A 111,340-nucleotide genomic window follows, 5' to 3' on the forward strand; every position below is an offset into this window, starting at 1 on the left:
TCACGGGGGGGGCGCCCGGCCCGGGCGCGCCCCCCGGCGCGCCCCCCCCCCCCCCCCCCACCCCCCCGCCGCCCCCCCCCCGGCCGCCCGGGCGCCCCCCCCCCCCCCCCCCGGCCCCCCGGCGCTTTCGTATGCGCCCGCAACGGCATGACGAAGGGGCCCGCAGCACACGAGGTGCTGCGGGCCCCTTTCGGCTGCCTTGGGGGCGCGGGGCGGACTTAGGCGTCCGCGTCGCGGCGCAGGCGCGGCTTCAGGTCCTTGAAGCGCGCGAGCAGACCGTTGACGAAGGTCGGCGACTCGTCCGTGGAGAACTCCTTGGCGAGGGTCACGGCCTCGTCGATCGCGACGGCGTCCGGCGTGCCGTCCTCCCAGATCAGCTCGTACGCGGCGAGGCGCACGATGTTCCGGTCGGCGGCGGGCATCCGGTCGAGGTCCCAGTCCACCGCGTAGGTGGCGATGAGCTCGTCGATCCGGGCCACGTGCTGGGCGTAGCCCTCGACCAGCTGCATGGTGAACTCGTTCACCGGCGGCTGGCGGTCGTCGTTCCGGTGCAGCCGGACCTGGTCCGCGAGGACCTCCTGCACCGAGGCACCGCGCTGGTCGGCCTCGAACAGAATCTGGAAGGCCCGCCTACGGGCCTTGCTCCGGGCGGCCACGGTTAGTCGTTCACCCGGCCGAGGTAGCTGCTGTCGCGGGTGTCGACCTTGACCTTCTCACCGGTGGTGACGAAGAGCGGGACCTGGATCTCGTGGCCGGTCTCCAGCGTGGCGGGCTTGGTGCCACCGGTGGAGCGGTCGCCCTGGACGCCCGGGTCGGTGTGCTGGATCGTCAGCACGACGGCGGCCGGGAGCTCGACGTAGAGCACCTCGCCCTCGTGGCGCGCGACGGAGGCGGTGAAGCCCTCGATGAGGAAGTTGGCGGCGTCGCCGACGGCCTTCTTGTCGACGTGCAGCTGGTCGTAGGTCTCCATGTCCATGAAGACGAAGTACTCGCCGTCCATGTAGGAGAACTGCATGTCACGGCGGTCGATGGTGGCGGTGTCGACCTTCACGCCCGCGTTGAAGGTCTTGTCGACGACCTTGCCGGACAGCACGTTCTTGAGCTTGGTGCGCACGAAGGCCGGGCCCTTGCCGGGCTTGACGTGCTGGAACTCGACGACGGACCAGAGCTGGCCGCCTTCGAGCTTGAGCACCATGCCGTTCTTGAGGTCGTTCGTGGAAGCCACGGTTGCGGAATCTCCTGGACTGACGTGACCGAGAAGGCAGGGCGCGCCTAGAGCGCGAGCAGCTCCTTGGTCGTGATGGTGAGTAGCTCGGGTCCGCCGTCCGCCTCCTGGCGTACGACGAGCGTGTCATCGATCCGGACCCCGCCCCGGCCCGGGAGGTGGACCCCCGGTTCGACGGTGACCGGCACGCAAGCGTCCAGTTTACCCATGGCCGCGGGGGCGAGCTGCGGGTCCTCGTCGATTTCCAGGCCCACACCGTGCCCGGTGAGGGCCGCGGTGGCGTCTCCGTGGCCCGCCGCGGCGAGGATCTGCCGGGCCGCGCGGTCCACGTCGCGGTAGTCGGCGCCGGGCACGAGCGCCTCCCGGCCGGCCCTCTGAGCGGCGAAGACGAGTTCGTACAGATCGATCTGCCAGTCGGCCGGGGTGGTGCCGATGACGAAGGTGCGGCCGATCTCGCAGCGGTAGCCGCGGTACATGGCGCCGAGGCAGACGGAGAGGAAGTCGCCCTCCTCCACGCGCCGGTCGGTGGGCTTGTGCCCGGGTCGGCCGGAGTGCGGCCCCGTCGCCACGGAGGTGGGGAAGGCGGCGCCGTCGGCGCCGTGGTCCACCAGGCGGCGCTCCAGCTCCAGGGCGAGGTGCCGCTCGGTCCGGCCGACCAGGATGGACTCCAGGAGCTCGCCGAGGGCCTGGTCGGCGATCTCGGCGGCGATCCGCAGACAGGCGATCTCGTCCTCGTCCTTGACGATCCGCAGCTGTTCGACGGCCGTGGAGAGGTCGGCGAGACGCAGGCCGGGCGCGACGGAGCCCATGGCCCGGTGCCGGGCGACGGTCAGGTGGTGTTCCTCGACGGACAGGGCGTCGGCGCCGGCCTTGCGGGCGAAGTCGACGGCCGCGACCGCCGGATCGCCGCCGTCGACGGGCAGCACCAGCTGGCGCAGCAGCTCGTCGACGTGCCCGTCGGCCGGATCGGCGCCCGGGGCGGTCGGACAGAGCAGCACGTCCTCGTCGGGGCCGAGCAGCAGCACGGCGCCGGCGGGCGAACCACCCGTGAGATAGCGGACGTTGGCGGGCCGGGAGACCAGGGCCGCCGGGCTGCCCGTGGCCGCGCACCGGTCGCGCAGTCGTACCCGACGCTCCGCATACACCTCTGACATGTTCCGAGCCTACGAGCGCCGGAGCGCCGCGGCCTGTTGTGCGCCGCCGACCGGCGGACGCCGCGGCCCGATCCGTCCCTCGGCCCGCCGGGCCGGCCCTAGCCGAGAGGCTGGCCGGATATCGCCCGGGCGAGGACGTCGTCCAGCACCCGGGCGGTGGTCTCCACGTCGTACGAGGAGTTGTCGATGATCGGGAGCCCGGAGCCGTACCAGCCGGCCATCCGGCCGTGGATCGCGGCGACCTCCTCGTCGGCCAGGCGGCGGTTGCCGCTGCGCTCGGCGTTGCGCTCCAGGACGATGTCGAGGCCGGGCAGCAGCACGACCGGCAGCAGGCCGGGGCCCACGTGGCGCTTCCAGCCGCCGAGGCCGACGACCGGCCAGTCCGGGAAGACCGCGTCGTCGAGGATGCAGGAGATGCCGTTGGCGAGGAAGTTGCGGGCGGCGAAGCCGCAGGTGCGGCGGGCGAGACGGTACTGCGCCTCGGAGTGCTCGTTCCAGCCCGACTGGGGGTCGGCGAAGCCGGAGCACACCCATTCGCGCACGTCGTCGAGGCTGATGTGGGCGGTGGGCACCGGCCGGCGGGTGGCCCAGTGCCGGGCGACGGTGGTCTTGCCGGCGCCGGCCGGGCCGATGAGCAGCACGGCGATGGTCGCGGCGCCGGTGCCGACGACCGGCGGCGGCAGCACGACGTGCCCGGTGGCCGGACCGCCGCTCCAGCCGGCCGCGGGCCCGTGCGGTGCGGCGACCGGGGCCGTGCCCGGCGGCGGGTACGGGAGGTGAGCGGGCGGCGGGGGCACCGGCGGATGAGGGCCGTGCGCCGGTACGCCGGGGACGTGCGGCCGGGAGCCGGGCGGCGGGCCCGCCGGGTGACCCACCGGTACCTGCGGCGGCAGCGGCGCCCCTGTCCCGTGCTGCATCCGGTGCCACTCCGTCTCGTCCGCCGTCAGTTCCGTTGCCGGAACGTTACCGCCCCCGGCTTCCGCAAGGGAAACGGCCGGGGGCGGAGGGAGGTGCCCGGATCGGGCGGAGTGGCCGGTCAGGCGTCCAGTTCCTCCACGAGCGCGCGCAGCGCGAGGCGGTAGGAGCCGATGCCGAAGCCGGCGATCGTTCCCGTGGCCACGGCGGCGACGACCGAGGTGTGGCGGAACTCCTCACGCGTGTACGGGTTCGAGATGTGCACCTCGATCAGCGGCGCGGTGCGCTGGGCGGCCGCGTCGCGCATCCCGTACGAGTAGTGGGTGAAGGCGCCCGGGTTGAGGACGACCGGGATCGAGCCGTCGGCGGCCTCGTGCAGCCAGCGGATCATCTCGCCCTCGTCGTTGGTCTCGCGCACCTCGACGTCGAGACCCAGCTGCTCGCCGAGGCTCCGGCAGGACTCGACGAGCCCCTTGTAGGAGGTCGCGCCGTAGATGTCGGGCTCGCGGGAGCCGAGCCGGCCCAGGTTGGGGCCGTTCAGGACGAGGACGCGGCTCGGCTCGCTCACGCCGACACCTCTCCGTACGCCGCGACGAGGACGGCCGGGTCGGGGCCCTCCAGGACGACCGGCTTGCCGAGGCCGTCGAGGACGATGAAGCGCAGCAGGTCGCCGCGGGACTTCTTGTCGACCTTCATGGTCTCCAGGAGCTTGGCCCACTGGTCACCGCGGTAGGTGAGCGGCAGCCCGACGGACTCCAGGACGGCGCGGTGCCGGTCGGCGGTGGCGTCGTCGAGGCGGCCGGCGAGGCGGCCGAGCTCGGCGGCGAAGACCATGCCGACGGAGACGGCGGCGCCGTGCCGCCACTTGTAGCGCTCGTTCTTCTCGATGGCGTGCGCGAGGGTGTGCCCGTAGTTGAGGATCTCGCGGCGGCCGGCCTCCTTGAGGTCGCCGGAGACGACCTCGGCCTTGACCTTGATCGAGCGCACGATCAGCTCGGCGGTGTGCGGGCCGGCCGGGGTGCGGGCGGCCGCCGGGTCGGCCTCGATCAGGTCCAGGATGACCGGGTCGGCGATGAAGCCGGCCTTGATGATCTCGGCGAGGCCGGAGACGTAGTCGTGGACCGGCAGCGAGTCGAGCGCGGCCAGGTCGCACAGCACGCCGGCCGGCGGGTGGAAGGCGCCGACGAGGTTCTTGCCCTCGGCGGTGTTGATGCCGGTCTTGCCGCCGACGGCCGCGTCGACCATGCCGAGCACGGTGGTCGGCACGGCGATCCAGCGCACGCCCCGCAGCCAGGTCGCGGCGACGAAGCCGGCCAGGTCGGTGGTGGCGCCGCCGCCGACGCCGACGATGACGTCGCTGCGGGTGAAGCCGGTCTGGCCGAGCGCCTTCCAGCAGTAGGCGGCGACCTCGGCGGTCTTGGCCTCCTCGGCGTTGGGCACCTGGATGGCGACGGCCTCGTAGCCCTGGTCCGCGAGGTCGGCGCGCAGCGCCTCACCGGTCTCGGCGAGCGCCTCGGGGTGGATCACCGCGACGCGCTTGGCGCCGGCGCCGATGAGCCCGCCGAGGTCGCCGAGCAGCTGCCGGCCGACCAGCACCTCGTACGGATCGGTGCCCGCCGAGCCGCCGACCTGGATACGGGTCACTTCCTGGTCCGTCATACGTCCTTCAACTCCAGTGCGTCGAGGACCGCCTGGGCGACCTCTTCGGGGGTGCGCTCGTCCGTGGCGACGACCACGCTCGCGACTTCTTCGTACAAATGGCGGCGCGCGTCCATCAGCTCGCGCCACTGACGGCGCGGGTTGACGGCGAGCAGCGGCCGGGCGGCGCCGAGCCCGACGCGGTGGACGGCCGCCTCGACGTCCATCGAGAGGTACGCGACCGGCAGCGGGGCGAGCAGGGCGCGGGTGCCGGCGTCGAGCACGGCGCCGCCGCCGAGCGCGAGGATGCCCTCGTGCTCGGCGACGGCGGTGCGGACGGCTGCCCGCTCCAGGGCGCGGAAGTGGTCCTCGCCGTCCTCGACGAAGATGTCCGCGATCTCGCGCCCCTCGGCGGCGACGATGTCCGCGTCGGTGTCCCGGTAGCCGGCGCCGAGCCGCTCGGCGAGCAGCGCGCCCACCGTGGACTTGCCGGAGCCCATGGGGCCGACGAGGACGACGAGGGGGCCGGTCACCGGATCTGCAGGTTGTCGAGGTACGACTGGACGTTGCGGCGGGTCTCGGGGACGCTGTCGCCGCCGAACTTCTCCACGACGGCGTCCGCGAGGACGAGCGCGACCATGGCCTCGGCGACGATGCCGGCGGCCGGGACGGCGCACACGTCGGAGCGCTGGTGGTGGGCGGCGGCGGCCTCACCGGTGGCCACGTCGACGGTGGCCAGCGCGCGCGGGACGGTCGCGATGGGCTTCATCGCGGCGCGCACGCGCAGCAGCTCACCCGTGGTCAGACCGCCCTCGGTGCCGCCGGCGCGGCCGGAGGCGCGCTTGATGCCGTCGGGGCCCATGACGATCTCGTCGTGCGCCTGCGAACCGGGCACGCGCGCGAGGTCGAAGCCGTCGCCGACCTCGACGCCCTTGATGGCCTGGATGCCCATCAGCGCGGCGGCGAGCCGCGCGTCGAGCCGACGGTCCCAGTGGACGTGCGAACCGAGGCCGACGGGCACGCCGTACGCGAGGACCTCGACGACGCCGCCGAGGGTGTCGCCGTCCTTGTGGGCCTGGTCGATCTCGGCGACCATCGCCTTCGACGCGTCGGCGTCGAGGCAGCGCACCGGGTCGGCGTCGAGCTTCTCGACGTCGGCCGGGGTCGGGTAGACGCCGTACGGGGCCTTGGCCTGCGCCAGCTCCACGACGTGCGAGACGATCTCGATGCCGGCCGCCTCCTTGAGGAAGGAGCGGGCCACGGCACCGAGCGCGACGCGGGCGGCGGTCTCCCGGGCGCTGGCGCGCTCCAGGATCGGCCGGGCCTCGTCGAAGCCGTACTTCTGCATGCCGGCCAGATCGGCGTGGCCGGGACGCGGGCGGGTCAGGGGCGCGTTGCGGCCCGTCTCCTTCAGCTCCGCGGGGTCGACCGGGTCGGCCGACATGACCTTCTCCCACTTGGGCCACTCGGTGTTGCCGACCATGACCGCGATCGGCGAGCCGAGCGAGAGGCCGTGCCGGACACCGCCGAGGAAGGTCACCTCGTCCTGCTCGAACTTCATGCGGGCGCCGCGCCCGTAGCCCAGCCGGCGCCGTGCCAGATGATCCGCCACCAGCTCCGTGGTGACCGGGACACCCGCCGGAAGTCCCTCAAGAGTCGCGACCAGCGCGGGGCCGTGCGACTCCCCCGCCGTCAGCCAACGCAACCTGCTCAACGATGCTCCTCATGCTCGCGCCTGGCACTGCGGCGCGACCCGGGTGCGCGGCCCCGGTCCGCCGTCCCCGATCCTCCCACGTCCGCGCCGCTGATCGATCGCCGGTCCACAGGTCGGAACACGCGTCTCACGAGTCAAGTGAGGTTTCCGCCACCTCGTGCGCCCCCTTGGTCGCGGTTCCCCGCCGCTTCCGCCACCAGCGGCGGCAGTGGGTCACCACCTCGTAGACGAACAAGGCACCTCCGAGGACGAGCAACGGATACCGGATCCAGTCCGGCACCGCGCTGTACGCGGTCCTCACCAGCCGCGCCAGCAGGCGCACCAGGTCGAAACCGGCTTCCCACCTGGACGCGAGCAGCACGTCACCACCCCCCGTCTCCTCACCCGTCCGCCCGTGCGGCGGTCAGCGCTCGGCGAGCGCCTTCTCCCCCGCGGCCCGCATCGCGGCCAGCGGCCCCGGTACGCGGCCGGTCATCTGCTCGACCTGGAGCACGGCCTGGTGGACGAGCAGGTCGAGCCCGCCGACAACCTTGCCGCCGCGCGCCGACCAGGCGGCCGCGATCCGGGTCGGCCACGGGTCGTACAGCACGTCGAAGAGGGTGCCGGGCGCGTCGGGGACGGCCGCGGCCAGCGCGTCCGTGGTGCCGGCGGGCGTGGTGGCGACGACCAGCGGCGCGGCGAACGCCTCGGCCGCGTCCGCCCAGGCGGCGGTGCGCACGTCGACACCGAGCCGCTCGCCCCAGCCGCGCATCTCGTCGGCGCGCGCCTCGCTCCGTACGTACGCGGTGACCGGCCCCGCGCAGATCCGCGCGAGCGCGGCGAGCGCCGAGGACGCGGTGGCGCCCGCCCCGAGGACCGCCGCCGAGTCGACCTTCTCGACACCCCGCTCGCGCAGGGCCGCGACCATGCCGGGGATGTCGGTGTTGTCGCCGATCCGGCGGCCGTCCTGCGCGAACACGACCGTGTTGACGGCCTCGACGGAGGCCGCCGTGTCGGTGACCTCGTCGAGGAGCGGGATGATCGCCCGCTTGAGCGGCATCGTGAGCGAGAGCCCCGCCCACGACGCGTCGAGCTCCCGCACGAAGCCGGGGAGCGCGGCCTCGTCGACCTCGAACCGGTCGTACGACCAGTCGTCGAGGCCGAGCTCCCGGTAGGCGGCCCGGTGCAGGACCGGGGAGAGCGAGTGGGCGATGGGCGAGCCGAGCACGGCCGCCCGCCGACTGGTGGTCATCTCAGCTTCCCGCGTTGAACTTCTCGACGAGCCTGTCGTGCTCGGCGAGGGTCTTGGCGAACTCTGTCTTGTTCATGCCGTCGGTGGCGACGAAGTACATCCAGCCGTCCTTCGTCGGGTTCATCGCGGCCACCAGGGCTTCCTTGCCCGGGTTGTCGATCGGCCCGGGCGTGAGGCCCTTCTGCCGGTACGTGTTGTACGGGTCGGGGTTGTTCAGGATCTCCTTGCGGGTGATCTTGATCTTGCTCTGACCCATCAGATAGTTGTACGTCGAGTCGAACTGCAGGAGCTGGTAGGTCTCCTTGTTCTCCGGGCTGAGGCGGTTGTAGACGACCTCGGCCATCTTGGTGAAGTCGTCGTGGGTCTTGCCCTCGGCCTGGACGAGGCTGGCGACGGTCAGGAGCTCCCACGGGCTCTTCAGCCCGAAGTCCTTGGCCTTCGCCTCCAGGTCGAGCTCGGTGTACTCGGCGTTCGAGCGGGCGACCATCTTGCGGAGCACGTCCTGCGGCTTGGCACCCTTCGCGACCGGGTAGCTCGAGGGGAAGAGGAAGCCCTCCAGCGGGTCCTTCACGTTCTCGTGGTTCTTGGCCCAGTCGGGCAGACCGAGGCTGTTCGCCTGCTTGACCGCGATGTCCTTGGTCGTGCCCGGCTTGAGGTCGAGCCGCTTGTCGATCTGCTCGTACACCCAGGCGTTGCGTTTGCCTTCGGGAATGACGAAGTTCGACTTGCTCGCCGGGCTCAGCATCAGCGCGACCGCGCTCTCCGCCGACATCCCCTTCCGCAGGGTGTAGACGCCCTCCTGGATGGTCAGGCCCTTGGGGTTCTTCTGCTGAGCGGACACGAAGGCGTCGACGCTCTTGACGACACCCTCCTTCTTGAGGATGTTGCCGATCTCGTAGCCGCCGGCGGCGTTCGGGATCTCGACCTGGACGTCGCCGCTGCCCTCGCCGACGAAGTCCGGCGCCGCGCCGAACTTGCCCTGGTAGAACTTGTAGCCGACGTAACCGAGTCCGCCCACGCCGCCCAGGATGACGGCGGCGACCACGAGGCAGGCCATGCCGTTCTTGGCCTTGCGGCCCTTCTCGCCCTTCCCGCCGCCCTTGCCGGACTTCCCGGATGTGCCGCTGCGCCGTCCGCGGCGGCCGCCCGGGGCCTCCTCGGGGACGTAGCCGTCGTCGTCCTCGTCGTCGTGGCCGTCGTCGCCGGTGAAGAAGGGGTGGTTCTCCTCCGGCTCGGGCTCCTGCTCGGACGGTTCCGGCTCCGCCTGCCAGTCGTTCACCGGCTGTGGCGGCACCTGGCGCCGGCCGGGGGGCTGGGGCGGGGGGTACGCCTCGGGGGTGCCGTAGAGGTCGGGCTGCTGGCCGCCGTAGGGGTCGGCGGGCGGGGCGTTGTACGGCATGGCGGCCTGACCGGTCTCCCAGTTGCCGCCGTCGTACTGCTGTGCGGGATACCCGGCCGTGTCGTAACCGCCCGGGTTCCCGTGTCCGTACTGCTCCGGGTACTGCTGTCCGCCGTACTGCTGTTCGCCGTACTGCTGTGCGCCGTAGCCCTGCGCCTGCTGCTGGTACGTGCCGTCGGAATAGGGCTGCTGCGGCTGCTGGGGCTGGTGAGCCTGCTGCGGCTGCTGCTGCGCGTAGGGATCCTGGTGGCCGTACGGGTCCTGGTGGCCGTACTGCGCCTGCTGCGGGTACTGCTGCTGCTGGCCCTCCCACCCCTGGTCCCCGTACAAGGGGTCCGTGGGGTGCCACGGTTCGGAGCCGGGGCTCCGGCCATACTCAGTCATCGATCCCCAAACAGCCGCGAGGCTTCCGGACGTTCCGCCTCTACGTAGTGCGGCAGCTGTTCGAACACCGCCGCATCGCGCGGAACGTTACCGTATCGCGATCAGATGACCACTTCGACGCCCTCACCGGGCGGATTACCTGATACCCGTTCGGACTCAAGAGCGTTCTGAAGGATGATCACAGCGGCGGCCTGGTCGATGACGGACCGTCCCTTCTTCGACTTCACGCCCGAGGCCCGCAGCCCCTGGGTCGCCGTCACCGTGGTCATCCGCTCGTCCACCAGCCGGACCGGTACCGGGGCGATGCCCTTGGCCATCTCACGGGCGAAGGCACGGACCTTCGTCGCGGCCGGACCCTCCCGCCCGCTGAGCGAGCGGGGCAGGCCCACGACGACCTCGATCGGCTCGTACTCCTCGACGATCTGACGCAGCCGCCGGTGGGCGGCCGGGACGTCACGCCCCGGCACGGTCTCCACCGGCGTGGCGAGCACCCCGTCGGGGTCGCACGAGGCGACCCCGATCCGGGCGTCCCCGACGTCAACCGCGATACGGCGGCCTCGGCGCATCGTCACGCGATCTCCAGCACCTGACGCTCGACGGCCTCGATGGCGGCGCCGACGGCCTCGGGGTTCTGGCCGCCGCCCTGGGCGACGTCCGGCTTGCCGCCACCGCCGCCGCCGAGGGTCTTGGCGGCCGTGCGGACCAGCTCGCCGGCCTTGAAGCCGCGCTCACGGGCGGCCTCGTTGGTGGCGATGACCGTCAGCGGCTTGCCGTTGGCCGTGGTGAACAGGGCCACGACGGCCGGGCGGTCCGAGGCGATGCGGCCGCGCACGTCGAGGACGAGCTTGCGCAGGTCGTCGGCGCCGGTGCCGTCCGGCACCTGACCGGTGACGAGGGCCACGCCCCGCACGTCCCGGGCGGAGTCGACCAGACCGGCGGCGGCCTGCAGGACCTTCTCCGCGCGGAACTTCTCGATCTCCTTCTCGGCGTCCTTCAGCTTGCCGAGCATGGCGGAGATCTTCTCCGGCAGCTCCTCCGAGCGTCCCTTGACCAGCTCCTGGAGCTGGGCGACGACCGTGTGCTCACGGGCCAGGAAGTTGTACGCGTCGACGCCGACCAGGGCCTCGATGCGGCGCACGCCCGAGCCGATCGACGACTCGCCGAGCAGCTTCACCAGGCCCAGCTGGGCGGTGTTGTGGACGTGCGTGCCGCCGCACAGCTCCTTGGAGAAGTCGCCGATGGTGACGACGCGGACCTGCTCGCCGTACTTCTCGCCGAACTCGGCGATGGCGCCCTGGCGCTTGGCCTCGTCGATCGGCATGACCTCGGCGTGCACGTCGAGCTCGCGCGAGAGCACCTCGTTGATCTTCTGCTCGACATCGGTGAGGACGGTGCCGGGGACGGCGTTCGGCGAGCCGAAGTCGAAGCGGAAGCGGCCCGGGGAGTTCTCCGAACCGGCCTGGGCGGCGGTCGGGCCGAGGGCGTCGCGCAGCGCCTGGTGGGTCAGGTGGGTGGCGCTGTGGGCGCGGGCGATGGCCCGGCGGCGGCGCACGTCGATGGCGGCGTAGGCGGTGGCGCCCACGGTGACCTCGCCGACCTGGACCGAACCCTTGTGCACGGAGACGCCGGGGACCGGCTGCTGCACGTCGCGGATCTCGATGACGGCGCCGGAGTGCAGCTTGATGCGGCCGTGGTCGGCGAGCTGGCCGCCGCCCTCGGCGTAGAACGGGGTGCGGTCGAGGACGACCTCGACGTCGTCGCCCTCGGAGGCGGCCGGCGACGGGACACCGTTGACGAGCAGGCCGACGACGGTGGTCTCGCCCTCGGTGTTGGTGTAGCCGGTGAACTGGGTGGCGCCGGCGGTGTCGGCGATCTCGCGGTACGAGGTGACGTCGGCGTGGCCGGTCTTCTTGGCCAGGGCGTCGGCCTTGGCGCGCTCCCGCTGCTCCTTCATCAGGCGGCGGAAGCCGTCCTCGTCCACGGAGAGGCCCTGCTCGGCGGCCATCTCCAGGGTGAGGTCGATCGGGAAGCCCCAGGTGTCGTGGAGCAGGAACGCCTTGTCGCCGGCGAGGACCGTGCCGCCGGCGGCCTTGGTCTCGGTGACGGCGGTGTCGAGGATGTTCGTGCCGCCCTTGAGGGCCTTCAGGAACGCGGCCTCCTCGGCGAGGGCGACGGTCTCGATGCGCTTGCGGTCGGTCTCCAGCTCCGGGTACTGCTCGCCCATCGTCTTGATGACGGTGTCGACGAGCTCGCCGACGACCGGGCCGGTGGCGCCGAGCATGCGCATGTTGCGGACGGCGCGGCGCATGATGCGGCGCAGCACGTAGCCGCGGCCCTCGTTGCCGGGGGTGACGCCGTCGCCGATGAGCATGACGGAGGTGCGCATGTGGTCGGCGACCACGCGCAGCGAGACGTCGGAGTCGTGGGCCTTGCCGTAGGCGACGCCGGTGAGCTCGGTGGCCTTGTCGATGACGACCTTGAGGGTGTCCGTCTCGTACATGTTCTGCACGCCCTGGAGGATCATCGCCAGGCGCTCGAGACCGAGGCCGGTGTCGATGTTCTTGGACGGCAGGTCGCCGAGGATCTCGAAGTCCTCCTTGCCGATGCCCCGGCCCCGCTCGTACTGCATGAAGACGAGGTTCCAGATCTCGACGTACCGCTCGTCGTTGACGGCCGGGCCGCCCTCGACGCCGAACTCGGGGCCGCGGTCGTAGTTGATCTCGGAGCAGGGGCCGCAGGGGCCGGGGACGCCCATGGACCAGAAGTTGTCCTTCTTGCCGAGGCGCTGGATGCGCTCGGCGGGCACGCCGACGACGTCGCGCCAGATGGCCTCGGCCTCGTCGTCGTCCTGGTAGACGGTGATCCAGAGCTTCTCCGGCTCCAGCCCGTAGCCGCCGTGCTCCACCTTCGTGGTCAGCAGCTCCCAGGCGAGCTTGATGGCGCCTTCCTTGAAGTAGTCGCCGAAGGAGAAGTTGCCGCACATCTGGAAGAACGTGCCGTGGCGGGTGGTCTTGCCGACCTCTTCGATGTCGGGCGTGCGCACGCACTTCTGCACGCTGGAGGCGCGCGTGAAGGGCGGCTTGACCTCACCCAGGAAGTAGGGCTTGAAGGGCACCATGCCGGCCGGGACGAGCAGCAGAGTCGGGTCGTCCGCGATGAGCGACGCCGAAGGGACGACGGTGTGCCCGCGCTCCTCGAAGAAGCTCAGCCAGCGGCGGCGGATTTCAGCCGACTCCATCAGTGGTCCTCATTCCGGTTGTACGAGAGCGTGTATACGCCGGTCGTGTCTGTCGTGTCTGCGGTGGTGGTACGGGCGCCGAGCGCGGCGCGGCGGCGCTGGGCCGGGAGCGCGCGGTCGTGCTCCGGGTCCACGGGCGCGTCCAGGCCGAGTGCCTCGCCGAGCTCGGCCTCGCGCCGCTCCATGTTCGCCCGCACGTCGAGGGCGAAGTCCACGGCGCGGTCCTTGAGCCGGTGGCCGGCCTCGACGGCCTTGTCGGCGGCCTTGACGGCGAGGTTCTCCGGGGTCAGCTGCTTGAGCTTCCGGTTGACCTTGGTGGTGGCCCACACGCCGGCTGCGGCGCCCGCGGTGAACCAGAACGTACGGCGGAACATGCTGCTCAGCCCTTCTGCTTCCGGCGCCTCGCGGACGGCACGGCGCGGCCGACGATCACCGTACGCCGCTCGGTCGCGGCCGGCGCGTCCTGCCGGCCGCGGCCCAGCGCGCGGCGCACGCCGTAACCGAAGGCGGCGACCTTGACGAGCGGGCCGCCGAAGGTGGAGGCGACGGTGGAGGACAGCGCGGAGGCGTTGGCGGTGACTTCCTGGACGTCCGAGGCGATGGCGTCGACCCGGTCGAGCTGGGTCTGTGCCGCGCGCACGGCCGTGGAGGCGTCGGCGAGCAGCGGAACGGCCTGGTCGGTCACGTCCGCGACGAGCTTGGTGGTCGCCTTGAGCGTCTGCGCCAGCCTCACCAGCACCACGGCGAGGAAGGAGACGAGGATCGCCCAGAACACGGCCACCAGGATCCCGGCAACCTCACCACCGGTCACTGTGCACCGCTCTCTGCTGTCGTCGGGCCCTCGACGGTCGTCGGAACCCTGTTGATAAACGTCCTCCGACCCTATCGCGCCGAAGGGTTCCCGCCGTACCGCATTAGCGCTCGTGGGGCGGGAGTTGCGCGGGCCCGATTGTACGGAGCGCGCGCGGATGAGTACGCTCCGTGTCCCATGCGACGGAGCAATCTCCCGGCGGAGCTGAACCGGTTCGTGGGCCGGGCCGCCGAACAGGACGAACTGGCCCTGCTCCTCGGCGAGTTCCGGCTGGTCACGGTCGTCGGGGTGGGCGGGGTCGGCAAGACCCGGCTCGCGCTGCGCTCCGCGGCGGCACTGCAGAAACGCTTTGCCGACGGGGTCCGGCTCGCCGAGCTGGCCTCGCTGCGCGACCCGGACCTGGTGGCGCACGCCCTGGTCGAGGCGCTCGGCCTGACCGACCACACCGTGCGCGGGCCGCGCGAGGTGCTGGTGGAGCACCTGGCCGAGCGGCGGCTGCTGCTCGTGGTCGACGGCTTCGAGCACCTGGTGGAGGAGTGCGCCGGACTGCTGCGGGAGCTGCTGCGCGGCTGCCCGGGGCTCACCGTCCTCGCGGCGGGCCGCCGCCCGCTGCGGGTGGACGGCGAGGCGGTGCTCACGCTGCCGCCGATGACCGACGCGGACGCGGTGGAGCTGCTGGCGGGCCGGGCGGCGGAGGCGGGTGCGCGGCCGGCCGGGAGCGAGGCGGGGGTCCTGCGGGAGCTGTGCCGGCGGCTCGACGGGATTCCGCTGGCGCTCGAACTGGCGGCGGCCCGGCTGCCGCTGCTCACCGCGGAGCAGCTGCTGCGCCGGCTCGACGACCGCTTCCGGCTGCTCGACGGCGGGCGGCGCGGTGCGCTCGCCCGGCACCAGACGCTGCGGACGGCGATCGGCTGGAGCCACGAGCTGTGCACGCCGGAGGAGCGGCTGCTGTGGGCGCGGCTCTCGGTGTTCGCGGGGCCCTTCGACCTGGAGGCGGTGGAGTACGTGTGCGGGGGCGCCGAGCTGCCCGCGGACCGGGTGCTCGACGTGCTCGGCGAACTGCTGGCGCAGTCGCTGGTCGCCCGGGAGGACACGGCGGCGGGCCCGCGCTACCGGATGCTCGGCACGGTCGCCGCGTACGGGGCGGAATGGCTCTCCGCGCTCGGCGACACGGCGCGGATGCGGCGCCGGCACCGGGACTGGTACATGGGGCTCGCGACCTGGTGCGAGCTGGAGTGGTTCAGCCCGCGGCAGGCGGAGGTGGCGGCGGCGACGGACGTGGCGCTGCCCAATCTGCGGGCGGCGCTCGAACTGTGCCTGGAGGTGCCGGAGGACGCCTCGCTCGCCCAGCACCTGGCGGGCACGCTGTGGTTCTACTGGGCGGGCTGCGGCCGGCTCTCGGAGGGCCGGCACTGGCTGGACCGCTCGCTCGGGGTGGCGGCGGAGCACGAGGACGCCCGGCTGAAGGCGCTGTGGGTGCTCGGTTACGTGGCGATCCTGCAGGGCGACGACACGGCGGCGGTGGCGGCGCTGCACGAGTGCGCGGAGCGGGCGCGGGCCGCGGACAACGCGATGGCGGGTGCGTACGCGACGCACCGGATGGGCTGTCTGGCGCTGCTCTCGGACGACCTGCCGCGGGCCGAGGAGCTGATCGGCCGGGCCCTCGACGCGTACCGGGAGATGGGCGAGCTCAACAGCAACGTGCTCATGGGCCAGGTCGAGCTGGCGCTCGCGCGCGCCTTCCAGGGCGACCTGGAGGGGGCGGTGGCGCTGTGCGCGGAGGTGCGGGAGATCTGCGAGGAGCGCGGCGAGCGGTGGACCCGGGCGTACGCGCTCTACGTCCTGGCGTACGCGGCGCTGGCCGGCGGCGACCACACGGCGGCACGCGGGCTGCTCACCGAGTGCGTCACGATCAACCACGCCTTCCACGACCTGGTGGGCCTGGTCCTCGCGCTCGAACTGCTGGCCCTGGTGACGCTGTCGGAGGGCGATCCGGCGGAGGCGGCGGTGCTGCAGGGCGCGGCGGTGCCGGTGTGGGACGCGGTGGGGCTGCCGCTGTTCGGCTCGGCGCACTTCAACGGGCCGCGGCTGCTGTGCGAGCGGCGGGCGAGCGAGGCGCTCGGCGGCGAGGGGTACGCGGCCTGGTACGGCGAGGGGCGGGCGCTGTCGCTCGACGCGGCGGTGGACCGGGCGCTCGCCGCGCCGTGGGCCCCGGGCGCGCCCGGGGCCGCCGGGGCGGGGGCGCAGCCGCGCCCGTTCCGTACCGGCCGGGCACCGGTCCCGGACACGCGGAAGCCCGCCGGCTCCCCCACCACGACGGGTGGGGAAGCGGCGGGCTGAACACCGCGGGGGTGGTACTACTGCCGTGCCGGGATCAGCGGGCGTAGTACTCGACGACCAGCTGCTCGTCGCAGATGACCGGGATTTCCTTGCGGTTCGGGTCGCGGTCGAGGCGGAAGGCCAGGGCCTTCAGGTTGACCTGCAGGTAGCGCGGGGTCTCGCCCTCGGCGGCGAAGCCACCCTCGCGAGCGACCTGGAAGAGGGTCTTGGCGCGGGACTTCTCGCGGACCATCACGACGTCGTCGGGACGGACGCGGAAGGACGGCTTGTCGACCTTGCCACCGTTGACCTGGATGTGGCCGTGGACGACCATCTGGCGGGCCTGGTAGATGGTGCGGGCGATGCCCGAACGCAGGACCAGGGCGTCGAGACGGAGCTCGAGCTCGACGACCAGCGCCTCGCCCGTCTTGCCCTCGGCCTTCTTGGCGCGGTCGTAGGCGCGGGCCATCTGGCGCTCGCTGATGTCGTACTGGGCGCGCAGACGCTGCTTCTCGAGCAGACGGACCTTGTAGTCCGAGTTCTGCTTGCGGCCACGGCCGTGCTCGCCCGGCGGGTAGGGGCGGGCCTCGAAGTACTTGACGGCCTTCGGGGTCAGCGCGATGCCGAGGGCACGCGACTTCTTGACCTTGGGACGGGACTGGTTCGGCATGAACCAACCTCTCTACTGTTTCGAATACGGCTTCACCAGGGTTAGGGAGGTCGCAATCCGCAGCCGGGAAACCCGCCGGGTCCACGAGGGACCTGCCGGGCAGCCGCTCCCTGGTCTGGGCACATACGTGCAGCACGCGAACGACCCACCGCCCGCTCCGGGGATCCCGGTGGTGGTGGGTTGCACGCGACACCTTCGAAGGTGCGCGACGCTCCTGGAGACCTGACCCGAAGGCCGGGGCTCCGGCTGCCTGTCCCGTTCTGGTGATGCCGGCCGAAGCCGGACACGGGACGCAGCACTTCCGACGAGTGTACCGGGTCCGCGGGACGGCCCGTACCCGAGGCGGCCCGGCGTCCCCACCGGCGCCTAGCTCCCCTCGCCCCTGAGGCGCTCGCGGACCTTCTCCACCACGTCCGCGTAGCGCGCCTCCGCGCCGTAGCGGGTCGGCTCGTAGTAGCGGCGGCCGTGGACGGTGTCCGGGGCGTACTGCTGGGGGGCGATGGCGCCCGGGACGTCGTGCGGGTACACGTAGCCCTGGGCGTGGCCGAGCTTGGCGGCGCCCTTGTAGTGGCCGTCGCGCAGATGCGGCGGCACCGGGCCGGCGAGGCCGGCCTGGACGTCCGCCCGCGCGGCGAAGATCGCGGTCGTCGCCGCGTTGGACTTCGGGGCGAGAGCGAGGGCGATGGTGGCGTGGCTGAGGGTCAGCGCCGCCTCGGGGAAGCCGATCATGGCGACGGCCTGGGCGGCGGCCACGGCGAGCGGCAGCGCGTTCGGGTCGGCGAGGCCGATGTCCTCGCTCGCGGAGATCATCAGGCGCCGGGCGATGAACCGCGGGTCCTCCCCCGCCTCGATCATCCGGGCCAGGTAGTGCAGCGCCGCGTCCACGTCCGAGCCGCGGATCGACTTGATGAGGGCGCTCGCCACGTCGTAGTGCTGGTCGCCGTCCCGGTCGTACTTCACGGCCGCCCGGTCGACGGTCTCCTCGACCGTCTCCAGGGTGATCGCGGGCTCGCCCTTGGCGATCGCCGCGCCCGCCGCCGCCTCCAGGGCGGTCAGGGCGCGCCGGGCGTCGCCGCCGGCGATGCGCAGCAGATGGGACTCGGCGTCCTCGTCGAGGGTCACCGCACCGCCGAGCCCGCGCTCCTCGTCGAGCGCCCGGCGCAGCAGTCCGCGCAGGTCGTCGTCGGTGAGCGGCTCCAGGGTGAGCAGCAGCGAGCGGGAGAGCAGCGGGGAGATCACCGAGAAGTACGGGTTCTCCGTGGTCGCGGCGATGAGCGTGACCCAGCGGTTCTCCACGGCCGGCAGCAGCGAGTCCTGCTGGGCCTTGGAGAAGCGGTGGATCTCGTCGAGGAAGAGGACGGTCTCCTTGGCGTATCCGCCGACGGCGCGCCGGGCCCCGTCGATGACGGCGCGGACCTCCTTGACGCCCGCGGTGATGGCGGACAGCTCGACGAAGCGCTTGTTGGTGGCCTTGGAGACCACGTACGCGAGGGTCGTCTTGCCGATGCCGGGCGGCCCCCAGAGGATCACCGAGGAGGCGCCGGCCGGGCCCCCGGTGCCGTCACCGACGAGCCGGCGCAGCGGCGAGCCCGGCTTGAGCAGATGGCTCTGGCCCACCACCTCGTCGAGGGTGCGCGGGCGCATCCGGACGGCCAGCGGGCTGCTGGCCGGGTCCTTCTCCTGGCGTTCTTCCGCGGCGGCGGTGAAAAGGTCGGGCTCCACGGTCATGAAGCCTATGCGAGAGCACTGACAGTCCGGTCCGGGACCGGTGCCGGCTCAGCTGGTCCAGAAGTCCCACCAGCGGGTCAGGATCAGCATGCCGATGATGCCGATGTGCAGCACCGGCAGGACCCAGGTGAACTCGTCGAAGAAGGTGCGCAGGCCCTGCGGGGCGCGGATGACGCCCCGGCGGACGTTGTGCGAGGTGGTGTACCAGAACATGACGATGGTGCCGACCCAGGCCAGGCAGCACCACAGGCACAGGGCGTTGATCTCGTACAGCGACTGCTGCATCAGCCAGGTGCAGAAGCCGACGCCGAAGAGCATGCCGGCGTTGAGGCCGAGCCAGTACCAGCGGCGGTAGCGGGCGCCGGCGAGCAGGCCGACGCCGATGGCGATCACCACGGCGTACGTGACGAGGCCGAGCATCGGGTTAGGGAAGCCGAAGACCGACGCCTGCGCGCTCTTCATCACGCTGCCGCAGGAGACGACCGGGTTCAGGCTGCACCCGGGCGTGAAGTTCGGGTTCTCCAGGAGCTTGAACTTGTCGAGCGTGATCACCCAGGCGGCCAGCAGCCCGGCGGCGGCGGTGATCACCAGGAGCCAGGCGAAGCCGCGGCCGGCCCCGATCGTGCGGGAGTCCTCCGGCCCCGTGCCGTGCCCGGCGGTCTCGTTCGCGGCCGCTGCTTTGGTCATGTCGGTCTACTCGCTCTTCTCGCTGCGGGGCACAGGCACGATCATTCTGCCGCACACGGTCGCACGGGCGGCGTGAGCGGTGGGTAAGGGCGGGATCTCGACGGCGGGCGCGGCCGCGTGCGAGCGTCCGGCGCCCTGTGTGATCTTCGTACGGGAAGGGCCCCCGGCACGCTGCCGGGGGCCCTTCTCGTCAAGCCGTACGGGACGGGGTCAGGCGAGCTTCGCCTTGACCGCGTCCACCAGCCCGTCCAGCGCGACCGGCTGCTGCTCGCCGGACTCCATGTCCTTGAGCTGGACCACGCCCTCGGCGAGGTCGCGCTCGCCGGCGACCACGGTGAGGCGGGCGCCGGAGCGGTTGGCGTCCTTCATCGAGCCCTTGAGGCCCTTGCCGCCGAAGGAGAAGTCGGCGGCGATGCCGGCCCGGCGCAGCTCGGTGATCTTGCCGAACAGCACCCGGCGGGCCTCCTCGCCGATCGCCACGGCGAAGACGCTGGTGGCCGGCGGGATGTCGAGCTCGACGCCCTCCGCCTCCAGGGCCAGGACCGTGCGGTCCACGCCGAGCGCCCAGCCGACGGAGGGCAGCGCGGGGCCGCCGATCATCTCGGACAGGCCGTCGTAGCGGCCGCCGCCGCCGACCGCGGACTGCGAGCCGAGACCGTCGTGGACGAACTCGAAGGTGGTCCGCGTGTAGTAGTCCAGGCCGCGCACCAGCTTCGGGTCGTCCTCGAAGACCACGCCCGCCGCGGTGATCAGCGCGCGCACCTCCTCGTGGTACGCCTTGCACGCGTCGCACAGGTAGTCGCGCAGCAGCGGCGCGTCGACCAGCTGCTTCTGCACGTCGGCGCGCTTGTCGTCGAGCACCCGCAGCGGGTTGATCTCGGCGCGGCGCAGGGTCTCCTCGTCCAGGTCGAGGCCGCGCAGGAAGGTCTGCAGGGCCTCGCGGTAGACGGGGCGGCACTCCTTGTCGCCGAGCGAGTTCAGCAGGATGCGGAAGTCGCGCAGGCCGAGCGAGCGGTAGGCCTGGTCGGCCAGGATGATCAGCTCGGCGTCGAGCGCCGGGTCCTCGGCGCCGATGGCCTCGGCACCGACCTGCGAGAAGTGGCGGTAGCGGCCCTTCTGCGGGCGCTCGTAGCGGTAGTACGAGCCGGAGTACCAGAGCTTGACCGGGAGGTTGCCCTGCTTGTGCAGGCTGGCCTCCAGGGCCGCGCGCAGCACGGAGGCGGTGCCCTCGGGACGCAGGGCGAGCTTGTCGCCGCCCTTGGTCTCGAAGGCGTACATCTCCTTGGTGACGATGTCGGTGGACTCGCCGACACCGCGGGCGAACAGGTTGACGTCCTCGAAGCCGGGCGTCTCGACGTAGCCGTAGCCGGAGGTGCGCAGCGGCGCGGCGATCGCGTCACGGACCGCCAGGTACTTCGCGGAGAACGGCGGGATCAGGTCGTACGTGCCCTTGGGGGCCTTGAAGGTGCTCACGGAAGTCTCTCGTCACATTCCTCGTCGGGGAGCCTGGAAATCGCTTCCGCTCCCTTGCCGGTCCGCCGCCACCTGCCGCAGATACGGGTTGGTGGCGCGTTCCTGGCCGATGGTCGTCTGGGGACCGTGCCCCGACAGGACCACGGTCGAGTTGTCGAGCGGCAGGCACACGCGGGCCAGCGATCCGAGCATCTCGTCCATGTCACCGCCGGGCAGGTCGGTGCGTCCGATGGAGCCGGCGAACAGCAGGTCGCCGGAGAAGAACACGGAGGGGATCTCCGAGGTCTCCGGGGTCCTGAAGGTCACCGACCCCTTGGTATGACCAGGGGCGTGCGCGACGGAGAAATCGAGGCCCGCGAGCTTCAGTGCGGCGCCGTCGGTGAGCTCGCGCACGTCGTCCGGCTCGCCCACGGTCAGCTCGCCCATGAGGGGCATCCCGATGGAGCGGCCGATGCCCTTCTCCGGGTCGCTCATCATGTACCGGTCCGCGGGGTGGATCCACGCGGGTACGTCATGGGCGCCGCAGACGGGCACGACGGAGGCGACGTGGTCGATGTGGCCGTGGGTGAGGACCACCGCGACGGGCTTGAGCCGATGCTTCTTCAGCGTCTCCTCGACTCCCTGGGCGGCCTGGTGGCCCGGGTCGATGATGACGCACTCCTCGCCTGCGGCGGGGGCGACCACGTAGCAGTTGGTGCCCCAGGCCCCGGCGGGGAACCCGGCAATCAGCACGATCGTCCTTCTGTGTCGTCCGGCAGATGGCCGCGGCGGTGCGGAAAGCACCGGAATGCAGCAGATCAGAGCCTACCGGCGGTGTCTGTTCCACAGCCAACCCGTATACGGTACGGGCACATCCGACCGGGACTGAACAGACGGTCGACATCGACGAACGCGACAAGGAGCGGACCCGGTGGTCAGCAGCGATCAGCGGCGGCGGCAGCTCGCCAGGGAGAAGTACGTGCGGCAGCAGCAGCGCCGCGAGGACGCACGGCGCAAGGCGCGCCGGAACACGATCATCGCCTCCTCGCTCGCGGTGGTGCTCGCGGCGGGCGGCGCCGTGTGGGCCTCGATCGGGCTGTCGGGCGGCGACTCCGCCACGGACAACGCGGCGTCGGAGGCCTCGCAGACGCCCAGCGCGGCGCCGACCACGCCCGCGCAGCCCGAGCCCGCGATGGCGATCGACAAGAAGGCCTCGTACACGATGGCCCTCAAGACGAACGTCGGCGACATCACGGTCACGATGGACGCGGCCAAGGCCCCGCGCACCGTGAACTCCTTCAAGCACCTCGCCGACAAGAAGTACTTCGACGGCACCAAGTGCCACCGCCTCACCACCTCGGGCATCTACGTGCTCCAGTGCGGCGACCCGAAGGGCGACGGCACCGGCGGCCCGGGCTACTCCATCCCGGACGAGAACCTGAACGGCCTCGGCAAGGCCGGCGCCGACGGCACGGTCACCTTCCCGAAGGGCACCGTGGCGATGGCGAACGCCGGCCCGGGCACCGGCGGCAGCCAGTTCTTCCTCGTCTACAAGGACACCAAGCTGCCCCCGAACTACACCCCGTTCGGCACCTTCGACGCGGCCGGCGTCAAGGTCGTCGAGGACGTGGCCAAGGCCGGCGTGCAGGGCGGCTCGGGCGACGGCGCACCGCAGAAGGCCGTCACGATCGAGAAGGCGACCGTCGCCAAGAAGTGAGCAGGGGGCGACACGGAGGCGGCCCGGCCGGCGCACCCGCGTGTGACCGTTGAATTTCGGTCGCGCTGAGTGCGGACAGCCGGGCCGCCGTTCGCCTAGATTGGCGTTGTGCAGCGCAGGCCGCCGGCCGTGCTGTGGAGGGCGGGCGAGGCCCGCCGGGAAACCGTGGACGATGCCAGGGGCGGGAACCCCGCGCCGGCATCATGTTGAGGAGGCGCTGTGAGCAGCGACCCGTGGGGCCGCGTCGACGAGACGGGCACCGTGTACGTGCGTACGGCCGAGGGCGAGCAGGTCGTCGGATCGTGGCAGGCCGGCACCCCCGAGGAGGCGCTGGCCTACTTCGAGCGCAAGTACGAGGGCCTGGTGGTCGAGATCGGCCTCCTCGAGAAGCGGGTGAAGACCACCGACCTCTCGGCCAAGGACGCGATGGCGGCCATCGACCACATCCGCCACCAGGTGGACGAGCACCACGTGGTCGGCGACCTGGCCGCGCTGAAGGTCCGGCTGGACAAGCTGGTCGAGACGGTGGAGTCGCGCCGCGAGGAGCGCAAGGTCCAGAAGGCGAAGCAGGCCGACGAGGCCCGTTCCGCCAAGGAGGCCCTGGTCACCGAGGCCGAGGAGCTGGCGCAGAGCGAGCAGTGGCGGGCCGCCGGCGAGCGGCTGCGGGCGCTCGTGGACACCTGGAAGGGCCTGCCGCGGCTCGACCGGAAGTCCGACGACGAGCTGTGGCACCGCTTCTCGCACGCCCGCTCGGCCTTCTCCAAGCGCCGCAAGGCCCACTTCGCCGCGCTGGACGCGCAGCGCGAGGACGCCCGCAAGACCAAGGAGCGGCTGGTCGCCGAGGCCGAGGCGCTGCAGAACTCGAACGACTGGGGCACGACGGCCGCCCGCTACCGCGAGCTGATGGCGGAGTGGAAGGCGGCGGGCCGGGCCCAGCGCGAGCACGAGGACGACCTGTGGAACCGCTTCCGCGGCGCCCAGGACGTGTTCTTCGCGGCCCGTGGCGAGGTGTTCGCCGAGCGCGACGCCGAGCAGACCGAGAACCTCAAGCTGAAGGAGGAGCTCGCGGTCGAGGCGGAGAAGCTGGTGCCGGTGACGGACCTGAAGGCGGCCCGCGCCGCGTTCCGTGCCCTCAACGAGCGCTGGGAGGCCATCGGTCACGTCCCGCGCGACGCCCGTCCCCGCGTCGAGGGCCGGATGCACACCGTGGAGCGCGCGATCCAGGAGGCCGAGGAGTCCGAGTGGCGCCGCACCAACCCGGAGGCGCGGGCCCGTGCCGCGGGTCTGACGGGTCAGCTCCAGGACGCGGTCGACAAGCTGCGCAAGCAGATCGACGCGGCCCGCGCGACGGGCAACGACGCCAAGGCCGACAAGCTCGCCAAGGAGCTGGAGGGCCGGCAGGCGCTGCTCGACCAGGCCCTGAAGGGTCTGCAGGAGTTCGGCGGCTGACGCGCCGGCCGTAGCGGTACGAGAAGGGCCCCCGGCGACTCCCGCCGGGGGCCCTTCCTCGTATCCGTCGTTACGGCCTGCGGGCGCTGGTGACGCGGTACACGTCGTACACGCCCTCCACGCCCCGCACGGCCTTCAGGACGTGCCCCAGGTGCTTGGGGTCGCCCATCTCGAAGGTGAAGCGGGAGGTGGCCACCCGGTCGCGGGAGGTCTGCACCGCCGCGGACAGGATGTTGACGTGCTGGTCCGACAGGACGCGGGTGACGTCCGACAGGAGCCGGGAGCGGTCCAGGGCCTCGACCTGGATGGCGACCAGGAAGACCGAGGACTGGGTGGGCGCCCACTCGACGTCCAGGATCCGCTCGGGCTCCCGGGACAGGGACTCGACGTTGACGCAATCGCTGCGGTGGACGGAGACGCCGCTGCCTCGGGTGACGAAGCCGATGATCGGGTCGCCGGGCACCGGGGTGCAGCAGCGGGCCAGCTTCACCCACACGTCGTCGACGCCCTTGACGACCACGCCCGGGTCGGAGCCGGCGCGGCGCTTGGAGCGGCCGCGGGCCGGCGGGTGGGTCTCGGCGATGTCCTCGGTGGCGGCCTCCTCGCCGCCGAGGGCCTGGACCAGCTTCTGCACGATGGACTGGGCCGTGACATGGCCCTCGCCGATCGCCGCGTACAGCGAGGAGATGTCGCTGTAGCGCATCTCGTGGGCGAGGGTGACCAGCGAGTCGCCGGTGAGGATGCGCTGGATCGGCAGGCCCTGCTTGCGCATGGCCCGGGCGATGGCGTCCTTGCCCTGCTCGATGGCCTCGTCGCGGCGCTCCTTGGAGAACCAGGCGCGGATCTTGTTGCGGGCGCGCGGCGACTTGACGAAGCCCAGCCAGTCCCGGGAGGGCCCGGCGCCGGCCGCCTTGGAGGTGAAGACCTCGACGAGGTCGCCGTTGTCGAGGGTCGACTCCAGCGGCACCAGCCGGCCGTTGACCCGGGCTCCTATGGTGCGGTGGCCGACCTCGGTGTGGACCGCGTACGAGAAGTCGACCGGGGTGGCGCCGGCGGGCAGCGCGATGACATCGCCCTTGGGGGTGAAGACGAAGACCTCGTTGCGGGACAGGTCGAAGCGCAGGGACTCCAGGAACTCGCCCGGGTCCTCGGTCTCCTTCTGCCAGTCGAGCAGCTGGCGCAGCCACGCCATGTCGTTGAGGTGGTCGTCCTTGCCGGCCTTCTTCGGCACGTCGGTGCGCACCTTGGAGGCGCCCGCGACGGCCTCCTGCTTGTACTTCCAGTGCGCGGCGATGCCGTACTCGGCGCGGCGGTGCATGTCGAAGGTGCGGATCTGCAGCTCGACCGGCTTGCCGTTGGGTCCGATGACCGTCGTGTGCAGCGACTGGTACATGTTGAACTTCGGCATCGCGATGTAGTCCTTGAACCGGCCGGGGACCGGGTTCCATCGCGCGTGGACGGTGCCGAGGGCCGCGTAGCAGTCGCGGACGGTGTCCACGAGCACGCGGATGCCGACCAGGTCGTAGATCTCCGCGAAGTCACGGCCGCGGACGATCATCTTCTGGTAGACGCTGTAGTAGTGCTTGGGGCGGCCGGTGACGGTGGCCTTGATGCGGGCGGCCCGCAGGTCGGCCTGGACCTCGTCGGTCACTATGGCCAGGTACTCGTCGCGCTTGGGGGCGCGCTCGGCGACGAGCCGGACGATCTCGTCGTACATCTTGGGGTAGAGGATCGCGAAGGCGAGGTCCTCCAGCTCCCACTTGATGGTGTTCATGCCCAGCCGGTGTGCCAGCGGGGCGTAGATCTCCAGGGTCTCGCGGGCCTTCTTCTCCTGCTTCTCCCGCTTGAGGTAGCGCATGGTGCGCATGTTGTGCAGGCGGTCGGCGAGCTTGATGACGAGGACCCGGGGGTCCTTGGCCATGGCGACGACCATCTTGCGGACGGTCTCGGCCTGGGCGGCCTCGCCGAACCTGACCTTGTCGAGCTTGGTGACGCCGTCGACGAGCAGCGTGACCTGGTCGCCGAAGTCACGGCGCAGGTCCTCCAGGCCGTACTCGGTGTCCTCGACCGTGTCGTGCAGCAATCCGGCCATCAGGGTCGCCGGGTCCATGCCGAGCTCGGCGAGGATGGTGGTGACGGCGAGCGGGTGCGTGATGTACGGGTCGCCGCTCTTGCGCTTCTGGCCGCGGTGCCAGCGCTCGGCGACCTGGTAGGCGCGCTCGATCTGGCGCAGGGTCGCCGTCTCGATCTTCGGGTCGTTGGAGCGGACGATCCGCAGCAGCGGTTCGAGGACCGGGTTGTACGGGGAGGAGCGCTGGACGCCCAGCCGGGCGAGGCGCGCGCGGACGCGGCTGGAGGAGCCGCCCGAGCGGGCCGGCGGCGCCGGCGCGGGCCGGGCGGCCGGAGCCGGAGCGGGCGCCGAGGGCCGGGGCCTGGTGGTCTCCGCCGGCGGGTTCTGGGGCGCGGCGCCTCCCGGCGCGGCCTGGCCGGCCTGCTTGTCGGGCTGCGCGGCGGAGAGTGGCTGGGCCTCGTCTGGCAAGAGCGCTCCTTGGGGCTACCCCCGGACGGAGTCTGGGGGAATGTCCGGGTCCCCCGGTCAGGCCCGGAAAGCCCATCGTATCGAGCTGACGGTGTCGCTGCTCACGCGGCTGAGGGTTGAGACGCCCGCCGTCAAGACCATGGTGCTCCGTACGGGCCCGCCTGCGGGGCTTGTCCGGAAAACGACGGGGGTGGTGCGGGGAATTCCCGGGCCGGTACGCGAAACCGCCCCGGCGCGAGGCTCTGGGCCTCGGCCGGGGCGGTTTCCCGTACCGGTGTGACGCTGACGCGTCAGACGGTGATCAGCGCGGTGAGCGGGGCTCCGGAGAGCGCGGGCTCCAGGCGGGCGCGGCCCGGCAGGAAGCCGAGCTCCATGAGGACCGCGACGCCCGCGACCTCGGCGCCGGCGCGGCGGATGAGCTCGATGGACGCCTCGGCGGTGCCGCCGGTGGCGAGGACGTCGTCGATGACCATGACGCGGTCGCCCGCGGCCAGGTCCTCGGCGTGCACCTCGATCTCGGCGGTGCCGTACTCCAGCTCGTACGCCTGCCGCAGGGTGGCCCCGGGCAGCTTCCCGGCCTTGCGGACCGGGATGAAGCCGAGTCCGGCGCGGACGGCGACCGGCGCGGCCAGGATGAAGCCGCGGGCCTCCAGGCCGACGATCTTCGTGGCGCCGGCCTTCTCGCAGAGCTCCGCGAGCGCGTCGGTGAGCGCCGTGAACGCCTCCGGGTCCGCGAGCAGCGGGGTGATGTCCTTGAACAGCACCCCGGGCTTCGGGTAGTCGGGGACGTCCCGGATGCGGCTGAGCAGCAGTTCGGTGGTCATCCGCGACGCTCCGAGGAGCGGCCGCGGCGTGCCCGCTGGCCGACGACGGCCGGCTCGGCGTCGCCGAACTCCTCGCCTTCGGCGGCCTCGCCCTTGGCGGCAGCGGCGGCCCGCTTGGCCAGGACGCGCTTCTTCAGCGCCTTGATGGCCGGCTCGCGCTCCTTGAGGTCGGCGACCAGCGGCGTGGCGATGAAGATCGAGGAGTACGCGCCGGCGGCGAGACCCACGAACAGCGACAGCGAGATGTCGTTGAGCATGCCGGCGCCGAGCACGCCGCCACCGATGAAGAGCAGACCGGCGACGGGCAGCAGGGCGACGACCGTGGTGTTGATCGAGCGGACCAGGGTGCCGTTGATCGAGCGGTTGGCGACGTCGCTGTAGGTCCAGCGGGTCTGCTTGGTGATGCCCTTCGTCTGCTCCTTGAGGGAGTCGAAGACGACGACCGTGTCGTAGAGCGAGTAACCGAGGATCGTCAGCAGACCGATGACCGTACCGACCGTGACCTCGAAACCGACCAGCGAGTAGATGCCGACGGTGATGGTGAGGTCGTGGATGAGCGCGACGAGCGCCGCGACGGCCATGCGCCACTCGAAGGCGATGGCGAGGTAGATCACCACGAGGATCATGAAGACCGCGAGGCCCGTCCATGCCTTGGTGGCGATCTGGTCACCCCAGCTCGGGCCGACGATCTCGGCCGCGATCTTCGTCTGGGGGACGTTGAGGTCCTTGGCGAGCTCGCCGCGGACCTGGTCGGACTTGTCCGTGTCGAGGCCGCCGACCTGGATGCGCAGCGAACCGTTGCCGAGCTTCTGGACGAGGGCCTCGTGGCCGGAGGCGTCCTTGGCGTACTCGGTCGCCTGGGAGACCGAGACGTCCGTCTTCGGGGTGGTGAAGACGGCGCCGCCCTGGAACTCGATGCCCATGTTCAGGCCGCGCACCGAGAGCGCGAGGATCGCCGTGATGGTGATCAGGATCGACAGGCCGTACCAGATCTTGCGGTTGCCGATGAAGTCGTAGCCGACCTCGCCTCGGTGGAGCCGGGCGCCGAGATCTCCGAGCTTCGACATCTCACGCCTCCTTCGTGTCGACAGGGCCAGCGGCGGGGGCGGACGTGCGGCGGGAGCGGCGCAGCGGCGGCTTGGCACCGAGACGCCTCGGGTCCAGACCGGACCACTTGTGGCCGTTGCCGAAGAACTTCGTACGGGCCAGCAGCGTCATGACCGGCTTGGTGAAGAGGAACACCACGACGATGTCGAGCAGCGTCGTCAGGCCGAGCGTGAACGCGAAGCCCTTGACCTTGCCGACGGTGACGATGAAGAGCACCGCGGCGGCGAGGAACGACACGAAGTCGGAGACCAGGATGGTGCGGCGGGCCCGCGGCCAGGCGCGCTCGACGGCCGGACGCAGGGTGCGGCCCTCGCGCAGCTCGTCACGGATGCGTTCGAAGTACACGATGAACGAGTCCGCGGTGATGCCGATGGCCACGATGGCACCACAGACGGCCGGCAGGTTCAGCGCGAAGCCGATGGCCGGGCCGAGCAGGGCCATGATCACGTAGGTGAGCAGGGCCGAGACGGCGAGGCTGAGGATGGCAATCAGCGACAGGCCGCGGTAGTAGACCACCAGGTAGATGATGACCAGGCCGAGGCCGATGGCGCCGGCGATCAGACCCGCCTGGAGCTGGTCGCTGCCGAGGGCGGCGGTGACGGTGTCGACGCTCTGGGTCTGGAAGGAGAGCGGCAGGGCACCGTAGGACAGGATGTTGCCGAGGTCCTGGGCCGACTGCTGGTTGAAGCTGCCGGAGATCTCGGCACTCGCGGAGAGCGTCTGGCGCACGGACGGGGCCGAGACGACCTCGCCGTCGAGGACGATCGCGAACTGGTTCTGCGGCTCGGTCTGCGTCGACAGCTTGCTGGTGATCGTCTGGAACTTCTTCGAACCGGAGTCCGTGAAGTCCATGGTCACGATCCACATGCCACGGCGCTGGTCGAAGACGCCCTTGGCGTCGTCGACGTCCTTGCCCTCGACCTCGGCCGGGCCGAGCAGGTACTTCTCCCACTGGCCGATCGAGTTCTTGCCACAGGCGACGGCCGGGTCGGCCGGCTTGACGCCCTGGCCGGCGGCGGAGCGCTGCTTGGGGTCGAGGCAGTTCAGCGCCGCGAACTTCTGCTGCAGGGCGGCGGTGGCGGCGTCGGCCGTCGGCTTCGGCTTCGGAGTGCCGGTCGCCTTCGGCGACGAGGAGGAGCTCGCGGTGGCCGTCGGGGTCGGGGCCTTCAGGGCCTCGGTGACGGCGCGGCCCTGGGTGGAGGCGGTGGCCGTCGGGGTGGCGGACTTCCCGCCCTTGCCGTCCTTGCCCTGGTCCGCGGTGGGCGCGGAGGCGGTGGGCTTGGGCGAGCCGGACTTGGTGCCGCTCGGGGTGGCGCTCGGGTTCGGCTGCGGCTGCTCGGCGGCCGCGACCGCGAGGACCGGCCGGAAGTACAGCTGAGCGGTGGTGCCGACCTGGTCGCGGGCCTGCTGCTCGTTCGTCCCCTTGGGGATGTTGACGATGATGTTCTCGCGGCCCTGCGTCTGGACCTCGGCCTCCGAGACACCCAGACCGTTGACACGGCGCTCGATGATGCCGACCGCCGTGTTCATGTTGGTCTCGTTGACGGCGGACTCCTGTCCGGGCTCCGCCTTCGCCTTGAGCGTGATCGACGTGCCGCCGGCGAGGTCGATGCCCAGGCGCGGGGTGGTGTGCCCCGACCAGAACATGCCGCCGGTGAGCGCGACCATGGCGATCAGAATGAGTGCCAGGGCGCGGCCCGGCCGGCTCTGGCCCCCCGCCGGCCTTCGGCCCTTCTTCGGTGCTGCCACCTTGTCGTTTCTCCCTGTCCAAACCGCCCCCACCGGTTGGGCGGGAGACGGCCACGAAGTGTGTGTGGGGACCTGCCCCCGCAGACGTGAGACCGTCGCGGGAGCCGCGCGCGCCGGGTCGGCGACGCACGGCTCCCGCGCGCGACTACTTGGCCTCGGTCTCGCCGTCCGCCTTGCCGTCCTTGTCGCCCTCGCCGGCGTCGGCCTTCTTGGTGAGGTCGGTCTTGACCTCGGCCGAGGTGTCCTCGGCGGCCGCGTCGGCGGTCTCGGTCAGCGACGAGGCGTCGTCCGGGACGACGGTCTCCGGGTCGTCACCGTGGACGATCCGGTTGTACTCGGAGTCCTCCAGGACGGCGCCGATGGCGTTCTTCGCGTAGACCGCGTGGACGCCGGGCGCGACCTCGAGGAGGACCGTCTCGTCGCCGATCTCCTTGACGGTGGCGTACATCCCCCCGATCGTGCGTACGCCGGTTCCGGGCTGCATCTGGTTGCGCATCTCCGCCGCCTGCGACTGCTTCTTCTTGGCAGAGCGGGTCATGAGGAACATGGCCCCGATGAGCACGATGAACGGGAGGAGCATGCCGATGTTATTCACGGGACGGAATTTCCTTCGCAAGGCCGGGGAAGACTCCGCGGCCTGATTCGGGGGTGGATGCGCCGACCATAAGGGCGGCATCGGCGGAGTCTAGGCGAGTCCGCATCGATGGAACAACGCCCAGCATCGCAGGTCCGTTCCCGAACGGGCGAGTCTCCGCGCCGTCACGCCCCGAAGAGACCCTGTTGTCCCGTTCCCGCCCCGCTGCCCGCCGCGCCCGGGCCCGCGGCCTGCGGCGGAACCATTCCGAGGTGGGTCCATGCGGCCGGAGTGGCGACCCGGCCACGGGGCGTACGGGCCAGGAGTCCCTCCCGTACGAGGAAGGGTTCGGCGACCTCCTCGACGGTCTCGCGCTCCTCCCCCACGGCGACCGCGAGGGTGGACAGGCCGACCGGTCCGCCGCCGAAGAGCCCGAGCAGCGCCTGCAGCACCGCGCGGTCGAGCCGGTCGAGGCCGCGGCTGTCGACCTCGTACACCCCGAGGGCGGCGCCGGCGATCTCGCGGTTGATCACGCCGTCGGCCCTGACCTGCGCGTAGTCGCGGACGCGGCGGAGCAGCCGGTTGGCGATGCGCGGGGTGCCGCGGGAGCGGCCGGCGATCTCGGCGGCGCCGGCGGTGTCGATCTCGACGTCGAGCAGCCCGGCGGAGCGGCGCACCACCCGCTCCAGCTCGTGCGGCTCGTAGAACTCCATGTGCGCGGTGAAGCCGAAGCGGTCGCGCAGTGGCGGCGGCAGCAGGCCGGCCCGGGTGGTGGCGCCGACCAGGGTGAAGGGCGGCAGCTCCAGCGGGATGGCGGTGGCGCCGGGGCCCTTGCCGACGATGACGTCGACGCGGAAGTCCTCCATCGCCATGTAGAGCATCTCCTCGGCGGGCCGGGACATCCGGTGGATCTCGTCGAGGAAGAGGATCTCGCCCTCCTGGAGGGAGGAGAGGATCGCGGCGAGGTCGCCGGCGTGCTGGATGGCGGGGCCGCTGGTGATCCTGATCGGCGCGTTCATCTCCGCCGCGATGATCATCGACAGGGTGGTCTTGCCGAGGCCGGGGGCACCGGAGAGCAGCACGTGGTCGGCGGTGGCGCCGCGCTGGCGGGCGGCCTTGAGGACGAGGTCGAGCTGCTGGCGGACCTTCTCCTGGCCGACGAACTCGCTGAGGTCCTTGGGCCGCAGCGCGGCCTCGACGGCCTGGTCGTCGCCCTCGGCGGAGGCGCCGACGAGGCGCGCGTCCGGCTCGGCGGTGTCCGTCTCGTCGTCCCAGTTCACGGTGTCTGCCTTCTCGGTGGTGGTGCGGTGGGGTGGGGGGTGCGGGGCGGTGGGGTGCGGGCGGTAGGGAGCGCCTGCGGCGGGCCGTTCCCCACCCCGCCCCTTCCCGGAACCGGGGCTCCGTCCCGGACCCCGAACGGCCTGCGGCCGTGTCCTCGAACGCCGGACGGGCTGAGAACCAGCCCCGTCAGCGCGCGCGGTTCAGGGTCTGCAGCGCGGCCCGCAGCAGCTGCGGCACCGGGGCGGAGCCGCCCGCGGCGATCGCGGCCTCGGCCTGCGGGGTGACGGCCACGACCGCCTCCTCCGCCTCCCGGCTCGCGTAGCCGAGGCCGACGAGGGCGGCGGAGAGCTGCTCGGTCCAGGGCGCGGGGCCGGTGGCGGCGGCGCGCTGGGCGCCGACGAGGCCGCTGCTGCCGAGCGGGGCCCCGAGCTTGTCCTTGAGTTCGAGGAGGAGCTTCTGGGCGCCCTTCTTGCCGATGCCGGGGACGGCGGTCAGCGCCTTCTCGTCGCCGGTGGAGACGGCGAGGCGCAGCGCGTCGGGGCTGTGCACGCCGAGCATGGCCTGGGCGAGCCGGGGGCCGACGCCGCTGGCGGTCTGGAGCAGCTCGAAGACCTGGCGCTCGTCGTCGTCGGCGAAGCCGTACAGGGTGAGCGAGTCCTCGCGGACGACCAGGGAGGTGGCCAGGCGGGCGTGCTCGCCGACGCGGAGGCCCGCGATGGTGTTCGGGGTGCACTGGACGGCCATGCCGACGCCGCCGACCTCGACGACGGCGGTCGTGGGGGCGAGGGCGGCCACCGGGCCGCTGACGAAGGCGATCATGACGGGCGGCCTTTCGAGGCGTGCAGGGCGACGGCCTGCTGGAGGCGGTTCTGGGCGGGGGCGCGCCAGATGTGGCAGATGGCGAGGGCGAGGGCGTCGGCGGCGTCGGCGGGCTTGGGCGGCGCGGAGAGCCGGAGCAGCCGGGTGACCATGGCGCCGACCTGCGCCTTGTCGGCGCGTCCGCTGCCGGTGACGGCGGCCTTGACCTCGCTGGGGGTGTGCAGGGCGACGGGCAGTCCGCGGCGGCTGGCGCAGAGCATGGCGACGGCGCTGGCCTGGGCCGTGCCCATCACCGTGCTCACGTTGTGCTGGCTGAACACCCGCTCCACGGCGACGAGTTCGGGCTGGAAGCGGTCGAGCCACTCCTCTATGCCGCGCTCGATGCCGACGAGCCGCATGCCGATGTCGGCGTCGGCGGGCGTGCGGACGACTCCGACGCCGAGCATGGTCAGCGGGCGTCCCGCGACGCCCTCGACCACGCCCACACCGCATCGGGTGAGTCCGGGGTCCACCCCGAGTACGCGCACGCCGCCCCTCCCTGGTCGCACCGCTCGCACGGTTCGCAAGTCTGTTTGTGCAGGCTATCGGCTGCCACTGACAACGCGGCACAAAGCAGCGGGCCGACGGGGTGTGTCCCCGTCGGCCCGCTGCTGAGATGGAACGCGATCGGCCCGCGATCAGGCGTCGACCTTCTCCATGACCTCGTCGCTGACGTCGAAGTTGGCGAAGACGTTCTGCACGTCGTCGCTGTCCTCGAGGGCGTCGATGAGCTTGAACATCTTGCGCGCGCCCTCCTCGTCGAGCTCGACCTGCATGGTCGGGACGAAGCTGGACTCGGCCGAGTCGTAGTCGATGCCGGCCTCCTGGAGCGCGGTGCGCACCGCGACCAGGTCGGTGGCCTCGCTGATGACCTCGAAGCTCTCGCCGAGGTCGTTGACCTCCTCGGCGCCCGCGTCGAGCACGACCTCCAGGACGTCGTCCTCGGTCTGCTCGCCCTTGGGCAGCACGACGACGCCCTTGCGGTTGAACAGGTACGAGACGGAGCCCGGGTCGGCCATCGAGCCGCCGTTGCGGGTCATGGCGACGCGCACGTCGGAGGCGGCGCGGTTGCGGTTGTCGGTGAGGCACTCGATGAGCACCGCGACACCGTTCGGGCCGTAACCCTCGTACATGATCGTCGCGTAGTCGACGCCGCCGGCCTCGAGGCCGCCGCCGCGCTTCACGGCCGAGTCGATGTTCTTGTTGGGGACCGACGACTTCTTCGCCTTCTGGATGGCGTCGAAGAGCGTCGGGTTGCCCTCGGGGTCGGCGCCGCCGGTGCGGGCCGCGACCTCGATGTTCTTGATCAGCTTCGCGAAGAGCTTGCCGCGCTTGGCGTCGATCACGGCCTTCTTGTGCTTCGTCGTAGCCCATTTAGAGTGGCCGGACATCTGCCTGTCTCCTTCGCGTAACCAATTTCTGAACGAACCCCAGAGATCCTACCGGGAACGGATCAGCTCTCGGCGCGCACCATCTCCACGAAGAGCTCGTGGATCCGGTGGTCGCCGGTCAGCTCGGGGTGGAACGAGGTGGCGAGGGCCTTGCCCTGGCGCACGGCCACGATGTGGCCGCCGTGCTCGGCGAGCACCTCGACCTCGGCGCCCACGGACTCGACCCACGGCGCACGGATGAAGACGCCCTCGACGGGGGTGTCGATGCCCGTGACGGTGACGCCCGCCTCGAAGGACTCGTTCTGCCGCCCGAAGGCGTTGCGGCGGACGATCATGTCGATGCCGCCGAAGGTCTCCTGGCCCGAGCGCGGGTCGAGGATCTTGTCGGCGAGCATGATCAGGCCCGCGCAGGTGCCGTAGACCGGGAGTCCCGCGGCGATCCGCTCGCGCAGCGGCTCCATCAGGCCGAACAGCACGGCCAGCTTGGAGATGGTGGTGGACTCGCCACCCGGGATGACCAGGCCGTCGACCTCGGCGAGCTCCTCGGGGCGCCGGACCGGCCTGGCCACGGCGTCAGCCGCGGCCAGGGCGATCAGGTGCTCCCGTACGTCGCCCTGCAGGGCCAGAACCCCGATGACGGGGCTGTCGGGAGTGTGGTTCATCGGTGATTACCAGCCGCGCTTGGCGTAGCGCTCGGCCTCGGGCAGGGTGTCGCAGTTGATGCCGACCATGGCCTCGCCCAGGTTGCGGGAGGCGTCCGCGATGACCTTCGGGTCGTCGAAGAAGGTGGTGGCCTTCACGATGGCGGCGGCGCGCTTGGCCGGGTCGCCCGACTTGAAGATGCCGGAGCCGACGAAGACGCCCTCGGCGCCGAGCTGGCGCATGAGCGCGGCGTCGGCCGGGGTGGCGACGCCACCGGCGGAGAACAGCACGACCGGCAGCTTGCCGAGCTCGGCGACCTCCTTGACGAGCTCGTACGGGGCGCGCAGCTCCTTGGCGGCGGCGTACAGCTCGTTGTTGTCGAGGGCGCGCAGCTGGCCGATCTCGTTCTTGATCTGGCGCAGGTGGCGGACGGCCTCGACGACGTTGCCGGTGCCGGCCTCGCCCTTGGAGCGGATCATGGCCGCGCCCTCGGCGATGCGGCGCAGGGCCTCGCCCAGGTTGGTGGCGCCACAGACGAAGGGGGTGGTGAAGGCCCACTTGTCGGAGTGGTTGATCTCGTCGGCCGGGGTGAGGACCTCGGACTCGTCGATGTAGTCGACGCCGAGGGACTGCAGGACCTGGGCCTCGACGAAGTGGCCGATGCGGGACTTGGCCATGACCGGGATGGAGACGGCCTCGATGATCTCTTCGATCATGTTCGGGTCGGACATGCGGGCCACGCCGCCGTCCTTGCGGATGTCGGCCGGGACCCGCTCCAGGGCCATGACGGCCACGGCGCCCGCGTCCTCGGCGATCTTCGCCTGCTCGGCGTTGACGACGTCCATGATCACGCCGCCCTTGAGCTGCTCGGCCATGCCGCGCTTGACGCGGGCGGTGCCCGTCTCGGGGGACTGGGCGTTGATGGAAGGCGTGGTGGACACGGGGTACCTCACTCGTGACAACGGGGTTGACGACTAGAGCGAGGAAACAGGCCACGCCCGGTCCACATCAAGGGCCAATGCACACCCGGTGGCTCGTTTTGACTGGTTACGAAGGCCGAGCGCGGTCAGGCGGGACGATCCGCAAGGGCGACGGGCGGTTCGTCGTCCATTTCGAAGGCCATGGGGAACGGGGCGTGGCCGGCCAGCCGGAACCAGCGGACCTTGCGGTGGCGGCGCAGCGCCCGCGCGGCGCGCACGGCGTCGTTGTGGAACCGCCGCGCCATCGGCACCCGGCGCACGGCCGCCGCGAGCTCCCCCGCCGCGTCCTCGCCGCCCGGCGCCTGCCGCACCAGGCCGACCTGCTCGGGCTCCCCGAACACCGCCCGCAGCGCCTGGCTGAGCTCGCTCTCGGCGACCTCCCGATGGTCCTCCTCGGCCTGCCGGGCCGCGTGCGCGGCCTCGTACAGCACGATCGAGGCGGCCGGATCGAGGATCCCCGACGTGGCCAGCTCCTGGGTGACCGAGGCGCGCCGCAGCAACTGCGCGTCGAGCGCGGCGCGCGCGGCGTCGATACGGGTGTGCAGCCGGTCGAGCCGTCCGGCGGTCCAGCTCAGGTAGACGCCGACGACGATCAGCGCGACGACGGTCCAGATCAGGGTTTCGGTCACGGGCGCACAGGCTACCGGGGCGCCGGCAGCACACCTTCCCAAAGCCCCCGGTCATGGGCGAACAGGACACGCACCGGCCGCCCGGCCGCGAGCTCGCCGAGCCGCGCGAGCCAGGGCCGGTACGGCGTCCCGAACTCGGCGGCGACGTCGTACGCCTGACCCGCGAGGAGGGTCAGGTCCGTGCCGTGGTCGAGGAGGAGCGACTGGTGGCCGTCGGTGTGCCCGGGCGTGGGCACCACCCGTACGCCGGGCGCGATCTCGTACTCGCCGTCGATCTCCTCGTAACGGACCCCGGGGAGCAGGGAGTCGATGGTGTGGCCGCCGGCACGGGCGGTGGCGAGTTCGGTGCGCTGGACGAGGACGGGGGTGTCCGCGAGGCGCTGGTTGCCGCCGATGTGGTCGAAGTGCAGATGGCTGTTGACGACGACGTCCACGTCCCCGGGCCCGAAGGGCAGCGGCCGCCGCACGGGCCGGTAGTGCGCGTCGGTCTCGGGCGAGCCCTCGCCCATGCCGGTGTCGAAGAGCACGGTGCCGCGCGGGTGGCGCACCAGGTAGGCGAGCGCGGGCTCGTCGCGGTCGTGGGGACCGCCCCACTCGGCGGCGGGACGGGTGAAGTGGCCGAGGTCGATCGTCTCCACGAAGATCATCGACCCAGGCTGCCACGACAGCGCGGCCCCTGTCCGGGCGATCGGCACGCCGGGGGGCCGGGCCTAGAGGCCCAGCCGCGCCCGCAGCCCCCCGCCCGCACGCTCGTCCGTCGCCACCGAGGCCGCGCCGTCCGTCACCGTCTCGTACACGGCGAGGATGTCCGCGCCGACCGTCGACCAGTCGAAGCGCCGTACGTGCGCCGAGCCGCGCTCGGCGAGTCCGGCGCGGCGGGCCTTGTCACCGAGGAGGCGGATCGCGCGGTCGGCGAGGTCGTCGGCGTCCTCGTTGGCGAAGAGTTCGCCGGCCGCGCCCTGGTCGAGGACCTGGGCGAAGGCGTCCAGGTCGGCGGCGAGCACCGGCGCACCCGCCGACAGGGCCTCGACGAGGATGATGCCGAAGCTCTCTCCGCCGGTGTTCGGCGCGACGTACACGTCGACGCTGCGCAGCAGACGGGCCTTGTCCTCGTCGCTGACCATGCCGAGGAACTCGACGCGCGAGCGCATCTCGGCGGGCAGGGAGGCCACGGCCTCCTCCTCGTCGCCGCGCCCGGCCACGAGCAGCCGGGCGTCGGGGCGCTCCGTGAGGATCCTCGGCAGGGCCTTCATCAGCACCGGCAGGCCCTTGCGCGGCTCGTCGATGCGGCCGATGAAGCCGAGGGTGCCTCCCTGCCACTCCTTCCTCGGCTCGGCGCGGGCGAAGAAGTCGACGTCGACGCCGTTGGGGATGACGACGGCGTCGCCGCCGAGGTGCTCGACCAGGGTCCGGCGGGCGTACTCGCTGACGGCGATCCGGGCGCTGATCTTCTCCAGCGCCGGCTGGAGGATCGGGTACGCGGCGATCATCGCGCGCGAACGCGGGTTGGAGGTGTGGAAGGTGGCCACGATCGGGCCCTGCGCCGCCCAGCAGGTGAGCAGCCCGAGCGACGGGGAGGTCGGCTCGTGGATGTGGACGACGTCGAAGGTGCCGTCGTGCAGCCAGCGCCGGACCCGCGCGGCGGACAGGAAGCCGAAGTTGAGGCGGGCCACGGAGCCGTTGTACGGCACGGGCACGGCGCGGCCGGCGGAGACGACGTACGGCGGCAGCGGCGTGTCGTCGTCGGCGGGCGCGAGGACGGAGACCTCGTGGCCGAGCCGGATCAGGTGCTCGGCGAGGTCGCGGATGTGGAACTGGACGCCGCCCGGCACGTCCCAGGAGTACGGGCAGACGATGCCGATCCTCAAGAGCGGTTCGCCTCCAGGTCCGCGAGCCACAGCCGCTGGAGCATGTGCCAGTCCTCCGGGTGGTCCGCGATGCCCCCGGCGAAGACGTCGGCGAGGGCCTGCGTCATGACGGCGGTCTTCTCCGTCCGGGTGCCCGACTCGGGCACCTCGATCGGCGCGTGCACCTGGCCCCGCATGACGTCGGTGTCGTCGTACCAGAGCGTGACGGGCAGCAGCAGCGCCCCGGTCTGCTGGGCGAGTATCGCGGGGCCGGCGGGCATCCGCGCCTTCTCCCCGAAGAAGTCGACCTCGACGCCGGAGGCGGACAGGTCGCGGTCGGCGACCAGGCAGACGAGTCCGCCGGCGCGCAGCCGGCGCGCCAGGGTGCCGAAGGCGGAGCCGCCGGTGTGCGGCAGGACCTCCATGCCGAGGGACTCGCGGTAGGCGACGAACCGGTCGTACAGCGTCTCGGGCTTGAGCCGCTCGGCGACGGTGGTGAAGGGGGTGCCGAGCGCCCGGGTCACCCACACGCCGGCGAGGTCCCAGTTGCCCATGTGCGGCAGGGCGAGTATCACTCCCCGGTCGGACGCGAGACCGTCGGTCAGGTAGTGGACGTCCTTCGGGTCGAAGCTGTTGGCCGCCCGCTCCTTGCTCCAGGTCGGCAGCCGGAAGGACTCCATCCAGTAGCGCATGTACGAGCGCATGCCGGCCTTCGACAGCTCCTGGAGCCGCGCCGGCGTCGGGTCCTGCACGACGCGCGCGAGGTTCGCCTCCAGGCGCAGCACGCTCTTGCCGCGCCGCTTCCACACGGTGTCGGCGATCCGCCGGCCGAGGCCCTTGGCCACCGGCTCGGGCAGCTTCTTCACGGTGGCCCAGCCGAGCCCGTAGAGGCCGTCCGCCAGCTTCTCCCGCATGCCGTCGCTCACGACGCCGCCTCGCTCCCCCGGGCGGCGGCGTCCGCCTCCGCCGCTTCCCTGCGTACCGTCACGACCCGCTGTCCGAGGGTCACCGCCGAGCCGACCGCCACGATCCACAGGGCGATGGGCAGCAGCACCTGGATGCCGGGCACGCCGAACGTGTGGAGGCCCGCCAGACCGGCCGCGACCAGCGAGATCACCAGGCGTTCGGCCCGCTCGACCAGGCCGTTGACGGCGACCGGCAGGCCGATCGACTCACCGCGCGCCTTGGTGTACGACACCACCTGACCGGCGGCCAGGCAGAAGATCGACACGGCGCACAGGATGTTGTCGTCGCCCTTGCCCGCGTACCAGAGCGCGAAGCCACCGAAGATCGCCCCGTCGGCGACCCGGTCGAGCGTCGAGTCGAGGAAGGCGCCCCAGCGGCTGGAGATGCCCGCCTGCCGCGCCATGTTGCCGTCCACGAGGTCCGAGAAGACGAACAGCGTGATGACGATCGTGCCCCAGAAGAACTCTCCGCGCGGGAAGAAGACCAGTGCGCCGGCCACCACACCGGCAGTGCCGATGAGCGTGACGGTGTCGGGGCTCACGCCCCGGCGGAGCAGAAACGCGGCGAACGGTGTGAGGACACGCGTAAAAAACGCACGCGCGTACTTGTTCAGCATGGCCTTCCCGAGGTTCGGCGGCCGCGCGGTCCCGATGACCACCGGCTCACCCATCGTAGCCACGCGGGCCCCGGCCGCAGCGGCGGCACCCGGGCACGGCACGGGAGAACGGTACGGAGCCGTCGCGCGTACGACGTATGGACGCACCGTGACGTCGGTGCAAAGCTCGAAGGACGACCGCGGGCGTCCGAAGGAGCCGCACGCGACACGCGCCCCCACCGGGCCGTCCTCGCGCTCCCCCGCGCCCGCGCCGCCACCTCACCGTGCGAGCAGTCGGGAGGAACATCATGGGCGACAAGGCGAACCCCCACTCCGGAGCCGCCGGCAGGGCTCCAACGGCCGACCGGCCCTCGGCCGTACGGAACGTGGTGCTGGTCGGCCACAGCGGATCGGGCAAGACGACCCTCGTCGAGGCCCTGGCGCAGACCGCGGGCGCGGTCAACCGGGCCGGGCGCGTCGAGGACGGCGGCACGGTCTCGGACTACGACGAGATCGAGCACCGCCAGCAGCGTTCCGTACAGCTCTCGCTCGTCCCCGTCGAATGGGACGGCTGCAAGATCAACCTTCTGGACACCCCCGGATACGCCGACTTCGTCGGAGAGCTGAGGGCCGGTCTGCGCGCGGCGGACGCGGCCCTCTTCGTCGTTTCGGCCGCCCAGGAGCCCGACGCGCTCGTGGGCTCGACCCGAGCCGTGTGGGAGGAGTGCGCGGCCGTCGGCATGCCCCGGGCGATCGTCGTCACCCATCTGGACACGGCCCGCACCGACTACACCCAGCTCACGGAGATCCTCGCCTCGCTCTTCGGCGGCGACGACCCCGACGCCGTGCTCCCGCTCTACCTGCCCGTGCGCGGCGCCGAGGCCGCCGACGGGCACGCCCCGGCCACCGGCCTGGTGGGGCTGCTCACCGAGCGGATCCTCGACTACTCGACGGGGGCACGGCGCGAGGACCCGCCCGACGAGGCGCAGCGGCCGCTGATCGCGGAGTCCCGGGCCCGGCTCATCGAGGGGATCATCGCCGAGAGCGAGGACGAGACCCTGATGGACCGCTACCTCGGCGGCGAGACCATCGACCTCAAGACGCTCGTCGACGACCTGGAGAAGGCGGTCGCGCGCGGCACCTTCCATCCCGTGCTCGCCGCCGCCCCGGCGGGCGACGGCGGAAAGCAGGGCCTGGGCACGGTCGAGCTCCTGGAGCTGATCACGCGCGGCTTCCCGACCCCGCTGGAGCGCGAGGCGCCGGCCGTCACCACCCCCGAGGGCGCGGCCCGCCCCGCGGTGGTGTGCGACCCGGACGGGCCGCTGGTCGCCGAGGTCGTGAAGACCTCCTCCGACCCGTACGTGGGCCGGATCTCGCTGGTCCGGGTCTTCTCCGGCACCCTGCGGCCCGACGAGACCGTGCACGTGTCCGGCCACGGGCTCACCGACCGCGGGCACGAGGACCACGATGTCGACGAAAGGGTCGGCGCGCTGACCTCGCCGTTCGGCAAACAGCAGCGCGCCCTCGCCCACGCGGTCGCCGGCGACCTCGCCTGCGTGGCCAAACTGGGCCGGGCCGAGACCGGCGACACGCTCTCCGCCAAGGACGCGCCGCTCCTGATGGAGCCGTGGTCGATGCCGGAGCCGCTGCTGCCGCTGGCGATCGAGGCGCACAGCAAGGCCGACGAGGACCGGCTCTCGCAGGGCCTCGCCCGGCTCGTGGCCGAGGACCCGACGATGCGGCTCGAACAGAACCAGGACACCCACCAGGTGGTGCTGTGGTGCCTGGGCGAGGCGCACGCCGACGTGGCCCTGGAGCGGCTGCGCGGCCGGTACGGCGTGCAGGTCGACACCGTGCCGCACAAGGTGTCGCTGCGCGAGACCTTCGGCGCCGCCTCCGCCGGCCGCGGCCGGCACGTCAAGCAGTCCGGCGGGCACGGCCAGTTCGCGATCTGCGAGATCGACGTCGAACCGCTGCCGCCGGGCAGCGGCATCGAGTTCGTCGACAAGGTCGTCGGCGGCGCCGTCCCGCGCCAGTTCATCCCCTCCGTCGAGAAGGGCATCCGCGCCCAGGCGGCCCGCGGGGTCGCCGCCGGCCATCCGCTGGTCGACATCCGGGTCACCCTGCGCGACGGCAAGGCGCACTCGGTGGACTCCTCGGACGCGGCCTTCCAGACGGCCGGCGCCCTCGCCCTGCGCGAAGCCGCCGCCGACGCGCCCATCCACCTCCTGGAGCCGGTCGCCGAGGTGACCGTCCTGGTTCCGGACGACTACGTCGGCCCGGTGATGAGCGATCTGTCCGGGCGGCGCGGCCGGGTCGTCGGCACCGAGCAGGCCGGCCCCGGCCGGACCATGGTGCGCGCCGAGGTCCCGGAGATCGAGATCGGGCGGTACGCGATCGACCTGCGCTCGGTGTCGCACGGCACGGGAAGCTTCGACCGCGCGTACGCCCGGCACGAACCGATGCCCGCCCACCTCGCCGACAAGATCCGCACCCGGGCGGAGAACGGCGCCTGACCAGTACCGGAGCGGCACCGGACCGGCGCCGGAGCGGCGCCTGACCGACAGCCGGCCGGCACACGATTGGCGCACGATCCGCTGACGAGGAGTGATTCCTGACGCACCGGCAGCCCGTGCCGCCCGCCCAACTCCCCTCCGGCGGGCGGCATTCGGCCATTCGGCCGTCCCGGCGCACTCCCGTGACGCATCCGGTGTCGCCCGGTTACGCTGTGGTGCCCAGCTCAGAAGGTGTGCGGGGCCCGGCGGTTGGGAACAGCCCGCACAGGAACCGTGGCGATGGGGGCGGCAGTGACGATCGGCAGTTTCGGACCCGGGGCACAGATCCCCCTGCAGGGCTCGGACGCACAGACGGCGGCGACCCATGCCCTCGCCTCCGCCGCGTACCGCGACAGCCCCGTCGAGACGATCCTGGACGCCAACAACGAGTGGCACAAGTCGACGGTCAAGGAAGGCAAATGGGCCAAGCTCTTCCGGCCCGACCTCGGTGAGGCCTTCTCCCGCGCGGTCCAGGTCCGGATGCTCGGCGGCGCCCGCAAGCCGCTCATCCAGTCCTTCGGCGCCGACCCGCAGCCGGTCGTCGAGCACTGCCTCGCGGCCACCGGCATCCGCAAGCGGCGCGACACCAAACTGACCCTGGTCACCCTCGTCTTCGGCGTGCTGTTCCTGCCCGGGCTGCTGCTCTGGCTCGGCGTCATCCAGCTCCGCCGCGTCGCCGCCGGCTCCGAGAACAAGCGCACCAGCACCGTCGGCACCGTGCTGCTCGCCGCCGCCGGCCTCTTCGCGGTGCTCGTACTGCTCAAGCTGCCGTGGGACGGGCTGCTGCCCAACTACCTGCGCGCGATGATCGTGGCGCCGGTCGTCGGCTGGTTCCTGGCCCGCCGCATCTGCGAGACCACCGCCGTCGACCTGCGCGACCGCTGGACCGGCCTGCTCAGCGGCGGCGGCATCGGCGCCGCCATCCCCGAGGCCGTGCCGAAGGACCCCACCGAGAAGACCGCCGAGGAACTCCGCGTCAACCTGGAGAAGCTGACCGCCGAGCAGCAGTCCAACGTCGTCTTCTACGCCGGCCCCAAGGGAATACTGGGCATGGGCACCCGCTGGGGCAGCTGGACCCTCGCCGAGGAGCTGATCCCGCAGAACGGCAAGGAGATCCACGACTTCCGCGCCTGGGACGTCGTCCGCCAGATCCACACCGAGCTCACCCTGCTCGAACGCGGCTCGCTCAAGACCGGCTTCCCCAAGCCCACGGTCAAGCACTGGATCGTCTCCCCCGTCGGCGAGGGCGCCGACGAGGTCGCCCGCCCCGAGGGCGAGAACATCGTCCACTACCAGGTGAAGCCGCACGAGATACAGCGCATCTGCAACGACCAGCAGTTCGGCGCCGGCAACCGCCACTACCTCGGCGTCCAGTTCACGCTGTGGGACGGCCAGCTCGTCCTCACCATGATGGTGACGGTCACCTCGCTCCACCACACCCTGCGCGTCGAGGTCACCGGCCACGCCCTCGGCCCGGTGCACGGCCTGTTCACGACGAAGCCGAAGGCGAAGACGAAGGAGGTCTCCAAGACCGTCCGGTTCTGGGAGACCCGCGAGATCAAGCTGCCGCTGACCGACACCGACGACGTCGTCCGCCAGGCCGTGCGCGCCCCGCTGACCTGGTTCCCGCCGGTCCTGGACTTCCTCGGCGGCAAGCTCGTCCTGCCCGAGCCCTTCGGCCTGCGCCACGCCTGGGCCGGCCAGCCCTGGCGGCACCGCTTCATGGCCGACGACGCGATCCGCGCCGCCACTCCGGTGCTGCGGGCGGTCCACGCGGCGACGATCAAGGTGCTCGACGACCACAACGTCGACACGGAACGCTTCAACACGCGCTCGCTGTTGCTGAGCGGCGGGATCCAGGATCCGGGCCCGAAGAAGGCGGACCTCTACGACGCGTAGGGCGTCGGACGGGATCCCGTGTCCGGGATGTTGGATCCACTATCCCGGATCCGAAATCCACCATCCCGGATCGGAAATCTCGGATCCAACATCCTGGATCCAACATCCCGGATCCGGGATCAGAAATGCGAAATCCCGGATCCGAAATCTCGGATCCGGGATACGGCAGTACGGATCAGATACCGGCCGGCCAGGCGTCGGCCAGCATCTTCCGGGTGTCCGCGAGCAGCTGCGGCAGCACCTTCGTGTGCCCGACCACCGGCATGAAGTTCGTGTCCCCGCCCCAGCGCGGCACCACGTGCTGGTGCAGATGCGCGGCGATCCCGGCGCCCGCCACCGAACCCTGGTTCATGCCGATGTTGAACCCGTGCGCCCCCGACGCGGCCCGCAGCGCGACCATCGCCCGCTTCGTGAACTCCGCCAGCTCCGAGGTCTCGTCCGCGTCCAGATCGGTGTAGTCCGCGACGTGCCGGTACGGCACCACCATCAGGTGCCCGCCGTTGTACGGGTACAGGTTGAGCACCGCGTAGACGCTCGTGCCCCGCGCGATCACCAGACCGTCCTCGTCCGACTTCGACGGGATCGTGCAGAAGGGACAGCCGTCCTCGGCCCCCGGCCCGGTCGGCTTGTTCTCGCCCTGGATGTACGCCATCCGGTGAGGCGTCCACAGGCGCTGGAACGCGTCCTGCGTCCCCACTCCGATCTGCTGTTCCGGCTCAGTCGTCATGCTGTGCAGCATATTGCGTCGCCCGTTCGGAACGTGTCGCCGGGGCGGAAGATCCGTGCACGGGCCATGCTGATCCGATGAGCGACAGTCCGCCGAAACCGCCCCGCCAGGAACGCTGGGACCGACGGATGGAGACCCCGCTGGCGGTGGCCTCCCTGGTCTACCTCGGCGGGTACGCGATCCATGTGCTCGCCCACGACCTGCCCGACGCCTGGCGGGACCTCTGCCTGGCACTGATCTTCGCCGCCTGGGCGGTCTTCGTCGTCGACTACGCCGTACGCCTCCGGCTCAGCGGCCTCACTGCCTGGCGCTTCGTGCGCCGGCACTTCCTCGACACCGTCGTCCTCGTGCTGCCGCTGCTGCGCCCGCTGCAGGTGGTACGCGTCTACGACCGGATGCAGCGCCGCCACGACAAGCCCCGGCTCACCCTCTACGCCCGCGTCATGGCGTACGCGGGCCTCTCCACCGCCCTGATCGGCTTCGCCGGCGCGCTCGCCGTCTACCAGGCCGAGTACGGCGCACCCGGCGCGACGATCCGTACCTTCGGCGACTCGGTGTGGTGGGCCTGCTCGACCCTGGCGACCGTGGGCTACGGCGACGTGACCCCGGTGACCCCCTGGGGCCGCGTGGTCGCCGTGGGTCTGATGGCCTGCGGGCTCGCGCTGCTCGGCGCGGTGACGGGTTCGTTCTCGTCGTGGCTGATCCAGGTCTTCACCCGGGAGGACGAGCGCGGGGACGGGAAGAGGCCCCCGGGGGATTTCCCGGGGGCCTCTTGACCCCGCCGAAGCAGGGAGCACAACTACTGTCCCCGATTCTGCATCTCATGCATGGGGCCATCCCCGCTCACGCGGGGAGCAGGTCACACCTGGACGCGCTTCTCCACCACGTCAACGAGCTTGGCCAGCGCCTGGTCACGCGGAACCCCGTTCTCCTGCGAACCGTCGCGGTAGCGGAAGGAGACCGTGCCCGCGTTCATGTCATCGTCGCCGACGATGATCATGAACGGGACCTTCTGCTTCTGCCAGTTCCTGATCTTCTTCTGCATGCGGTCCGACGAGGCGTCCACCTCGACCCGCAGACCCTTCTTCTTCGCCTCGGCGGCGAACTCCTGCAGGTACTCGATGTGCGCGTCGCCGATCGGGATGCCGACCGCCTGCACCGGGGCCAGCCACGGCGGCATGGCGCCCGCGTAGTGCTCCAGGAGCACCGCGAAGAACCTCTCGATGCTGCCGAAGAGCGCGCGGTGGATCATGACCGGCCGCTGGCGCGAGCCGTCCGCCGCCGTGTACTCCAGGTCGAAGCGCTCCGGCAGGTTGAAGTCCAGCTGGATGGTGCTCATCTGCCAGGTACGGCCGATGGCGTCCTTCGCCTGGACCGAGATCTTCGGGCCGTAGAACGCGGCGCCGCCCGGGTCGGGGGTCAGCGGGAGGCCCTGCTTCTCGGCCACCTGCCGCAGCGTCTCGGTGGCCTCCTCCCACACCTCGTCCGAGCCGACGAACTTCTTCGGGTCCTTGGTCGACAGCTCCAGGTAGAAGTCGGTCAGACCGTAGTCGCGGAGCAGGTTCAGAACGAAGGTGAGCGTCTTGTCGAGCTCCTCCGACATCTGCTCGCGGGTGCAGTAGATGTGCGCGTCGTCCTGGGTGAAGCCACGGGCACGGGTCAGGCCGTGCACGACACCGGACTTCTCGTACCGGTACACGGTGCCGAACTCGAACAGGCGCAGCGGCAGCTCACGGTAGGAGCGCCCGCGCGCGTCGAAGATCAGGTTGTGCATCGGGCAGTTCATGGGCTTGAGGTAGTAGTCCGTACCACCGTCGAGCTGCATGGGCGGGTACATGCCCTCCGCGTACCAGTCCAGGTGGCCGCTCTTCTCGAAGAGGGCGCCCTTGGTCGCGTGCGGCGAGTAGACGAACTCATAGCCCTCCTCCTCGTGCCGCTTGCGGCTGTAGTCCTCCATGACCCGGCGGATGATGCCACCGCGCGGGTGGAAGACCGCGAGGCCCGAACCGATCTCGTCCGGGATGGAGAAGAGGTCGAGCTCGTTGCCCAGCTTGCGGTGGTCACGCTTCTCGGCCTCGGCGAGGAAGTCGAGGTGGGCCTTCAGCTCGTCCTTCGACGGCCAGGCGGTGCCGTAGATGCGCTGGAGCTGCTTGTTCTTCTCGTCGCCGCGCCAGTACGCCGAGGCGTTGCGCATCAGCTTGAACGCCGGGATGTTCCGGGTGGTGGGCAGGTGCGGGCCGCGGCAGAGGTCGCGCCAGCACAGCTCGCCGGTCTTCGCGTCCAGGTTGTCGTAGATGGTCAGCTCGCCGCCGCCCACCTCGACGTTCGCACCGTCGTCGGTCGACGCGGCGCCCTTGATGCCGATGAGCTCCAGCTTGTACGGCTCGTCGGCGAGCTCCTCGCGGGCCGCCTCGTCCGTGACGACGCGGCGGGCGAACTTCTGCCCGCGCTTCTGGATCTCCTGCATCCGCTTCTCGATGGCCTTGAGATCCTCGGGCGTGAACGGCTTCGCCACGTCGAAGTCGTAGTAGAAGCCGTCCCGGACCGGCGGGCCGATGCCCAGCTTGGCCTCGGGGAAGATCTCCTGCACGGCCTGGGCCATGACGTGCGCGGTCGAGTGGCGCAGGATGTTGAGGCCGTCCTCGGAGGAGATCTCGACGCCCTCGACGGCATCGCCCTCGGCGAGCTCGTACGACAGGTCCTTCAGCTCGCCCGCGACACGGGCGGCGATGACGGTGCGGTCGTCGGCGAACAGGGCGCCGGCCGTGGTGCCCGCGCTCACCGTCCTCTCCTCGGGCCCGGAGGCGGACTGGACGGTCACACGGACTTCAGACACGGGTGCTCCATACATAGGGGCGCAGGCAGACACGAGGTGCCGGCGCCGGCGGTGCGCGGCAGAGACGAGGTGCCGCACGGTTGTCGATCCTACCCGTGCGTCACCTCCGGCCCCGGTGTCCCGGTGATCACTCCTCGCCCGGCCCGCACGCCTCCTCGAAGAAGTCCCCGTCCCCGGCCGTCCCGTGGATCGACTTCATCAGCCGGTCCCGTTCGGCCTCGTCCACCTGCACCGGTACGACTCCGCTCGCGTCGGTCAGGCGCCGGAAGCCGCCGCGGCTCTCCAGCCGGCCGACGACCCGGATCGGCAGGCCGACGAGGTGCGCGTGGCCGGCGGTGCGGTAGCCCTCCTCGTCGAGGGTGACGCGGACGTGGCCGACCTCCGCGCCGGCGAGGACCCGGAGCCGTACGGTGCCCTCGCCGCGCGGGCCGGAGCGGCGCATGCGGACGACGGTGCCGGTGATGCGTACGGGTACGGAGGGTTCGCCGGCCCGGTAGCGGGTGCCGGCCTCGCGCAGGGCGGGCAGGTCGCCGGGCGAGAACTCGACGGGCTCGGGGCGGGCGGCGCAGCCCTCGGGGGTGCCGGCCGCCGGGGACCATTCCAGGGTGATGCTGGCGCCCTCCGTGCCGCGCACGAGCGCGACGAGCGCGTCGGTGAGTTCGCGGCTGACGCCGGCCTCGACGGCGGTGTCGAACGCCTCCATGCCGCCGGTGGCGCGCCGGTAGTCGACGGCTTCGCGGGCCGCGTACAGAGCGTGGTAGAGCCGCACGGTGACGGCGCGGCCGGGGTCGACGGGCAGGAAGGCGGTCAGCCCGCGGCCGCCGGGGGCGGCGCCGACGACGACGGACTCCAGGGACGCCTGGGCCTGCCGCCGGTGCCGGGCGCCGTGGTAGCCGGCCCGGCCGCGGACGGCGAGCGCGCCGGCGAGCAGCACGCCCCGGGCGGCGGACCTCAGCTGTTCCTGTACGGGCCAGGGCACCGGCCCGGCCGGGCCCGGCGGCACGTCGCGCCACCAGCGGATCTCGTCGCTGGGCACGGTGAGGCCGGTGAGGACCTCGCGGGCGGAGGGCGCGGCGCTGCGGGCGAGGGCGGTGAGGGCCTCGCCGATCAGGTCCTCGCAGTCGGGGAAGGCGCGGCTGTCCGGGACGAGGAGGCTGGTGCCGCGGCTGCCGGCCTCGGGACCCGGCGGGCTCCAGCGGCTGTAGCGGCCGGCGGCCCCGCCGCGGCGCCGCCAGCCGTGCCGGGCGAGCAGCGCGCCGAGGACGCGGGGGTCGACCCGGCCGGGGTCGGGGGTGTCGCCCGCGTCGGCCCAGGGTCCGAGGGGCGCGGCGGGGACGCCGGTCCAGTGGCCGGGGAGTTCGCCGGGCGCGGGGTGCGGGCGAAAGGGCGGCGACACGGGCGGTACGGGGTGGGTGGGCGGGAGCAGGGGGCCGGGGCCGTGACCGGCACCGTTCTCGGGTTCGTCGATCGGCCGGTGCATCAGGGTCTCCCTCCCACGCCGACCCGCGCCATGATCTCGCAGAGCGCCCGGTCGTCGAAGATCCGCGTCGTCGGGATCCGCACGGTGGTCCGGCGGCGTCCCGTGACCGGGTGGCCGGCCAGGTTGATCCAGTAGCAGCAGTGGCGCAGGTCGAGCCCGTCGTGGCCGGCCCGCAGCCACTCCTCCCGGTCCCGCGGGACGAGCATCACGACCAGGATCTTGTGGACGGCCACGGGGCTGCGGGCGAGCTTCACCAGGTGCTCGTTGTCGAGCGTGAACGAGAACGCGGTGGGGGCTCCGGGGCCTGTCGTGCGCGGCGGTATCTGGTAGGTGCACTTGAGCTGCACCTTGATCGTCACTTCGTCGTCGACGGTGTGTCCCGGAGCGCTGTGGCTCACGTGCCAGTCGATGCCGTTGTCGGGGAACGGCTGCGCGAGCGAGCAGCCGGCCGCCGCCGCGACCGCGTGGAGGTATCCGACCTGGAGGGTCTCCATGCAGGCGGTGGTGGCGAGCGAGCCGCGCAGCGGTGCTGCCCGCTGGGGCGGCAGCCCTCCCGACTCGGGCTGGGCGAGCGCCATGTCGATTCCCTTCCCCGTCACCTCTGTTGTGACCTGTCCGCGTACGGCGCAAACAGCCCGGGTATCAACGATTCGGGCAGGGGGATGGCCATCTGCCGCGCACGTGCGAGGAGTTCGGGGATGACGACGCACTGGTACGAGGGGCCCCTGGCCGCCTTCGACACGGAGACCACAGGAGTGGACGTCGAGCAGGACCGCATCGTGTCCGCCGCCCTCGTCGTCCAGGACGCGGCGGGCATGCGCCCGCGGGTGACGCGCTGGCTGGTGAACCCGGGCATACCGGTGCCGCCGGAGGCCACGGCCGTACACGGCCTGACGGACGATCACCTCCAGCGCAACGGGCGGTGGCCGTCGCCGGTGGTGGAGGAGCTGGCCCGGGCGATAGCCGAACAGAGCGCGGCGGGCCGCCCGTTGGTGGTGATGAACGCGCCGTTCGACCTGACGATCCTCGACCGCGAGCTGCGCCGCCATCGGGCGTCGTCGCTGGGCCGCTACATGGAGCACGTGCCGCTGTGCGTGCTCGACCCGCGGGTCCTGGACAAGCACCTGGACCGGTACCGCAAGGGCCGGCGGACGCTGACGGACCTGTGCGAGCACTACGAGGTCGTGCTCGACGGCGCGCATGACGCCGCGGCGGACGCGCGGGCCGCGATGGACGTCGTACGGGCGGTGGGGCGGCGGTTCGCCTCGCGGCTGGAGCGGCTGACACCGAGTGAGCTGCACACGCTGCAGTCGGTGTGGCACGCGGCACAGGCGCGGGGCCTGCAGGCGTGGTTCGCGCGGCAGGGCACGCCGGAGACGGTGGATCCGGCGTGGCCGCTGCGTCCGGAGCTGCGGACGGCGGCGTGAGCCGGGCGTTCGAGGCGAGTACCGGAGGCGGGGTGCGGGAAGCGCGCGCGGGAAGCGGGGCCGGAAACGAAGGAGGCCGGTCCGTCTTTCGACGGACCGGCCTGCCTTACCCGGTGGGCGATACTGGGATCGAACCAGTGACCCCTTCGGTGTGAACGAAGTGCTCTCCCGCTGAGCTAATCGCCCGGGCAACGGGTGAAACCATACAGGCCCGCCGGGGTTTCGTTCAAACCGGCCGGACCGGCGCGGACCGGGACGGGTCCTGGCGGCGCAGCCGGGCGGCGAGTCCGCGGCGGCCGCCGCGCATCATCAGGGCGTGGTTGGCGCGGAACAGCGGCCGCCCGGGTACGGCGAAGGCGCGCATGAGCGGGTTCCTGACCTCGACCTCCTGCTCGTAGAGGGCGCGGGTGCCGGTGCCGCCGGGCAGTGCGGTGAGCGTCCAGCGGGCCCAGCCCTCCAGGTCGCCGCCGAGCCGGATCTCCAGGACGCGGGCGTCCGGGTCGCGGCGCCGGGCCTCGGCGGTGACGTGGAGGTCGTACGGGAGCAGCGAGCGGAAGCGGGCGGTGCCGGTGCGTTCGTCGTGCGGGACGACCTCGCGGACCTGGGGCCACCAGCTCGGGTACTCCTCGGCGCGTTCCAGGACGGCGTAGACGGCGTCGGGCGGGACGGCGAGCCGCCAGACGGTGCGGAATCGGTAGTGGCACCAGTCCATGGAGCCAGTGTGGGCTACTCAGGGCCGGATCTGAGTATCCGCGCGCATTCCCCGGGGCTGTGTCCGGGGCCACACTCCGGCTATGGATTCCTCCCTGCCTCCCGCGGAAGAGCTGGTGCTCGTCGACCGCGAACTGGCCCGACTCGACGCCCGCCGGGCCCAGTTGCTGCTGCGCCGCGACTGGCTGCTGCGGGTGCTCGCCCCACGGGTGCCGGCGGCCGGCCCGGCGACGGCGCCGTGGCCCGCACCCGTACCGACCCGTCCGGAGGCGACGCCGCGCAGCACGCAGAACGTGCTGCTCACCCTCGGCGGGGTGCTGCTCACGGTCGCCGCGCTGGTGTTCACGCTGGTGAGCTGGGGAACGATGGGCATCGGCGGCCGGTCGGCGGTGCTCGCGGTCGTGACCTCGGCCGCGCTTGCCGCGCCGGCGCTGCTGCTGCGCCGGGGGCTCGCGTCGACGGCGGAGGCGGTGGCGGCGCTCGGTCTGGTCCTGACGGTCCTCGACGCGTACGCGCTGCACCGGGTGGCGCTGCCGGACACGGACGCGCTCGCGTACACGGCGGTGGCCTCGGCGGTCCTGGCGGGTGCCTGGGCGGGGTACGGCGCGGCGCTGTCCGGGCTGCGGATGCCGGTCCCGGCCGGGGTGGTCGCGGCCCAACTGCCGCTGCCGCTCGGGGTGCTGGCCGCCGGTGGCGGTGTGGTGCCGGTGGCGTGGGCGGCGCTCGCGACGGCGGTGCTCGACCTGGTGGTGGTCCTCTTCACGGCGCCGCTCGCGCCGCGGGTGACGGCCGGTGCGGGCGCGGCGGGTCTGGGCGGCTGGGCGCTGCTGACCGGCCTGGCCCTCTCCCTCTCGTCCCCGGTGCGGGGCGCCCTGCTGCTGCTCGTGTGTGCCGGGGTGCTGCTGTACCTGGCCACGCGCCACGCCCCGGCGGCCGTCGCCGCGGCCACGGGGGCGGGCCTGTCGGGGATCGCGGCCGTGGGCGGTCTGCTGCGCGCGGTGGTGCCGGTCGCGTGGGCGGTGCCGGCGTACGCGCTGGTCGCGGTGGTCCTCGCCGGGGCGGCGTGGCGGCTGCTCGCGGGTGTGCCGGCGCTGCGCACGGGGCTCGCGCTGGCGGGCGGCGGGGCGCTGGGCCTCACGGTCGTGTGGGCGCTGCCGCCGTCCCTCGTGGGTGTGCTCGGTCCGCTGGGCCGGACGTCACCGGTGTGGTCGGGGACGCACACGGACAGCGGGCGGATGCTGTCCGGCTTCCCGGCGGCGGCTCCGCTGGTGCTGCTGCTCGCGGTGGGCGCCCTCGCGGTGGTGCCGCGCGTCTGGGCCCGCTGCGGCGCCGTCGCGCTGGGCTGGGCGCTGCTCGTCGCCCTGCCGGTGTCGCTGGAGCTGCCGTACGCGGCGGGGCTCGCGTTCCAGCTCCTGGCGGCGGCGACGGGCCTGGCGGTCTCGGTGCGCCCGGCGGTCCTGGCGCGCGGCCTGGTCCGGCCCGAGGCACCCGGGACGTCCAGGGCGGTGCCGCCGGGCGCGGTCGCGGCGGCCGTCCCGGCGGAGCCGGCGTCGGTCCTGGCGTGGCTCGCCTTCGGATGCGGGCTGGCGTCGGCGCTGTCGGCGGTGGCGCTGGGGCTCGACGCGCGGGCGGCGACGTTCGCGGTGCTCGGGGTGCTCGCGGTCCTGTGCGGCGGGGTCGCGGGGTACGGGGCCGGGGTGCGGCGCCTGGTCGGGGCGTCGGCAGCGGTGCTCGCGGTGGCCGGGCTCGTCGGTGCGGGCGCGGCGGCCGGGCGGCTGGGAGTGGCGGTGAGCGGGCTGGTGCTGCTCGCCGTGCCCGCGGGGACGGCGGCGGCCGGGGCGTGGCTGCGGCGGCATCCGGTGGCCGTGGTGGTGGAGGCGACGGGCGCCGGGGTGGCGCTGTGCGGTCTGGGGCTCGGCGTCGCCGCGGGGCGGCCGGCGCTGCTCGCGCTCGGGCTCGGCCTGGCCGGGGTGATCGCGTCGGCGACGGCGCTGCGGCCCGAGCGGCGCACGGTGGCCGCGGCGACGGCGGCGGTGCTGTTCGTCCTGGCCGCGTGGGTGCGGCTCGCGGTGTGGGGCGTGACGGCCCCGGAGGCGTACGCGCTGCCGGTGACCGTCCCGGCCCTGGCGGTGGGTGTGCTGCGGCGGCGCCGCGATCCGGAGGCGTCGTCCTGGGCGGCGTACGGACCGGGTCTGGCGGTCACGCTGGTGCCGAGCCTGTTCGCGGCCTGGACGGACGCGCAGGGGACGCGCCCGCTGCTGCTCGGGCTCGCGGCGCTGGCGGTGACGCTGCTCGGCGCCCGGTTCCGGCTGCAGGCGCCGCTGGTGCTCGGCGGGGCGGTGCTCGTCCTGGACGGCCTGCACGAGCTGGCGCCGTACGTGGTGCAGGTGGTGGGCGCGCTGCCGCGCTGGCTGCCGCCGGCCCTGGCCGGGCTGCTGCTGCTCGCGGTGGGGGCGACGTACGAGCAGCGGCTGCGCGACGCCCGCCGGCTGCGGGAGCGGCTCGGCAGGATGCGCTGACGGCGGGCGGGCCCGGCCGGGAGGCGCGGGAACGCCGAAGGCCCGGAGACGTGATCGTCTCCGGGCCTTCGGGCCGGGTGGTGGGCGATACTGGGTTCGAACCAGTGACCCCTTCGGTGTGAACGAAGTGCTCTCCCACTGAGCTAATCGCCCGGGCGCACCGCAAACATTACCGCATGTCAGCGGGGCTCCCGAACCACGTCCGGGTCACTGATCGATCTTCCACGGCATGACGAGGCCGAACTTCCAGACGTAGAAGCCCACGAGCGCGGCGATGATCACCAGGCCGATGGTGGTGAGGATGATGTTGCGGCGCCGGACCTTCGGGTCGAGGGCCTTCTGGGCGGCCTCGGTGACCTTGCGCTTGGTCCAGCGGAGCACCAGCTGGGCCCAGACGAACTCGGTCGCCCAGATCGCCATGCCGGCGAAGATCACCAGCCAGCCGGGGCCGGGCAGGGGCAGCATCACGATGCCGGCGCCGACCACGGCGAGTCCGACGACGAAGACGCCGACCTGCCAGCTCATGTGCAGGGTCCGGCGCGCCTTGATGAACTCGGGCGCCCGGGATCCCAGCGGCGTCTCGTCAGCCTGCTCCGGCTTTTCCGGGCCGGGCGCCGCGCTCGCCACGGACTCCCCCGCCCGCTCGTCACTGTCCGCATTCATGCATCCCAACCTACCGGACCGCCCGTCCCGACGAGGCCCGCTGAAATGGCGGTATTACCCAAAGTCACACGCCGCCGATCGAGCTACCTGAACGATCACAAAACAGACAGAGGGGTTTACAACGGCACCGTAGGTGGCATGTCGATTTCGCCGACGTGCGAATCCCCGAGCGCACACTGAGCGAAAGGCCCTGGCGCTTATGAACACCACGGTCAGCTGCGAGCTGCACCTGCGCCTCGTTGTGTCGAGCGAGTCCTCACTGCCTGTACCCGCGGGCCTGCGGTATGACACGGCCGATCCGTATGCCGTGCACGCCACCTTCCACACCGGAGCCGAGGAGACGGTCGAATGGGTCTTCGCCCGCGACCTTCTCGCCGAGGGGCTGCACCGGCCCACCGGCACGGGCGACGTCCGGGTCTGGCCGTCCCGCAGCCACGGTCAGGGAGTCGTCTGCATCGCGCTGAGTTCCCCCGAGGGCGAAGCCCTGCTCGAGGCCCCGGCGAGGGCCCTGGAGTCGTTCCTGAAGCGGACCGACGCCGCGGTGCCACCGGGCACCGAGCACCGGCACTTCGACCTCGACACGGAGCTCTCCCACATCCTGGCCGACAGCTGAGCCAGCCCGAGAGCCGCACGGCGCCGTCCGACTCGGGGAGACGGCGCCGCGCGGGCAGTCGCTTACGCCTTTCCATCGGCGCCCTCCACCGCGCAGCCGGCGCGGCGGAGGGCGCCGATGCGCGTTTCCGGGTCGCGCTAGAGTCAGCGCAAATCCGCGGGCACCCGCCCGCAGCCGGCCAGGGAGCGCATCGTGCTGATCCCCCACGACACCCGCATCGCCCTCGACACCGTCGTCGATCTGATGAACACCGCCCCCCAGGGCGACCGCGACGACGAGCTCGAGGACATCCCGGCGCTTCGGTCCTTCGTGCACAGGCACAAGATCAGCGACGTCGGTGAGCTCGACGCCGACGATCTGAAGGCCGTCCGTGACGTGCGCGAGCGCTTCACGGCCGTCTTCTCGGCCCCCGACGCCCGGATCGCCGCCAGCCTGATCAACCAGCTGGTCGCCGCCGCCGGCACGACGCCGCAGCTCACCGACCACGACGGCTACGACTGGCACGTGCACTACTTCGCGCCGGGCGCCTCCGTCGCCGACCACCTGGGCGCCGACTGCGGCATGGCGCTGGCCTTCATCGTCGTCGCGGGCGAGCAGGAGCGGCTGCGCCGCTGCGAGGCGCCGGACTGCGGCCGGGCCTTCGTCGACCTCTCCCGCAACCGCTCCCGCCGCTACTGCGACAGCCGCACCTGCGGCAACCGGCTCCACGTCGCCGCCTACCGGGCGCGCCGCAAGGAAGCCGCGGGCTGACCCTCACAGCAGGAACAGATCGTGGACGGCGGCCATGAGCAGCAGCCCGCCGATCACCGCCAGGAAGATCATCAGTGGCGGCTGGGAGAGCGCGAACAGACAGCCGCGCGGCTCCTCGGCGGGAGGTGCGGTGGGGGGCGCGGCGGAGGTGGGGACGGGGTCCCGCGAGGTATCGAGCATCTCGCGGGGATGATCGCGCACACGGCGGCCCGGAAATCCCGCAACACACCCCACGGGCACGCCCGTTCACCCCATCCCGTGGACGCGGGGAACGAGAACCGTCAGAACCGGTCGGATCGACGACCGGTCCCGGTCATATTCCGTGCTTCTTCAGAATCGCCTCGATGTCGCTGAAGTCCTCGTCGCCGGTCTTGGCCTGCGGCTTCGCGGTCGGGCCACGCCGCCCCGCGCCGAGCGACGGCGCCGAGGCGGCCGGTGCCACGGCCCCGCGCCCCTCGCCCGCGGTGGTCTCCGCCCGCCCGGCCCGGCGCCGCTCGACGGCCCGCGTGGACGACAGGAGCAGCCAGGCCGCGCCGAGGACACCGAAGCCGGCCCAGGCGACCGGGCTGAAGGCCGTGTCCGCCAGCCACTGCACCGCACCCGTCATCACCAGGCCGAGCGGCACCAGCGCGTAGGCGGCTATCCGGGCCGCGGCCAGGTACTTCTTGCGGAAGGCCGTGACCGCGGCGATGCCGAGGCCCGCCACGGCGGCCGCGGAGCAGATGGTCTCGGCAAGCATGCGGTCCTCCTGGTCACGAGTGGGACGTCACGGGTGGCACGCCACGGGTGGTTCGTCCCTTCCATCCTGCACCGCCCGGGCCGCCCGCGGCCATGGCCCGGGCCCCGGATCAGGGAGATCTCCGGGTCGTCCCCCAGGGATCGCCGGATGGGAGACTCTTCCCATGAGTGAGTCCACCACCCCCGCCTCCCCGGTCGTCCTGGAGACCTGGTTCGACCTGCAGTGCCCCGACTGCTTCCAGGCCCTCGACGACGTCCGCGCGCTGCGCGAGAAGTACGGCGCCCGCCTCGACGTGCAGCTGCGCCATTTCCCGCTGGCCAAGCACAAGCACGCCTACGCCGCGGCCCAGGCCGCCGAGGAGGCGTTCGCCCAGGGCAAGGGCTGGGAGTACACGGAGGCGCTGCTCGCCAGGACCGCGGAGCTCGGCGAGCGCGGCGAGCCGGTGCTCCTGGAGGTGGCGGGCGCACTGGGCCTGGACTCCGAGGAGTTCGACACCGCCCTGATCGACGGCCGGCACCTGCTCACCGTCGACGCCGACGAGGCCGAGGGCAAGGCGATCAAGGTCACCGGCACCCCGACCTATGTCGTCGGCGGCGAGCGCCTCGACGGCGGCCAGAGCCAGGACGGCCTGCGCGCGCGCATCGAGGAGATCGCCGACCGTCTCCTGGCGGCCTGACCCGCCGGACGGGCGCCGGCGTCCGGCCAGGTACTCCCTAGAGCGGCTTGGCGCTGTTGAGGCAGGTCGTGCGGTAGCCCAGCGACTCGTAGAGCCGGAGCGCCGGGGTGTTGCCCGCGAAGACGTGGAGTCCGAGCAGGCTCTCCCCGGCCGCCCGCGCGGTCTGCTCGGCGAGCAGCATCAGGGCCCGGCCGTGGCCGTGGCCGCGGTGCTCCTCGGCGACCTCGATGTCGTACACGTACCCGCCGCGCGTCCCCGGTTCCAGCTCGCGCGGGCCGGTCCACACCCGGCCGACCACCTGCCCGTCCAGGACGGCCAGGTGGAATGCCATGCCCGGGGTCGCGAGCCCGTCCGGGAGCAGTTCCCGGTGCCCGGCCTCCGCCTTGGCGCGGGCCAGGTCCGCCGGCATGCCGCGGTCGATCCAGCTGCGGGCGTAGCCCTCCCGCGCCGCGGCCTCCCACGGCCCGAACTCGGCCTCGGTCATGGGCCGCGCCTGGAAGCCGGGCGGCAGGGCGGCGGGCCGCTCCGGGAGCTCCTTGACCATGTTCCGGCTGCGCTCGGTGTAGCCGAGCGAGCGGGCCATCCGCAGCGCGGGCTCCGCCGCCGCGGGCACCTGGATCAGCACCTGCCGGCAGCCCCAGTCGCGCAGCACCTCCTCCGAGGCGAGCGCCGCGACCGTGCCGCGGCCCCGCCCGCGGTCCGGCTCGTCGACCCGGAGGCGCTGGATGACGCCCGTGGTCGGCCCGAAGCCGGGGTCGGTGGAGACGTGCACGGAGCCGACCCGGCGGCTGTTCACGCAGATGTCGTACGTGCGCGAGCGGCCGCCGTCGGCGGACTGCTGGAGCGGCTCGGACGGCCGCAGGGTGGTGGTCATCACCGGTGTTCTACCCACCCCGCCGCCCCACCGTCATCCGGTTAACCGAGCTTCGGGTCGCGGTCCTGGGCCGCCCGCTCCTCGAAGACGCGCATGGCCTTGGCGGTGACCGGGCCCGGCGCCCCGGCGAGTTCCCGGTCGTCGACCCGGTGCACGGCCTGGACGTCGCGCAGGGTCGAGGTCAGGAAGATCTCGTCGGCGCTGTCCAGGACGTCGAGCGGCAGGTCGGTCTCCTCCGCGCCCGTCCATTCCACGGCGAGGGCGCGGGTGATGCCCGCGAGGCAGCCGGAGGAGACGGGCGGGGTGAGGACGCGGCCGCCGACGACCACGAAGACGTTGGAGCCGGTGCCCTCGCAGAGCCGGCCGACCGTGTTGGCGAACAGCGCCTCGGAGGCGCCGCGCTCGTGCGCCCGGGCGAGGGCGACGACGTTCTCGGCGTACGAGGTGGTCTTCAGGCCGGTGAGCGCGCCGCGTTCGTTGCGGGTCCACGGGACGGTGATCACGGCGGTGGAGTCCGGGCGGCGGCCGGTCTCGCCGAGCGCCACGACCAGGCTCGGGCCCGACGTGCCGCGCTCGGAGCCGAGCGGGGAGAGCCCGCCCGTGTAGGTGATGCGGAGCCGGCCGAGTTCCATCGGGTTGGCCGCGAGGACGGCGGCGCAGGCGCGGCGGACCTCGTCGAGGTCCGGGTCGGGGAGTCCGAGGCCGCGGGCGGAGCGGGTGAGCCGCTCCAGGTGCAGGGTGAGAGCGAACGTTTCGCCGCGCTCGGCCTTGACCGTCTCGAAGATGCCGTCGCCGACGGTGAGCCCGTGGTCCAGGACGGACACCAGCGCGGCCCCGGCGTCGTGCAGTGCGCCGTTGACCCAGAGTTTCATCGAGATATGGCCTTTCCACTCGCCTCGTACGCGTCGCTCGCCTCGTACCCGCCCGACGCTATCGCGACGAGCCGGGACGCCTTCAGTTCGGTCTCGGCCCACTCCCGCTCGGGGTCGGAGCCCCACGTGATGCCGGCACCGGTGCCGAAGCGGAGCAGGCCGGCGGCGCGGTCGATCCAGAAGGTGCGGATGCCGACGGCGAGCTCGGCGGTGCGCCGGTCGGCGTCGACCCAGCCGATGCCGCCGCAGTAGGGGCCGCGCGGGGCGGTCTCCAGGGCCTCGATGATCCGCAGGGCGCTGGACTTGGGGGCGCCGGTCACGGAGCCGGGCGGGAAGGTGGCGGTGAGCAGCTCGCGCCAGCCGGCCTCGTCACGCAGCTCGCCGCGGACGGTGGAGACCAGGTGGACGAGGCCGGGGTGCGGTTCGACGGCGCAGAGCTCGGGCACGGTGACGGACCCGGTGGCGCAGACGCGGCCCAGGTCGTTGCGCACCAGGTCCACGATCATCACGTTCTCGGCGTGGTCCTTCTCCAGGAGGTCCTCGGCGGTCCTGCCGGTGCCCTTGATGGGGCCGGACTCGACGGTGCGGCCGGTGCGGCGCAGATACAGCTCGGGCGAGGCGGTGGCGATCTCCACGCCGTGCGCGGGCAGCCGGATCGTTCCGGCGTACGGGGCGGGGTTGCCGCGGGCCAGCAGGGCGGTGAGCGCGTCGACGTCGGCGTGGGCCGGGTCGGGCAGCGGCGCGGACATCACCCGGCAGAGGTTCGCCTGGTAGACCTCGCCGCGCGCGATGTGCTCGCGCACCCGGCGCACGCCCGCCGTGTACGCGGCGCGGTCGAGCGAGGACGTCCAGTCGCCGGCGGCGGGGCCGCGCCAGGCGCCGGGCAGCGGCGCGGGGACCGGGTCGGGTCGCACGTCACCGAAGCGGGCGCAGGTCAGGCGGCCCTCGAAGTCCGCGCAGACGGCCCAGAAGCCGGTGGAGTCCAGCGCCTCGGGATCATGGGTGACGTCCCGGAGGTCGGTGGCGAGGAGGCCGCCGAAGCGCGCCATAGGGGTGAGGGGGTGCACTCTTGCGAGTCTAGGACGGTGGCCGGAAGGGGACCCGGGGGCCGCCGGCGGACGCCTCACCGCCACCCCCGGGACACGGGGAGTGAACGCCGTACGAACGCTCCCGCACCACGCCGCGCGCGCCCCCGCCGGGACCCGGCCGGCGGCCTGGAGGGGGTCTGGAGGGGGTGCAGGTCAGCACGCTGCGCAAACGCGTTTTTGTACTGGCCGAGGAATCCGCTAAAGTTCAACACGTCGCCGGGACGCGCAAGCGAAACGGAAACGACAAGCGGACGTGGCTCAGTTGGTAGAGCATCACCTTGCCAAGGTGAGGGTCGCGAGTTCGAATCTCGTCGTCCGCTCGATGTGGGGGATCTTCCCGAACCCCTGTTATCACTCCTGGTGGAGTGGCCGAGAGGCGAGGCAACGGCCTGCAAAGCCGTCTACACGGGTTCAAATCCCGTCTCCACCTCCAAGGACGATTAGCTCAGCGGGAGAGCGCTTCCCTGACACGGAAGAGGTCACTGGTTCAATCCCAGTATCGTCCACTGGACCCTCGGGTCCTGGATCCTCGGATCCCCCGCGCGATTAGCTCAGCGGGAGAGCGCTTCCCTGACACGGAAGAGGTCACTGGTTCAATCCCAGTATCGCGCACCGGACCTTCGGGTTCGTGATCTTCGAGTCACCCCGCGCGATTAGCTCAGCGGGAGAGCGCTTCCCTGACACGGAAGAGGTCACTGGTTCAATCCCAGTATCGCGCACCGGATCCTCGGATCCCGGCTCTCGGATCACCCCGCGCGATTAGCTCAGCGGGAGAGCGCTTCCCTGACACGGAAGAGGTCACTGGTTCAATCCCAGTATCGCGCACCAGAGATGAGCCCCCGGCCGCTGCTCGCGGCCGGGGGCTTCGTCGTGTCCGCTCCCCCGCCCGGAGAGGGGGGCCGCCCCCGGAGGGGCGGCTCGACGCCTCAGGACCCGACGCCTCAGGAGGAGAACAGCAGCCGGCCGAAGCCGCCCTTGTGGTGGCCGTGGTGACCGCCGTGGTGCCCACCGTGGTGACCGCCGTGGTGCGGGGCTCCCCAGGCCGGGGCCGCGGGCTGCGCCGGGTACGCCGGCGGCGGGGCCTGCTGCACCCACTGCGACTCCAGGCGGGTCAGGGCCTCCAGCTCGCCGTAGTCCAGGAAGATGCCGCGGCAGCCGCTGCACTGCTCTATCTGGACACCGTTGCGGTTGTAGGTGTGCATGGGCGCGTGGCACTTGGGACACTGCATGCGGGTCTCAACTCCCTGCCGTTCGAATGGTGCTCTCACCCTAGGGGGACGCAGGCGGGGCCAACTCGGTTCGGAGCGTACCGATTCGGGCACAGGTGTCGATCATCACCTCTTCCACCTCGTCCAGCGGGCGCCCCTCGACGGTGGACTTGGCGACGGCGAGCGCCGCGGTCTGCACGGTGAGCGCGCGGGCCGGGACGTCGAGCCGGGACCAGGGGTCGGCGCCGGGGCCGCCGCTCGCCGGGCCGCCGGCCGCCTCGTACGCCCCGAGGAAGCGCGCCCAGACCTCCGGCGCCAGCAGGCCCGCCGCGAACCACGCCGCCGGGCGGGCCAGATCCCAGGCCGGGTCGCCGAGGCCGAGGTCGTCCACGTCGATCAGCCGCCAGGACGGGCCGCCGCCCGGCCGGACCAGCTGGCCCAGATGGAAGTCGCCGTGGCAGAGCGCCCGGTACGCCCCCGGCCCACTGCCCGGCTCCGGAACGGTGCGCCAGGCGCGCAGCACCGCGGCCGCGGCCGGATGGTCCGGCGCGGCGCGGCGCATCCGCGCCACCGCGAGGGCCGCCTTCACGGGCGCCCGCATCGCCGGCAGCCCGGGCGGGACCGGGACCCGGTGCAGCGACGCGAGCAGCCGGGCCGCCGCCTCCCAGGGCGCCGCGTCCGGATCGTCCGGGTCGACGGGCGTGCCGTACGGCCAGGCGGTGAGCGGCCGGCCGGCGGGGAAGGGGGTGCGAGGCGCGGGGAGAGGCGAGGCCGACGACGGTACCGGGAGTGGCGGGAGGAGGACGTCGGTCAGGGACGGCAGGGCCGCCACCGCGGTGCGCGACCGCAGCTCGTCGGGGTCGCCGCCGGGCGCGTGGGCCTTCAGGACGAGGTCTCCGTGCCGTACGACCGTGCCGTCGTCCCGGTCCGCGAGCAGGTCCACCGTGCAGCGGCACGACGGCGCCCCGTCGGGGTGTGCCGCCTCGCGGGCGAGCGCGTGCAGGCGGGTGAGATCGGTTTCCTCCACGGCGGGAGCCTACGGGGCGGGCGAGCCGTGCCGGAAAAGCGCGAGGGCCGGTCAGCTCCCCAGCTGACCGGCCGCACGCTGCCGTCCGCCGCACCCCCGTCCCCACGGGGTTGTTGGCCGGATGTCCCCGACCCGGGCCGCTCTCCCGGGTCCGGGGCGCCGCTCAGCGCCCCAGCATCACGCCCACGGACGACGCCTGTGTGACCACCGCGTCCCAGCCGCCGAAGACGACCACGAGCAGAGCCGCGAGAGGGAGGACCATGGCGGTCGCCACCAGAGGGTGACGGTGGCCGGTGGGACGGGGATTCGTCCGCGGGGCCGGGAACGCCATGGTTCCTCTCCTGTCGGCTCGTGCTGATCGGACTGGTAGGTCGGCGCGGCGGGTGCGGTGACCTCGGGGGACGAGTGCTGCACCCGCCGCTTGACCTCAAATCTAGGCAGCGACGGCCGCACGGACGTCATGCCCGCGTACCGACTTCCGGGCCTCCCGGAGGATGACCCCACTCCGCCTGGCGTACTCCCCAGGGTGGAGACCGGTCCGCCGGACCCAGGGTCTTCCCCGAGGGGATGCGTGACGTCGGTCACGTTTCACCCGCGCGCCCGGGGTGTCGGCCGGACGGAATCCCAACAAGCCTGATACGAGAGGGTGTTGGCGGCCGCTTGTGCTGACCGGGCCTCAAGTGTCCCCCTCAGCACTGACAATCGATGCGGCCAGGAGGGCGCGGCCTGTGAGCACGCCGGTGCGGCGGTACGTAAGCTGTGCCACGTCGAACGGACGAGGGGACGGACATGGCGATGATGCGGCTCCGGCGCGAGGACCCGCGGATCGTCGGGTCCTTCCGGCTGCACCGCCGGCTCGGGGCCGGCGGGATGGGGGTCGTGTACCTCGGCTCGGACCGGCGCGGGCAGCGGGTGGCGCTCAAGGTCATCCGGCCCGACCTCGCCGAGGACCAGGAGTTCCGCTCGCGTTTCGCCCGCGAGGTGTCCGCCGCTCGGCGGATCCGCGGCGGCTGCACCGCCCGGCTCGTCGCCGCCGACCTGGAGGCCGACCGTCCCTGGTTCGCCACCCAGTACGTGCCCGGGCCCTCCCTGCACGACCGGGTCGCCGAGGAGGGTCCGCTGCGGGCCGCCGACGTCGCCGCGATCGGCGCCGCCCTCTCGGAGGGCCTGGTCGCCGTGCACGAGGCCGGGGTGGTGCACCGCGACCTCAAGCCGTCGAACATCCTGCTCTCCCCCAAGGGCCCCCGCATCATCGACTTCGGCATCGCCTGGGCCACCGGCGCCAGCACGCTAACGCACGTGGGCACCGCCGTCGGCTCCCCCGGCTTCCTCGCGCCCGAGCAGGTGCGGGGCGCGCCCGTCACGGCCGCGACCGACGTCTTCTCGCTCGGCGCCACCCTGGCGTACGCGGCCATGGGCGACTCGCCCTTCGGGCACGGCAGTTCCGAGGTCATGCTCTACCGCGTCGTGCACGAGGAGCCGCAGCTGCACGGCGTGCCCGACGCCCTCGCGCCGCTCGTGCGGGCCTGCCTGGCCAAGGATCCGGAGGAACGTCCCAGCACGCTCCAGCTGTCCATGCGGCTCAAGGAGATCGCCGCCCGCGAGGCCCAGGGCCTGCCGGCCGCCGCCCGGCCCTCCGCGCCGCAGGGCCGCGAGCGGAACGAGGAGCGCGGCGCCGGGGCCGTACGGCCCACGGAGCGGTACACCGAGCGGACGACGGAGCGGTCGGCCGTGGAGTGGGACGGCGAGCGGGCGCCCGAGCGAGGCGGCGCCGAGCGCGCCGGCGAGCGCGCCGCCCGCAGGCCGGCCGGCGACCGGCCCACCGGTGGACAGGGGCGACCGGCCGGTGCCCGGCCCTCCGCGTCCCGGCCGTCGTCGCCGCGTACGGGCGGAAGCTCCCGGGCCCCGCAGTCCCGGCCCGGCGGACGCAACACCTCCACCGGCCTGCGCCCCGCCAACCCCCGGCTGCTGCGCCAGCGGATCTTCGTCTTCGTGGTGGTGACGCTCGTGGTGGCACTGGGCATCGCGGCCGCGCAGGCGCTGCAGGGCTAGGGTCTGTCCGACCCTGATCCGCCGGACAGGCCCTAGCGCCGGCACGCACCCCGGGCCGCCGGCCCTGGGCCGTACGGCCTCCGGACCCGGCGCCGCTCCCCCGGGTCCTACGGCCTCCGGGTCCTACGGCCCTGCGGCGGCGTCCGTCAGTCCTGCGGGCGGCCGGCCGTCACCGCGTAGAAGGCGACCGCGGCCGCCGCGCCGACGTTCAGCGAGTCCACGCCGTGGGCCATCGGGATGCGGACCCACTCGTCCGCCGCGCGCAGCGCCTGCGTCGAGAGGCCTTCGCCCTCCGCGCCGAGCATCAGGGCGACCCGGTCGAGCTTGTGCGGGGCGGCGTCGTCGATCGACATCGCGCGGTCCGCCGGGGTCAGCGCGAGCAGTTTGAAGCCCGCCTCGCGGACCGCCTCCAGGCCGCGCGGCCAGGTGTCCAGGCGGGCGTACGGCACCGAGAACACGGCGCCCATCGACACCTTCACCGAACGGCGGTACAGCGGGTCCGCGCAGTCCGGCGACAGCAGCACCGCGTCCATGCCGAGCGCGGCCGCGCTGCGGAAGATCGCGCCGATGTTGGTGTGGTCGTTGACCGCCTCCATGACCACGACCCGGCGGGCGCCCGCGAGCAGCTCCGGCGCCGTCGGCAGCGGCTTGCGCTGCATGGAGGCCAGGGCGCCACGGTGCACGTGGTAGCCCGTCACGCGCTCGGCGAGGTCCGGGCTCACCGCGTACACCGGTGCCGGGAGTTCGTCGATGACGTCGCGCATGACGTCGACCCACTTGGCCGAGAGCAGCATGGAGCGCATCTCGTAGCCGGCGTCCTTGGCGCGGCGGATGACCTTCTCGCCCTCGGCGATGAACAGGCCCTCGGCGGGCTCGCGTCTGCGGCGCAGCTCGACGTCGGTCAGTCCGGTGTAGTCGCGCAGACGCGGGTCGTCGGGGTCGTCGATCGTGATGAGTTCGGCCACGGGGTGATACTGCCTTGTTCCGGGGATGGTGCCAATGCGTACAGGTGTGGGGGGCTGTGCCCTAGTGGTCCGACGGCTGCGGCGGCTTGCTCGGGCCCTCGTGCACCACGTCGCCGATGACGATCACCGCCGGCGGGCGCACCTCCTCGGCCTTCACCGTCTCCGCGACCGTCGCGAGGGTCGCGTCGACCCGGCGCTGGGTGGCGGTCGTGCCCTCCTGGATGAGGGCCAGCGGGGTCTCGGGCGCCTTGCCGTTCGCCATCAGGGCCTCGGCGATCCTGCCGATCTTGTCGACGCCCATGAGGATCACGAGGGTCCCGGTCAGCTTCGCGAGCGAGGCCCAGTCGACGAGCGAGCGCGGGTCGTCCGGTGCCACGTGGCCGCTGACGACCGTGAACTCGTGCGCCACGCCGCGGTGCGTCACCGGGATGCCGGCGGCGCCCGGCACCGAGATCGAGCTGGAGATGCCCGGCACCACCGTGCACGCGATGCCCGCGGCGGCCAGGGCCTGCGCCTCCTCCATGCCGCGGCCGAAGACGAACGGGTCGCCGCCCTTGAGGCGGACCACCGACCTGCCCCGCTTCGCGTGCTCGATGAGCGCGTTGTTGATGGCCTCCTGGGCCATGTACCGGCCGTACGGGATCTTCGCCGCGTCGATCACCTCGACGTGCGGCGGCAGCTCGGAGAGCAGGTCGCGCGGGCCGAGCCGGTCCGCGATGACCACGTCCGCCTCGGCGAGCAGCCGGCGGCCGCGCACGGTGATCAGGTCCGGGTCGCCGGGGCCGCCGCCGACCAGGGCGACGAACGGGGTGCGGGCGCGGTGCGCGGGCGCGGCGATCGAACCGTCGCGCAGGCCCTCCACGATCGCGTCCCGCACGGCCGCCGAGCGGCGCGGGTCGTGGCCGGTGAGCACCGCGACCGTCACGCCCTCGCTGGCGCCGGTCGCCGGGGTCCACGCGGTGGCCGCCTCGGCGTCGTCCGAGCGCACGCACCACGTCCTGGTCCGCTCGGCCTCGGCGGAGATGGCGGCGTTCGCGACCGGGTCGCTGGTCGCGACGAGCGCGTACCAGGCGTCGGTCAGGTCGCCCTCCTCGTACCGGCGCCTGATCCAGGTGATCTCGCCGGTCTCGGCCATCGCGTCCACGGAGGGCGTGGCCGAGGGGGACACCAGGGTGACCCGCGCGCCGGCCGCGATCAGCGCGGGCAGCCGGCGCTGGGCGACCTGGCCGCCGCCGAACACGACGACGCGGCGGCCGGCGAGGCGCAGTCCGACGGGGTAGGCGGGGTGCTCGGCGTGCTCGGCGTGCTCGGCCATGGGGCGGGCGGCTCCTCTGGAGGGCGGTGCGGTGCACCTCACGATATCGGTGACCTGGGGGTTTCTCGCTGTGACGGATGTCCCTCGGCCGAGCGCCGTCGGTCGGTGCCGGCAGGACGAACCGGTCCCCCGGTCCCCCCGGCGAGCGGGGGGACCGGGGGACGTCTCGCTGCTGCTACTTCTCCGTGACGCCGGCCGAGTCGAACGTCGCGACCTCGTGCATCGCGCGCGCCGCGCTCTGCACCACCGGCAGGGCGAGCAGCGCGCCCGTGCCCTCGCCGAGGCGGAGGTCCAGGTCGACCAGCGGTCGCAGGCCCAGCTTGTTGAGCGCGGCGACGTGGCCCGGCTCGGCGCTGCGGTGGCCGGCGATGCAGGCCGCGAGGGACTCGGGCGCGATGGCCCGGGCCACGAGCGCGGCCGCGCCGGTGGAGACGCCGTCCAGGATGACCGGGGTGCGGAGCGAGGCCGCGCCCAGGATGAGGCCGACGAGCGCCGCGTGCTCCAGGCCGCCGATGGCCGCGAGGACGCCGATCGGGTCCGCCGGGTCCGGCTTGTGGAGGTCGAGCGCGCGGCGGACCACGTCCACCTTGCGGGCGTGCATCTCGTCGTTGATGCCGGTGCCGCGGCCGGTGACCTCGGTCGGGTCCACGCCGGTGTAGACGGAGATGAGGGCAGCGGACGCGGTGGTGTTCGCGATGCCCATCTCGCCGGTGAGCAGCGCCTTGTTGCCGGCGGCCACCAGGTCGCGGGCGGTCTCGATGCCCACCTCGATGGCGGCGACCGCCTCCTCGCGGGTCATCGCCTGGCCGATGGTGAAGTCGGCGGTGCCGGCCTTGACCTTGCGGGGCAGCAGGCCCGGGGTGGAGGGCAGTTCGCTCGCCACGCCCACGTCGATGACGCAGACCTCTGCGCCGACCTGGTTGGCGAAGGCGTTGCAGACCGCGCCGCCGCCGAGGAAGTTGGCGACCATCTGGCCGGTCACCTCCTGCGGCCAGGCGGTGACGCCCTGGGCGTGCACGCCGTGGTCGCCGGCGAAGATCGCGACGGCGGCCGGCTCCGGGATCGGCGGCGGGCAGACCCGGGACAGGCCGGCCAGCTGCGCGGAGATGATCTCCAGCATGCCGAGCGCCCCGGCGGGCTTCGTCATGCGCTTCTGCCGCTCCCACGCCTCGCCGAGCGCCTTGGCGTCCAGCGGGCGGATGTTGGAGACGGTCTCCTGGAGCAGGTCGTGCGGCTCCTCGCCGGGCAGCGCGCGGCGGCCGTACGTCTCCTCGTGGACCACCCAGGACAGCGGGCGGCGCTTGGACCAGCCGGCCTGCATCAGCTCGGGCTCGTCCGGGAACTCGTCGACGTAGCCGACGCACAGGTACGCGACCACTTCGAGGTGCTCGGGCAGGCCGAGGGCGCGGACCATCTCGCGCTCGTCGAAGAAGCTGACCCAGCCGACACCGAGGCCCTCGGCGCGGGCGGCGAGCCACAGGTTCTCGACGGCGAGCGCCGAGGAGTACGGGGCCATCTGCGGCTGCGTGTAGCGGCCGAGGGTGTGGCGGCCGCCCCGGGTCGGGTCGGCGGTCACGACGATGTTCACGGGCGTGTCGAGGATGGCCTCGATCTTCAGTTCCTTGAACTGCTTCGCCCGGCCCTTGGGAAGGGACTTGGCGTACGCCTCGCGCTGCGTCTCGGCCAGCTCGTGCATCGCCCGGCGCGTCTCCGCGGACCGGATGACGACGAAGTCCCACGGCTGCGAGTGGCCGACGGACGGCGCGGTGTGGGCCGCCTCCAGGACGCGGAGCAGCACCTCGTGCGGGATCGGGTCCGAGCGGAAGCCGTTGCGGATGTCGCGGCGCTCGCGCATCACGCGCAGCACGGCCTCGCGCTCGGCCTCGTCGTAGCCCGGGGCCCGCTCCGTGACCGGGAGCTGTGCCTCGGCCTGGTCCGGGTCCTCGTCCTGGGCCTCCGCCTGGGTCTGCGCCTGGGCTTCCGCCTGGGCCGGGTCCGCGGTCTCGGCCTCGACCGCTGCCTGGTCCACGACCTGGGCCTCGGCCTCGGTCCGGGCCTCGGTCTGAACATCGGCCTGGGTGGGGTCCTCGGCCGGGATCTCGTGCTGCGGCTGGGCTTCGGCGCCGGCCTCGGGCTCCGCCGGGGCCACCGGGGCTTCCGGCTGGAGCTCGGCGACGGCCGCGGGCTGCGGGGCCTCCACGGCCTCCCGCGGCGCCTCGGCCGCGGGCGCCGCCGGGGCCTCCGCCACCGGGGCGGGCTGCTCCGGCGTCTCGGGCGCGGCCTCGGGCTGCTGCTCGGGGGCGTCCTCGGCGACGACCGGGATCTCTTCGGCGACCGCCTCGACCGCGACCGCCTCGACCGCGGCCGGCTGCTCCTCGGCGGCCGGAACCGGGGCCTCGGCCACGGGCTGCTCCACGACGGCGGCCTCCGCCACCGGGGCGGGCTGCTCGGGGGCGGCCTCGGCCGGTGCCTCCGGCTCGGCCTCGCGCGGGGCGGGGACCTGGACCGGGGCGGGCTGGGCCGGGGCCTGGGCCTCCTGGGCGACCGGCTCGGCGGCCGGTACGGGTACGGGTGCGGGCTCCACGACCGGCTCGGCGGCGGGGGCCTCGGCGGCCACCGGCTGGGCGACGACCGGCTCGGCGACGGCCTGGGCCTCCGCCACGGGCGCCTCCACGGCCTCGGCGACCGCCACGGGCTCAGCGCCCTCCTCGGCGGCCGGCTGCTGCTCGGGAGCGGGCTCCGGCTGCGGGGTCGGGGCCAGGTGCGGGGCGGTCGGGACGGAGCCCTCGACCGGGACGAACTGGGCGACCGGCGGAGCGGCAGCCTCGGCCGGGGCGGCCGGGGCCTCCTGCGGCGGGACGGTCCACGGCACGGCGCCCTGCGGGGCCGTCTGCTGGTCCTGCGGGATGTCCAGGTACTCCGGACCGGCGGTCGGCAGGCCCGGGGTGCGCACCGGCATCGGGGCGGGCGCGGCGGCGGCCACCGGCATCGGGGCCGGGGCGGCGGGCGCCGGGACGGGCGCGGGCTGCGGCGCGGCGGCCGGGCCGCGGTCGGCGAGGGAGCGGACCACGCCGCCGGTGGCGTCCGGCGGCACGGGCGGACCCATGTGCAGCGGACGGCGGGCGGGCGGCGGGGTCTGCGCCTCGTGCATGCGGACGCCGCCGAGGTCGACGGAGCCGGTGTCGCGGCCGGCCGCCTCGTGGGCGCCGGTGTCGAGGATGCCGGGCTCGTAGCCGTGCTCGGTGACGAGCGGCTGCTCCTGCGGGGCGGCCAGCGGCACGCCGTGCGCGGGAGTGGGCAGCGGAGGCAGCGGGACGCCCTGCGGCGGCGTGGCGCCGGTGACCTGCTCCAAGGGGGCGGTCAGCGGGTCGACGTCGAGCATCGGCGGGGCCGGCACGGTGACCGGCGGCGCGGGCACGACGCCCGGCGGCTGCTCGCTCCAGGCGCCCTGGGCGCCCGGCATCAGGAGCACTTCGTCGTCCTCGGCCTGGTGCGCCGCGTCTGCCATGTTCTCGGAGGGGTCGGGGTAGGTGAACGCGCCGGGAGCGGGGACGCCCGGCTGCTCGACCATGGCCGCGTTCTCCGGCAGCCCCTCGCCCGGGACCTGGCCGGTGTCCGTCATGCTGCGTACCCCTCGCCCATCGGTTGTGCTCCTTCAGACCTGCGCCCGTCGACAAGAACGAGCGTGCGCGCCGCGCGGCACGAGACGCGCGGACACCCATGCATTGTCGCGGCCTTCGGCCATCGTGGCAGGCGGATCCGCCACGGTGCGCTGTGGACTGCGCCACGTCGCGCGGTTTTCCGGTTGCTGCGTACCACAAAAGGCGCCCAAGAGGGCCCCTTTTTCCGGACATTGGAGAGCAAATCTCCGGCCACCCGGGGGCGGTACAACAATCGGCCAGCCTACCTCGCCCGGTGGGCGGCGCGATCACGGGTGGGCGCCCGTGAGACGGGCCGGAGTCCGCCGGGCAGCGCACGCCGGAGTCCGCCGGGGAGTGCACGCCGGAGTCCGCGGGGAGTTGCCGCTGGAGAGTTCACGCGGGAGTGCGCGGGAGCGCACGCGCGTGTTCGCGAGGGAGCGTCAGCTCCGGCGGCCCGAGAGGAGGAAGACGACGGAACGGGCCCGCTCGGTCCAGTCGGCCGGATCGAGACCGACGGTCTGCAGCAGGGCGCACTCGACCTCGTAGCCGCCGTCGGCGAGGGCGTGGCTCATCGCCTCGGCCTCGTCGCGGGTGGCGGCGTGCGCGACGATCCGTTCGGGCCGGCGGTCGGTGCAGGCGGTGACGACGGGGACGCCGCCGCCCCCGATGCGTACGACATCGGGCTCGGGCAGCCGTTCCAGGACGTGCGGGGCGCGCCCGGGGACGGTCTGGAGCTGGACGCCGGCGGCGCGCGCGGCGGCCTCGGTGCGGGCGCACGCCTCGGGGTCGGCGTCGACGGCGATGACCGCGGCGCCGAGGCGGGCGGCCTCGACGGCGAAGGCGCCGGTGGCGCAGCCGATGTCCCAGACGAGGTCACCGTCGCGGGGGCCGAGGCGGGCGAGTCCGGCGGCGCGCAGCGTGGGGTCCTGGCCGGCGCGGCCGCCGGTGTCCGCGCCGGGCAGCGCCCAGCCGCGTACCGCAGGGGTGTCGTGGCCCATCAGCCAGCCCCCGGTGGAGCCGCCGCCGATGACGAGGACGACGTTGGGGTCGCGCCAGACGTGGTCGGCGGCCTTGTCGGAGGTGAGGACGGAGACCTGTTCGCGTTCGGTGCCGAGTTCCTCGCAGATGACGAAGGTGCGGTGGACTCCGTCGAGGAGCAGGGCGAGTTCGGCGGGCCCGGCGCCGGGCGAGGTGAGGACGGCGACCTTGGGGTGGGCGCGGCAGACGTTGACGGCGCGGCGCAGGGTGCGCTGGTGGGCGACGACGACGCGGGCGTCGTCCCAGGGCATGCCGGCCCGGGCGAAGGCGGCGGCGACCGAGGAGACGGCGGGCACGACCTCGACTTCCAGGCCGTGTTCGGGGGCGCGCAGGGTGCGGACGACGCCGAAGAGGCCGGGGTCGCCGTCGGCGAGGACGACGGCGGTGCCGCGGTGGCCGGCGATGCGGCGGGCGGCGAGGTCGACGCTGCCGAGCCGGATGCGTTCGGCGGCGACCGGTACTTCGGGAAGCGCCAGGTGGTGGGCGGCGCCGGCCACGAGGGTGGCCGCGGCGAGCGCGGACCGGGCCGCCTCGGTGAGGGGCGAGCCGTCCCAGCCGATCACCGTGACCCGGTCGGCCATCTGCGTCTGTCTCCCTGGGGGTGTGCGGGCGGGGCCTGTCGAGCGTACCCGGGCGGCCGGCTCCGGCCGGGCGATCGGGTCCGGTCGAGCGGCCGAGTCCGGTCGAGCGGCCGGGGCGGGCCGGGGCGGTCGGCTCCGGCCGGCGATCGGGTCCGGCTCCTGCGGGATCGTCCGACCGACGGGAACATCCGGCCGACGGGAACGTCCGCCCGGCGGCCGGCTCCGGACGGGTGGTCAGCTCCAGTCGGCGTACGTGGAGAGTCCGGCCTCGGCCATCTGGTCGGCGACGCCGTCAAGGTCCTCGGGGAGCAGGCTCCACACGATGAGGTCGGTGCGGAAGTCGGTCCATTCGCCGGTCTCGGTCTGGCTGCGCGCTATCCAGGCGTTGCGGAGCACGCCCTCGCTGATGCAGCCGATCTTCTGGGCGACCTGCTGCGAGGCGGTGTTGTCGGCGGCGGTGCGCAGTTCGAGGCGTTCGAAGCCGCGGTCGCCGAAGAGCCACTGGGCGACGGCGAGGACGGATTCGGTGGCGTAGCCCTCGCCGCGGGCCCAGGGGGCGGTGACGTAGGCGACCTGGGTCGCTCGGGTGCGCCAGTCGGTGTGGTGGAGGTGGACGGTGCCGACGAGCCGCTGGGTGAGGAACTCGGTGACGGCGAAGACGATCCCGCGGCCCTCGGCGCGTTCTGCAGGAGCGATCCTGCGCACCCATTCCTCGGCGTGGGCGCGGGTGTACGGGTGCGGTACGGAGGTCCAGGCGACCACGAGTTCGTCGTTCATCATGTCGGTGAACGCGGGGAGGTCGGCCTCCTCGTAGGGGCGCAGCACCAACCGGTCCGTGCTGATGGAGAGGGACGGGAAGGTCGTAGTCATGCGCAACTCCATACGTGAATGACCGTGAACGCACAGCATGCAGCATGCGGCTGTCGCCGCGCATGCGCGGGTGACACGAGCGAGCCGAAGGCCCCGTGCGCCGGACGGGGCGCGCGGGGCCTTCTGGGCAGTGGACGCTGCCGCGTGGGCGGCGGGTCCGGGAGGTGCGCGAGGACTACTTGGCGGGAGCGCCGAAGGCCGGGACGACCGAGCCCTTGTAGGTGTCCTCGATGTACTTCTTCACCTCGGGCGAGTTCAGGAGCTTGACCAGCTTCTGCACGCGGGCGTCCTTCTCGTTGCCGGCCTTGACGGCGAGGAAGTTGGCGTAGGGGTTGCCCTCCGCCTTCTCCAGGGCGAGGGCGTCCTTCGCCGGGGACAGCTTGGCCTCGATGGCGTAGTTGCCGTTGATGACGGCGGCGTCGACGTCGTTCAGGGCGCGGGGCACGGTGGCGGCCTCCAGCTCCTTGAACTCCAGGCCCTTCTTGTCGGTGATGTCGGAGAGCTTGGCGTCGGTGCCGATGCCCGCCTTGAGGGTGATGAGCCCGTTGTCGGCGAGCAGGTGCAGGGCGCGGCCCTCGTTGGTGGTGTCGTTGGGGACGGCGACGGTCTGGCCGGCCTTGATGTCCTTCAGCGACGCGACCTTCTTGGAGTAGAGGCCGAGCGGCTCCAGGTGGACGTTGACCACCGGGACGATGTGGGTGCCGTTCTTCTTGTTGAAGTCGTCGAGGTACGGCTTGTGCTGGAAGTAGTTGGCGTCGACCTGGCCGGACTCGGTGGCGGTGTTCGGCAGGACGTAGTCCGTGAACTCCTTCACCTCCAGCTTCAGGCCGGCCTTCGCGGCCAGGTTGTCCTTGACGAAGTTGAGGATGTCGGCGTGCGGCGTCGGGGACGCGGCGACGACGAGGGGCTTGTCGGCGGAGCCGGCCGCGTCCTTGGTGGAGGACGGGTCCGACGAGGTGCCGCAGGCGGTCAGGCCGAGGGCGAGGGCGGCGGTGGCGGCGATGCCGGCGGCGAGCTTGATGTTCTTGCGCACGAAGAGTGCCTCTTTCCGGGTGGAGCGGATTCTTCGCCTGGACAACAAGTCCGGGCTGTTTCTTCGGGTTGCGAAGTCCGGGGCGGCCTTGCGGCCGGGGGTCGCCTAGGCGGTGCGGCCGCGGCGGGCGAGGAGGCGGACGGCGCCGTCTCCGATCAGCTGGACGACGGTCACGATCGCGATCAGGACGACGACGGTCACGAGCATGAAGGTGGTGTCGAAGCGCTGGTAGCCGTAGGTGATGGCCTTGGAGCCGAGGCCCTCGCCGCCGACCGCGCCGGCCATGGCGGAGTAGCCGATGAGCACGATGACGGTGGTGGTGACGGCGGAGACCAGCGAGGGCAGGGCCTGCGGGAGCAGCACCTTGCGGACGATGGTGGGAATGCCGCCGCCCATGGCCTGGACGGCTTCGACGAGCCCGTGGTCGACCTCGCGGACCGCGGTCTCGACGAGCCGCGCGAAGAACGGGATGGCGCCGATGGCAAGCGGCACGATCATCGCGGTGGGGCCGATGAAGGTGCCGACGACGAGGGTGGTGAAGGGGATCAGGGCGATCAGCAGGATGATGAAGGGCAGCGAGCGGCCCACGTTCACGATCGCGCCGACGACCTTGTTCACCGGCCGGTTCTGCAGCAGTCCGCCCTTGTCGGTGAGGACGAGGAGGATGCCGAGCGGGAGGCCGCCGAGGATGGTGACGACGGTGGCCCACAGGACCATGTAGAGGGTGTCGACGGTGCCCTGCTCGAGCAGCGGCTGCATCTCGGACCAGGTCACTTGGCACCTTCCTTCACCAGCGTGGGGGCCTCGGCAGCGGTCTGCGCGGGCACGTGTGCTTCCTCGACGATCTCGACCTGGAGGCCCTGCTCGCGCAGGAAGCCGACCGGGACGACGTTGTCCTCGTAACGGCCGGGGAGCTCGATGCGCATCCGGCCGATCTGGCGGCCGCCGACGGTGTCCATGGCCGCGCCGAGGATCGAGATGTCGATGTTGTACGTACGGGAGAGCTGAGAGATCACCGGCTGGGTGGCGGTCTCGCCCTGGAACGTGACGTCGACGACCGTGTGGTCGGGGCCGGTGGCGGCGCCGCCGACCGGGAACAGCTCGGCCGCCAGCTGGGAGCCGGGGGTGGCGAGCAGTTCGCCGACGGTGCCGGACTCCACGATGCGGCCCTTCTGCATCAGGGCGGCGGAGTCGCAGATGGTCTTGACGACGTCCATCTCGTGCGTGATCAGCAGGACGGTGAGGCCGAGCTGCTGGTTGAGGTCGCGCAGGAGCTGGAGGATGGAGCGGGTGGTCTCCGGGTCGAGGGCGCTGGTGGCCTCGTCGGAGAGCAGCACCTTGGGCTCCCCGGCCAGGGCGCGGGCGATGCCGACGCGCTGCTTCTGGCCGCCGGAGAGCTGGCCGGGGAAGGCCTTGGCCTTGTCGGCGAGGCCGACCAGGTCGAGGAGTTCCAGGGCGCGGCGGGAGCGCTCGGCGCCGGAGACGCCGAGGATCTCCAGGGGAAGTTCGATGTTGTCCTTGACGGTGCGCGAGGACAGCAGGTTGAAGTGCTGGAAGACCATGCCGATGCTGCTGCGCGCCCGGCGCAGGTCCTTCCCGGCGCGGCGGCCCCTGCCGGCGAGCGCGGTGAGGTCGACGCCGTCGACGGTCACGGTGCCGGAGGTGGGGCGCTCCAGGAGGTTGACGCAGCGGATGAGCGAGGACTTGCCGGCGCCGCTCTGGCCGATCACGCCGAAGACCTCGCCTTCGCGGACGTGGAGATCGACGCCGTCCAGAGCGGTGACCTGGCGGCCTCGCGACTCGTAGACCTTGGTCAGGCCCGAAGTGGTGATCACAGGGGTTTCCGTCACTGTCGAGTGCGCGGCGCGTGGGTCCGCCGTGCACGGCATTTCGTCATTCGGACAGTCAGGCGCAGGGCGGCTGGACGCGGGGGTGAACCGGCGGGCAGCGCGTGCGCGGGGCGGCTCGGTCCTGCGCCTGGGTGGGCGGGACCGGCTCGGCCGTCGGGGCTCGCTTCGGGGCGCGAGCTCAGGCGGGGGCCCTCAGTTGGCGCACATTCGACACATACAACGAGCACCGGGCGTCTGGTTCGCCTCGGTCGCAAGGGTGCGGCTGCTCGTCGTGGTCATGGCTGCAAGTAAAGCATGCGCAGGTGCGAACGAAAGAGAGTTGTCCGAATAGCGGACAGCGCTGAGACGCCATCCGGACACGGGGGTCCACGGGGGTGCGGCTCGCGGGCCGGCGGTTGCCCCGCTCCCCCGGGTGTGGCCTGGGCCGTTGCGGGGGCCGGACCGGTCGCCGCGCGGACGGCGGGACGGGCGCCTTGAGGGGCGGGTGTGGCACAGGCCACGGCCCGGGGGGCGCGCGGTGGGCCCGGGGGGCCGCGGTGGTGGGGGCGCGCGCATCGGGCCATTCGGCCCGTAATACCCTCGGGCGCATGCTTGACGCCCTGACGGTCGCGGTCTCGGTGGCCGCGCTCGCCCTCGCCGCCTGGTGCGGCTTCGCCTTCAGCCGTGACCAGTCCACCAAGGACTGGCACTTCATCGGCATGGCCGTGGTGACCTTCCTCGCCCTGGTGCAGCTCGTGGTCGGCATCGTGCAGCTGGCCCGCGGCGAGAAGGCCGACGAGGGCACGGCGATCTTCATCGCCTATCTCATCGGCGCGCTGTGCGCGGTGCCCGCGGCCGGTCTCATGTCGCTCACCGAGCGCAGCAAGTGGGGCTCGGCGACGGTGACGGCGGGCGCGATCGTGCTCGCCGTGCTCGAAGTGCGTCTCTACGACATCTGGACGGTGGGCTGATCATGACCGCGACCGAGAACGGGACCGGGACTGAGGCCGGGACCGAGGCCGGGACGGCGACCGGGGCGGGGACGCGGCGGGCCGGGCGCCTGGTGTCGGGCCCGGGCATGCTGGTCGTCTGGCTGTACGGCGTGATGTCGGTGGGCGCGGTCTCCCGCTCGATCTACCAGATCGCCACCGACTTCGACCGCGCGCCGCTCGCGTACGGCCTGTCCGCCGTCGCCGCCGTGGTCTACGTCTTCATCACGTACACGCTCGTCCGGGGCGGGGAGACGGCCCGGAAGGCGGCGCTGGTGTGCTGCGTCGCCGAGCTCGCGGGCGTACTGACCGTGGGGACGTGGACGCTGGTCGAACCGTCGGCGTTCCCGGATGCGACGGTGTGGTCGGACTACGGCTACGGCTACGTCTTCATCCCGGTGCTGCTGCCGCTGACCGGCATCTGGTGGCTGCGCCGGGCCCGCGAAGGGGCCCGGGCGGTCCAGGCGGCCTAGGCGGCCTTCTCCAGGGTGACCAGGGTCAGCTTCGGACCCACCTCGCGCGTGGCGACCTGCTCGTAGCCCTTGCTGCGGTAGAGCCGCAGGTTGCCCTCGCTGCGGTGGCCGGTGAAGAGCTGGAAGCGCTTGGCGGCGGCCGGGGCCGGCTCGTCGGCGAAGTGGTTCTCGATGGCGTCGAGCAGCCGTCCGCCGAGGCCGTGGCGCTGCATCCGCGGGTGCACGATGAGCTTGGCGATCCGTACGGTGCCGTCCTCGTCGAGCCGGCCCCGCACGGAGGCGACGATCTCGTCGCCGAGGCGGGCGACGAAGCCCCGGCCCTCGGCGAGTTCGGCGCGCAGCTCGGCCAGCGACTGGGTGAGCGGTTCGATGGACCAGTCCTGGTAGATCTCGGCTTCCCGCTGGTAGCAGAGGAACTGCAGCTTGAGGATGCTCTCCGCGTCCTCGGCCGCGTCCGCCGCTGAGATCGTCACGCTCATGCCCATGTGTGCATGCCTCCCGCTCACCTGGTCCGCCGTCGGTCTACGGCACCCTTCCCCGCCCGTCGGGGCCGGGAACCTCCGCAGCCAGCATTCTGCGCAGGCATCCCAGGCAACGGGAACGCATCGGCCCCAGACTCCCCTGTGAGATACCCAACGCCCCTGCGATTTCGCGGTAGGTCGGGTCGTCCGGGTGCAGCATCGCGGTCAGCAGCCGCGGGCAGTGGCCGGGCGTGCGGCGGACGGCGGCCCGCACGGTGCGGCGTCGCTCGGCGACCAGCGCGGAGCTCTCCGGTGACGCCGTCTCAGGAGCCGGTTCGCCCCGGTACGGCCGCTCGCGCGCGTGCGCCCGGCGGGCCCGGCGCGCCTCGGCCCGCACGGCCCCGCGCAGCCACTCGGCGGGGCGCTCGGGCGCGGCCCCGTCCTCGTCGATGCGCTCCAGGAGCCGCAGCCACACGGCCTGTTCGAGGTCGCCCGCCTCGACACCGGCGGCGGACGCCTCGGCCCGGGACTCGGCGGCGAGCAGCGGCGTGAGGGTGGCGAGCAGGGTTTCACGGGAGGCGCGGGAGGTCATGCCCGCGACGATGCGGGGCGGGCCGGGCCCGGTTGCGGGCCCGGCCGTGAATCACCCGGGCGGGGGTACGGGGCGCGTACGAGGTGTCGGCGTCAGCGCCCCGCGAAGTCCGCCGCGGCGAGCAGCGCCGTGTCCGCGTTGTCCGAGAAGATCGCGTCGATGCCCGTCGCGAAGTAGCGCTTCAGCGCCCCGAACGCGTCGCCGTACGCGGTCGGGTCGGTGCCCCTGCGGTACTCCACCGGCAGGAAGGTGTTCTCGTTGCGCATGGTGTACGGGTGGAGGATCAGGCCGGCGGCGTGCGCGTCGCGGACCAGCGTGGTCTCGGTGCCGAGCCGGCCGCTCGCGTCGCGGGGCAGGATCAGGTCGATGGTGGGACCGATGCCCTGGGCGTACGAGGCGATCCAGCGCAGCCCCTCGGGCGTGACCAGGTCGGCGACGGTGCGCGGGTCGCCGGCGGCGACGAAGTCGTAGGGGCGGGTGCTCGCGCCGGAGAGCAGCACGACGCCCGGGGAGTCCACGAGCTTCGCGAGCCGCTGGATGCTGCTGGGCTCGAAGGACTGGAGGAAGAGCGGGGAGTTCGCGCGGTGGCGTCCGTAGCGGCGCAGCAGCTTGGCGAGGCGCTCCTCCAGGGGCAGGCCGATGGAGCGGAAGTAGGTGGGGTGCTTGGTCTCGACGTGCAGCCACACCTCGCGGCCGAGCCGGCGGCCCTCGTCCTCGGCCCAGCGCAGCACCTCCTCGAAGGTGGGCACGGTCCAGCGGCCGTCGTAGAGGGTGTTCTTCTGGCGGACGGCGGGGATGCGCTCCTTGGCCCGCAGGGTCTTGAGCTCGGCGAGCGTGAAGTCCTCGGTGAACCAGCCGGTGATGGCGGTGCCGTCGACGGTCTTGGTGGTCTTGCGGGAGGCGAACTCGGCGTGGTCGGCGACGTCGGTGGTGCCGCCGATCTCGTTCTCGTGGCGGCAGACCAGGTGGCCGTCCTTGGTGGGGACGAGGTCCTGCTCGACGACGTGGGCGCCGAGGTCGAGGGCGAGCTGGTAGGAGCCGAGGGTGTGCTCGGGGCGGTAGCCGCTGGCGCCGCGGTGGCCGATGACGTACGGGACGGGCAGCGCGCGGTAGCCGCGGCCGTGGCCCTGGACGCGGGAGCCGGTCTCGCCGTCGGCGGCGACGGCCGACTGGACGGCCTGCGCGGTGCCGCCGGCGAGGACCGTGGAGCCGCCCAGGACGGCGGCTCCGGCCGCTCCGAGGACCGCTCGTCGGGCCGGGGTCCGGCGCTCGGGCTGAGTCATGAACACTCCTCCGGTGTGCTTCGGTGTGATGTCCCGCACCTGTCAAAGACGTCCACGACGCTAGGCGTCGCCGCCCTACACGCGGCAGACCTGGGCGGAACATGGCGGAAACACACGTCAACACGGTGTATCCACTCAGTGAACCCGATGTGCGACACGCCGTGACCCGCGAGTATCGTCGCCACCTGCACACCGTCGGCTCCACTGCGAGCCGCACCGCCCCGACACCGCCCCGGCACCGGAGGAACCGTTGTCCCGTTTCGCGATCATGAAGGGCACCCTGGGCCCGGTCCTGCGCCTCATGTTCCGGCCTCGCGTCGAGGGCGCCGAGAACGTCCCCGGCACCGGTCCGGTCATCCTCGCGGGCAACCACCTGACCTTCATCGACTCGATGATCATGCCGATCTGTCTCGACCGTCCGGTGTACTTCATCGGCAAGGACGAGTACGTGAAGGGCAAGGGCGTGAAGGGCCGGCTGATGGCCTGGTTCTTCACCAGCGTCGGCATGATCCCGGTGGACCGCGACGGCGGCCGCGGCGGTGTGGCCGCGCTGATGACGGGCCGCCGGGTGCTGGAGGAGGGCAAGATCTTCTCCATCTACCCCGAGGGCACCCGCTCCCCCGACGGCCGGCTCTACCGCGGCCGCACCGGCATCGCCCGGCTCACCCTGATGACCGGCGCGCCCGTGGTGCCGTTCGCGATGATCGGCACCGACAAGGTCCAGCCGGGCGGCTCGGGCATCCCGCGCCCGGGCCGGGTGACCGTCCGCTTCGGCGAGCCGATGGAGTTCTCCCGCTACGACGGCATGGACCGCGACCGGTACGTGCTGCGGGCGGTGACGGACTCGGTGATGGCGGAGGTCATGCGGCTGTCGGGCCAGGAGTACGTGGACATGTACGCCACGAAGGCGAAGGAAGCCGCGTAGCGGACGCGAAGGCCTTGCGCACGAGGAGGGCGCCCCCGGGGATCCGGGGGCGCCCTCCTGTCGTATACGCCGCGCACGTGCGCGGCGGCGCGTCAGTGCTCGACGCCGTCGGCCAGCTTCTGGCCCTTCAGCAGGAACCAGGCCGCGACCGCCGTCGCCAGCAGGACCGCCGCGCCGACGCCCGACGCGATGCGCAGGCCGTGGACGAAGGCGTCCTGGGCGGCCGTGACCAGGGCGTCGGCCTGGGCCGGGTCGAGGCCGGCGGCTGCCTCGACGGCGCCGCCGAGCGAGTCGTGCGCCGCGACGGCGGTGTCGGCGGGGAGGCCGGCCGGGGCGGTGAAGCCCCGGTAGACACCGGTCACGATGGAGCCGAGGATCGCGATGCCGAGGGCCGCGCCCAGCTCGTACGCCGTCTCGGAGACCGCGGAGGCCGAACCGGCCTGGTCCTTCGGGACGCCGGACAGGATGACGTCGGCGGTGACGGTGAACGAGAAGCCCGCGCCCACGCCGACGACGAGCAGGCTCGCGCCGAGCAGCGGGTAGCCGGTGGACTGGCCGAGGGCGGTCAGGGCCGCGAGGGCGAGTCCGATGGCGGCGAGACCGCCGGCGACGACGGACCTGACGGAGAACCGGCGGGCCACGTTGCCCGCGACCAGACCGGCCGTCACCGCGCCGACCGCGGCGGGCAGTTCGGCGAGTCCCGCCTCCAGCGGCTGGCGGCCCTGGACCAGCTGGAAGAACTGGGACAGGAAGAACACCAGGCCGGACAGGCCGAGGATGGTCAGCAGGTCGGCGAGGACGGCGCCGGAGAAGCCGCGGTTGCGGAACAGGCGCATGTCCAGGAGCGGGGTCGGCAGGGTGAGCTGACGCCGCACGAACCAGGCGAGACCGCCGATGCCGGCGACCGCGGCGAGGCCCACCTCGGCGGTGAGGCCGTGGGAGGCCAGCTCCTTGATCGCGTAGACGACACCGATCATGCCGACGAGCGAGAGGCCGACGCTGGGCAGGTCCCACGGGCCGGGGTTCGGGTTCTTCGACTCGGGGATCAGCTTGATGCCGACGAGGACCAGGACGGCCATCACGGGCAGGTTGATGAGGAAGACCGAGCCCCACCAGAAGTGTTCGAGCAGGAAGCCGCCGACGACCGGGCCCACGGCCGCGCCGGCCGAGGCCATGGCGCCCCAGATGCCGATGGCGAGGCTGCGCTCGCGCGGGTCGTGGAAGAGGTTGCGGATCAGGGCGAGCGTGGACGGCATCAGGGTGGCACCGGCGACACCGAGCAGGGCGCGGGCCAGGATCATCATCTCGGGGCTGGTCGCGTACGCGTTGAGCACGGAGACGGCGCCGAACGCGACGGCACCGCTGAGCAGCAGCTTCTTGCGGCCGATGCGGTCGCCGAGGCTGCCCATGGAGACCAGGAGTCCGGCGATGACGAAGGAGTAGACGTCGCCGATCCACAGCAGCTGGGTGCCGGACGGCTTGAGGTCCTCGGAGAGGAAGGGCGTCGCGAGGCCGAGTACGGTGGCGTCCACGGCCACGAGCAGCACGGCCAGGACGAGCACGGCGAGGGCGAGCCACCGGCCACGGCGGCGGACGCCCTCGATATGGCTCTCGCGTACGGTCGCGTCCTTGACGCTGTCGATGGTCACTTCTCCACGCTCCTGCGCGCTCCGCCGAGCAGCAGCTCGGCGATCATGAATTGAAAGTCCTTGGCGGCGACCCGCCCGTCGGCGACGGCCCAGGCGCCCGAGCCGACCAGCCCGTAGAAGGCCTCGCAGAGCCAGGCGGGCGTCAGGTCGATCCGGAAGACGCCCTCCTCCTGGCCGCGCCGGAAGAGCCCGGCGAGCCGGTCGTCGAGCCGGGCCCAGCCCTCGTTCTGCCCCTCGCCCTCGAACAGCTGGTTCTCGGTGTAGAGGAAGGCGAGCAGGGGGGCGACGGGCTCCGACGCGCCGATCAGGCGGCGTACGGCCTCGTCGGCCGGCCCCTCGTCGAGGCGCGCCTTCTCGAGCGCGACCTCGGTCTCCTCGATGCACAGCTGCTCCAGCGCCCGGATCAGGGCGTCCCGCCCCGCGAAGTGCCGGTGCAGCGTGGCACGGCCGATCCCGGCGGCCCGGGCGACCTCGTCCAGCGTGGCGGTCGCCTTGCGGGAGAGTAGGGCTGCGGCGGCGTGGAGCACCTGGGTGCGATCGACTGACATGAGACAACCATACACCGAATGAGACATTGATGTCTCATTCGAAAGATCGATGCCTCACAGGGGCTTGGAAGAATGCCGTGGCCACGCGGCGGAACAACGACGCCGCCGCCCCGCCGCTGCACGTCGATCCCCGGCTCGGACTGCTCCGGCCGGGCTTCGACAGTGCTCGCGGACTGGGCGGCGGCGCTGTAGGAGCGTGGTTTCAGTTCTTGGCGTTCGCCCAGGCGTGCTGGACGACCAGGTCCGCCTTGACCTCGACCAGCTGCGCGGCGACCGCCGACGGGGCCGTGCCACCGCGGCCGTCGCGGGAGGCGAGGGCGCCGGGGACGTTGAGGACGGTGCGGACCTCGGGGGTGAGGTGCTCGGAGATCTTGGCGAACTGGTCGTCCGTCAGGCCGTCGAGCTCCTTGCCCTCCGCCTCGGCGACCTTCACGCACTCGCCGGCCACCTCGTGCGCCACCCGGAACGGCACGCCCTGCTTGACCAGCCACTCGGCGATGTCGGTCGCGAGGGAGAAGCCGGCCGGGGCGAGCTCCTCCATGCGCTCCCGGTTGACGGTGAGGGTCGCCATCATGCCGGTGAAGGCGGGCAGCAGGACCTCCAGCTGGTCGCAGGAGTCGAAGACCGGCTCCTTGTCCTCCTGGAGGTCCCGGTTGTAGGCGAGCGGCAGCGCCTTCAGCGTCGCCATCAGGCCGGACAGGTTGCCGATGAGCCGGCCGGACTTGCCCCGGGCGAGCTCGGCGATGTCCGGGTTCTTCTTCTGCGGCATGATCGACGAGCCGGTGGAGAAGGCGTCGTGGAGGGTCACGAAGGAGAACTCCTTCGTGTTCCAGATGATGATCTCCTCGGCGATCCGGGAGAGGTTCACGCCGATCATCGCGGTGACGAAGGCGAACTCGGCGACGAAGTCACGGGAGGCCGTGCCGTCGATCGAGTTGCCGGCCGAGCCCCGCTCGAAGCCGAGGTCCCTGGCGACCGCCTCCGGGTCGAGCCCGAGGGAGGAGCCGGCGAGCGCGCCGGAGCCGTAGGGGGAGACGGCGGTCCGGGTGTCCCACTGCCGCAGCCGCTCGGCGTCCCGGGAGAGCGACTGGACGTGCGCGAGGACGTGGTGGGCGAAGAGCACCGGCTGGGCGTGCTGGAGGTGGGTGCGGCCCGGCATGGCGACGTCCGGGTGCGCCTCGGCGAGGCCGACGAGCGCGTCCTGGAGCTCGGCGATCAGCCCGCCGATGATCCGGGCGTGGTCCCGCAGGTACATCCGGAAGAGCGTGGCGACCTGGTCGTTGCGGGACCGGCCGGCCCGCAGCTTGCCGCCGAGCTCGGCCCCGAGCCGCTCCAGGAGACCGCGCTCCAGGGCGGTGTGGACGTCCTCGTCGGCGATGGTGCCGGTGAAGGAGCCGTCGGCGACGTCCGCCTCCAGCTGGTCGAGCCCGGCCAGCATGCGGGTCAGCTCGTCCTCGGTGAGCAGGCCGGCCTTGTGGAGCACGCGCGCGTGGGCACGGGAGCCGGCGATGTCGTACGGCGCGAGCCGCCAGTCGAAGTGGACGGACGCGGACAGCTTCGCCAGGGCCTCGGCGGGACCGTCGGCGAAACGGCCGCCCCAGAGCCGGACGTCACCGTTGTTGCTGCTCACAGCTGTTGCTCCTCAGGACAGGTCTCTGGATGTGCCACCGCCTCCCCGCCGCGGACGGATCGGGGAGGCGGCTGTCGAACGACGGTGGATCAGGCGAGGTCACGCTTCGCGGCGATCTTCGCCGAGAGGGCGAAGATGTCGATGAAGCCCTGGGCCTTCGACTGGTCGAAGGTGTCGCCGGTGTCGTACGTGGCCAGGTTGAAGTCGTAGAGCGACTCGGCGGACTTCCGGCCGGTGACGACCGCGCGGCCGCCGTGCAGGGTCATCCGGATGTCGCCGGTGACGTGCTGGTTGGCCTCGTCGATGAAGCCGTCCAGGGCGCGCTTGAGCGGCGAGAACCACAGGCCGTCGTAGACGAGCTCGCCCCAGCGCTGCTCGACCTGCCGCTTGTAGCGGGCCAGCTCGCGCTCGACGGTGACGCTCTCCAGCTCCTGGTGGGCGGTGATCAGGGCGATCGCGCCGGGAGCCTCGTACACCTCGCGGGACTTGATGCCGACGAGACGGTCCTCGACCATGTCGATCCGGCCGACGCCCTGGGCGCCGGCGCGCTCGTTGAGCTGCTGGATGGCCTGGAGGACGGTGACGGGCTTGCCGTCGATGGCGACCGGGACGCCCTCCTTGAAGGAGATGACGACCTCGTCGGGCTCGCGGACGGCCGCCGGGTTCTCGGTGTACTCGTAGATGTCCTCGATCGGCGCGTTCCAGATGTCCTCGAGGAAGCCGGTCTCGATGGCGCGGCCGAAGACGTTCTGGTCGATGGAGTACGGGGACTTCTTGGTGGTCGCGATCGGCAGGTTCGCCTTCTCGGCGAAGGCGATGGCCTTGTCGCGGGTCATCGCGTAGTCGCGGACCGGGGCGATGCACTTCAGGCCGGGGCCGAGGGCCTGGATGCCGGCCTCGAAGCGGACCTGGTCGTTGCCCTTGCCGGTGCAGCCGTGGGCGACGATCGAGGCGCCGTGCTTCTCGGCGGCGGCGACGAGGTGCTTCACGATGGCCGGCCGCGAGAGCGCGGAGACCAGCGGGTAGCGGTCCATGTAGAGGGCGTTGGCCTTGATCGCCGGGAGGCAGTACTCGTCGGCGAACTCGTCCTTGGCGTCCGCGACCTCGGCCTCGACCGCGCCACAGGCGAGCGCGCGCTTGCGGATGACGTCCAGGTCCTCGCCGCCCTGGCCGACGTCCACGGCGACGGCGATGACCTCGGCACCGGTCTCCTCGGCGATCCAGCCGATGGCGACGGAGGTGTCCAGGCCGCCCGAGTAGGCGAGTACGACGCGCTCGGTCACGGGGTTCTCCTTACCTTGCAACCACTGATGGGTATAACTATGCAGTCCTCCGTATGTTTTGTCAAAGCACCTTGGCCACGGAGGGAAAATCGCAGGCGGGAAGAGGTGCGCGGGCCCTAGCGTGCGTGCATGACAAACGAGGAGCGCTCGCTGACGGCGGCGGTACGGGGACTCGCGCGCGGGTGCGCGCTCGGCGAGCTCGTCGACCTGTGGCAGCCGGTCACCTGGCTCGCCCTCGACGAGCGCATCCGGTCCGGCACCGACCATGGCATCGAGCGCCCCGACCCCCGCCGGCTCGCCGCGAGCCGGCGGCCCGCCGCCCCACCGGGTCTCCCGGACGGCCCGGCGCCGGCCGAGGCGGAGCTCGCCCTCGCCCTGTGCGACGCCGACGGCCACCTCCGCGAGGCCGCCCTCGCCCACGCCGCCCGCCTCCCCGCCGTCCTGCCGCTCGTCGCCGTGCGCACCACCGACTGGGTCCCGGCGGTACGGGCCAGGGCATGGGAAGTCCTCTCCGCCGCCCTGCCCGCGGCCGACGAGCGGACCCTCGCCGCCACCGTCCCCGTGATCCTCCGGCTGCGCGACCGCAAGCGCGGCGGCATGGCGGCAGGCATGCTCCAGGAGCTGCTGCGCGCCGCACCGCCCGCCTCCCTCACCGCTCTCCTGCGCAACCCGGACCGGCGCACCCGCCGGATCGCCCTCGGCCTCGCCGTCGAGCGCGGGCTGCTCTCCCCCGCCGAACTGGCGCACCTCGCCGCCCACGACGAGGACGTGGCCGTCCGGTCCCGGGCCGCGGACGCGGCGCTCGCGGCCGGCGTGCCCGACGAGACGCTGCCGCTGCTGCTCGGCGCGCGGTCCGGCGCGGTGCGCTCGGCCGGGGTGACCGCGCTGCGCGGGGCCGGGCGGGCGGCGGAGGCGGAGCCGTACCTCTTCGACCGGTCGGGGCTGGTGCGGGCCTGCGCGCGCTGGGTGCTGCGCCAGGACGGCCGGGATCCGCTGCCGCTCTACCGGGCGGCCTGCGCCGATCCCGCGACGGTGCCCGACCGGGCGCCGCTCGGGCTCGCGGAGTGCGGTGACCGAAAGACGGACGCGGCGGTGCTGTGGGAGCTGACCGGGCACGACCGGGCGGCGGTGCGCGCTTGCGCCGTCATGGGCCTGCGCGTCCTGGAGGTCGCGGACATCGCCCGGCTGCTGCCCCTGCTCGACGACCCCGCGCCCGGTGTCGTGCGGGAGGCGGCGCGGGCCCTGCTGCCGTGGGCGGACCGGCTGCCGGAGGCGGAGCTGCTGCGCCGCGCCGGCGCCGACCGGCCGGCGCACGTCCGCAAGCGGGTCCGGAGGCTGCTGGACGCGCTGGGCTCGACCGCGTACGAGGAGACGGCCCGGCAGCTCGTCGAGGACGCGGAGCCGGGTCCGGTGCCGGTGCCACGGGCCCGGGTCCGGCGGTGGTTCCGGTGGAACCGACCGCTGCGGCCCGGCCGTTGAAACGCCTGGGCGGTTCCGGCGCCGCGCGTACAGAATGAGCCACATGGGAAAAGCGTATGAACGCATCGACAGACGTCTGCGGGACTTCATCGAGGAACAGCCCCTCTTCTTCACCGCGACCGCGCCGCTCGCCGGCGACGGCACGATCAACCTCTCCCCCAAGGGACTGCGCGGTTCCTTCGCCGTGATCGACGAACACACCGTCGCCTACCTGGACTTCGCCGGATCGAACGCCGAGACCGTGGCGCACCTGCGCGAGAACGGGCGCATCACGCTCATGTGGTGCGCCTTCCAGGGGCCGCCGAACATCGTGCGGATCCACGGTCGCGGCGAGCCGGTGTTCCGGGATGACGAGCGCTGGGGCGAGCTGCTCGGGCACTTCGACGGGATCGACCCGGAGCCGCACGGGCCGCGGGCGATCATCGTGGTGCGGGTCGAGCTGGTGCGGGACACCTGCGGCTTCACCGTGCCGCTCATGACGTACGACGAGGAACGCGACCTGCACGGGAAGCGCTTCGGGCGCGAGGACGACGCCTCGCTGAGCGAGTACTTCACGAAGAAGGAGCACATCGCCGCCAGCATCGACGGGCTCCCGGGCCTGCCGCTGCCGCTGCCGCCGCTCCCCCGCACGGGTCAGTAGCCTGGCGGGGCGGGTGCCCGGCCTCTAGCGTCGCCGCATGCGTACCCTTCTCGCGCTCGGGGTCCTCGTCACGGCGCTCGCCCAGGCACCCGCGCCCGCCCTGTCGCCCGCGCCGCTGCCCGCGCGGATGGCGGACACCGGCGGCGGCTCGCAGCTGATCACGGCCGAGGCCGCGGACACCGGTGCCACGTCCGGCACCGTCACCTGGTGGGACCGGCGCGGCGGGCGCTGGGTGCGGGCGGGATCGGCGGCCGCGCGTTTCGGCGCGAACGGGCTGGCCGAGGGGGCGACGCGGCGGCAGGGCACGAACACCACGCCGACCGGGCTCTACCGGCTTCCGTACGCCTTCGGGACCGCGCCCGCGCCCGCCGGGACGGCGTACCGCTACGCCCGGGTGACCGACCGGTCCTGGTGGTGCCAGGACAACGACGCGCGCGCCTACAACCGCTGGGTGGAGGGGCTGCCCGGGGACTGCCGGGCCGGCGAGGCGGAGCATCTCGCCTCGTACCCGAGGCAGTACGCGTACGCGCTGGTCATCGGGTTCAACTACGACCGCCCGGTGCGCGGGCGCGGCGCCGGGATCTTCCTGCACGTGAACGGGCGCGGGGCGACGGCCGGCTGTGTGTCCGTGCCCGCGGAGGCGATGCGCCGGATCCTGGCCTGGGCGGATCCGGTCCGCCGGCCGCACATCGCCGTCGGCACGCGGGGCGGGCCGACGGCGATCACGCGCTACTGAGCGGGGCTCAGCGCTCCTTCTGCGCGAGGCGCAGCAGGTGGTCGGCGAGCGCCTGGCCGCCGGCCGGGTCGCGGGAGATGAGCAGCAGCGTGTCGTCGCCCGCGATCGTGCCGAGGATCGCGTTCAGTTCGGCCTGGTCGATGGCCGACGCGAGGAACTGGGCGGCGCCCGGCGGGGTGCGCAGCACCACCAGGTTGGCGGACGCCTCGGCGGAGATCAGCAGTTCACCGGAGAGGCGGCGCATCCGCTCCTCCTTGGCGGACTCGCCGAGCGGGGCCTGCGGGGTGCGGAAGCCGCCCTCGCTTGGCACCGCGTAGATCAGTTCGCCGCCCGTGTTGCGGATCTTCACGGCTCCGAGCTCGTCGAGGTCGCGGGAGAGCGTCGCCTGGGTGACGCTCAGTCCGTCGTCCGCGAGGAGCTTGGCCAGCTGGCTCTGCGAGCGCACCGGCTGCCGGTTGAGGATGTCGACGATCCTGCGGTGGCGGGCGGTGCGGGTCTGCGGAACGGACGGCCCGGCGTGTTCGTGTTCCTGCGCGTCGGTCATCGTCGTCTCATTCTCCGGTTCGTCCTTCCCCGTTCACCACGTCGAGGACACCGGGCAGGGCCTGCAGGAAGGCGTCCACCACCGCGTCTCCGACGATCAGCGGCGGCATGAGCCGTACGACATCGGGGGCGGGCGCGTTCACCAGGAGTCCGGCGTCCTGAGCCGCCTGCTGCACCTGCGGCGCGAGGGACTCGGTGAGCACGATACCCAGGAGCAGGCCCGCGCCACGGACATGGGAGACCAACGGGTGGCCGAGACCCTCGATTCCGTCGCGCAGTTTCTCGCCGAGCCGCTTGACCTCGTCGAGGACGGCGTCGCCGCCGAGGGTGTCCAGGACGGCGAGTCCGGCGGCGCAGGCGACCGGGTTGCCGCCGAAGGTGGTGCCGTGGTGGCCGGGCGTGAAGAGTTCCGCGGCCGGGCCGAAGGCGACGGTGGCGCCGAGCGGGAGGCCGCCGCCGAGGCCCTTGGCGAGGGTGACGATGTCGGGGTCGACGCCCTCGTGGGCCTGGTGCTCGAACCAGGTGCCGCAGCGGCCGATGCCGGTCTGCACCTCGTCGAGGACGAGCAGGGTGCCGGTGGCGCGGGTGATCTCGCGGGCGGCCTTGAGGTAGCCGGCGGGCGGGACGACGACGCCGTTCTCGCCCTGGATCGGCTCGATGATGACGAAGGCCGTGTCCTCGGTGACGGCGGCGCGCAGCGCGTCGGCGTCCCCGTACGGCACGTGCGTGACGTCGCCGGGCAGCGGCTGGAAGGGGCCCTGCTTGCCGGGCTGGCCGGTGAGCGCGAGGGCACCCATGGTCCGGCCGTGGAAGCCGCCGGTGGTGGCGACCATGTGTCGGCGGCCGGTGAGCCGGCCGAGCTTGAAGGCGGCCTCGTTGGCCTCGGCGCCGGAGTTGCAGAAGAACACCCGGCCGGGCCGGCCGAAGAGCTGGAGCAGCTTCTCGGCGAGGGCGACGGGCGGCTCGGCGACGAAGAGGTTGGAGACGTGGCCGAGGGAGGCGATCTGCTTCGACACGGCGTCGACGACGGCCGGGTGGCCGTGGCCGAGGGCGTTGACGGCGATGCCGCCGACGAAGTCGAGGTACGCGTTGCCGTCGGCGTCCCAGACGGTGGCGCCCTCGCCGCGGACGAGCGGCAGCCGCGGGGTGCCGTAGTTGTCCATCAGCGAGCCCTGCCAGCGCTGGGTCAGCTCCTGGTTGACGCTCATGCTTCCCCCTGAACGTTCCGGTCGTCGGGCACGACCATGGTGCCGATGCCCTCGTCGGTGAAGATCTCCAGCAGGATCGAGTGCTGTACCCGGCCGTCGATGACGCGCGCCGTGCGCACGCCGTTGCGCACGGCGTGCAGGCAGCCCTCCATCTTGGGGACCATGCCGCTGGAGAGCTCGGGCAGCAGCTTCTCCAGCTGGCTCGCGGTGAGCCGGCTGATGACCTCGTCGCTGTTCGGCCAGTCCTCGTAGAGGCCCTCGACGTCGGTCAGGACCATCAGCGTTTCGGCGCCCAGCGCAGCAGCGAGTGCCGCAGCCGCCGTATCAGCATTGACGTTGTAGACATGGTCGTCGTCCTGGGAGCGGGCGATGGAGGAGACGACGGGGATGCGCCCGTCGGCGAGGAGTGCCTCGATCGCGCCGGTGTCGATGTGGGTGATCTCGCCGACCCGGCCGATGTCGACGGTCTCGCCGTCGATCTCCGGCAGGTGCTTGGTGGCGGTGATGGTGTGGGCGTCCTCGCCGGTGAGGCCGACGGCGAGCGGGCCGTGCTGGTTGAGCAGGTTGACCAGCTCGCGCTGGACCTGTCCGGCCAGCACCATCCGTACGACGTCCATGGCCTCCTCGGTGGTGACCCGCAGGCCGGCCCTGAACTCGCTGACGATGCCGTGCCTGTCGAGCGCGGCGCTGATCTGCGGGCCGCCGCCGTGCACGACGACGGGCTTGAGGCCGGCGTGGCGCAGGAAGACGACGTCCTGGGCGAAGGCGGCCTTGAGGTCGGCGTCGATCATGGCGTTGCCGCCGAACTTGATGACGACGGTCTTGCCGTGGTGGCGGGTGAGCCAGGGCAGCGCCTCGATGAGGGTCTGCGCCTTGGGCAGGGCGGTGTGCTTGCGCGCGGCCGGGTTCGCGCCCGGGTTCCGAGGATCGCTCATGACGAGTACGCGCTGTTCTCGTGGACGTAGTCGGCGGTGAGGTCGTTGGCCCAGATGACGGCGGACTCGGACCCGGCGGCGAGGTCGGCGGTGACGACGACCTCCCGGAAGCGCATGTCGACGAGCTCGCGGTCCTCGCCGACGGAGCCGTTCTTGCAGACCCAGACGCCGTTGATGGCGACGTTCAGCCGGTCGGGTTCGAAGGCGGCGGAGGTGGTGCCGATGGCGGAGAGCACCCGGCCCCAGTTGGGGTCCTCGCCGTGGATGGCGCACTTGAGCAGGTTGTTGCGGGCGATGGAGCGGCCGACCTCGACGGCGTCGTCCTCGGTGGCCGCGTTGATCACCTCGATCCGGATGTCCTTGCTGGCGCCCTCGGCGTCGCCGATGAGCTGGCGGGCGAGGTCGGCGCAGACCTCCTGGACGGCCTGGGCGAACGCGTCCTGGGTCGGGGTGACGCCGGCGGCGCCTGAGGCGAGGAGCAGCACGGTGTCGTTGGTGGACATGCAGCCGTCGGAGTCGACCCGGTCGAAGGTGAGCCTGGTGGCGTGGCGCAGGGCCGCGTCGAGGCCGGGGGCGTCGACGTCGGCGTCGGTGGTGAGGACGACGAGCATGGTGGCGAGGCCGGGGGCGAGCATGCCCGCGCCCTTGGCCATGCCGCCGACGGTCCACCCTTCCCTCGTGACGACCGCGGTCTTGTGGACGGTGTCGGTGGTCTTGATGGCGATGGCGGCCTTCTCGCCGCCGTGCGCGGACAGCTCGGCCGCGGCCTTCTCGACGCCGGGGAGCAGCTTGTCCATGGGGAGCAGTTCGCCGATGAGCCCGGTGGAGGCGACGGCGACCTCACCCGCCCCGATGTCCAGGACCTCGGCGGCCTTCTCGGCGGTGGCGTGGGTGTCCTGGAAGCCCTGCGGGCCGGTGCAGGCGTTGGCGCCGCCGGAGTTGAGGACGACGGCGGTCAGCTCGCCGTCGGCGAGGACCTGCTGGGACCACAGGACCGGGGCGGCCTTGACGCGGTTGGAGGTGAAGACTCCCGCGGCGGCGCGGCGCGGTCCGGTGTTGACCACGAGGGCCAGGTCCGGATTGCCGTTCTGCTTGATCCCGGCCGCGATGCCCGCGGCCGTGAATCCCTTCGCTGCGGTGACGCTCATGGAGCGACTCCAATCGTGGAGAGTCCGGTGGTCTCGGGAAGCCCGAGCGCGATGTTCATGCTCTGCACCGCGCCGCCGGCGGTGCCCTTGGTGAGGTTGTCGATGGCGCTGATCACGATGATCCGGTTCGCCGCCGGGTCGTACGCGACCTGCATCTGAACGGCGTTGGAACCGTGGACGGACGCCGTGGCCGGCCACTGCCCCTCGGGCAGCAGGTGGACGAACGGCTCGTCGGCGTACGCCTTCTCGTACACGGCGCGCAGCGACTCGGCGGTGACGCCGGGCCGGGCGGTGGCCGAGCAGGTGGCGAGGATGCCGCGGGGCATCGGCGCGAGGGTGGGCGTGAAGGAGACGGTGATCCGCTCGCCCGCCGCCGCGCTGAGGTTCTGGATCATCTCGGGGGTGTGCCGGTGGCCGCCGCCGACGCCGTACGGGGACATGTTGCCCATGACCTCGCTGCCGAGCAGATGGGGCTTGGCGGCCTTGCCGGCGCCGGAGGTGCCGGAGGCGGCGACGATCACGGCCTCGCTCTCGGCGAGCCCGGCTCCGTACGCCGGGAAGAGCGCGAGGGACACGGCGGTGGGATAGCAGCCGGGCACCGCGATGCGCTTGGACCCCTCCAGCGCGGCACGGGCGCCCGGCAGTTCGGGAAGACCGTACGGCCAGGTGCCGGCGTGCGGGGAGCCGTAGAAGGTCTCCCAGTCGGCCGCGTCCTTCAGCCGGAAGTCGGCGCCCATGTCGACGACGAGGACGTCCGGGCCGAGCTGCTCGGCGACGGCGGCGGACTGCCCGTGCGGCAGCGCGAGGAAGACGACGTCGTGCCCGGCGAGGGCCTCGGGAGTGGTCTCGGCGAGCACCCGGTCGGCGAGCGGCAGCAGGTGCGGCTGGAGGCCGCCGAGCCGCTGACCGGCGTTGGAGTGGCCGGTCAGGGTGCCGATCTCGACCTCGGGATGGGCGAGGAGAAGGCGCAGGAGCTCTCCGCCCGCGTATCCGCTCGCGCCCGCGACTGCTGCTCGTACCGTCATCGACATCCTCCTCATGGATGGCATGACTATACGAGCTCTCGCAGTTTTATGCAAAGCCCTCGGCTCGTGCCTCGCCCGGCAGGGAAGTGAGGCCCGCTGCGGAGCGGCGCGGCCGTCACGGCGCCTCGCCCGCGGCCGCGAAGGACGGGCCGTTGTCACAGGCGGCGGCTATGTTGCGGCTCGGCAGGCAAGCGGGCGGGAGCGGGGAGCGGCGATGGTGATCGAGGTGGGGTACGCGCGGGCGTGGGACCCGGAGGCCCGCTCTCCCTGGTGGCCGATACCGGTGGAGGAGGCCCGTGAGCGCGATGCCGCCGGGCTTCCGTACGTGGTGGTGTACCGGACGGCGGGCCGGGAGGCTCCGCTGGAGGTCCGGCTCGTCTCCTGGCGGGACCACTTCGCCGGACTGTGGGTCTACGACGCCCAGGGCCGCCGTACGTACGACCTGGACATGCGGCTGCTGGACGACCCGGCGCGGCTGCTGCGCCGGTGCACCGTCGGCTGGAGCTACACCGGTCCGGAGATGGCGGAATTCGACGACTCGTGCCCGCGCGTCACCGTGGAGCTCTTCCCTGACGGAAGGGGCCGGCGGACGGAGGAGCCCAGCGGCATCCACGGCAGCGCCCGCTCCACCGTGCCCCGCGTCCCGGACAGCGAGCGCTGGCTGGACCGGCCCGCCTTCGGAGAATGGCCGCTGCTCTCGGCCGAGGTCCACGGGCTCACGGAACCGCCCGCCTTCGCGATCGCGGAGGTCACGGAACCGGCCGCCTTCGCGATCGCGGAGGCGGCCGGCGACGACGACGGCCCCGCGCCCGCCACGTGCTGGCGTCCGCCCCGGGCGGCGCGGCCCGGCCCGGTCGGCGAGCTGTTCCGGCCCGGCGTGCGGGTGACCGACGGGTACCACCCCGAGATGACGGTCGTGGAGCCCCGGCGCATCGGCACCCTGCGCGTGCCCAGCGGGCTGCTGGCCGTCTCCGGTCCGGACATCGACGACGGCGACGGGCCGCACCTCACGGTCCCCGTGCCGCCCGGGGAGTACGCGCTGGAGGAGGCGCGGGCCCGGCACACCTACCACTGCGAGTGGGAGGGCAAGCAGGTCACGCGCGCGGACGCCACGGCCGTCCGCGTCCTCGTCAGCGACATCCCCGCCGCGACCTGGGAGATGGCCCGCCGGCCCGACGACGACCCCCGCCTGCTCCCGGAGAACGGGATCTTCGGATTCGACACCGACGGCGCCACGGGGTGCTTCGGCGACGCGGGCGCCTGGGAGCCGCTCCTCGCACTCTTCGAGAGAGGGCTGATCCAGGCAGACCCGGACCTGGAACCGGACGCGTACGAGGACATCGACGACTCCATGTACCTGCTGCGCACCCGGGACCGGGCTTCCGGCGGCGAACTGGTGGCCTTCGCGACGACCGGGGACGGCACCTATCCCGTCTGGGTCGGCCGTTCCGAGGCCGGCGAGGTGGTCGGCGTCGTGGTGCCGGTGGCGGGCATGCCCGAGCTGCTCCCGGAGAGCTGAACCGCCGCCGTCGCACCACCGTTGCCGTCGATGTCCGCGGCAACGGCCCGGATCATGGCCACCCGATCGGGTGGCCCGGCGGGTGGGATGACGTCACGCTGAAGAGGAGGGCGCCGCGCCGGCGGCCCGGGCGGCCGGGGCATCGGGCCGGCGTGCGGGAGGCGGGCCGATCGCGTGCGGAGAGGACACCCGATGGACGTGACGATCGCGTGGGACCTGCTCGTCTCGGGGCCGGCCGATGCCCGGCAGACCGTGCTGCTGCTCCCCGGCGGGCTCATGCGCGCCCGGTCGTACGCCGACGTCATGGCCGAGCCCGCGCTCGCCCGGACCCGGCTCGTCGCCGCGACCCTGCCGGGACACGCTGGGACGGCGCCGCCGGAGGACTTCACGATCGGCACCCTGGCCCGGCACACCGCCCGGCTTGCCGACGAGTGGTCCTGCGACGTGGTGGTGGGATTCAGCATGGGCGCCACGGTCGCGTTGGAGATGGTCGCGACGGGCGCGTTCACCGGCCCGGCCGTGCTGCTGGGCATCAGCATGTCGCCCGCGGACGAACCCGCGTTCTTCCGGGCCGTCTGCCGGCTGGGGGACGTCCTCGGCTCCCTGCCCTCCGCCGCCCTGCTGAAGTTCATGGGCCCGGCCTCGAAGGGCTTCAGGGTGTCGCCCGATCGCCGGGCCGAACTGCTCGGCGACCTGCGGAGCAACGATCCGCACGTGATGCGCCGGATCCTCCGCGCCTACCTGGATTACCTCCGCGCGCAGGAGCAGCCGGCGACGCGCCTGTGCGCGGCCGGTGTACCGGTCTGGGTCGTGCACGCGGAGAAGAAGGGCGACGGCGGACTCACCGCCGACGAGCGGCGCGTGCTGGAGGCCTGCCCGCACACGACGGTCGTCACGACCCCCGGCAGCAGCTTCTTCCTTCCCGGCGAGGAGCCGCGACGGACCGCGGAGGTCGTGGTGGAAGCGCTGGCCGCCGCGGGACCGCGGCCTCGCTGAGGACGCCGGTCCAGGCCGGTCGGGCGGCCCGGTCCGGTCCTGTCGTGGGCCTCGCCCGTGCCGGCGACCCGGTCCCGGCCGACCGCGGTGTCCCGTGACGACGGACCTTACGCCGCCGGTCCCGGCTTGTAGCCCGACGGCAGGGTGTAGACGAACTCGCGCGGGTCGGCGTACGCCTGCTCCAGCCAGGTGGGCACGCTGTGGTAGCCGAGGGTGTAGAGGTTCCGGCTCGGGTCCCACGTGTTGTACGCGAGGATCGCGGCGCGCTTCTTCGCCATCTGGGCGGCCGGGATGTCCAGCACGTAGGCGGCGCCGCGGCCGCGGTCGGCCGGGTTGGGGAACTGCTGGTAGGCGTAGATGTGGTTGAAGCGGACGTCGGTGAGCTCGCCGTTCTTCATCAGCCAGTAGGCGGCGTCGCTGCACGCCTTGTGCGTGGCGGTCTTGTCCAGCCAGCCGGCCGCGAACTTGTGCGAGGCGCCCGGGTACTGCTGGGCGAGGGCCCGGACCTTGGCCATGACCTTCTTGACGAAGCCGTCGTAGTCGCCGAACGCCTCGTCGGAGAGGTCGAAGTTGATGACCTTGTCGACGCCGAGCGCCTTGGCGGACGCCTTGAACTCGGCGGTGCGGCCCGAGACGACCTCGGGCGTCGGCCAGGTCTCCTGCCAGCCGAGATCGTGGGTGTGGCCGGGAGCGGAGCAGCGGTCGCCGAGGGTCCGGCAGGCGCCCTGGTTCATGATCGCGGCGAGGTCGCCGTTCTCGCCCCGGCTGACCAGGACCAGGTAGACCGGCCGGCCCGCCGCCTTGTGCTCCAGGATCGAGCCGGCCAGGCCGATGGCCTCGTCGTCCTGGTGCGGCGAGTAGAAGATCGCCGGGGTGGTCGCGGCGGAGGCGCTCGGCGCGGCGAGGGCGCTGTCGAGCGCGACGCCCGCGGCCACCAGGCCCGCAGTGGTCAGTACGGACCTCCGGGAGAGAGCGGCCGGCCCGGAGCGGAACGGGGACCGGGACTGCGGCTGGGGCAGGGCGGACATGGGTGACTCCTCGCGTGCGGCGGCTGTGGGGACCGGGTTCCAGGCTGGCAGCGGCCGCTCACGTTCCGTTGCCGTTTCGTCGCCGCGCTCGCTGTCACATCCGTGCCGGTCGCGGCGTCAACGCAGCGACGACCGATCGAAGAGGAGTGGTGCCCCATGACCGAGGACGCCTTCGTGACCGCGCTCGCCGCGCGGTTCGACGCCGAGGAGGAGCGGCTGCGGGCCGTGGCCCGGCGGATGCTCGGCGGGTACGGGGAGGTGGACGGCGTGCTCGCGCAGGCGCGCGCGGGGGTGGGCGACGGGGTGCGGGAGTGGCTGGACTCGGTGGTCGGGCGGGCGTGTGTGCGGCGGCTCCAGGGCCGGGTGGACGCGGAGCCGCCGGGCCCGGCGCGGCCCTCCGGCAAGGTCGACACGGAACCGCCGGGCCCGGCGCGGCCCTCCGGCGAGGTCGACACGGAACCGCCGGGCCCGGCGCGGCCCTCCGGCGAGGTCGACGCGGTGTGGCTGGCGCTGCTCGTGGTCCTCGACGCCCTCGGGCCGGCCGAGCGTCTCGCGTACGTCCTGCACGACCTGTTCGGCCTGCCCCTGGACGACACCGCGCGGATCACCGGCACCGCGCCCGAGGAGGCCGGCCGGCTCGCCCGCGCGGCCCGGCGGCGGGTGCGCGGCGGCGGTCCGGGCGGCGGTCGGCCGGGCGGCGACCCGGCGCGGCAGCGCGCGCTGGTCGAGTCCTTCCTCGCCGCCGCCCGCGCCCGCGACCCCCGCGCCCTCGCCGCCCTCCTCCACCCCGACGTCGTCGCCCATTCGCCCCACGGCACGGCCCACGGCCCCGCCGCCGTCGCCGAGAACGCCGCGACCGCCTTCGCCCGCACCGCGCCCGCCACGACCCGGCCCGCGCTGATCGACGGCGCGATCGGCGTGGTCGCCTTCGCCGCGGGCCGGCCGGTCGCCGCGGTGGCGTTCACGCTGCACGGCGACCGGATCGTGGCGCTGGACATCACGACGGGCGAGCAGGGGGTACGGGGCCTGGCGCTGACGTTCCCGGACGTGTGAGGGGTGAGGGGTCCCACGTGAGGGGTGGCGTATGTGCGGGTGCCGTGTCCGCGCGTGCCGCGTGAGCGGGCACAGCCTGAACCGGCACCGCGTGAGCGAGCACCGCGTGAGCGAGCACCGCGTGAGCGAGTACGGCGTGCGCGGGAACCGCCTGAACCGGCACCGCGTAAGCCGGCACCGCCTGAACCGGCACCGCGTAAGCCGGCATCGCCTGAACCGGCACCGCGTAAGCCGGCATCGCCTGAGCCAGCACCGCGTAAGCCGGCACCACGCGCCCGCGTGGCTGGCCAGGACGTCGTCGATGAGGCCGTCCGGCCGCCCCTCCGAAAACCCCGTGCGGCCCCCGCCCCTCCCCCGTACCCTCGGCTCCATGTCCACGCCCCGAATCTCCTAGCTACAGGACCCGCTTCCACGCCACCCGTGTGTCCTCTAGCTTGTTCGGAGCGTCATCCCATGATCACCATCCGTGGTGTCGACGTGCGCGTCGGCGCCCGTCTCCTCCTGTCCGAGGTCTCCTTCACCGTCGCGCCCGGCGACCGCATCGGTCTGGTCGGCCGTAACGGGGCCGGCAAGACGACCCTGCTGCACACCCTGGCCGGGCTGCGCGCGCCGGCCGCCGGCGCCGTCACGCGGACCGGCCCCGTCGCGCACCTGGCGCAGGATTCGCGCGCCGCAGATCCCGCCCAGACCGTCACCGACCGGATCCTGTCCACGCGCGGGATGGACGCGGCCGTGCGCGGGCTGCGCGAGGCCGCCGAGCGGCTCGCGGAGCGGAGCGACGAGCGGGCCATGGCGGCGTACGCGCGGGCCGAGGCCGCGTTCGAGGCGTGCGGCGGGTACGCGGCGGAGGCCGAGGCGGCCCGGGTGGCCGCCGGGCTCGGGCTGCCCGCCGACACGCTGGCCCGGCCGGTCGGCACGCTGTCCGGCGGACAGAAGCGGCGGGTCGAGCTGGCCCGCATCCTGTTCGCGGGCCACGGCCGGGAGGGCACGCTGCTGCTCGACGAGCCGACGAACCACCTGGACGCCGACTCGGTCGCCTGGCTGCGCGGCCATCTCGCCTCGCACCAGGGCGGTCTGGTGCTCATCAGCCATGATCTCGGCCTGATCGACACGACCGTGAACCGCGTCTTCCACCTCGATCCGCAGCGCGCCACGATCGACGTCCACAACACCGGCTGGGCCGCGTACCTCACCCAGCGGGACGCGGACGAGCGGCGCCGTACCCGCGAGCGGGCCAACGCCGAGCGCAAGGCGGCGACGCTGCACGCGCAGGCGGAGAAGATGAAGGCCCGCTCGTCGACCTCGGTCACCGCGCGCAGCATGGCGCGCCGCGCCGACCGGCTCCTGGAGGGCCTGGAGGCGGTCCGGCGCACCGAGCAGGTGGCCCGCATCCGGCTGCCGGAGCCGGCGCCCTGCGGTCGTACGCCACTGGGTGCCGTCTCGCTCACCAAGGGGTACGGGGCCGGGCGCCCGGTCCTGGACGGGGTGGATCTCGCCGTGGACCGCGGCTCCCGCACGGTCGTGCTCGGGCTGAACGGCGCCGGCAAGACGACGCTGCTGCGCCTGCTCGCGGGGCAGGAGACGCCGGATTCGGGCCGGGTCGTCCACGGGCACGGGCTGCGGCTCGGCTACTTCGCGCAGGAGCACGAGACGCTCGACCCGGCCCGCACGGTCCGGGAGAACCTGGCGGCCGCCGCGCCGCATCTGACAGACAGCGAGGTCCGCCGCGTCCTCGGCGCGTTCCTGTTCCGGGGCGACGACGCCGACAAGCCGGCCGGTGTCCTGTCGGGCGGCGAGAAGACCCGGCTCGCGCTGGCGGGCCTGGTCCATTCGGGCGCGAACGTGCTGCTCCTCGACGAGCCGACCAACAACCTGGACCCGGCCTCGCGCGACGAGGTCCTGGCGGCCGTCGGCACGTACCCGGGCGCGATCGTGATGGTCACGCACGACGAGGGCGCGATCGACGCGCTGCGTCCGGAGCGGGTGCTGGTGCTGCCGGAGGCGACGGAGGACCTGTGGAACGAGGACTACCGGGAGCTGGTGTCCCTGGCGTAGCCCGCGAGGGCCTGTCCGACCCGGATCGGCGGCTGGGCCCTGGCACCTGACCGGCAGCCGGGCCCTGGGGCCGGTCCGCCGGTCCGCCGGTCCGCCGACCCCAGCCCAGCCCAGCCCCGACCCCGACCCCGACCTCAGCCCCGACCGTGACCCGCCGGACGCGCGCTAGCGCTTCACGGCCCGCAGGATCACGAACTTCGGGTCGCCGGCGACCAGTTCGCTGTTCCCGAAGATCCGCCGCAGGGTGACGTGGTAGCCGAGGTGCCGGTTGCCGACCACCCACAGTTCGCCGCCGGGCCGCAGGGCGCGGCGGGCGTCGGCGAACATCCGGCGGGCGGTGCGGTCGGTGGTGGCCTGGTGGCTGTGGAACGGCGGGTTGTTGAGCACCAGGTCCACGGAGCCGGGCGCGGCGTCGGCGAGCCCGTCGCCGACCCGGAAGTCGGCCTTGCGGTCCTGCCCCGCGTGCGTGCGGAAGTTCGCCTCGGCGGAGGCGACGGCCTGGTACGACTCGTCGGTGAACAGCAGCTCCGCGTCGGGCTCGGCGAGCGCGACGGCGAGGCCGACGACTCCGTTGCCGCAGCCGAGGTCGACGACGCGGGCGGCGCCGAGGCCGGTCGGGAGGTGCTGGAGGAGGAAGCGGGTGCCGATGTCGAGGCGGTCGGCGCAGAAGACGCCGGCCTCGTTGACGACGGTGCGGCCGGCGAGCCCGGCCGGCGCGTCGCCGGGCAGCGCGTAGGCGTACGGCCAGGGGTTGGCGTCGGGTGTGCGCTCCGGGGCCGGCGTCGTGTGGATCAGCCGGGCCTTCTTCACGGCGAGGGAGGTGCGGGTGGGGCCGAGGATCGTCTCGAACAGGTTCAGCGTCGAGGTGTGGATCTCCTTCACCATCCCGGTGCCGACGATCACGGTCCCCTCGTGCACGGCGGGCGCGAGCCGGTGGAGCTGGTCCTCCAGGAGGGCGAGGCTCTTCGGCACGCGGACGAGGAGCACGTCGACGCGCTCGGGCGGCGGGTCCTGGGTGGTGAGCAGGCGCACGGCGCCGGGGGCGGCGCCGGAGCGGGCCAGGTTCTCGGCGGTGGCGGTGCGGCCCAGGTACGAGTCGGAGATCTGCACCAGCTCGCCGGACGCGCCCGCCCCGGCGGCGGCGAGCGCGGTGACGAGGGCGCCCCAGCGGTCGCCGACGGCCACGACGGTGCCGGAGAGGTCGGTGCCGGTCTCGGCGAGGTGGCCGAGGAGGTACTCGTCGGCGGCGTCCCAGGCGCGCAGCGGGTCGCGCGGGTCCACCGGGTGGCGAGTGAGCGGGAAGGTGCCCCATGACGTGGTCAAACGGTTCATCGTGGGCACCAGGCTAGCGGGTACGGGGGGTGTGCGACGGCCGGGCGCCCGCCACCGGGACGGCCCCCGCGCACCTCACCCCACCGCCGCCTCCAGCTGCAGGTGCCACGCGCCCGGGCCGCCCGTCAGCGTCACCGTCGACAGCGGGCGGACGTCCACGCTCCAGTAGGTGGCGGGCGGGGCCTTCAGGGCGTAGACGAGGGCGGCGCGGACCACGGCCGGTTCGGCGACGGCCACGACGGCTTCGCCGTCGTCGGCGGGGCGGGTGTCGAGCCAGCCGCCGACGCGGGTGATGAAGGAGAGGAGCGTCTCGCCGCCGTGCGGCGCGCTGCGCGGGTCGCGCAGCCAGGCGTCGACGGCGGCGGGTTCGAGGGCGGCGACCTCGGCGAGGGTCAGGCCGCGCCAGCGGCCCATGTCGCAGTCGCGGAGCGCCGGCTGGGCGAGCGGGGCGTAGCCGAGTGCGGTGCCGGTGGCACGGCTGCGGGGCGTCGGGGAGCAGTAGCGGAGCTCGGCCGCGCCGAGCGGAATCAGCCGTGGTGCGGCGAGCTGCACCTCGTACCAGCCGGCCTGGTCGAGCGGCCGGTCGTCGTCGAAGCGTTCGGCGAGCGGGGAGGAGCTGCGTGCCGCCGCGACCAGCGTGACCCGAGGACCCATGGCGGGATCGTGAGGCCGGTGGCGCCGCTGGTCAAGGGGTCGGCGATGCGGTCGTACGGGACGGTAGGTCACTCCTGTCCGAGTGCCCTCCACTTGTCCGGATTTCGCGGTGGCGCGAATCCGACGGTGGCGTGGCCGCCGTGGGTTCGGCGGTGGCGGCATGACGCGGTGCGGTGCGCGGGGCTCCGGGTGGTCGCCGGCGGCTGTGACGAGCGCGGAGCGGCACCCGTGTGGCGCCCCGCGCTCAGTTCGTCAGCTCGTCGATCGCGGTGCGCAGTCTCCGCACGCCCTCGGCGATCTCCGCGGGGCCCGCGACACCCGCGAAACTCAGCCGGATGTGGCCGGCGGGCGGTTCGGCGGCGAAGTAGGGGCGGCCGGGCGCGACGGCGACGCCGGTGCGCAGGGCGGCGGGGAGGAGGGCGGCTTCCGGGAGGGTGTCGGGGAGGCGGAGCCATACGTGGAAGCCGCCGGACGGGACGTGGGGCAGGGCGAGTTCGGGGAGGTGGCGGGCGACGGCGGCGGTCATGGTGTCGCGGCGGTTCCTCAGTTCCTGGGAAACGGCCCGCAGATGGCGGTTCCAGGCCGGTGAGCCGACGAGTTCGAGGGCGGTCTCCTGGAGCGGGCGGGGCACGAAGAAACTGTCGACGACCTGGATGGCGCGGAGCCGTTCGAGGACGGGGCCGCGGGCGGCGAGCGCGCCGACGCGGAGACTCGCGGAGGTGATCTTGGTGAGCGAGCAGACGTGGACGACGACGCCGTCGGGGTCGTCGGCGGCGAGGGTCGGCGGCAGCGGGGCGGCGTCCTCGTGGACGAGGCGGCGGGCGAAGTCGTCCTCGACGACGAAGGCGCCGGCGGCGCGGGCGATGCGGACGACGGCGGCCCGCCGTTCGGCGATGAGCGCGGCGCCGGTGGGGTTCTGGAAGAGCGGCTGGCAGACGACGACGCGTGCGCCGGTGGCGCGGAAGGCGGCTTCGAGGAGGTCGGGGCGGATGCCGTCGGCGTCGGTGGGGACGGGCACGGGCCGCAGGCCGGCGGCGCGGGCGACGGCGAGCATGCCGGGGTACGTGGGCGATTCGACGAGGACGGGCGTGCCGGGCGCGGCGAGGGCGCGCAGGGCGGTGGTGAGGGCGGACTGGCCGCCGGCGGTGACGAGGACTTCGGCGGCGGTGACGCTGCCGCCGATCTCGCGGGCGAACCAGGCGCGCAGTTCGGGCAGTCCGTCGGCGGGCGGGCGGCCCCAGGCGCCGGGGCGGCGGCCGGCCCGGGCGAGGGCGGCGGCGAGGGCGCGTTCGGGCTGGAGGGCGGGGTGGAGGTAGCCGCCGTTGAACTCGATGACGCCGGGCGGGGGCGCGGCGAGGGTGACGAGGACGCCGGAGGCGTCGACGGCGCGCGGAGCGGTGTCGCCGCCGGCCCCGGTGTCGGCGCTGAGGGCGAGCTGCTGCCAGGAGGTGTCGCCGGCGGCGGGCGGGGCGGTGCGGGGTTCGGCGCGGTAGGCGCCGGCGCCGGGGCGGGTGACGACGAGGCCCTCGGCGGCGAGCTGGGCGAGGGCCCGGGTGACGGTGACCGGGGAGACGCGGTAGCGCTCGACCAGCGCCCTGCTCGACGGCAGCTTCTCACCTATCGAGTAGCGGTTCAGCTCCACTTTCAGGGAGTTCGCCAATTCGCCGACACTGCTACGCTGTTGCATGACAGCACAGAATAGCGCTACCAGCCCGAGCACGATAGCGGTCACCACTCCCCGGCCGGCCGTGAACCAGGGCACGCTGCTCGCCGCGCTCGGCGTGCTCTCCTTCTCCCTCACCTTCCCCTCCACCGTCTGGGGCCTGGAGAGCTTCGGCCCCTGGTCCCTGGTGGCCGTCCGCTCGGTGCTCGCCGCACTCATCGCGGGAACGTTTCTGCTGGCTGGTCGGGTGCCGCTGCCGGAGCGGCGCCACTGGGCCGGGCTGGCGGTGGTCGGCGGCGGGGTCGTGGTGGGCTTCCCGCTGCTGACGACGCTGGCCCTGCAGACCTCGACGACCTCGCACGCCGCCGTGGTCGTGGGCCTGCTGCCGCTCACCACCGCGACGTTCGCCGCGATCCGCACCGGCCGGCGCCCGTCCCGTACGTTCTGGATCGCGGCGATCGCCGGCGCGGTCGTCGTCCTCGCGTTCACCCTCCAGCAGAGCGGCGGCGCACTGTCGACCGGCGACCTGTACCTCTTCGGCGCCCTGCTCGTGTGCGCCGCCGGCTACACGGAGGGCGGCCGGCTCGCGCGGCTGATGCCGGGCTGGCAGGTGATCGGCTGGGCGCTGGTGCTGTGCCTGCCGCTGATGGCGGCGGCCGCGGCCGTGGCGCTCGCGCACGAGCCGGTGCGCCTCACCGCGCACGGGGTGATCGGGCTGGTGTGGGTGGCGGCCGGTTCGACCTTCTTCGGTCTGTACGTCTGGTACCGGGGCATGGCCGCGATCGGCATCCCGCGCGCCAGTCAGCTCCAGCTCGCCCAGCCGCTGCTGACCCTCGTCTGGTCGGTGACGGTGCTCGGCGAGGACCTGGCCCCGGCCGCCCCGCTCGCCGCCGTGGGCGTCCTGGTCTGCATCGCGGTGACCCAGCGGGCGAAGAGCTGAGACGCGGGCCACAATGGCAGACGTAGGCAGACATGGGCAGACATGGACTCTGCAAGCAGGACAAGCCCGGCCGCGAGGAGGTCACCGATGCGTGCGTCCAAGGGCGACAAGCTGGTCGTGCACGGCCGTACGGTCGGACAGCACGACCGTACGGCCGAGGTCCTTCAGGTAATGGGTGAGAACGGCGATCCTCCGTTCCGCGTGAAGTTCGACGACGACGGCCACGAGGCCGTGGTGTCGCCGGGCCCCGACTCGCAGGTACGCCACACCAAGGAGGCCGGGGGCCGCTGAGCCCCCGGGGGCCCTTCCCCGGCCCCTGTCCCCCGCCCCGGCCTCCGACCTCTGGTCCCTCGACACCCGGCCTCTGGCCCCTCCCCTGACCTCAGGCCTTCACCGCGGCCGTCAGTGCGCCGAGCGGGTCCTTCGCGGCCTCGCGGGCCGCGAAGTAGCAGTGCCCTCCGACGGACGCGTACCGGCGCGCGAGCCGGACGTGCCGGGTCAGCTCCGCCGGGTCCTGCCAGGCGTCCGGCTGCGCCGGGTCGCCGACCTTGTACAGCGATTCGCCGAGGTAGAGCCGTACGCCCGTGTCCCGGACCACCGCGTCCCACCACGGCACTAGCTTGGCGTAGTCGCAGGCCGGGAAGCCGATGTTCCAGTAGAGCTGAGGGATCACGTAGTCCGTCCAGCCCTCGCGGATCCAGCGCCGGGTGTCGGCGTACAGGTCGTCGAAGCTCTGCCCGCCACGGGTGTCCGAGCCCTCGGGGTCGGTGCCGGCGTTGCGCCAGACCCCGAAGGGGCTGATCCCGAAGTCGACCGAGGGCTTCACCTCCTTGATCCGCCGCGCCATCTCCGACACCAGCAGATCGACGTTGTTCCGCCGCCAGGCCGCCCGGTCCGCGAAGCCGGCCCCGTAGCGGGCGTACGCGCCATCGTCGGCGATCACCTGGCCCGCGACCGGGTACGGATAGAAGTAGTCGTCCCAGTGCAGCGCGTCGAGGTCGTAGCGGCGCACGGCGTCGAGCATGGCGTCCTGGACGTGGCGCCGGACCTCGGGGAGCCCCGGGTCGTAGAGCATCGCCCCGTCGTAGACCAGGGCCCACTCGGGGTGGCGCCGGACCGGGTGGCCCGGGGCCAGTCGCGACGGGTCGGCGTGGGAGGCGACCCGGTACGGATTGCACCAGCCGTGCAGCTGGAGCCCGCGCGCGTGCGCCTCGGCGACGGCGGTGCCGAGCGGGTCCCAGCCCGGATCGGCGCCCTGCGTGCCGGTGAGGCACTGGGCCCAGGGCTCGTACGGGGAGGGCCACAGGGCGTCGGCGGAGGGCCGGATCTGCAGGACGACGGCCGTCATCCGGCGCCGTACCGCGAGGTCGAGCAGACCGATCAGCTCGGCGCGCTGCTCCGCGGCGGTCAGGCCCGGCCGGGACGGGAAGTCGCGGTTGGTGATCGTCGCGATCCACAGCCCGCGGAACTCCTCCGCCCGGCGGCTCCCGCTCACACCGCCACCCGAGGCCGTGGCGCCGCCGCCGCCCGAGGCCGTGGCGCCGCCGCCACCCGAGGCCGCGGCGTCCCCGCCACCGAGCCCGAGCGCGGCCAGGGCCGCGCCCGCCACGAACCCTCTTCTCCCGATCGGCGGCATTTGTCACCCCTCGCTATCGGATACGTCACAGCCCATCGGACACCATGGCCACCCCAGAACGATCGATCATCGCGCGTGTCGGGAGTAACGTCGTGGGGTCGAGGCGGACGCACCGGAATCACACGGGCCCGCCGCCAGCACAGAGCGAAAGGCACGAGGTGACGGACTCCATGGCCGACATTGAGCGCGTCGGAGTGGTGGGCTGCGGCCAGATGGGCGCGGGCATCGCGGAGGTGTGTGCCCGCAGCGGGCTCGAGGTGAAGGTCGCCGAGACCACCGGCGAGGCGCTGGAGATCGGCCGCACCCGGCTGACCAACTCCCTCGCGAAGGCCGCCGAACGCGGCAAGATCAGCGAGGAGGAGCGCGACCAGACGCTCGCGCGCCTCAGCTTCACCACCGACCTGGGCGAGTTCGCCGACCGCGATCTGGTGATCGAGGCGGTCGTCGAGAACGAGCAGGTCAAGACCGAGATCTTCCAGGTGCTCGACCAGGTGGTGACCCGGCCGGACGCCATCCTGGCCTCCAACACCTCCTCGATCCCCCTGGTGAAGCTGGCGGTGGCGACCTCCCGCCCCGACAACGTCATCGGCATCCACTTCTTCAACCCGGCGCCGGTGCAGAAGCTCGTCGAACTGATCCCCGCCCTCACCACCTCCGAGGGCACGATCAGCCGGGCGCAGCTGTTCGCCGAGAAGGTGCTCGGCAAGCACGCGATCCGCGCCCAGGACCGCTCGGGCTTCGTGGTGAACGCGCTGCTCGTGCCGTACCTGCTCTCCGCGATCCGGATGTTCGAGTCCGGCATCGCGAGCCGTGAGGACATCGACAACGGCATGGAGTTCGGCTGCGCCCACCCGATGGGCCCGCTGAAGCTCTCCGACCTGATCGGTCTGGACACGATCGCGTCGATCGCCGACTCGATGTACGCCGAGTACAAGGAGCCGCTGTACGCCGCTCCCCCGCTGCTCCAGCGCATGGTGGACGCGGGCCGTCTCGGCCGCAAGACCGGCTCGGGCTTCTACCCGTACGCCTGAGACCGGTCCGGGTCCGCCCGGGACGCGAGTCCCGGGGCGCCCCCCGAAACGCCACTCCCCTGACCCCGGGAGTGCCGATCGGACGGCCCGTACCACCGCACAGGTACGGGTCGTCCGGCTCTCTCCCGATCCGGCCGCCGATGAACCGGCCGGGGATCCGGCTCGGGATCCGGCTCGGGATCCGGCCGATGAACCGACTCGGAATCCGGCCGGGGATCCGGCCGCGCATCCGGCTGGGAACCCGGCTGGCGATCCGGCTAACTTCGTCCACTGCACGCGCAGCGCGCTGTCGACGACCTCCGCCGCCGCCCGCGCGTCCGCGCCCCCGCTCGCCAGCAGCTCCTCGCGGACCAGCCGCAGCCGGTCCCACAGCCGCCGCGACTCCATCCCGCGGGCCCGCTCGGCCATCTCCACCGCCGTGCCCGCCGCCCGGTCCGGTTCGCCCTGCCGCAGCTCGATCCGGCACAGCATCGCGAGCCGGTGCACCCGGCCCCGGTCGTGCGCCGGGGTCCCGACGGCCGCCGCCGCGTGCTCGTGGGCCGCGGCGAGTTCACCCAGGCCGAGGAGCGCCTCGGCGACCTGGACGTTCACCAGCCCCGGCTGGACGTAGCCGGTCTCGGCCGGTTCGCCGCCCGGCCGGATCCGCTCCGCCTCCGCCTCGGCCCGCCGGACGCAGCCGAGCGCCGCGGCGCCGTCGCCGAGCCGCGCGTACGCCTTCGCCTGCATCGCCGTCAGATCGGCGGCGAGCGCGGGCGTGAGCTCCCCTCCCGCCGCGCGCAGCGCCGCCTCGGCGAAGGCCACCGCCTGCCGGTACTCCCCCATGAACAGCGACTGGTTGACGAGCAGCGCCACCACATAGGCGCCGAGCCCCCGGTCGCCGCTCGCCTTCGCGAGCCGCAGCGCCTGGTGGAAGTAGCGCTGGGCGAGCCCCTGGGCGTCGGAGTCGTACGCGCAGATCCCGGCCACCGCGACCAGCCCGCCGGCCGCCCGGTGCAGCCGCCGGCCGAGCGCGTCACCGTAGCCGCCGCGCAGCAGCGGCGCGGTCTGCGAGCCCAGGAAGCCGACGATCAGGGCGCCGGTCGCCAGGCCGCCCGCCTTGCGGTACATCTGCTCGTAGTGCGCCCGGGCCGTGCTCAGCAGCGACACGTCGGCGGCCGAGACCCGGGCCGGGCCGTCCCGGGAGACGTCGCCGTCCTCCGGCGGGTTCTCCCACTCCCACACCGGCAGCACGGCCGGGGTGCCGGTCACCGCGGGCGCGCCGCGGGCGTGCGGGCGGCCCGGCTCGTCGGAGCGCCACAGGGCGGTGGCCCGCTCGACGAAGCCGGAGAGCGGGGTGCCGGGCACCCCGGGCGCGGTGGCCGTGCCCAGTCCGATGTCGTCGAGGGTCACCGCGCGGTGCAGCCGGCCGGCGAGCACCTCGCAGATCAGGTCGGGCACCTGGCCGCGCGGCCGCTGGCCCTTCAGCCAGCGGGCGACGGCGGTGTGTTCGTAGCGCAGGGCGAGGCCCCGGGACCGGCCCGCCTGGTTCACCCGGGCGGCGAGACCGGCGTGCGAGATGCCCGCTTCGACGAGCATCGCATCGAGGAGGGAGTTGTGCTTCATGGGACCGCTCCGGTGGCTCCTGGCTGCGGCGGGGGGAGGGATCGCGCTCAGCGTAGTAAATGCCGCTTTCGCACGGGGTGTGAACGACATACTCGTTTTTCCGTTCCGCGCACGGTGCCGAAGTCGCCCCGGTACGGGTTGACTTGGCTCCTCGCCACAAGGGCGAGAACGACCGGGCCGCCGGGCTCCCCCTCGAACAGTGCGGCCGCCCGGTCCCGCGCCGTCCGCGCTGTCTTCTGCCCGACACTCCGTGGCAGCGCGGGCGGCGCCGGTCACCGTCCTTCTCCCGCTAGTGCGGGGAGGGCGCGGGCCGGGTACGGCGCAGCCCGGGTTCGGCGGGCTGCGCCGGTACCCGTACCCGGTCGTTGCGCAGGACGAGCAGCGCGACGTCGTCGGTGAGCCGGCCGCCCGTGTGGCGCAGCAGCGCGGTGTGCACCCGGCGGACGACGGCGGCCGGCGGCTCGCGGCGCGCCCCGGCGAGCACGGCGGCCAGCGGGAAGAACCGGCCACGGCCGTCGCGGGCCTCCTCGGCGCCGTCGGTGTGCAGCACCAGGGTCTCGCCGGGCCGCAGCCCGGGCGCCCGGTACGGCACGAGGTCGGCGGGCAGCGGGAAGGCGCCGAGCGGCGGCAGCGGGTCACCGACGGGCACGGGCTCGACCCGGCGGCCGCGGATCCGGTACGGGCCGGGGTGACCGCAGTCGAGGACGTCGACCGCGCCGTCCGGGCGGATCTGGAGGAGCAGCAGGGTCACGAACTCCTCGGCCGCCGGATGCTCGGGCGCCCGCCCGGCCCTGGCCGGGTGCTCCTCGCGGGCCCGCTCGCGCAGATGGCGCCCGAGCGCCCGGTCGAGCCGGCGCAGCACGCCGGCGAGTTCGGGCTCGTCGTGGGCGGCCTCGCGGAAGCTGCCGAGCACGGCCACCACCGCGCCGAGCGCGGCGAGCCCGTGGCCCCGCACGTCCCCGATGACGATCCGCACCCCGTACGGCGTGGCCACCGCCTCGTACAGGTCCCCGCCGACCGCCGCCCCGCGCGACGCCGACAGCTGCCCGGCCGCGACGGTCAGCCCGTCGAGCCGGGCGGGCGGCGGGCGCAGCAGCACCTGCTGGGTGGCGTCGGCGACGGCCCGTACCCGCGCCAGCTCCCGGGCGAGCCCGCGGCGCGCCCCGTACACGAGCCCCATCCCGACGCCGAAGAACACCGCACCGGTCGCGCCCCGCACGGCGAGCCCGGGCTCCCGGGCCAGCGGGCACCACATCCTCCAGGCGACGGCGACGACTCCCCATCCGACGGGAAGCGCCCACGGAGCGGACCGCCGCGCCCAGGAGCCTTCGGCAACCAATGACCTGTCACGGAACATGCACGGCCCTTCCCGAGGCCCGCCAGCGCCCGAAGACCCTGTGGCGCACAGGCTCGCCCCTGTGGCCGCGTCGATTCTCGCGGCGGGGTCGGGACCTGCGGGAGCCCCGCCCTGGGATCTCACCCGAAGGAGTGAGTAGCCCCGGAAGGCGAGCCCCGGGGGGAGTAGCCCGGGACCGCGAAGGGGCCCTGCCCCGGGCTTCTCGCCCGGGGCAGGGCCCCTTCGGTCACGCGCGCGTGTCACACGGGCCGTCAGGCGCCGCGCAGCACCGCTCCCGTGTGCTCCGCGGCCATGGCGACCGCGGCGTCGCGGGCGGCCGTGGCCTCCTCGACCGTCAGCGTGCGGTCGGCGGCGCGGAAGCGCAGGGCGTAGGCCAGGGACTTCTTGCCGGCGTCGAGCTGGTCGCCGGTGTAGACGTCGAACAGGCGGATGGACTCCAGGAGTTCACCCGCGCCGCCGGCCAGGTAGTACTCGACCATGGCGCTCGGGACGTCCTGGTCGACGACCAGGGCGACGTCCTGGGTGGCGACCGGGAAGGCGGAGATGCGCGGGGCCTTGACCGGGCCCTCGCTCGCGCGCTCCAGGACGTCGAGGTCCAGCTCCATGGCGCAGGTGCGGGCCGGCAGGCCGAGCGCCTTCACCACGCGGGGGTGGAGCTCGCCACCGTGACCGGCGAGGACCTTCGCGCCGTCGATGACGACGTGGAAGGCGGCGCACCGGCCCGGGTGCCAGGGGGCGTGCTGGTCGCTGTCGATCAGCAGCTCGACACCGGCCTCGGCGGCGATCAGGCGCGCCGCCTGGATGGCGTCGGCCCAGTCCGTCGGGCGGCCCTTGCCCCACCAGCCGGCCTGCTCGCGGGCGCCGGCGAGGACGACGGCGGCGCGGCGCGGCTGCGCGGGCAGCGCGGCGTTGACGCGGGCGATGTCCTCGTCGGAGGGACGGCCGTCGACGCCCAGGCGGACGGCGACGCCCGGCTGGCCCTCGGTGGGCCGGAAGACCAGACCGGTCTCGAAGAGCGCCAGGTCGTGGCTGCCGCGCCCGTCGTTGCGGCGCAGCGCGCCGAGCAGGCCCGGCAGCAGCGTCGTGCGGAGCGCGGGCTCCTCGTCGGAGAGCGGGTTGACCAGCTTGACGACCCGGCGGCGGGCGTCGTCCGCGTCCAGGCCGAGCTGGTCGAGGACCTGCTCGCCGATGAACGGGTAGTTCAGCGCCTCGACGTAGCCGGCGCC

Annotated in this window: 102 protein-coding genes, 8 tRNA genes and 2 pseudogenes (1 of these 112 cut by a window edge); 31 read left to right on the forward strand and 81 right to left on the reverse strand. The window is 73.0% G+C overall.

Annotation, left to right across the window (positions count from 1 at the left end; translation table 11 throughout):
* Positions 1-218: 218 nt before the first annotated feature.
* The 15 genes from nusB to ACFYU9_RS26660 form a co-directional block, all read right to left on the reverse strand.
* Positions 219-656 (reverse strand): transcription antitermination factor NusB, encoded by a 438-nt coding sequence (gene nusB / locus ACFYU9_RS26590; RefSeq protein WP_389212906.1) that lies wholly within the window; start codon positions 654-656, stop codon positions 219-221.
* Between the two features lie 2 nt (positions 657-658).
* The gene (gene efp / locus ACFYU9_RS26595; protein ID WP_389212904.1) at positions 659-1,225 is read right to left on the reverse strand and encodes an elongation factor P; all 567 of its coding nucleotides are present in this window, start codon (positions 1,223-1,225) and stop codon (positions 659-661) included.
* A gap of 47 nt (positions 1,226-1,272) precedes the next feature.
* Complete coding sequence (locus ACFYU9_RS26600) at positions 1,273-2,379, reverse strand: aminopeptidase P family protein (RefSeq protein ID WP_389212902.1); 1,107 nt, start codon at positions 2,377-2,379, stop codon at positions 1,273-1,275.
* Positions 2,380-2,477: 98 nt separating this feature from the next.
* Positions 2,478-3,296, reverse strand: coding sequence for an AAA family ATPase (locus ACFYU9_RS26605; protein WP_389346288.1), 819 nt, complete (start codon positions 3,294-3,296; stop codon positions 2,478-2,480).
* 119 nt (positions 3,297-3,415) lie between these two features.
* Entirely contained in the window at positions 3,416-3,862 is a 447-nt protein-coding gene (gene aroQ / locus ACFYU9_RS26610; protein WP_389346289.1) for a type II 3-dehydroquinate dehydratase, read from the reverse strand.
* Positions 3,859-4,953: a 3-dehydroquinate synthase gene (aroB, locus tag ACFYU9_RS26615; RefSeq protein WP_389212896.1), complete on the reverse strand. Its 1,095-nt coding sequence runs from the start codon at positions 4,951-4,953 to the stop codon at positions 3,859-3,861. Before aroB ends, aroQ begins: the two co-directional genes overlap by 4 nt.
* Entirely contained in the window at positions 4,950-5,432 is a 483-nt protein-coding gene (locus ACFYU9_RS26620; RefSeq protein WP_389346500.1) for a shikimate kinase, read from the reverse strand. Before ACFYU9_RS26620 ends, aroB begins: the two co-directional genes overlap by 4 nt.
* A 29-nt stretch (positions 5,433-5,461) precedes the next feature.
* Positions 5,462-6,646 (reverse strand): chorismate synthase, encoded by a 1,185-nt coding sequence (aroC, locus tag ACFYU9_RS26625; RefSeq protein ID WP_389346290.1) that lies wholly within the window; start codon positions 6,644-6,646, stop codon positions 5,462-5,464.
* A 127-nt stretch (positions 6,647-6,773) separates the two neighbouring features.
* Entirely contained in the window at positions 6,774-7,007 is a 234-nt protein-coding gene (locus tag ACFYU9_RS26630; protein ID WP_389346291.1) for a hypothetical protein, read from the reverse strand.
* 42 nt (positions 7,008-7,049) lie between these two features.
* Positions 7,050-7,877 carry a shikimate dehydrogenase gene (locus ACFYU9_RS26635; RefSeq protein ID WP_389212889.1) on the reverse strand — a complete coding sequence of 276 codons (828 nt, stop codon included), beginning with the start codon at positions 7,875-7,877 and terminating at the stop codon, positions 7,050-7,052.
* Between the two features lies 1 nt (position 7,878).
* On the reverse strand, positions 7,879-9,660 hold the full coding sequence (gene mltG, locus ACFYU9_RS26640) for an endolytic transglycosylase MltG (protein WP_389346292.1): 1,782 nt from the start codon (positions 9,658-9,660) through the stop codon (positions 7,879-7,881).
* A 101-nt stretch (positions 9,661-9,761) separates the two neighbouring features.
* Positions 9,762-10,226 carry a Holliday junction resolvase RuvX gene (ruvX, locus tag ACFYU9_RS26645; RefSeq protein ID WP_123954413.1) on the reverse strand — a complete coding sequence of 155 codons (465 nt, stop codon included), beginning with the start codon at positions 10,224-10,226 and terminating at the stop codon, positions 9,762-9,764.
* Positions 10,227-10,228: 2 nt separating this feature from the next.
* Entirely contained in the window at positions 10,229-12,898 is a 2,670-nt protein-coding gene (gene alaS, locus ACFYU9_RS26650; protein WP_389212885.1) for an alanine--tRNA ligase, read from the reverse strand.
* The gene (locus ACFYU9_RS26655) at positions 12,898-13,272 is read right to left on the reverse strand and encodes a hypothetical protein (RefSeq protein ID WP_389212883.1); all 375 of its coding nucleotides are present in this window, start codon (positions 13,270-13,272) and stop codon (positions 12,898-12,900) included. Before ACFYU9_RS26655 ends, alaS begins: the two co-directional genes overlap by 1 nt.
* A gap of 5 nt (positions 13,273-13,277) precedes the next feature.
* Positions 13,278-13,709: a DUF948 domain-containing protein gene (locus tag ACFYU9_RS26660; RefSeq protein WP_389212881.1), complete on the reverse strand. Its 432-nt coding sequence runs from the start codon at positions 13,707-13,709 to the stop codon at positions 13,278-13,280.
* Between the two features lie 177 nt (positions 13,710-13,886).
* Here ACFYU9_RS26660 and ACFYU9_RS26665 point away from each other — a divergent pair, with 177 nt between their 5' ends.
* Positions 13,887-16,049, forward strand: coding sequence for an ATP-binding protein (locus tag ACFYU9_RS26665; protein ID WP_389346293.1), 2,163 nt, complete (start codon positions 13,887-13,889; stop codon positions 16,047-16,049).
* 34 nt (positions 16,050-16,083) lie between these two features.
* Here the strand turns inward: ACFYU9_RS26665 and rpsD are convergent, their stop codons facing one another.
* From rpsD to ACFYU9_RS26690, 5 genes are all read right to left on the reverse strand, one after another.
* Positions 16,084-16,698, reverse strand: coding sequence for a 30S ribosomal protein S4 (gene rpsD, locus ACFYU9_RS26670; RefSeq protein WP_389212877.1), 615 nt, complete (start codon positions 16,696-16,698; stop codon positions 16,084-16,086).
* 366 nt (positions 16,699-17,064) lie between these two features.
* Positions 17,065-18,420: a replication-associated recombination protein A gene (locus tag ACFYU9_RS26675; protein WP_389346294.1), complete on the reverse strand. Its 1,356-nt coding sequence runs from the start codon at positions 18,418-18,420 to the stop codon at positions 17,065-17,067.
* Between the two features lie 54 nt (positions 18,421-18,474).
* A complete protein-coding gene (locus ACFYU9_RS26680; RefSeq protein ID WP_389212874.1) occupies positions 18,475-19,113 on the reverse strand; it encodes a vitamin K epoxide reductase family protein in 639 nt (212 codons plus the stop codon).
* A 210-nt stretch (positions 19,114-19,323) separates the two neighbouring features.
* Complete coding sequence (gene hisS, locus ACFYU9_RS26685) at positions 19,324-20,586, reverse strand: histidine--tRNA ligase (RefSeq protein ID WP_389212872.1); 1,263 nt, start codon at positions 20,584-20,586, stop codon at positions 19,324-19,326.
* A 12-nt stretch (positions 20,587-20,598) separates the two neighbouring features.
* Positions 20,599-21,318, reverse strand: a complete 720-nt coding sequence (locus tag ACFYU9_RS26690; protein ID WP_389346295.1) for an MBL fold metallo-hydrolase — start codon at positions 21,316-21,318, stop codon at positions 20,599-20,601.
* 178 nt (positions 21,319-21,496) lie between these two features.
* On the opposite strand from ACFYU9_RS26690, the gene ACFYU9_RS26695 reads away from it, so the two are divergent.
* Both ACFYU9_RS26695 and ACFYU9_RS26700 read left to right on the forward strand, forming a co-directional pair.
* Positions 21,497-22,282 (forward strand): peptidylprolyl isomerase, encoded by a 786-nt coding sequence (locus tag ACFYU9_RS26695; RefSeq protein WP_389212868.1) that lies wholly within the window; start codon positions 21,497-21,499, stop codon positions 22,280-22,282.
* 219 nt (positions 22,283-22,501) lie between these two features.
* Positions 22,502-23,731, forward strand: coding sequence for a DUF349 domain-containing protein (locus tag ACFYU9_RS26700; RefSeq protein ID WP_389212866.1), 1,230 nt, complete (start codon positions 22,502-22,504; stop codon positions 23,729-23,731).
* 70 nt (positions 23,732-23,801) lie between these two features.
* On the opposite strand, the gene ACFYU9_RS26705 is transcribed toward ACFYU9_RS26700, so the two are convergent.
* The 16 genes from ACFYU9_RS26705 to pgsA all read right to left on the reverse strand — a co-directional run bounded on the left by ACFYU9_RS26705 (position 23,802) and on the right by pgsA (position 39,788).
* The gene (locus ACFYU9_RS26705; RefSeq protein WP_389212864.1) at positions 23,802-26,270 is read right to left on the reverse strand and encodes a RelA/SpoT family protein; all 2,469 of its coding nucleotides are present in this window, start codon (positions 26,268-26,270) and stop codon (positions 23,802-23,804) included.
* A 290-nt stretch (positions 26,271-26,560) separates the two neighbouring features.
* Positions 26,561-27,094, reverse strand: a complete 534-nt coding sequence (locus ACFYU9_RS26710) for an adenine phosphoribosyltransferase (protein ID WP_389346296.1) — start codon at positions 27,092-27,094, stop codon at positions 26,561-26,563.
* Positions 27,091-28,161, reverse strand: coding sequence for a protein translocase subunit SecF (gene secF, locus ACFYU9_RS26715; protein WP_389346297.1), 1,071 nt, complete (start codon positions 28,159-28,161; stop codon positions 27,091-27,093). The genes ACFYU9_RS26710 and secF overlap by 4 nt, the downstream gene beginning before the upstream one ends.
* Position 28,162: 1 nt before the next feature.
* A complete protein-coding gene (secD, locus tag ACFYU9_RS26720; protein ID WP_389212858.1) occupies positions 28,163-29,950 on the reverse strand; it encodes a protein translocase subunit SecD in 1,788 nt (595 codons plus the stop codon).
* Between the two features lie 145 nt (positions 29,951-30,095).
* Positions 30,096-30,530, reverse strand: coding sequence for a preprotein translocase subunit YajC (yajC, locus tag ACFYU9_RS26725; RefSeq protein WP_389213135.1), 435 nt, complete (start codon positions 30,528-30,530; stop codon positions 30,096-30,098).
* 179 nt (positions 30,531-30,709) lie between these two features.
* Positions 30,710-31,804: a Holliday junction branch migration DNA helicase RuvB gene (gene ruvB, locus ACFYU9_RS26730; RefSeq protein ID WP_389346298.1), complete on the reverse strand. Its 1,095-nt coding sequence runs from the start codon at positions 31,802-31,804 to the stop codon at positions 30,710-30,712.
* Positions 31,805-31,991: 187 nt separating this feature from the next.
* Positions 31,992-32,624, reverse strand: a complete 633-nt coding sequence (ruvA, locus tag ACFYU9_RS26735; RefSeq protein ID WP_389346299.1) for a Holliday junction branch migration protein RuvA — start codon at positions 32,622-32,624, stop codon at positions 31,992-31,994.
* Positions 32,621-33,151, reverse strand: a complete 531-nt coding sequence (ruvC, locus tag ACFYU9_RS26740; protein WP_389212853.1) for a crossover junction endodeoxyribonuclease RuvC — start codon at positions 33,149-33,151, stop codon at positions 32,621-32,623. Before ruvC ends, ruvA begins: the two co-directional genes overlap by 4 nt.
* 150 nt (positions 33,152-33,301) lie before the next feature.
* Positions 33,302-34,054: a YebC/PmpR family DNA-binding transcriptional regulator gene (locus tag ACFYU9_RS26745; protein ID WP_389212851.1), complete on the reverse strand. Its 753-nt coding sequence runs from the start codon at positions 34,052-34,054 to the stop codon at positions 33,302-33,304.
* A 62-nt stretch (positions 34,055-34,116) separates the two neighbouring features.
* Positions 34,117-34,716 carry a pyridoxal 5'-phosphate synthase glutaminase subunit PdxT gene (gene pdxT, locus ACFYU9_RS26750; RefSeq protein WP_389212849.1) on the reverse strand — a complete coding sequence of 200 codons (600 nt, stop codon included), beginning with the start codon at positions 34,714-34,716 and terminating at the stop codon, positions 34,117-34,119.
* Between the two features lie 6 nt (positions 34,717-34,722).
* Positions 34,723-35,637, reverse strand: a complete 915-nt coding sequence (gene pdxS / locus ACFYU9_RS26755) for a pyridoxal 5'-phosphate synthase lyase subunit PdxS (RefSeq protein WP_389212847.1) — start codon at positions 35,635-35,637, stop codon at positions 34,723-34,725.
* A gap of 125 nt (positions 35,638-35,762) precedes the next feature.
* The gene (locus ACFYU9_RS26760) at positions 35,763-36,305 is read right to left on the reverse strand and encodes a hypothetical protein (protein WP_389346301.1); all 543 of its coding nucleotides are present in this window, start codon (positions 36,303-36,305) and stop codon (positions 35,763-35,765) included.
* 11 nt (positions 36,306-36,316) lie between these two features.
* Complete coding sequence (locus ACFYU9_RS26765) at positions 36,317-36,952, reverse strand: MBL fold metallo-hydrolase (RefSeq protein WP_389212844.1); 636 nt, start codon at positions 36,950-36,952, stop codon at positions 36,317-36,319.
* A gap of 63 nt (positions 36,953-37,015) precedes the next feature.
* Complete coding sequence (locus tag ACFYU9_RS26770; protein WP_389212842.1) at positions 37,016-38,173, reverse strand: glycosyltransferase family 4 protein; 1,158 nt, start codon at positions 38,171-38,173, stop codon at positions 37,016-37,018.
* Positions 38,170-39,066 carry a phosphatidylinositol mannoside acyltransferase gene (locus ACFYU9_RS26775; RefSeq protein WP_389213133.1) on the reverse strand — a complete coding sequence of 299 codons (897 nt, stop codon included), beginning with the start codon at positions 39,064-39,066 and terminating at the stop codon, positions 38,170-38,172. The genes ACFYU9_RS26770 and ACFYU9_RS26775 overlap by 4 nt, the downstream gene beginning before the upstream one ends.
* An 8-nt stretch (positions 39,067-39,074) precedes the next feature.
* Positions 39,075-39,788: a phosphatidylinositol phosphate synthase gene (pgsA, locus tag ACFYU9_RS26780; RefSeq protein WP_389213131.1), complete on the reverse strand. Its 714-nt coding sequence runs from the start codon at positions 39,786-39,788 to the stop codon at positions 39,075-39,077.
* Positions 39,789-40,021: 233 nt separating this feature from the next.
* On the opposite strand from pgsA, the gene ACFYU9_RS26785 reads away from it, so the two are divergent.
* A complete protein-coding gene (locus ACFYU9_RS26785; protein WP_389346302.1) occupies positions 40,022-42,229 on the forward strand; it encodes an elongation factor G-like protein EF-G2 in 2,208 nt (735 codons plus the stop codon).
* Positions 42,230-42,508: 279 nt separating this feature from the next.
* Positions 42,509-44,167 (forward strand): hypothetical protein, encoded by a 1,659-nt coding sequence (locus tag ACFYU9_RS26790; RefSeq protein WP_389212840.1) that lies wholly within the window; start codon positions 42,509-42,511, stop codon positions 44,165-44,167.
* 175 nt (positions 44,168-44,342) lie between these two features.
* Here the strand turns inward: ACFYU9_RS26790 and ACFYU9_RS26795 are convergent, their stop codons facing one another.
* On the reverse strand, positions 44,343-44,906 hold the full coding sequence (locus ACFYU9_RS26795; protein ID WP_389212839.1) for an HIT family protein: 564 nt from the start codon (positions 44,904-44,906) through the stop codon (positions 44,343-44,345).
* 65 nt (positions 44,907-44,971) lie between these two features.
* On the opposite strand from ACFYU9_RS26795, the gene ACFYU9_RS26800 reads away from it, so the two are divergent.
* Positions 44,972-45,670, forward strand: a complete 699-nt coding sequence (locus tag ACFYU9_RS26800) for a potassium channel family protein (protein WP_389212838.1) — start codon at positions 44,972-44,974, stop codon at positions 45,668-45,670.
* Positions 45,671-45,753: 83 nt separating this feature from the next.
* Here ACFYU9_RS26800 and thrS read toward each other — a convergent pair whose 3' ends face one another.
* The 3 genes from thrS to ACFYU9_RS26815 all read right to left on the reverse strand — a co-directional run bounded on the left by thrS (position 45,754) and on the right by ACFYU9_RS26815 (position 49,788).
* Positions 45,754-47,730, reverse strand: coding sequence for a threonine--tRNA ligase (gene thrS, locus ACFYU9_RS26805; protein ID WP_389346303.1), 1,977 nt, complete (start codon positions 47,728-47,730; stop codon positions 45,754-45,756).
* A 127-nt stretch (positions 47,731-47,857) separates the two neighbouring features.
* Positions 47,858-49,210: a hypothetical protein gene (locus ACFYU9_RS26810; RefSeq protein ID WP_389346304.1), complete on the reverse strand. Its 1,353-nt coding sequence runs from the start codon at positions 49,208-49,210 to the stop codon at positions 47,858-47,860.
* Positions 49,210-49,788 carry a DUF4365 domain-containing protein gene (locus tag ACFYU9_RS26815; protein ID WP_389212834.1) on the reverse strand — a complete coding sequence of 193 codons (579 nt, stop codon included), beginning with the start codon at positions 49,786-49,788 and terminating at the stop codon, positions 49,210-49,212. Before ACFYU9_RS26815 ends, ACFYU9_RS26810 begins: the two co-directional genes overlap by 1 nt.
* A 120-nt stretch (positions 49,789-49,908) precedes the next feature.
* Between ACFYU9_RS26815 and ACFYU9_RS26820 the strand changes: the two genes are divergently transcribed.
* Positions 49,909-50,637 carry a 3'-5' exonuclease gene (locus ACFYU9_RS26820; protein WP_389212832.1) on the forward strand — a complete coding sequence of 243 codons (729 nt, stop codon included), beginning with the start codon at positions 49,909-49,911 and terminating at the stop codon, positions 50,635-50,637.
* Between the two features lie 114 nt (positions 50,638-50,751).
* On the opposite strand, the gene ACFYU9_RS26825 is transcribed toward ACFYU9_RS26820, so the two are convergent.
* Both ACFYU9_RS26825 and ACFYU9_RS26830 read right to left on the reverse strand, forming a co-directional pair.
* A tRNA-Val gene (locus ACFYU9_RS26825) sits at positions 50,752-50,823 on the reverse strand.
* Between the two features lie 40 nt (positions 50,824-50,863).
* Positions 50,864-51,349 (reverse strand): SRPBCC family protein, encoded by a 486-nt coding sequence (locus tag ACFYU9_RS26830; RefSeq protein ID WP_389346305.1) that lies wholly within the window; start codon positions 51,347-51,349, stop codon positions 50,864-50,866.
* 82 nt (positions 51,350-51,431) lie between these two features.
* On the opposite strand from ACFYU9_RS26830, the gene ACFYU9_RS26835 reads away from it, so the two are divergent.
* Entirely contained in the window at positions 51,432-53,867 is a 2,436-nt protein-coding gene (locus ACFYU9_RS26835; RefSeq protein ID WP_389346306.1) for an SCO7613 C-terminal domain-containing membrane protein, read from the forward strand.
* Between the two features lie 78 nt (positions 53,868-53,945).
* Here the strand turns inward: ACFYU9_RS26835 and ACFYU9_RS26840 are convergent.
* Both ACFYU9_RS26840 and ACFYU9_RS26845 read right to left on the reverse strand, forming a co-directional pair.
* Positions 53,946-54,020, reverse strand: a tRNA-Val gene (locus ACFYU9_RS26840).
* Between the two features lie 54 nt (positions 54,021-54,074).
* Positions 54,075-54,530 carry a TIGR02611 family protein gene (locus ACFYU9_RS26845; protein WP_389212826.1) on the reverse strand — a complete coding sequence of 152 codons (456 nt, stop codon included), beginning with the start codon at positions 54,528-54,530 and terminating at the stop codon, positions 54,075-54,077.
* Positions 54,531-54,729: 199 nt separating this feature from the next.
* Between ACFYU9_RS26845 and ACFYU9_RS26850 the strand changes: the two genes are divergently transcribed.
* Together ACFYU9_RS26850 and ACFYU9_RS26855 are read left to right on the forward strand one after the other, a co-directional pair.
* Positions 54,730-55,143: an SsgA family sporulation/cell division regulator gene (locus tag ACFYU9_RS26850; RefSeq protein ID WP_015032345.1), complete on the forward strand. Its 414-nt coding sequence runs from the start codon at positions 54,730-54,732 to the stop codon at positions 55,141-55,143.
* Positions 55,144-55,335: 192 nt separating this feature from the next.
* On the forward strand, positions 55,336-55,893 hold the full coding sequence (locus ACFYU9_RS26855) for a CGNR zinc finger domain-containing protein (RefSeq protein WP_389346307.1): 558 nt from the start codon (positions 55,336-55,338) through the stop codon (positions 55,891-55,893).
* Between the two features lie 3 nt (positions 55,894-55,896).
* Here ACFYU9_RS26855 and ACFYU9_RS26860 read toward each other — a convergent pair whose 3' ends face one another.
* Together ACFYU9_RS26860 and ACFYU9_RS26865 are read right to left on the reverse strand one after the other, a co-directional pair.
* The gene (locus tag ACFYU9_RS26860) at positions 55,897-56,073 is read right to left on the reverse strand and encodes a hypothetical protein (protein WP_389212823.1); all 177 of its coding nucleotides are present in this window, start codon (positions 56,071-56,073) and stop codon (positions 55,897-55,899) included.
* Positions 56,074-56,206: 133 nt separating this feature from the next.
* Positions 56,207-56,632, reverse strand: a complete 426-nt coding sequence (locus tag ACFYU9_RS26865) for a hypothetical protein (protein WP_389212821.1) — start codon at positions 56,630-56,632, stop codon at positions 56,207-56,209.
* A gap of 163 nt (positions 56,633-56,795) precedes the next feature.
* Between ACFYU9_RS26865 and ACFYU9_RS26870 the strand changes: the two genes are divergently transcribed.
* On the forward strand, positions 56,796-57,308 hold the full coding sequence (locus ACFYU9_RS26870) for a DsbA family protein (RefSeq protein WP_389212819.1): 513 nt from the start codon (positions 56,796-56,798) through the stop codon (positions 57,306-57,308).
* 37 nt (positions 57,309-57,345) lie between these two features.
* Here ACFYU9_RS26870 and ACFYU9_RS26875 read toward each other — a convergent pair whose 3' ends face one another.
* Genes ACFYU9_RS26875 through ACFYU9_RS26885 form a run of 3 tightly spaced genes read right to left on the reverse strand, consistent with a single transcriptional unit; the run spans position 57,346 to position 60,121 of the window.
* Positions 57,346-58,182 (reverse strand): GNAT family N-acetyltransferase, encoded by an 837-nt coding sequence (locus tag ACFYU9_RS26875; protein ID WP_389212817.1) that lies wholly within the window; start codon positions 58,180-58,182, stop codon positions 57,346-57,348.
* 41 nt (positions 58,183-58,223) lie between these two features.
* On the reverse strand, positions 58,224-59,054 hold the full coding sequence (locus ACFYU9_RS26880; protein WP_389346308.1) for an aminotransferase class IV: 831 nt from the start codon (positions 59,052-59,054) through the stop codon (positions 58,224-58,226).
* Complete coding sequence (locus ACFYU9_RS26885) at positions 59,051-60,121, reverse strand: chorismate-binding protein (RefSeq protein ID WP_389212813.1); 1,071 nt, start codon at positions 60,119-60,121, stop codon at positions 59,051-59,053. Before ACFYU9_RS26885 ends, ACFYU9_RS26880 begins: the two co-directional genes overlap by 4 nt.
* 268 nt (positions 60,122-60,389) lie before the next feature.
* On the opposite strand from ACFYU9_RS26885, the gene ACFYU9_RS26890 reads away from it, so the two are divergent.
* From ACFYU9_RS26890 to ACFYU9_RS26915, 6 genes are all read left to right on the forward strand, one after another.
* A tRNA-Gly gene (locus ACFYU9_RS26890) sits at positions 60,390-60,462 on the forward strand.
* A gap of 39 nt (positions 60,463-60,501) precedes the next feature.
* A tRNA-Cys gene (locus tag ACFYU9_RS26895) sits at positions 60,502-60,575 on the forward strand.
* A gap of 1 nt (position 60,576) precedes the next feature.
* Positions 60,577-60,648: transfer RNA gene (locus ACFYU9_RS26900), tRNA-Val, on the forward strand.
* 34 nt (positions 60,649-60,682) lie between these two features.
* Positions 60,683-60,754 (forward strand) — tRNA-Val (locus ACFYU9_RS26905).
* A 35-nt stretch (positions 60,755-60,789) separates the two neighbouring features.
* Positions 60,790-60,861, forward strand: a tRNA-Val gene (locus ACFYU9_RS26910).
* Between the two features lie 34 nt (positions 60,862-60,895).
* A tRNA-Val gene (locus tag ACFYU9_RS26915) sits at positions 60,896-60,970 on the forward strand.
* A gap of 113 nt (positions 60,971-61,083) precedes the next feature.
* Here ACFYU9_RS26915 and ACFYU9_RS26920 read toward each other — a convergent pair.
* From ACFYU9_RS26920 to ACFYU9_RS26930, 3 genes are all read right to left on the reverse strand, one after another.
* Positions 61,084-61,371, reverse strand: coding sequence for a zf-TFIIB domain-containing protein (locus ACFYU9_RS26920; RefSeq protein WP_389212811.1), 288 nt, complete (start codon positions 61,369-61,371; stop codon positions 61,084-61,086).
* Between the two features lie 40 nt (positions 61,372-61,411).
* A complete protein-coding gene (locus ACFYU9_RS26925) occupies positions 61,412-62,377 on the reverse strand; it encodes a phosphotransferase family protein (RefSeq protein ID WP_389346309.1) in 966 nt (321 codons plus the stop codon).
* A 163-nt stretch (positions 62,378-62,540) separates the two neighbouring features.
* Complete coding sequence (locus tag ACFYU9_RS26930) at positions 62,541-62,708, reverse strand: hypothetical protein (RefSeq protein WP_389212807.1); 168 nt, start codon at positions 62,706-62,708, stop codon at positions 62,541-62,543.
* Positions 62,709-63,166: 458 nt separating this feature from the next.
* Between ACFYU9_RS26930 and ACFYU9_RS26935 the strand changes: the two genes are divergently transcribed.
* A complete protein-coding gene (locus ACFYU9_RS26935) occupies positions 63,167-64,429 on the forward strand; it encodes a protein kinase (RefSeq protein ID WP_389346310.1) in 1,263 nt (420 codons plus the stop codon).
* Positions 64,430-64,575: 146 nt separating this feature from the next.
* Here the strand turns inward: ACFYU9_RS26935 and ACFYU9_RS26940 are convergent, their stop codons facing one another.
* The 8 genes from ACFYU9_RS26940 to ACFYU9_RS26975 form a co-directional block, all read right to left on the reverse strand.
* Positions 64,576-65,394: a TrmH family RNA methyltransferase gene (locus tag ACFYU9_RS26940; protein WP_389212803.1), complete on the reverse strand. Its 819-nt coding sequence runs from the start codon at positions 65,392-65,394 to the stop codon at positions 64,576-64,578.
* A 61-nt stretch (positions 65,395-65,455) separates the two neighbouring features.
* Entirely contained in the window at positions 65,456-66,709 is a 1,254-nt protein-coding gene (gene cobA / locus ACFYU9_RS26945) for a uroporphyrinogen-III C-methyltransferase (protein WP_389212801.1), read from the reverse strand.
* Between the two features lie 175 nt (positions 66,710-66,884).
* Entirely contained in the window at positions 66,885-70,331 is a 3,447-nt protein-coding gene (cobT, locus tag ACFYU9_RS26950; RefSeq protein ID WP_389346311.1) for a nicotinate-nucleotide--dimethylbenzimidazole phosphoribosyltransferase, read from the reverse strand.
* A 459-nt stretch (positions 70,332-70,790) separates the two neighbouring features.
* Entirely contained in the window at positions 70,791-71,969 is a 1,179-nt protein-coding gene (gene cbiE, locus ACFYU9_RS26955) for a precorrin-6y C5,15-methyltransferase (decarboxylating) subunit CbiE (protein WP_389212797.1), read from the reverse strand.
* Positions 71,970-72,203: 234 nt separating this feature from the next.
* On the reverse strand, positions 72,204-72,878 hold the full coding sequence (locus tag ACFYU9_RS26960; RefSeq protein ID WP_389212796.1) for a GNAT family N-acetyltransferase: 675 nt from the start codon (positions 72,876-72,878) through the stop codon (positions 72,204-72,206).
* Positions 72,879-73,014: 136 nt separating this feature from the next.
* The gene (locus tag ACFYU9_RS26965; RefSeq protein ID WP_389212795.1) at positions 73,015-73,872 is read right to left on the reverse strand and encodes a MetQ/NlpA family ABC transporter substrate-binding protein; all 858 of its coding nucleotides are present in this window, start codon (positions 73,870-73,872) and stop codon (positions 73,015-73,017) included.
* A 105-nt stretch (positions 73,873-73,977) separates the two neighbouring features.
* A complete protein-coding gene (locus ACFYU9_RS26970; protein ID WP_389212793.1) occupies positions 73,978-74,646 on the reverse strand; it encodes a methionine ABC transporter permease in 669 nt (222 codons plus the stop codon).
* Positions 74,643-75,707: a methionine ABC transporter ATP-binding protein gene (locus ACFYU9_RS26975; protein ID WP_389346312.1), complete on the reverse strand. Its 1,065-nt coding sequence runs from the start codon at positions 75,705-75,707 to the stop codon at positions 74,643-74,645. Before ACFYU9_RS26975 ends, ACFYU9_RS26970 begins: the two co-directional genes overlap by 4 nt.
* 602 nt (positions 75,708-76,309) lie before the next feature.
* Here ACFYU9_RS26975 and ACFYU9_RS26980 point away from each other — a divergent pair.
* Together ACFYU9_RS26980 and ACFYU9_RS26985 are read left to right on the forward strand one after the other, a co-directional pair.
* A complete protein-coding gene (locus ACFYU9_RS26980) occupies positions 76,310-76,672 on the forward strand; it encodes a hypothetical protein (protein ID WP_389212790.1) in 363 nt (120 codons plus the stop codon).
* Positions 76,673-76,674: 2 nt separating this feature from the next.
* Entirely contained in the window at positions 76,675-77,163 is a 489-nt protein-coding gene (locus tag ACFYU9_RS26985; protein WP_389346313.1) for a hypothetical protein, read from the forward strand.
* On the opposite strand, the gene ACFYU9_RS26990 is transcribed toward ACFYU9_RS26985, so the two are convergent.
* The 3 genes from ACFYU9_RS26990 to ACFYU9_RS27000 form a co-directional block, all read right to left on the reverse strand.
* The gene (locus ACFYU9_RS26990; RefSeq protein WP_389212786.1) at positions 77,160-77,648 is read right to left on the reverse strand and encodes a GNAT family N-acetyltransferase; all 489 of its coding nucleotides are present in this window, start codon (positions 77,646-77,648) and stop codon (positions 77,160-77,162) included. The two genes, ACFYU9_RS26985 and ACFYU9_RS26990, sit on opposite strands and share 4 nt — an antisense overlap.
* A gap of 37 nt (positions 77,649-77,685) precedes the next feature.
* A complete protein-coding gene (locus tag ACFYU9_RS26995) occupies positions 77,686-78,216 on the reverse strand; it encodes a sigma-70 family RNA polymerase sigma factor (protein ID WP_389212784.1) in 531 nt (176 codons plus the stop codon).
* A gap of 92 nt (positions 78,217-78,308) precedes the next feature.
* A complete protein-coding gene (locus ACFYU9_RS27000; protein WP_389346314.1) occupies positions 78,309-79,499 on the reverse strand; it encodes a glycerophosphodiester phosphodiesterase in 1,191 nt (396 codons plus the stop codon).
* Between the two features lie 268 nt (positions 79,500-79,767).
* Between ACFYU9_RS27000 and ACFYU9_RS27005 the strand changes: the two genes are divergently transcribed.
* Complete coding sequence (locus ACFYU9_RS27005; RefSeq protein ID WP_389213129.1) at positions 79,768-80,424, forward strand: lysophospholipid acyltransferase family protein; 657 nt, start codon at positions 79,768-79,770, stop codon at positions 80,422-80,424.
* Positions 80,425-80,516: 92 nt separating this feature from the next.
* Here ACFYU9_RS27005 and ACFYU9_RS27010 read toward each other — a convergent pair whose 3' ends face one another.
* From ACFYU9_RS27010 to ACFYU9_RS27025, 4 genes are all read right to left on the reverse strand, one after another.
* On the reverse strand, positions 80,517-82,073 hold the full coding sequence (locus ACFYU9_RS27010) for an MFS transporter (RefSeq protein ID WP_389346315.1): 1,557 nt from the start codon (positions 82,071-82,073) through the stop codon (positions 80,517-80,519).
* The gene (locus ACFYU9_RS27015) at positions 82,070-82,621 is read right to left on the reverse strand and encodes a TetR/AcrR family transcriptional regulator (RefSeq protein WP_389212778.1); all 552 of its coding nucleotides are present in this window, start codon (positions 82,619-82,621) and stop codon (positions 82,070-82,072) included. Before ACFYU9_RS27015 ends, ACFYU9_RS27010 begins: the two co-directional genes overlap by 4 nt.
* Positions 82,622-82,823: 202 nt before the next feature.
* Positions 82,824-84,251: an argininosuccinate lyase gene (argH, locus tag ACFYU9_RS27020; RefSeq protein WP_389212777.1), complete on the reverse strand. Its 1,428-nt coding sequence runs from the start codon at positions 84,249-84,251 to the stop codon at positions 82,824-82,826.
* An 89-nt stretch (positions 84,252-84,340) separates the two neighbouring features.
* The gene (locus tag ACFYU9_RS27025; protein WP_389212775.1) at positions 84,341-85,534 is read right to left on the reverse strand and encodes an argininosuccinate synthase; all 1,194 of its coding nucleotides are present in this window, start codon (positions 85,532-85,534) and stop codon (positions 84,341-84,343) included.
* Positions 85,535-85,663: 129 nt separating this feature from the next.
* Here ACFYU9_RS27025 and ACFYU9_RS27030 point away from each other — a divergent pair, with 129 nt between their 5' ends.
* From ACFYU9_RS27030 to ACFYU9_RS27040, 3 genes are read left to right on the forward strand one after another with little or no spacing between them, the layout of a single operon-like run.
* The gene (locus tag ACFYU9_RS27030; RefSeq protein WP_389346316.1) at positions 85,664-87,013 is read left to right on the forward strand and encodes a hypothetical protein; all 1,350 of its coding nucleotides are present in this window, start codon (positions 85,664-85,666) and stop codon (positions 87,011-87,013) included.
* A gap of 43 nt (positions 87,014-87,056) precedes the next feature.
* The gene (locus tag ACFYU9_RS27035) at positions 87,057-87,653 is read left to right on the forward strand and encodes a pyridoxamine 5'-phosphate oxidase family protein (RefSeq protein ID WP_389212772.1); all 597 of its coding nucleotides are present in this window, start codon (positions 87,057-87,059) and stop codon (positions 87,651-87,653) included.
* 37 nt (positions 87,654-87,690) lie between these two features.
* Positions 87,691-88,389 carry a L,D-transpeptidase gene (locus tag ACFYU9_RS27040; RefSeq protein ID WP_389346317.1) on the forward strand — a complete coding sequence of 233 codons (699 nt, stop codon included), beginning with the start codon at positions 87,691-87,693 and terminating at the stop codon, positions 88,387-88,389.
* 7 nt (positions 88,390-88,396) lie between these two features.
* Here the strand turns inward: ACFYU9_RS27040 and ACFYU9_RS27045 are convergent, their stop codons facing one another.
* The 5 genes from ACFYU9_RS27045 to argC are packed head-to-tail and all read right to left on the reverse strand — an operon-like array spanning position 88,397 to position 93,248.
* Positions 88,397-88,933 carry an arginine repressor gene (locus ACFYU9_RS27045; RefSeq protein ID WP_389212769.1) on the reverse strand — a complete coding sequence of 179 codons (537 nt, stop codon included), beginning with the start codon at positions 88,931-88,933 and terminating at the stop codon, positions 88,397-88,399.
* Between the two features lie 7 nt (positions 88,934-88,940).
* A complete protein-coding gene (locus ACFYU9_RS27050; protein ID WP_389212767.1) occupies positions 88,941-90,140 on the reverse strand; it encodes an acetylornithine transaminase in 1,200 nt (399 codons plus the stop codon).
* Entirely contained in the window at positions 90,137-91,075 is a 939-nt protein-coding gene (gene argB, locus ACFYU9_RS27055; protein ID WP_389212765.1) for an acetylglutamate kinase, read from the reverse strand. Before argB ends, ACFYU9_RS27050 begins: the two co-directional genes overlap by 4 nt.
* Complete coding sequence (gene argJ / locus ACFYU9_RS27060) at positions 91,072-92,223, reverse strand: bifunctional glutamate N-acetyltransferase/amino-acid acetyltransferase ArgJ (RefSeq protein ID WP_389346318.1); 1,152 nt, start codon at positions 92,221-92,223, stop codon at positions 91,072-91,074. The genes argB and argJ overlap by 4 nt, the downstream gene beginning before the upstream one ends.
* Positions 92,220-93,248: an N-acetyl-gamma-glutamyl-phosphate reductase gene (gene argC / locus ACFYU9_RS27065; protein WP_389212762.1), complete on the reverse strand. Its 1,029-nt coding sequence runs from the start codon at positions 93,246-93,248 to the stop codon at positions 92,220-92,222. Before argC ends, argJ begins: the two co-directional genes overlap by 4 nt.
* A gap of 214 nt (positions 93,249-93,462) precedes the next feature.
* Here argC and ACFYU9_RS27070 point away from each other — a divergent pair, with 214 nt between their 5' ends.
* Together ACFYU9_RS27070 and ACFYU9_RS27075 are read left to right on the forward strand one after the other, a co-directional pair.
* Entirely contained in the window at positions 93,463-94,767 is a 1,305-nt protein-coding gene (locus ACFYU9_RS27070; RefSeq protein WP_389346319.1) for a DUF4241 domain-containing protein, read from the forward strand.
* Positions 94,768-94,959: 192 nt separating this feature from the next.
* Complete coding sequence (locus ACFYU9_RS27075; RefSeq protein WP_389346320.1) at positions 94,960-95,763, forward strand: alpha/beta fold hydrolase; 804 nt, start codon at positions 94,960-94,962, stop codon at positions 95,761-95,763.
* 107 nt (positions 95,764-95,870) lie between these two features.
* On the opposite strand, the gene ACFYU9_RS27080 is transcribed toward ACFYU9_RS27075, so the two are convergent.
* Positions 95,871-96,791 (reverse strand): PIG-L deacetylase family protein, encoded by a 921-nt coding sequence (locus ACFYU9_RS27080; RefSeq protein ID WP_389346321.1) that lies wholly within the window; start codon positions 96,789-96,791, stop codon positions 95,871-95,873.
* Between the two features lie 156 nt (positions 96,792-96,947).
* Here ACFYU9_RS27080 and ACFYU9_RS27085 point away from each other — a divergent pair, with 156 nt between their 5' ends.
* A complete protein-coding gene (locus ACFYU9_RS27085) occupies positions 96,948-97,844 on the forward strand; it encodes a nuclear transport factor 2 family protein (RefSeq protein WP_389346322.1) in 897 nt (298 codons plus the stop codon).
* 159 nt (positions 97,845-98,003) lie between these two features.
* Here the strand turns inward: ACFYU9_RS27085 and ACFYU9_RS27090 are convergent.
* Positions 98,004-98,216 (reverse strand): annotated as a pseudogene (locus ACFYU9_RS27090) (pentapeptide repeat-containing protein); the annotation flags it as partial.
* Positions 98,217-98,297: 81 nt separating this feature from the next.
* Between ACFYU9_RS27090 and ACFYU9_RS27095 the strand changes: the two are divergent.
* The gene (locus tag ACFYU9_RS27095; protein ID WP_389346323.1) at positions 98,298-99,899 is read left to right on the forward strand and encodes an ABC-F family ATP-binding cassette domain-containing protein; all 1,602 of its coding nucleotides are present in this window, start codon (positions 98,298-98,300) and stop codon (positions 99,897-99,899) included.
* A 165-nt stretch (positions 99,900-100,064) separates the two neighbouring features.
* Here ACFYU9_RS27095 and ACFYU9_RS27100 read toward each other — a convergent pair whose 3' ends face one another.
* From ACFYU9_RS27100 to ACFYU9_RS27110, 3 genes are all read right to left on the reverse strand, one after another.
* Positions 100,065-101,231 (reverse strand): methyltransferase, encoded by a 1,167-nt coding sequence (locus tag ACFYU9_RS27100; RefSeq protein WP_389346324.1) that lies wholly within the window; start codon positions 101,229-101,231, stop codon positions 100,065-100,067.
* 75 nt (positions 101,232-101,306) lie between these two features.
* Complete coding sequence (locus tag ACFYU9_RS27105) at positions 101,307-101,885, reverse strand: histidine phosphatase family protein (protein ID WP_389346326.1); 579 nt, start codon at positions 101,883-101,885, stop codon at positions 101,307-101,309.
* Positions 101,886-102,129: 244 nt separating this feature from the next.
* On the reverse strand, positions 102,130-103,572 hold the full coding sequence (locus ACFYU9_RS27110; protein WP_389346327.1) for a PLP-dependent aminotransferase family protein: 1,443 nt from the start codon (positions 103,570-103,572) through the stop codon (positions 102,130-102,132).
* Here ACFYU9_RS27110 and ACFYU9_RS27115 point away from each other — a divergent pair.
* Together ACFYU9_RS27115 and ACFYU9_RS27120 are read left to right on the forward strand one after the other, a co-directional pair.
* A complete protein-coding gene (locus ACFYU9_RS27115; protein WP_389346329.1) occupies positions 103,571-104,488 on the forward strand; it encodes a DMT family transporter in 918 nt (305 codons plus the stop codon). The two genes, ACFYU9_RS27110 and ACFYU9_RS27115, sit on opposite strands and share 2 nt — an antisense overlap.
* An 87-nt stretch (positions 104,489-104,575) precedes the next feature.
* Positions 104,576-104,779 (forward strand): DUF1918 domain-containing protein, encoded by a 204-nt coding sequence (locus tag ACFYU9_RS27120; protein ID WP_389212745.1) that lies wholly within the window; start codon positions 104,576-104,578, stop codon positions 104,777-104,779.
* Positions 104,780-104,870: 91 nt separating this feature from the next.
* Here the strand turns inward: ACFYU9_RS27120 and ACFYU9_RS27125 are convergent, their stop codons facing one another.
* Positions 104,871-106,124 carry a glycoside hydrolase family 10 protein gene (locus tag ACFYU9_RS27125; RefSeq protein WP_389346331.1) on the reverse strand — a complete coding sequence of 418 codons (1,254 nt, stop codon included), beginning with the start codon at positions 106,122-106,124 and terminating at the stop codon, positions 104,871-104,873.
* 170 nt (positions 106,125-106,294) lie between these two features.
* On the opposite strand from ACFYU9_RS27125, the gene ACFYU9_RS27130 reads away from it, so the two are divergent.
* Positions 106,295-107,155 carry a 3-hydroxybutyryl-CoA dehydrogenase gene (locus ACFYU9_RS27130; protein ID WP_389212741.1) on the forward strand — a complete coding sequence of 287 codons (861 nt, stop codon included), beginning with the start codon at positions 106,295-106,297 and terminating at the stop codon, positions 107,153-107,155.
* A gap of 273 nt (positions 107,156-107,428) precedes the next feature.
* On the opposite strand, the pseudogene ACFYU9_RS27135 reads toward ACFYU9_RS27130, so the two are convergent.
* The 3 genes and pseudogenes from ACFYU9_RS27135 to pheT all read right to left on the reverse strand — a co-directional run.
* Positions 107,429-108,757: pseudogene (locus ACFYU9_RS27135) on the reverse strand (transcriptional regulator); the annotation flags it as partial.
* Positions 108,758-109,046: 289 nt separating this feature from the next.
* A complete protein-coding gene (locus ACFYU9_RS27140; RefSeq protein ID WP_389346332.1) occupies positions 109,047-110,114 on the reverse strand; it encodes a PP2C family protein-serine/threonine phosphatase in 1,068 nt (355 codons plus the stop codon).
* 251 nt (positions 110,115-110,365) lie between these two features.
* Positions 110,366-111,340: the end of a phenylalanine--tRNA ligase subunit beta gene (gene pheT / locus ACFYU9_RS27145; RefSeq protein WP_389212737.1), read on the reverse strand. It continues 1,557 nt past the right edge of the window; the window shows 975 of its 2,532 coding nt (coding positions 1,558-2,532); its start codon lies beyond the right edge, outside the window; the stop codon is at positions 110,366-110,368.

This window comes from Streptomyces sp. NPDC004327 (assembly GCF_042873935.1).
Classification (GTDB): Bacteria; Actinomycetota; Actinomycetes; order Streptomycetales; family Streptomycetaceae; genus Streptomyces.

What these genes read in the sequence shown, in the direction of transcription:
- ACFYU9_RS26600 (WP_389212902.1), bottom strand. Translation starts at nt 2,379, where the DNA reads ATGTCAGAGGTGTATGCGGAGCGTCGGGTACGACTGCGCGACCGGTGC.
- ACFYU9_RS26605 (WP_389346288.1), bottom strand. Translation starts at nt 3,296, where the DNA reads ATGCAGCACGGGACAGGGGCGCCGCTGCCGCCGCAGGTACCGGTGGGT.
- aroB (WP_389212896.1), bottom strand. Translation starts at nt 4,953, where the DNA reads ATGACGGACCAGGAAGTGACCCGTATCCAGGTCGGCGGCTCGGCGGGC.
- ACFYU9_RS26620 (WP_389346500.1), bottom strand. Translation starts at nt 5,432, where the DNA reads ATGGGCTCCGGCAAGTCCACGGTGGGCGCGCTGCTCGCCGAGCGGCTC.
- ACFYU9_RS26635 (WP_389212889.1), bottom strand. Translation starts at nt 7,877, where the DNA reads ATGACCACCAGTCGGCGGGCGGCCGTGCTCGGCTCGCCCATCGCCCAC.
- mltG (WP_389346292.1), bottom strand. Translation starts at nt 9,660, where the DNA reads ATGACTGAGTATGGCCGGAGCCCCGGCTCCGAACCGTGGCACCCCACG.
- ruvX (WP_123954413.1), bottom strand. Translation starts at nt 10,226, where the DNA reads ATGCGCCGAGGCCGCCGTATCGCGGTTGACGTCGGGGACGCCCGGATC.
- alaS (WP_389212885.1), bottom strand. Translation starts at nt 12,898, where the DNA reads ATGGAGTCGGCTGAAATCCGCCGCCGCTGGCTGAGCTTCTTCGAGGAG.
- ACFYU9_RS26655 (WP_389212883.1), bottom strand. Translation starts at nt 13,272, where the DNA reads ATGTTCCGCCGTACGTTCTGGTTCACCGCGGGCGCCGCAGCCGGCGTG.
- ACFYU9_RS26665 (WP_389346293.1), top strand. Translation starts at nt 13,887, where the DNA reads ATGCGACGGAGCAATCTCCCGGCGGAGCTGAACCGGTTCGTGGGCCGG.
- rpsD (WP_389212877.1), bottom strand. Translation starts at nt 16,698, where the DNA reads ATGCCGAACCAGTCCCGTCCCAAGGTCAAGAAGTCGCGTGCCCTCGGC.
- ACFYU9_RS26680 (WP_389212874.1), bottom strand. Translation starts at nt 19,113, where the DNA reads ATGACCAAAGCAGCGGCCGCGAACGAGACCGCCGGGCACGGCACGGGG.
- ACFYU9_RS26710 (WP_389346296.1), bottom strand. Translation starts at nt 27,094, where the DNA reads ATGACCACCGAACTGCTGCTCAGCCGCATCCGGGACGTCCCCGACTAC.
- secF (WP_389346297.1), bottom strand. Translation starts at nt 28,161, where the DNA reads ATGTCGAAGCTCGGAGATCTCGGCGCCCGGCTCCACCGAGGCGAGGTC.
- yajC (WP_389213135.1), bottom strand. Translation starts at nt 30,530, where the DNA reads ATGCTCCTCCCGTTCATCGTGCTCATCGGGGCCATGTTCCTCATGACC.
- ruvA (WP_389346299.1), bottom strand. Translation starts at nt 32,624, where the DNA reads ATGATCGCCTTCGTCAGCGGCCCGGTGGCCGCCCTCGCCCCCACGACC.
- ACFYU9_RS26745 (WP_389212851.1), bottom strand. Translation starts at nt 34,054, where the DNA reads ATGTCCGGCCACTCTAAATGGGCTACGACGAAGCACAAGAAGGCCGTG.
- pdxT (WP_389212849.1), bottom strand. Translation starts at nt 34,716, where the DNA reads ATGAACCACACTCCCGACAGCCCCGTCATCGGGGTTCTGGCCCTGCAG.
- ACFYU9_RS26765 (WP_389212844.1), bottom strand. Translation starts at nt 36,952, where the DNA reads ATGATCTTCGTGGAGACGATCGACCTCGGCCACTTCACCCGTCCCGCC.
- ACFYU9_RS26775 (WP_389213133.1), bottom strand. Translation starts at nt 39,066, where the DNA reads ATGCGGGAGAAGCTGGCGGACGGCCTCTACGGGCTCGGCTGGGCCACC.
- pgsA (WP_389213131.1), bottom strand. Translation starts at nt 39,788, where the DNA reads ATGGGTGAGCCGGTGGTCATCGGGACCGCGCGGCCGCCGAACCTCGGG.
- ACFYU9_RS26785 (WP_389346302.1), top strand. Translation starts at nt 40,022, where the DNA reads ATGGGCGACAAGGCGAACCCCCACTCCGGAGCCGCCGGCAGGGCTCCA.
- ACFYU9_RS26790 (WP_389212840.1), top strand. Translation starts at nt 42,509, where the DNA reads ATGGGGGCGGCAGTGACGATCGGCAGTTTCGGACCCGGGGCACAGATC.
- ACFYU9_RS26795 (WP_389212839.1), bottom strand. Translation starts at nt 44,906, where the DNA reads ATGCTGCACAGCATGACGACTGAGCCGGAACAGCAGATCGGAGTGGGG.
- ACFYU9_RS26800 (WP_389212838.1), top strand. Translation starts at nt 44,972, where the DNA reads ATGAGCGACAGTCCGCCGAAACCGCCCCGCCAGGAACGCTGGGACCGA.
- ACFYU9_RS26810 (WP_389346304.1), bottom strand. Translation starts at nt 49,210, where the DNA reads ATGCACCGGCCGATCGACGAACCCGAGAACGGTGCCGGTCACGGCCCC.
- ACFYU9_RS26815 (WP_389212834.1), bottom strand. Translation starts at nt 49,788, where the DNA reads ATGGCGCTCGCCCAGCCCGAGTCGGGAGGGCTGCCGCCCCAGCGGGCA.
- ACFYU9_RS26820 (WP_389212832.1), top strand. Translation starts at nt 49,909, where the DNA reads ATGACGACGCACTGGTACGAGGGGCCCCTGGCCGCCTTCGACACGGAG.
- ACFYU9_RS26830 (WP_389346305.1), bottom strand. Translation starts at nt 51,349, where the DNA reads ATGGACTGGTGCCACTACCGATTCCGCACCGTCTGGCGGCTCGCCGTC.
- ACFYU9_RS26835 (WP_389346306.1), top strand. Translation starts at nt 51,432, where the DNA reads ATGGATTCCTCCCTGCCTCCCGCGGAAGAGCTGGTGCTCGTCGACCGC.
- ACFYU9_RS26845 (WP_389212826.1), bottom strand. Translation starts at nt 54,530, where the DNA reads ATGAATGCGGACAGTGACGAGCGGGCGGGGGAGTCCGTGGCGAGCGCG.
- ACFYU9_RS26850 (WP_015032345.1), top strand. Translation starts at nt 54,730, where the DNA reads ATGAACACCACGGTCAGCTGCGAGCTGCACCTGCGCCTCGTTGTGTCG.
- ACFYU9_RS26860 (WP_389212823.1), bottom strand. Translation starts at nt 56,073, where the DNA reads ATGCTCGATACCTCGCGGGACCCCGTCCCCACCTCCGCCGCGCCCCCC.
- ACFYU9_RS26865 (WP_389212821.1), bottom strand. Translation starts at nt 56,632, where the DNA reads ATGCTTGCCGAGACCATCTGCTCCGCGGCCGCCGTGGCGGGCCTCGGC.
- ACFYU9_RS26870 (WP_389212819.1), top strand. Translation starts at nt 56,796, where the DNA reads ATGAGTGAGTCCACCACCCCCGCCTCCCCGGTCGTCCTGGAGACCTGG.
- ACFYU9_RS26875 (WP_389212817.1), bottom strand. Translation starts at nt 58,182, where the DNA reads ATGACCACCACCCTGCGGCCGTCCGAGCCGCTCCAGCAGTCCGCCGAC.
- ACFYU9_RS26880 (WP_389346308.1), bottom strand. Translation starts at nt 59,054, where the DNA reads ATGAAACTCTGGGTCAACGGCGCACTGCACGACGCCGGGGCCGCGCTG.
- ACFYU9_RS26920 (WP_389212811.1), bottom strand. Translation starts at nt 61,371, where the DNA reads ATGCAGTGTCCCAAGTGCCACGCGCCCATGCACACCTACAACCGCAAC.
- ACFYU9_RS26930 (WP_389212807.1), bottom strand. Translation starts at nt 62,708, where the DNA reads ATGGCGTTCCCGGCCCCGCGGACGAATCCCCGTCCCACCGGCCACCGT.
- ACFYU9_RS26935 (WP_389346310.1), top strand. Translation starts at nt 63,167, where the DNA reads ATGGCGATGATGCGGCTCCGGCGCGAGGACCCGCGGATCGTCGGGTCC.
- cobA (WP_389212801.1), bottom strand. Translation starts at nt 66,709, where the DNA reads ATGGCCGAGCACGCCGAGCACGCCGAGCACCCCGCCTACCCCGTCGGA.
- cobT (WP_389346311.1), bottom strand. Translation starts at nt 70,331, where the DNA reads ATGACGGACACCGGCCAGGTCCCGGGCGAGGGGCTGCCGGAGAACGCG.
- cbiE (WP_389212797.1), bottom strand. Translation starts at nt 71,969, where the DNA reads ATGGCCGACCGGGTCACGGTGATCGGCTGGGACGGCTCGCCCCTCACC.
- ACFYU9_RS26960 (WP_389212796.1), bottom strand. Translation starts at nt 72,878, where the DNA reads ATGCTGTGCGTTCACGGTCATTCACGTATGGAGTTGCGCATGACTACG.
- ACFYU9_RS26980 (WP_389212790.1), top strand. Translation starts at nt 76,310, where the DNA reads ATGCTTGACGCCCTGACGGTCGCGGTCTCGGTGGCCGCGCTCGCCCTC.
- ACFYU9_RS26985 (WP_389346313.1), top strand. Translation starts at nt 76,675, where the DNA reads ATGACCGCGACCGAGAACGGGACCGGGACTGAGGCCGGGACCGAGGCC.
- ACFYU9_RS26990 (WP_389212786.1), bottom strand. Translation starts at nt 77,648, where the DNA reads ATGGGCATGAGCGTGACGATCTCAGCGGCGGACGCGGCCGAGGACGCG.
- ACFYU9_RS26995 (WP_389212784.1), bottom strand. Translation starts at nt 78,216, where the DNA reads ATGACCTCCCGCGCCTCCCGTGAAACCCTGCTCGCCACCCTCACGCCG.
- ACFYU9_RS27000 (WP_389346314.1), bottom strand. Translation starts at nt 79,499, where the DNA reads ATGACTCAGCCCGAGCGCCGGACCCCGGCCCGACGAGCGGTCCTCGGA.
- ACFYU9_RS27005 (WP_389213129.1), top strand. Translation starts at nt 79,768, where the DNA reads ATGAAGGGCACCCTGGGCCCGGTCCTGCGCCTCATGTTCCGGCCTCGC.
- ACFYU9_RS27015 (WP_389212778.1), bottom strand. Translation starts at nt 82,621, where the DNA reads ATGTCAGTCGATCGCACCCAGGTGCTCCACGCCGCCGCAGCCCTACTC.
- ACFYU9_RS27030 (WP_389346316.1), top strand. Translation starts at nt 85,664, where the DNA reads ATGACAAACGAGGAGCGCTCGCTGACGGCGGCGGTACGGGGACTCGCG.
- ACFYU9_RS27035 (WP_389212772.1), top strand. Translation starts at nt 87,057, where the DNA reads ATGGGAAAAGCGTATGAACGCATCGACAGACGTCTGCGGGACTTCATC.
- ACFYU9_RS27040 (WP_389346317.1), top strand. Translation starts at nt 87,691, where the DNA reads ATGCGTACCCTTCTCGCGCTCGGGGTCCTCGTCACGGCGCTCGCCCAG.
- ACFYU9_RS27045 (WP_389212769.1), bottom strand. Translation starts at nt 88,933, where the DNA reads ATGACCGACGCGCAGGAACACGAACACGCCGGGCCGTCCGTTCCGCAG.
- ACFYU9_RS27050 (WP_389212767.1), bottom strand. Translation starts at nt 90,140, where the DNA reads ATGAGCGTCAACCAGGAGCTGACCCAGCGCTGGCAGGGCTCGCTGATG.
- argB (WP_389212765.1), bottom strand. Translation starts at nt 91,075, where the DNA reads ATGAGCGATCCTCGGAACCCGGGCGCGAACCCGGCCGCGCGCAAGCAC.
- argJ (WP_389346318.1), bottom strand. Translation starts at nt 92,223, where the DNA reads ATGAGCGTCACCGCAGCGAAGGGATTCACGGCCGCGGGCATCGCGGCC.
- argC (WP_389212762.1), bottom strand. Translation starts at nt 93,248, where the DNA reads ATGACGGTACGAGCAGCAGTCGCGGGCGCGAGCGGATACGCGGGCGGA.
- ACFYU9_RS27070 (WP_389346319.1), top strand. Translation starts at nt 93,463, where the DNA reads ATGGTGATCGAGGTGGGGTACGCGCGGGCGTGGGACCCGGAGGCCCGC.
- ACFYU9_RS27075 (WP_389346320.1), top strand. Translation starts at nt 94,960, where the DNA reads ATGGACGTGACGATCGCGTGGGACCTGCTCGTCTCGGGGCCGGCCGAT.
- ACFYU9_RS27080 (WP_389346321.1), bottom strand. Translation starts at nt 96,791, where the DNA reads ATGTCCGCCCTGCCCCAGCCGCAGTCCCGGTCCCCGTTCCGCTCCGGG.
- ACFYU9_RS27085 (WP_389346322.1), top strand. Translation starts at nt 96,948, where the DNA reads ATGACCGAGGACGCCTTCGTGACCGCGCTCGCCGCGCGGTTCGACGCC.
- ACFYU9_RS27095 (WP_389346323.1), top strand. Translation starts at nt 98,298, where the DNA reads ATGATCACCATCCGTGGTGTCGACGTGCGCGTCGGCGCCCGTCTCCTC.
- ACFYU9_RS27100 (WP_389346324.1), bottom strand. Translation starts at nt 101,231, where the DNA reads ATGAACCGTTTGACCACGTCATGGGGCACCTTCCCGCTCACTCGCCAC.
- ACFYU9_RS27105 (WP_389346326.1), bottom strand. Translation starts at nt 101,885, where the DNA reads ATGGGTCCTCGGGTCACGCTGGTCGCGGCGGCACGCAGCTCCTCCCCG.
- ACFYU9_RS27115 (WP_389346329.1), top strand. Translation starts at nt 103,571, where the DNA reads ATGACAGCACAGAATAGCGCTACCAGCCCGAGCACGATAGCGGTCACC.
- ACFYU9_RS27110 (WP_389346327.1), bottom strand. Translation starts at nt 103,572, where the DNA reads ATGCAACAGCGTAGCAGTGTCGGCGAATTGGCGAACTCCCTGAAAGTG.
- ACFYU9_RS27120 (WP_389212745.1), top strand. Translation starts at nt 104,576, where the DNA reads ATGCGTGCGTCCAAGGGCGACAAGCTGGTCGTGCACGGCCGTACGGTC.
- ACFYU9_RS27125 (WP_389346331.1), bottom strand. Translation starts at nt 106,124, where the DNA reads ATGCCGCCGATCGGGAGAAGAGGGTTCGTGGCGGGCGCGGCCCTGGCC.
- ACFYU9_RS27130 (WP_389212741.1), top strand. Translation starts at nt 106,295, where the DNA reads ATGGCCGACATTGAGCGCGTCGGAGTGGTGGGCTGCGGCCAGATGGGC.
- ACFYU9_RS27140 (WP_389346332.1), bottom strand. Translation starts at nt 110,114, where the DNA reads ATGTTCCGTGACAGGTCATTGGTTGCCGAAGGCTCCTGGGCGCGGCGG.